Raw genomic sequence first — 114,858 nt, forward strand, 5'->3', positions numbered from 1 at the left:
CCTTGATCTCGCGGTCGGCGAGTTTGTGCATCGCCTCCATGAGGGCCGGTGTCGGAGCCCCGGCATGGGCGGATCTGACCATGAACATGAAGCGCATCGGACAACTCCTTCGGGGCCGGGCAGCGGGCGCCATCGCCGTCGCACTGTCCCGCCCATCATGCCGACGAACCAGCCGCCGGCGGATCGACAGGCGCCGTGTACAAATGACATGCGTAGTCTGCCTGATGCTGGCGGGCAGCCGGCGCCGAACGGCCGCCAAAAGAAAAGGCCGCGACCTCTGGGGTCGCGGCCCGCCTTGTTGCAGTGCCTGAAGGTCAGGCGGCGCGCATGGCCGCGGTTTCGGCGGCCGCCTGCGATCTGGCGACGACACCGCGGCGCCAGGGCTTCAGCACGGCGATGGCGAGGACCGAGGCGAGGATGTTGGCGCCCGCAGCGATCAGGAAGACGCCGTCCCAGCTGTTGCTCGACTGCTGCAGGTAGTTGGCGAGCGGCACCAGCAGTGCCGCCGTGCCCTTGGCGGTATAGAGCAGGCCGGCATTGGTCGCGGCGAATTTCGCGCCAAACGTGTCAGTGCAGGTCGAGGGGAACAGCGAGTAGATTTCACCCCAGGCGAAGAACACGAAGCCCGACAGCAGCACGAACCAGACGGGATCGTGACCCCAGAGATAGAGCATGTAGATGCCGACGCCTTCCATCGCGAAGGCGATGAACATGGTGTTCTCGCGGCCGATATTGTCGGAGACCCAGCCGAAGAACGGACGTGTCAGGCCGTTCAGCACCCGATCGATGGTGGCCGCGAAGGTGATCGCGGTCATGGTGACGCCCATCAGCGTCACCGGGATGTTGTCGATCTTGAAGTCGGCGGCGATCGGCTTGAGGTTGGCGGTGATCATCAGGCCGCCGGCGCCGACGATGACGAACATGAAATACATCAGCCAGAAGATCGGCTGGCGCAGCACTTCGGTCGGTTTGTAGTTGCGCCGCGTCTGGATGATGTTGGCATTGGCGACCACGGTCGGCACCTGGCCGGCGAGCGGGGCGTACAGGAAGAAGGCCATGATGACGACGATCACGCCCTGGCCGATGCCGAAATTGATGAAGGCGGCCTGGAAACCCGACCCCTGGATCATCGCCTGAATGGGCGCGACGGTCAGCGCCGAGCCGGCGCCGAAACCGGCCGCGGTGATGCCGGCGGCGAGGCCGCGCTTGTCCGGGAACCATTTCAGGGCGTTGCCGACGCAGGTGCCGTAGACGGCGCCGGCGCCGATGCCGGCGATGACCTGGCCGAGATAGAAGCCGCTCAGCGTCTCCGCGTAGCCGTTGATGACCCAGCCGATGCCGCAGAGGACGCCGCCGAAGATGATGACGATGCGCGGGCCGTATTTGTCGACGAACCAGCCCTCGATCGGGACCAGCCAGGTTTCGAACAGAACGAAAAGGGTGAAGGCCCATTGGATCGCGGCGCGATCCCAACCGAATTTCTTCTGGATGTCCGGAACGAAGAAAGTCCAGCCATATTGCAGGTTGGCGATCATCACCATGCAGACGACGCCGATCGCCAGCTGCGTCCAACGGTAGCTGTCACTGACGCGTGGAGCTGCCGCTCCTCCTTGTGCAATATCGTTCATTTCCTACCCCTGATTGTGTTCTCATGGCGACTTGCTGTCGCTCATTGGGGGCAGTGTGGTATATGTTATGCCAGTCCGCAAGACAAAAAAGAGAGCGGAAAAAGCCGCGTCGGGCTGTGTGCCGCCCAATAAAAAGGGAGAGCTCACGCCCTCCCTGGATCAGTCCGGATGGTCAGCCGAAGGCTGGTTCAGAGGCCGAACGGGCCGGTGGCGCCGTTACGGGCGTTGATCACCGCGACGCGATCGAGGAAGGCGCCGATCGGAGCCCAGAAGCGTTCGATGAGGCTCTGGCGGCGGCGATACTGCGTGAGAAGGTGAGTCGTCATGTCTGTCTCCAGTCCAGCGTGATGCCGCTATCTGGCATGCCACATGCCAATGAGCCAGATTTCATATTGCATCGCAGCTCAGCAAATATTGCATCGCACAAGAGATGACGCAAGGGCATGCATGCGAACCCGCGTCAGGCTGTTGCCTGCCGGAACGCCATTGACAGCCCGATGTCTGGCATGCCACGTATCTGGCATACGTCGTGCCAAACGATATCCAGACCTCTGCGAGGCGCTGTGAAGGTTCAATCGAGCCGGAGTTCGACCGAATTCATTCGCTCCTCGCTGGCGAGCCGCAGCGGCGTGGTTCTGTCGATCGAGATGGTCAAGCCGGAACGCACTTTCAAGCAACGCGTTTATGCGGATCTCAAGCGCGCCATCACCGAGATGGATCTCTACAGCCGGCCGGAAACGATCTGGCTCGACGAACGCCAATTGTCCGAGCAGCTCGGCGTCAGCCGCACGCCGGTGCGCGAGGCGCTGACCATGCTGGAAAACGAGGGTTTCGTCCGGCCGATCCCCCGTCGCGGCATCATCGTGGTCAAGAAGACGCTGCGCGAAGTGGTCGAGATGATCCAGGCCTGGGCGGCGCTCGAGGGCATGGCGGCGAGACGGGCCGCGGTCCGGGCGCCGGCTGAGGAGGTCGCCAACCTCAGGCTCATCTTCAGGGATTTCGGCGCCGGGCATCAGCCGGCCGACCATCTCGACGAATATTCGGCGGCCAATCTGAGCTTCCATCAGGCGATCATTCAGCTCGGCGGCTCGCAGCTGCTCGAGGACCTCACCGCCAATCTGCTGCTGCATGTGCGCGGCATCCGCCGGATCACCATCGGCCGGGCCGAGCGCATCAGCGCGTCGATCCAGGACCACCTGGCGATCATCGATGCGATCCAGAGCCGCGACGCCGACCGGGCCGAGCGGCTGTCGCGCGAGCATACCCTGGGACTGGCCGCCTATGTCGAAAAACACGGCGGGGAGTTCTTCGCCTGATCTCGGCACGGGCAAGGCAACGGCGTCGTCACGTCAAAGACGGGCGGCGAAGACAAAAATCGGAGGAAACCGCAGATGAGCACGGCAATATTGAAGGTGGCGAGCGACGCCCCGGATCAGGTCGACGCAGCGCAGGAGCTGACCGACGGCTTTCACCTGGTCATCGACGCGCTCAAGCTCAATGGCATCGAGACGATCTACGGTGTGCCCGGCATCCCGATTACCGATCTCGGCCGCATGGCGCAGGCCGCGGGCCTGCGCGTCATCTCGTTCCGCCACGAGCAGAATGCCGGCAACGCGGCGGCGATCGCCGGCTATCTGACCAAGAAGCCCGGCATCTGCCTCACCGTCTCGGCGCCCGGTTTCCTCAACGGCCTGACGGCGCTGGCCAATGCCACGACCAACTGCTTCCCGATGATCCTCATCAGCGGCTCGTCCGAGCGCGAGATCGTCGACCTGCAGCAGGGCGACTACGAGGAAATGGATCAGCTCGCCATCGCCAAGCCGCTGTGCAAGGCGGCGTTCCGCGTGCTGCACGCCGCCGATATCGGCATTGGCGTGGCCCGCGCCATTCGCGCGGCCGTATCCGGCCGGCCGGGCGGCGTCTATCTCGACCTGCCGGCCAAGCTGTTCTCCCAGGTGCTGAACGCCGAGGCGGGCGCCAAGTCGCTGGTCAAGGTCATCGACGCGGCGCCGGCCCAGATCCCGGCTCCAGCAGCCATCAAGCGCGCCCTCGACGTGCTGAAGAGCGCCAAGCGGCCGCTGATCATTCTCGGCAAGGGCGCGGCCTATGCCCAGGCCGACGATGCCATCCGCGCCTTCGTCGAAAAGACCGGCATTCCCTTCCTGCCGATGAGCATGGCCAAGGGCCTGCTGCCCGATACCCATCCGCAATGCGCCGGCGCGGCGCGCTCGACCGTGCTGAAGGACGCCGATGTCGTCGTGATGATCGGCGCCCGGCTGAACTGGCTCCTGTCGCACGGCAAGGGCAAGACCTGGGGCGAGCCCGGCTCGAAACGCTTCATCCAGATCGACATCGAGCCGAAGGAAATGGACAGCAATGTCGAAATCGTCGCCCCCGTGGTCGGCGATATCGGCTCCTGCGTCGCGGCCCTGCTCGAGGGCATCGGCGGTCAATGGCCGGCGCCGCCGGCCGACTGGACCGGCGCCATCACCACGAAGCGCGACGAGAACATCGCCAAGATGGCGCCGCGGCTGATGAACAATGCCGCGCCGATGGATTTCCACGGCGCGCTCGGCGCGCTCAGGACCATCATCAGGCAGCGGCCCGACGCCATCCTGGTCAATGAAGGTGCCAATACTCTCGATCTCGCCCGCGGCATCATCGACATGTACCAGCCGCGCAAGCGGCTCGATGTCGGCACCTGGGGCGTCATGGGCATCGGCATGGGTTATGCGATCGCCGCGGCGATCGAGACCGGCAAGCCGGTGCTGGCGGTCGAGGGCGACAGCGCCTTCGGCTTCTCCGGCATGGAGGTCGAGACGATCTGCCGGTACAACCTGCCGGTCTGCATCGTCATCTTCAACAATAGCGGCATTTATCGCGGCACCGACGTCAATCCGCGCGGCGGCGACGTCGCCACGACCGTGTTCGTCAAGGACGCACGCTACGACCGGATGATGGAAGCCTTTGGCGGCGTCGGCGTGCATGCGACGACGCCGGACGAGCTGAGCCGTGCCGTCAATGCCGCCATGGATTCCGGCCGGCCGACGCTGATCAACGCCGCGATCGACCCGGGCGCCGGCACCGAGAGCGGCCGCATCGGCAATCTCAACCCGCAAAGCGTGGTCCGCAAGAAATAGCAGGCGCCATCGCAGCCATTGCCTCGACGACGGGACGGCGCTCCGGCGCCGCCTTTTTCAGCCGCAGCGGGCCGAAGACGCCCACGGCACCCATCAATCCTGAACGGGAGGATTCCATGAGCAAAGCCCTCGAAGGCGTCAAGATTCTCGACTTCACCCATGTCCAGTCCGGCCCGACCTGCACGCAGCTGCTCGCATGGTTCGGCGCCGACGTGATCAAGGTCGAGCGGCCCGGCGCCGGCGACATCACGCGCGGCCAGCTGCGCGACGTGCCCGATGCCGACAGCCTCTATTTCACCATGCTGAACCACAACAAGCGCTCGATCACGCTCGACACCAAGAACCCGGCGGGCATGGAAGTGCTGTGGGAAATGGTGAAGATCTGCGACGTGCTGGTGGAGAATTTCGCGCCCGGCGTGCTCGACCGCATGGGGCTGACCTGGAAGAAGCTGCACGAGGTCAATCCGCGCCTGATCGTCGCCTCGGTCAAGGGGTTCGGCCCGGGTCCCTACGAAGACTGCAAGGTTTATGAAAACGTCGCGCAATGCGCCGGCGGCGCCGCGTCGACCACCGGCTTCCGCGAAGGCCCGCCGCTGGTCACCGGCGCGCAGATCGGCGATAGCGGCACCGGCCTGCATCTGGCGCTCGGCATCGTCACCGCGCTCTACCACCGCACCCATTCGGGCCTCGGCCAGAAGGTCGATTGCGCCATGCAGGACGGGGTCCTCAACCTCTGCCGGGTCAAGCTGCGCGACCAGCAGCGCCTGGCCCATGGGCCGCTGAAGGAATTCAGCCAGTTCGGCGAGGGCGTGCCGTTCGGCGAGGCGGTGCCGCGCGCCGGCAACGATTCCGGCGGTGGCCAGCCGGGCCGCATCCTCAAGTGCAAGGGCTGGGAGACCGACCCCAACGCCTATATCTATTTCATCACCCAGGCGCCGGTCTGGGAGGCGATCTGCGACGTCATCGGCGAGCAGGGCTGGAAGACCGATCCCAGCTACGCCACGCCGCCGGCCCGCCTGCCGAGGCTCAACGAGATCTTCGGGCGGATCGAGCAATGGACCATGTCGATGACCAAGTTCGAGGCCATGGACCTGCTCAACCAGTATGACATTCCTTGCGGACCGATCCTGTCGATGAAGGAGATCGCCGAGGAGAGGTCGCTGCGCGAGACCGGTACCGTGGTCGAGGTCGATCATCCCAAGCGCGGCAAATATCTGTCGGTCGGCAATCCGATCAAGCTGTCCAACAGCCCGACCGAGGTGAAGCGCTCGCCGCTCCTGGGCGAGCACACCGAGGAGGTGCTGCGCGACGTCCTGAAGTTCGACGCGAATCGTATCGCCGCGATCACGGCCTCCGGCGCCACCGGCGCCAAGCCGCTGGTCGCCGCCGAATAGTCGCAGACCCTCCTCGTCTCCTCGAGAGCGACCTGGGGCGGAATCTCCTTACGGGGGTTCCGCCCGCTTTTTTTCGTAGGGATGGAAACGGGAGTGCTTCGCGACCGGTTGGGATGTCTGGAGCGACGGAATTCGTCAGTCTCCGGACGTCACCCCCGGCCGAGCGGAGCGAGGGGAAGGGGGTCCAGGGGCCGCTGCTTCCGCGTTTTCCGCAGCATATTCAGGGCGCTATGCAGCGCAAATGTCGGTGCGCTGCAACTCCTGGACCCCCTTCCCCTCGGCTTCGCCTCGGCCGGGGGTGACGTCGGGAATAGCCGACAACCGTCGATCCGGCGGCGGCCCGCAGCAACTTAGGCCGATTTATTCCGCCGCCGTGCTCAGATGGTGGTCTCCGGCCCGCGCCCGCACCGCGCAGAACTTGAATTCGGGGATCTTGCCCATCGGGTCGAGCGCCGGATTGGTCAGGAGATTGGCGGCGGCTTCCGCGTAGCAGAACGGCATGAACACCATGTTTTCGGGCACGTCGCGGTCGGAGCGGACCTTGACGGCGATGGCGCCGCGGCGGGTTTCCAGCCGGACGAGGCCGCCCGGCAGGATGCCGAGGCGGCCGAGGTCCCTGGGCGACATCAGGGCGACCGCCTCGGGTTCGAGGTCGTCGAGCACGCCGGCGCGCCGGGTCATCGAGCCGGTATGCCAATGTTCCAGCACGCGGCCGGTGGACAGCACCATGGGATAGTCGGCGTCGGGCAATTCATCCGGCGGCACGATCTGGGCCGGCACGATCTTGGCGCGGCCGCTGTCGGTCGGGAAGCCACGGGCGAAAATGATCTCGTTGCCGGGCTGGTCCGGCCCGTCGACCGGATAGGTCACCGCGCCTTCGCGCTCCAGCCGCTCCCAGGTGATGTTGCGGAACGACGGCATGACCAGCGCCATTTCGGCGAAGACGTCGGCCGGGCCACCATAGGTCCAGGCGCAGCCCATGCGCCGGGCGATTTCCTGGATGATCCACCAGTCCTGTTTCGCCTCGCCCGGCGGCCGCACGACCTGGCGAGCCATCTGCACCCGGCGGTCGGTATTGGTGAAGGTGCCGACCTTCTCGGCGAAGGCGGAAGCCGGCAGCACGACATCGGCATGGAAGGCGGTCTCGGTCAGGAACAGGTCCTGCACCACCAGGTGGTCGAGTTTGGCGAGCGCGCCGCGGGCGTGGTTGAGGTCGGGGTCCGACATGGCCGGGTTCTCACCCTCGATGAACATGCCGTTGATCTCGCCGGCATGGATCGCATTCATGATCTCGACGACGGTGAGGCCCTTTTTCGGATCCAGCGATTGGCCCCACAGCGTCTCGAAGATGGCGCGGACCTGGTCTTTCTCGACCGATTGATAATCCGGATAGACCATCGGGATCAGGCCGGCATCGGAGGCGCCCTGGACATTGTTCTGGCCGCGCAGGGGGTGCAGGCCGGTGCCGGGCCGGCCGATCTGGCCGGTGACCATGGCAAGCGCGATCAGGCAGCGTGCATTGTCGGTGCCGTGGACATGCTGGCTGATGCCCATGCCCCAGAAGATGATCGAGGCGCGCGCGCGGGCATAGGCGCGGGCGACCTCTTTCAGCGTCTCGGCGGGAATGCCGCAGACGGCGGCCATCTTCTCCGGCGGGAAAGCCTGGATGCTCTGCTTCAGCCGGTCATAACCCTCGGTATAGCCAGCAATATATTGCTCGTCGGTCAGGCCCTCGGTGATGATGGTGTGCAGCAATGCGTTGAGCATGGCGACATCGCTGCCCGGCTTGAAGGCGAGGTGCTTCCACGCGTGGCGCGACAGGGCCTGGCGGCGCGGGTCCATGATGACGAGCCTGGCGCCCTTCTTGACCGCGTTTTTCATGAAGGTGGCGGCGACCGGGTGGTTCACCGTCGGATTGGCGCCGATGACGATGATCAGCTCGGCGTCGAGGGCGGCGGCGAAGGGCGCGGTGACGGCGCCGGAATTGACGCCCTCCATCAGGGCGGCCACCGAGGAGGCGTGGCAGAGTCTCGTGCAATGGTCGACATTGTTCGAACCGAAGCCGGTGCGCACCAGCTTCTGGAACAGATAGGCCTCCTCGTTCGAGCCCTTGGCCGAGCCGAAGCCGGCCAGCGCCTTGCGACCTTTCTGGTCGCGAATGCGGGTCAGGCCGCGCGCGGCGATATCGAGCGCCTCGTCCCAGGAGGCTTCGCGGAAATGCGTCCAGGGATTGGCCGGGTCGACCTGGTCGCGCGCGTCCTTGGGCATGTTGGCCAGCCGCACCAGCGGCTTGGTCAGCCGGTGCGGGTGATGGATATAGTCGAAACCGAAGCGGCCCTTGACGCAGAGCCGGTTGTGATTGGCCGGCCCGTCGCGGCCCTCCGCATAGACGATCGCCTCGTCCTTGACGTTGTAGGTGACCTGGCAGCCGACGCCGCAATAGGGGCAGAGCGAATCGACTTTCCTGTCGGCCCAGACGGTGCGGGTCTGCTGCGCGTCGAGGAAGGCGGCCGGCATCAGCGCGCCGGTCGGGCAGGCCTGGACGCATTCGCCGCAGGCGACACAGCTCGACTGGCCCATGGGATCGTCGAAATCGAAGACGATCTTGGCGCCGGCGCCCCGATAGGCCATGCCGATGACGTCGTTGACCTGCACCTCGCGGCAGGCCCGGACGCACAGGCCACACTGGATGCAGGCGTCGAGATTGACGCTCATGGCGGTGTGGCTGAGGTCTGACGGCCAGCGTTCGGCCGCCGGGAAGCGGCTTTCGGTGACGCCGGTCCGATCGGCCCAGGCCCAGAATTTCGAGGTCGGGTCGTGCGAGGTCGCACGCGCCGGCTGGTCGGCGACCAGGAGTTCCATGACCATCTTGCGGGCCTTTTCGGCCCGTTCGCTTGCGGTGTGCACCTTCATGCCGATGGTCGGCTGGCGCATGCAGGAGGCGGCGAGCACCCGCTCGCCCTCGATCTCCACCATGCAGGCGCGGCAATTGCCGTCGGCGCGATAGTCCGGCTCCGGCTGGTAGCAGAGATGCGGAATGGCGGTGCCGAGCCGCTGCGCGACCTGCCAGATGGTCTCGCCTGATCGAGCCTCGACGCGTTCGCCATTCAGTTCGAAGGTGATCGGCTGGCTCATTCCGCGGCGTCCCTGGTCATGAAGTTCTCGGGGAAGTAGCGCATCACCGAGCTCAGCGGATTGGCGGCCGCCTGGCCGAGGCCGCAGATCGAGGCGTCGCGCATCGCCTGGGAGAGTTCGCCGAGCAGATCCTGGTCCCAGACCGGGCGCTGCATCAGCATGACCGCCTTCTGGGTGCCGAGCCTGCAGGGTGTGCACTGGCCGCAGCTCTCGTCCTCGAAGAAGCGCATCAGGTTGAGTGCCGCGCCGCGCATGTCGTCCTGGTCGGAGAGCACGACCACCGCCGCCGAGCCGATGAAGCAGCCGTGCTTCTCGAGCGTGCCGAAATCGAGCGGAATATCGTCCATGCTCGCGGGCAGGATGCCGCCCGAGGCGCCGCCGGGCAAATAGGCGTGGAAGCGGTGGCCGTCCTGCATGCCGCCGCAGAATTCCGCGATCAGCTCGCGAATGGTGACGCCGGCCGGCGCGAGCTTGACGCCCGGCTCTCTCACCCGGCCGGAGACCGAATAGCTGCGCAGGCCGACCCGGCCGTTGCGGCCGTGCGAATTCCACCAGTCCTTGCCCTTCTCGACGATGTCGCGGATCCAGTAGAGCGTCTCGACATTGTTGATGAGCGTCGGCAGGCCGAACAGCCCGACCTGGAACGGATAAGGCGGCTTGTGGCGCGGCAGCCCGCGCTTGCCCTCCAGGCTTTCGAGCAGCGCGGATTCCTCGCCGCAAATATAGGCGCCCGCACCCCGGCGCAGGTGGATGGCCGGTCCGCCCGGCGGCAACCGGGCGATCTCGCGCGTCAGGATCGCGCGCGCCTCGGGATATTCGTCGCGCAGGTAGATATAGATCTCGGCGGCCTCCACCACGTGGGCGCCGATCAGCATGCCTTCGAGGAAACGGTGCGGGTCGGTGCTGAGGTAGAACCGGTCCTTGAACGTGCCGGGCTCGCCCTCGTCGGCATTGACCGCCATCAGGCGCGGGCCGGGTTCGCCGCGCACCGCGCGCCATTTCCGTCCCGTGGGAAAGCCGGCGCCGCCGAGGCCGCGCAGGCCGGAATCGTCGAGCCCGGCCAGGATCGCCTCGATGCCGCGCTCGCCCGATCGCACGGCGGTCAGCAGCCCATAACCGCCACCGGCGACATAGGCGTCATAGCCGACATACTCGGGCAGCTGGCTCCGGCTGTCGCCGCCGGCGATCGTGGCGAGCACCATCTCCGGCGTCGCGCGCGGCACGAAATGGTGGCCGACCTCAGCCGCGGGTGCATGATCGCACAGGCCGAGGCAGGGCGCCCGGACCACGCGCACGCCGGCCCCGACCGTCGTCTGGAGAGCGTCGTGCAGCTCCTCAGCCTGGTGCATCGCGCAGGTCAGGCTGTCGCAGACACGCACCGTCAGCGGCGGGATCGACGGCTCGCCTTCCTTCACGATGTCGAAATGGGCGTAGAAGGTCGCGGTCTCGAAGACCTCGGCAAAGGCGAGCTTCATCAGGTCGGCAAGGGCGGCCAGGTGGGCGGCCGAGATCTGATGATAATGATCCTGGATCAGGTGCAGGTGTTCGATCAGCAGGTCGCGCCGGCGCGGGCGGTCGCCGATCAGCGCCTCGATCTCCTCGAGGGCACGCGGCTCGACCTGCCGGCCCTTCGGCGTCGCCTTCGCGCGCTTCCGGCCGAGGCCCGGATGCTCGAAGGGCTGAACCGTGTGGTCGCGATGTTCGCTCATGCGCCGGACCATCCTCCCTGACCGGAACCCGAAGGCTCCGCGTGCCCTGCGCCGTTATGCCGGCGCTTGTGACCAGTGCGACGCTATCTCAAAGAATCCGGCCTGCCAACTATTGGTATCCATAATACCAGAAGTTCGTGGCCGGCCATGCCGGGCCATGTCCGTCGCCGCGGAACCACCGCCCGAAGCGGGTGCCGCCGGTGCGTCCGGCGCGGGCGTCCGGGGCCGTCCGCGAAAATTCGCGGTCGTCGTTGTCCCCCTCTTGACAGCAACGGCGATTGGCATGCCAAATACCAAACGCCAAGCAGATCCGTCGGGACGTGCGAGGACAACGGCACGACGCGCGCGCAGATCGGCTGGGAAAAAGAATATCCACGGGAGGAAGTCCATCATGGTGAACCAAGCCGCCGTACGGATCGATCAGCGCGACGCCGCGGTCGACAAAGCAATCGTCCGCAAGGTCCTGGATGGCGTCAAGGCCGACGGCCGTACCGGCCTGACCGCGCCCGAAGCCAAGATCGTCTGCGATGCCTACGACATTCCGCTGCCGAGGGAAGGCCTGGCCAAATCGGCCGACGAGGCGGCGAAGCTCGCCGGCGGCATGGGCTATCCGGTGGTCATGAAGGTGGTCTCGGCCGACATCCTGCACAAGACCGATGCCGGCGGCGTGATCGTCGGCGTCCGCAGCGATGCCGAGGCGCGGGCCGCCCATGACACGATCCTGGCCAATGCCCGGAAATACAAGGCCGACGCCAAGATCGAGGGCATCCAGGTGCAGCAGATGCTGCCCTCGGGCGCGACCGAGACCCTGGTCGGCGCCATTACCGATCCGTCCTTTGGCAAGCTGGTGGCCTTCGGCCTCGGCGGCATCCTGGTCGAAGTGCTGAAAGACCTGACCTTCCGCCTCGCGCCGGTGAACACCGCCGAGGCGCTCGACATGATCGGCTCGATCAAGGCGAAGGAGGTGCTCGACGGCGTGCGCGGCGGCGACCCGGTCAGCCGCGAGGCGCTGGCCGCCATCCTGGTGCAGGTCTCGGCGCTGTTGGATGATTTCCCGGAGATCGAGGAGCTCGACCTCAACCCGGTCTTCGCCACCAAATCCGGGGCGACGGCGGTGGATGCCCGCATCGTCTGCAATTTCGAGGCGCGGGTGCAGCGCTTCCGTCCCGATCAGGCCTCGATCGTCGCCTCGATGAACCGGATCTTCCACCCGAAGGCGGTGGCGGTGATCGGCGCGTCCAACGAAGCCGGCAAGATCGGCAATTCGGTGATGAAGAACCTCATCAACGGCGGCTACAAGGGCACCATCGTGCCGGTGCATCCCAAGGCCGACACGATCGAGGGCGTGAAGGCCTATAAGTCGGTGCTCGACTATCCGGGCGTGGTCGACGTGGCGGTCTTCGCCGTGCCGGCCCATCTCTGCGTCGCCGCCATGGACGAGGTCGGCCGCAAGCAGGTACCGGGCGCGGTGATGATCCCGTCGGGCTTCGCCGAGACCAACAATCAGGTGCTGCAGGACGAATTGCTGGCCACCGCGCACAAGAACAACGTGCGCATCATGGGCCCCAATATCTACGGCTTCTATTATACGCCGGAAAACCTCTGCGCGACCTTCTGCACGGCCTTCGACGTCAAGGGCAAGGCGGCGCTGTCGTCGCAATCCGGCGGCGTCGGCATGTCGATCATCGGCTTCGCCCGGTCGACCAAGATGGGCGTCTCCTCGATCGTCGGCCTCGGCAACAAGTCCGACATCGACGAGGACGATCTGCTGACCTTCTTCGAGCAGGATCCCAACACCCAGGTCATCGCCATGCATTGCGAGGATCTGAAGGACGGCCGCGCCTTCTCCGAGGTCGCCTCGCGCGTCTCGAAGAAAAAGCCGGTGATCATGCTGAAGGCCGGCCGCACCGCCTACGGCGCCAAGGCCGCGGCGTCCCATACCGGCGCGCTCGCCGGCAACGACAAGATCTATGACGACATCCTGAAGGCTTCCGGCGTGATCCGGGCGCCGTCGCTGCGCGGCATGCTGGAATATGCCCGCGGCGTGCAGGTCCTGCCGGCGCCGAAAGGCGAAAACGTCCTGATCATCACCGGCGCCGGCGGTTCCGGCGTGCTGCTGTCGGATGCCTGTTTCGACAACGGCCTGACCTTGATGAAAATGCCTGACGACCTGGACGCGGCGTTCCGCAAGTTCATCCCGCCCTTCGGCGCCGCCGGCAATCCGGTCGACATCACCGGCGGCGAGCCGCCGCTGACCTATCAGAACACCGTGCGGCTCGGCCTGAACGACGAGCGCATCCACGCGCTGATCCTCGGCTACTGGCACACCATCGTCACGCCGCCGCTGGTCTTTGCCGACAAGATGATCGAGGTCGTCACCGAGGCGCGCGCCAAGGGCATCGACAAGCCGATCGTCGCCTCGCTGGTCGGCGACACCGAGGTCGAGCAGGCCTGCGAGAAGCTCTACGACCACGGCATCGTGGCCTATCCCTACACCACGGAAACGCCGGTCGAGGTGCTCGGCGCCAAATACAAATGGGCGCGCGCCGCAGGCCTGGTCAAAGGCTGAGGCCGGGCGGTCCACCGCGTTCGCAAATCTGCGTCTTTCCAGCGCGTTACGTGACGTCCTTCGAAGCTAGGAAGCTCGCGCTGGAGACACCACTCCTCACCTCTCCCCGGCGGGGAGAGGTCGACCGCGAGCGCAGCGAGCGGTCGGGAGAGGGGGCGAGGCGCTCGGCGACGAAGCTCCATGCGAAGCGCGCAAGGCGTTGTTCTGGACCTGCAATTCCCCCTCTCCCGGCCTTCGGCCGACCTCTCCCCGCCGGGGAGAGGTGGGGGATGGTGGTTCCGGCGCGAGATTTCGAAGGGCTGCGCGTTCAGGCTCATCTGAAGGATGGGTGCGAGGGCCAGTCCCGCCGGAGAGGGAGGATGGTGCCGCCTCGCCCGACGACCGGACCATTCGACGACTGGACCATTCAACGATTCATGGCTCCGGCCGCGACCGGCCGGGCCGCTCTCCTCAACCCTGAGAGATCGTCATGAACATCCATGAATATCAGGCGAAGGGCCTGCTCCGTGAATTCGGAGTACCGGTGCCCGACGGCCATGCCGTGCTGAAGGCCGAGGATGCGGAGGCTGCCGCCCGGCAGCTGCGCGGTCCGGTCTGGGTGGTGAAATCGCAGATCCATGCCGGCGGCCGCGGCAAGGGCACGTTCAAGGAACCGGCCGCCGGCGACAAGGGCGGCGTCAGGCTGGCCAGGTCGATCGACGAGGCCACCGGCTTCGTCCGCGACATGCTGGGCCACACGCTCGTCACCGTGCAGACCGGGCCGGCCGGCAAGCAGGTCAACCGCCTCTACATCGAGGACGGCTCGGCCATTGATCGCGAGTTCTACCTGTCCATGCTGGTCGACCGCGAGACCTCTCGGGTCGCCTTCGTCGTCTCGACCGAAGGCGGTATGAATATCGAGGAGGTGGCCCATGACAGCCCGGAGAAGATCCGGACCTTCTCGGTCGATCCGGCCACCGGCATCATGCCGCTGCACGGCCGGGCAGTGGCGGAAACGCTCGGCCTGACCGGCGATCTCGCCAAACAGGCCGAGGACCTGACGGCGAGGCTCTATCGGGCCTTTGTCGAGAAGGACATGGCGATGCTGGAGATCAATCCGCTGATCGTCACCAAAGACGGCAAGCTGCGCTGTCTCGATGCCAAGGTGTCGTTCGACGACAATGCCCTGTTCCGTCATCCCGAACTGTTCAAGCTGCGCGACGAGACCGAAGAGGACGCCAAGGAGATCGAGGCGTCGAAATACGACCTCGCCTATATCGCGCTGGACGGCACGATCGGCTGCATGGTCAACGGCGCCGGCCTCGCCATGGCCACCCTCGACATCATCAAGCTCTATGGCGAGGAGCCGGCGAACTTCCTGGATGTCGGCGGCGGCGCCAGCGAGGAGAAGGTCACCGCGGCCTTCAAGATCATCACCGCCGACCCGCAGGTGAAGGGCATCCTGGTCAACATCTTCGGCGGCATCATGAAATGCGACGTCATCGCCCGCGGCGTGATCGCCGCGGTCAAGACGGTCGGCCTGGACGTGCCGCTGGTGGTGCGTCTCGAAGGCACCAATGTCGAAGAGGGCAAGGCGATCATCCGCGGCTCCGGGCTGAACGTCATCCCGGCCGACGACCTCGACGACGCCGCCCAGAAGATCGTCGCCGCCGTGCGCAAGGGTTGAGGAGACAGATCATGGCCATTCTCATCGACAAGAACACCAAGGTCATCTGCCAGGGTTTCACCGGCAAGAACGGCACCTTCCATTCCGAGCAGGCGATCGCCTACGGCACCCGGATGGTCGGCGGGGTTGCCCCGGGCAAAGGCGGCCAGACCCATCTCGACCTGCCGGTCTTCAACACGGTCGCGGAAGCGCGCGAGCGCACCGGCGCGCAGGCGAGCGTCGTCTATGTGCCGCCGGCCGGCGCGGCGGATGCCATTTGCGAGGCCATCCAGGCGGAGGTTCCGCTGATCGTCTGCATCACCGAGGGCATCCCGGTGCAGGACATGATCAAGGTCAAGCGCTCGCTGGAAGGCTCCCGGTCGCGGCTGATCGGGCCGAATTGTCCCGGCATCGTGACGGCGGGCCAATCCAAGATCGGCATCATGCCGGCGAATATCTTCAAGAGCGGCTCGGTCGGCATCGTGTCGCGTTCGGGCACGCTGACCTATGAGGCGGTGTTCCAGACCACGCGCGAAGGGCTCGGCCAGACCACGGCCGTCGGCATCGGCGGCGATCCGGTCAAGGGCACCGAATTCATCGCCATGCTGGAAATGTTCCTGGCCGATGCCAAGACCGAGTCGATCGTCATGATCGGCGAGATCGGCGGCTCGGCCGAGGAAGACGCGGCCCAGTTCATCCGCGACGAGGCCAAGCGCGGCCGCAAGAAGCCGATGGTCGGCTTCATTGCCGGACGCACCGCGCCTCCGGGCCGCCGCATGGGCCATGCTGGCGCGATCATCTCGGGCGGCAAGGGCGGCGCCGACGACAAGATCGCCGCGATGGAGGCCGCCGGCATCCGCGTGTCGCCGTCGCCGGCGAGACTCGGCAAGACGCTGGTCGAGCTCCTGAGGGGCGACGCGCCGGCGCGCGAGACACGCAACGCCGAGATCGAGTGGTCTTATTGACGCAGGCCGCCGGCCACAGGGCCCGCCGGTACCCCGATCCCGCCCCCGATCCTGCCGGATTCGGGGGCGATTTCGCGCCAGGGGGATCGTTCCGGTGTCGCGATCCGGCCGGATTCCAGCAAAAACCGTGATTTGGGGCGGACCTGGACGAAACGGGGATTTCAACCAGCCCCAGGCATCTGGTACACCATGGGCAATGAGGAACCGCCCGCTCGGCGCCTTGCGGCCCGAGGGATGCAGGAGTGTGACTGTTGAAAGCCCCGTTGCGTACGCCCCCTGCGGACCCATCCGCGCCGAACCTCGTGCTCGAGCGTTTCGCGCCCGAGGAAACCTTCAAGACCAAGGTCTATGGCGCGCTGAAGAGCGCGATCATCAACATGGATATCTATGGCTCCAGCGAGCCGACCTGGATCGATGAGCGCCAGCTGTCGGAACGGCTCGGCGTCAGCCGCACGCCGGTGCGCGAAGCGGTCGCCATGCTCGAGCAGGAAGGCTTCGTGAAATCATTGCCGCGGCGCGGCATCGTGGTGCTGAAGAAGACCAAGAGCGAAGTGGTCGAGATGATCCAGGCCTGGGCGGCGCTGGAAAGCATGGCCGCCCGCCTGGTTGTGCAGCGCGCGACAGATGCCGAGATCGCCACGCTGCGCACGCTGTTCAAGAATTTCGACGAGGCGCACAAGCCGGCCGAACATGTCAGCGAATATTCCTCGGCCAATATCGTCTTCCACCAGACGCTGATCGGCCTGAGCGGTTCGCAATTGCTGATCGACATGACCAACAACCTGCTGCTGCATGTGCGCGGCATCCGCCAGATGACCATTGGCCGGGACGACCGCGCCAGCCGCTCGATCGTCGATCATCTCAAGATCATCGAGGCGCTGGAGCGCCGCGACATGGCGCTGGCCGAACAATTGTCGCGCGACCATACGCTCGGCTTGGCGGCTTACGTGGATGAGCACGCCGATATTTTCGACTGAGGCGAGGCAGCTTCAGCTGAAGCTGGTCAAGCGATCCTGCATCTGGGGCAGCCGTCCTTCGAGGGTCGCTTCGCTCCCGCCTCAGGATGAAGAGTGTTGTGTATTGCATTGATATCGCTCATGAAGTTCAACGGTTGAGCATATCTTGCACATCCACTGATGCCATACCTCACGTTCCTCATCCTGAGGTGCTCGCGCCCTTGCGCGAGCCTCGAAGGACGGCCAACCGGCGGGCAGGGCGCAGCGAGCTTTCCGCAGAAAGCCATTGCCCCGAGCCAGGCGACCGTTGCCCGCTCAGGCGCCGCCAATCTACTGCACAAAACCGTTGCTGAGCGTGCCGATGCCGTCGATGGTCACCTCGATGGTATTGGCCGGCTCCTTCATGGTGCCGACCCCGAGCGAGGTGCCGCAGCAGATCAGGTCGCCGGGCATCAGCGTCATGTCGTGCGAGATCCGGCTGACCAGCTCATGCGGCTGGAAGATCATGTCGGCGACCGGATAGTTCTGGCGTTCCTGGCCGTTGAACAGGGTGCGCACGGTCAGCCCGCGCGGCTCGATGCCGGTCGCCACCACCGGCCCGAACGGCGCGAAACCATCGAAGCTCTTGGCGCGGACCCATTGCGAAAAGGTCGGATCGGCGGCGATCAGGTCGAGCGCCGTGATGTCGTTGACGCAGGTATAACCGAAGATGAAGTCGCCGGCCTCGTCCGGCCCGACCTCCCGGCAGGTCTTGCCGATGACGATGCCGAGCTCGCCCTCGTAGACGATCCGCCCGTCATAGGACGAGGGCCGGGGAATGGTCGCGCCAGGGGCGGCGATCGAGGACGGCGCCTTCATCAGGTAGAGCGGTTCGGGCGGCACCGGCACGGCGAGCTTGGCCGCGAGCGCGTGGAAATTGTTCCACAAGGCGATGATCTTGGAGGGGCGCGCCGGCGCGAGCAGCGCGACCTCGGCGACCGCCAGGGTCTCGCCGGTGGCTGTCGCGCCGGAGAACATGCAGCCCTGGTGAACCGCGATGGTCTCGCCGTCGATCGTGCCGAAACCGTCCGCCCCGTTCCGCGCGAAACGGATCCAGCGGGTGGTCGTGGCGTGGTCGTCACCGGCCGCCGGCCGGATGGATGTGCTGGACATTGTCTCTTCCCTTGTCCGGCGGCGGCCGAGATCGACGATCTCAGACCGTCACCACCCTCAGATTGTTGGTGCTTCCGGTCTGGCCGAACGGCACGCCGGCAACGACGACCAGGGTTTCCCCCGGCTGCACGTAGTCGGCGGCACGGGCCTGGGCGACGGCCTGGTCGACCATTTGCGAATAGTCCGAAACCTCGTCCGAACGGACGCTGTAGGTGCCCCAGAGCAAGGCCAGCTTGCGCGCCGTCTGCTCATGCGGGGTGAGGCCGAGGATCGGCGCCGGCGAGCGCTGGCGCGCGATGCGATAAGCGGTGGTGCCGTTCTGGGTGAAGGCGACGACCGCGGCGGCGCCGATCGCATTGGCCACTTCCGCGGCCGCCGCGGCGACCGCATGTTGCGGCAGCGCCTCGATGGGCGGCTTCAAGGCCTCGATGATCGGCCGGTAGGAGCGATGCTGTTCGGTCCGCCGGATAATGCGGTCCATGGTCTCGACCGCGTGGACGGGGAACTGGCCGGAGGCGCTTTCCGCCGAGAGCATGACCGCGTCGGCGCCGTCATAGATGGCGGTGGCGACGTCGGAGGCTTCCGCCCGGGTCGGGGTCGGCGTCTGGATCATCGATTCCAGCATCTGGGTGGCGATGATCACGGGTTTCGCCGCCAGGCGGCACAGGCGCACCAGGTCCTTCTGCGCGCCGGGCACGTCCTCGGCGGGAATCTCGACGCCGAGATCGCCGCGCGCCACCATGACCGCGTCGGCGAGCGTGATGATGTCGTCAATGGCCGTCAGCGCCGAAGGCTTCTCGATCTTGGCCATGACGCCGGCGCGGCCGCCGACCAGCTGATGCGCCTCGATCAGGTCGGAGGGACGCTGGACGAAGGAGAAGGCGACCCAGTCGACGCCGAGATCCAGGCCGAAGGCGAGATCCTCGCGGTCCTTTTCGGTGATCGGCGAGAGCTGCAGCACGGTATCCGGCAGGTTGACGCCCTTGCGGTCGCTGACCACGCCGCCGATGGCGACGCGGGCTTCGATCACGTCATTGGTCAGGCCGGTGACCACCAGGCGGACCTTGCCGTCGTCGACCAGAAGGTTGTGCCCGGGCATCACCGCTTCGAAGATTTCCGGATGCGGCAAGGGCAGATGGCCGGCATCGCTCGCCGCCTTGTCGAGCACGAGGCGGACGGTCGAGCCGGTGACGAGCGACACCCGGCCGTCCTTGACCTGGCCGAGGCGGATCTTCGGTCCCTGCAGGTCCTGCAGGATGGCGATCGGATAATTGGCCTCGCGTTCGAGCGAGCGGATGATGTCGCGCCGGGCGCGATGGTCGTCCTTGCTGCCATGGCTGAAGTTCAGCCGGAAGACGTCGACGCCAGCCTCGAACAGGCGGCGGATGGTGTCGGCATCCGAGCTCGCGGGTCCAAGGGTCGCAACGATTTTCGCGCGTCGATGTCTTTTCACGATGTCCTCACAATCATCAGGCCGGTCGGCGGTCCTGGCAGGAGTACCGCCGATTCGCGCGCATCATGAGGCGGCCAGCCGACGATCGTCCACCATGGCGGTCTCGGCCGGGAAGGTCGGGTAGAGACCCTTCACCCGTCCGAGCTGCTGCACCAGCCCTAGCACCGCATCGATATAGGGCGTGTGAACCTTGAGCAGCCGGCCCATTTCCTGGACTGCGGTGAGAAGCGCGTCGATCTCCAGCGGCCGGCCCTTGTCCAGGTCCTGCAGCATGGAGGTGCGGTGGGCGCCGACGCCGGCCGCGCCGTTGATCCGCCGATCGACGTCGACCCGGAAGGTGACGCCGAGCGTTTCGCCGATCTCCTGCGCCTCCAGCATCATGTTGCGCGACAAGGCCCGCGTGCCGGGATCGGTGGCGACGATGTCGAGGGTCGCCTGCGTCAGCGCCGAGATCGGGTTGAAGCAGAGATTGCCCCAGAGCTTGATCCAGATATCGTCGCGGATATCGGGATAAAGCCGCGGCTTCAGGCCGCCTGCGGCCAGCGCATCGGCGAAACGGGCAAGCCGGTCGCTGGCGCGCCGGTTGGGTTCGCCGAGGCCGAACTGGTCGCCATAGATGTGCTTGATGACGCCCGGCTCGACGATCTCGGTCGCCGGATAGACCGTGCAGCCGATGGCGCGCTCCGGCCCGATGGCCTTCCACTGCCGGTCGCCGGGATCGACGCTGGCCAGGCGGAGATCGGCATAGGGGCCGTCGAGGCCATGGAAATACCACCAGGGCACGCCGTTCTGGGCGGTGACCACGATGGTCTCGGGTCCGAGCAGGGGTTTCAGCTCGTCGGCGGCTTCCCAGGCCTGATGAGCCTTCAGCGCGACGATCACCACGTCCTGGGGGCCGAGATCACGCGGCGCATTGGTCGCCGGCATGCGTTCAATGAGCTTCTGGTCTTTCATGACGAGCTTCAGCCCATGGGCCTTGATCGCCTCCAGATGGGCACCGCGGGCGACCAAGGAGACGTCGGCCCCGCCGCGCTTCAGCATCACGCCCATATATCCGCCGATCGCGCCGGCGCCGTAGATGCAGATCTTCATGGCTCAGTCCCCCTTGGCTGCCGTGGTCGTGGTGATTGCGTGGTTCGCCATCAGCTCCAGCGCCCGCACCATGGCCGAGTGGTCCCAGTCCCGGCCGCCATGGGCGACGCAGGCGTTGAACAGCTCCTGGGCGGTTGCCGTGTTCGGCAAGCACAGGCCGAGCGCGCGGGCGCCTTGCAAGGCAAGGTTCAGGTCCTTCTGGTGCAGGCCGATCCGGAAACCGGGATCGAATGTGCGCTTGACCATGCGCTCGCCGTGAACCTCCAGAATGCGCGAGGCGGCGAAACCACCCATCAGGGCCTGGCGCACCTTGGCGGGATCGGCGCCCGCTCTGGAAGCGAACAGCAAGGCCTCGCCGACCGCCTCGATGGTCAGGGCGACGATGATCTGGTTGGCGACCTTGGTGGTCTGGCCGTCGCCATTGCCGCCGACGAGCGTGATGTTCTTGCCCATCAGTTCGAACAGGCCCTTCACGCGGGCGAAGGCCGCCTCCGGACCGCCGACCATGATGGTCAGGCTCGCGGCCTTGGCGCCGACCTCGCCGCCAGACACCGGCGCGTCGAGATAGAGCCCGCCGGCCGCCTCGATCCGGCGCGCGAAATCCTTGGTGGCGATGGGCGAGATCGAACTCATGTCGACGACGATCTTGCCCGGTGCCAGACCGGCCGCGATGCCGTCGGCCGAAAACAGCACGTCTTCGACCTCAGGGGTGTCGGGCAGCATCAGGAAGACGACGTCGCTCGAGGTCGCGACCTGCCTGGGCGTGGCATGAACGATCACGCCCTTGTCAACGAGGTCCGCGGCCACCGGCTTATGATGGCGCGAGGCATGCAGGCGATGGCCGCCGGCGATCAGGTGCTCCGCCATGGGGCGGCCCATGATGCCAAGTCCGATGAAACCGATATCCGTCATGGCGTGGCCTTTCCTGCGTCGTTTGCATGGATCTCGAAAATGTCATCTTTGTCAGTAGCTTGCGAAAAAGCCCGTGGCCCTACGCGGCTTCGCACGAGAACCACCACCTTCTCCTCTCCCCGGCAGCGGCGAATGGATCCACGCGGCCCGCTGGACGAGCGCAGTACGTCACCCCCGGCGAGCGAAGCGAGGGAAGGGGGTCCAGGGGCCGCTTCATCGGCGCCCGCAGTGCATGCGTTTGGGTGATTTCGCTGTGTTGGGGCCAGAGCCCCGCAACTCCTGGACCCCCTTCCCTCGCTTCGCTCGCCGGGGGTGACGTAATGAGCTTGTGCAGCCGGCTGTGTGAGTCCGTCAGCCGCTGCTCGGGAGCGGTGAAGACGGCTCCGGTGCGCGCCTCGAACGCGGCAAGGCCAGTCCGTCGTTGCAGGCCATCCTGAGATGTCCGCCAATGCCGGGCTCTCGCACGCCATGCTCAAACCGGCTCCGCCGCGAGCGCCGCGCGGGGCAGCCAGGACAGGCCGGCCTCGGTGTCGCGGGCGGGCTTGTATTCGCAGCCGATCCAGCCGCCGTAACCGATGGCGTCGAGATGGCGGTACAGGAAGGGGAAGTTGATCTCGCCGGTGCCGGGCTCGTGGCGGCCGGGATTGTCGGCGAGCTGGATATGGCCGATCCGGTCGAGATGGGTCTCGATGGTCCGCGCCAGGTCCCCCTCCATGATCTGCATGTGATAAATGTCGTATTGGATCGCGAGATTGGGCGAACCGACATCACCGATCAGGCGCAGCGCCTGTTCGGTCCGGTTCAGGAAGAATCCGGGGATGTCGCGGGTGTTGATGGGCTCGACCAGCAAGGTGACGCCGGCCTGTTCGAGTTCGTCGGCGGCGAAACGCAGGTTGCCGACCAGGGTTTCGTATAGCCTCGCGGGGTCGGCATCCTCGGGCGTGACGCCGACCAGGCAGTTCACGCGGCTGCAGCCGAGCGTGGTGGCGTAGTCGACCGCCCGGTAGACGCCGCTGCGAAATTCGCCGATCCGATCGGGCAGGATGGCGATGCCGCGTTCGCCGGCGTCCCAATGCCCGGCCGGCAGGTTGTGCAGCACCTGCGTCAGGTTCCAGCGTTTCAGCCGGGCGGCGAGCTCGCTTTTGTCGAAATCATAAGGAAACAGATATTCGACGCCGGTGAAGCCGGCTTGCGCCGCGGCCTCGAACCGGTCGAGAAATCCCCGTTCGTTGAACAGCATGGTCAGATTGGCGGCAAAACGCGGCATGGCCTTGTCCCGTTGTTCTGGAAGGCTGGAGCGGGCGCGGCGGCAGAGACCGCGCCCTCGGTCGATGTCATTCCGCCGGCTGGAGCTCGGGTTCGGGCAAGGGCAGGTCGAGCACCTCCTCGAACTCGACGACATTGTCGATCTCGGTGCCCATGGCGATATTGGTCACCCGTTCCAGGATGAATTCCATCACCACGGGCACCTGGTATTCGCTCAGCCAGGCCTTGGCCTGGGCGAAGGCCGCCTTGAATTCGTTCGGGCTGCGCACCCGGATCGCCTTGCAGCCGAGCCCTTCGGCCACCGCCACATGGTCGACGCCGTAACCGGCGAGATCCGGCGCGTTGATATTGTCGAAGGCGAGCTGGACCTGGAAATCCATGTCGAAGCCGCGCTGGGCCTGGCGGATCAGGCCGAGATAGGAGTTGTTCACGACGATATGGATGTAGGGCAGCTTGAACTGGGCGCCGACCGCCAGTTCCTCGATCAGGAACTGGAAGTCGTAGTCGCCCGACAGCGCGACGATCTCGCGCCCGGGATCGGCGGCGCGCACGCCGAGCGCCGCCGGCAGCGTCCAGCCGAGCGGTCCGGCCTGGCCGCAATTGATCCAGTGGCGCGGGTTGTGAACGCGCAGGAACTGGGCGCCGGCGATCTGCGACAGGCCAATGGTCGAGACGTAGCAGACGTCGCGGCCGAAGGCCTCGTTCATCTCCTCGTAGACCCGCTGGGGCTTGAGCGGCACATTGTCGAAATGGCTCTTGCGCAGCATGGACCGGCGCCGGTCCATGCAGTCGCGCGACCAGGCGTTGCGGTTCTTCAGCTGTCCCCTGCCGCCCCGTTCGCGTGCCACCGCGACGAACAGTTCAAGCGCTGCGCCGGCATCCGAGACGATGCCGAAATCGGGATTGAAGACGCGGCCGATCTGGGTCGGCTCGATATCGACATGCACGAAGGTGCGGCCCTTGGTGTAGGTCTCGATCGAACCGGTATGACGATTGGCCCAGCGATTGCCGATGCCGAGCACGAAGTCGGCCGCCAGCATGGTGGCATTGCCGTAGCGGTGGCTGGTCTGAAGGCCGACCATGCCGGCCATCAGCGGGTGATCGTCGGGGATGCTGCCCCAGCCCATCAGGGTCGGGACGACGGGAACGCCGGTCAGCTCGGCGAATTCGACCAGGAGATCGGAGGCATCGGCATTGATGATGCCGCCGCCGGCGACGATCAGCGGCCGTTCGGCCGCGTCCAGCATGGCCATGGCCTTTTCGATCTGGCGGCGCGACGCGGCGGGCTTGTAGACGGGCAGAGATTCATAGGTGTCGTCGTCGAATTCGATCTCGGCGAGCTGGACGTCGAGCGGCAGGTCGATCAGCACCGGGCCCGGCCGGCCCGAGCGCATCACGTGGAAGGCCTGCTGGAACACCCGGGGCACCAGGGCCGGCTCGCGCACGGTGACCGCCCATTTGGTCACCGGCTTGGCGATGGCCTCGATATCGACCGCCTGGAAGTCTTCCTTGTAGAGCCTGGCCCGCGGCGCCTGGCCGGTGATGCACAGGATCGGGATGGAATCGGCGATGGCCGAATAGAGCCCGGTGATCATGTCGGTGCCGGCCGGCCCCGACGTGCCGATGCAGACGCCGATATTGCCGGCTTTGGCGCGGGTATAGCCCTCGGCCATGTGGGACGCCCCTTCGACATGGCGCGCCAGGATGTGGTGGATCGACTGGCGGCTCTTGAGCGCGGCGTAAAGCGGGTTGATCGCCGCTCCCGGCACGCCGAAGGCCTGGGTGACGCCCTCCCGCTCCAGAACCCGGACCGCGGCCTCGATGGCCCTCATTTTCGGCATGGCGCAGTCTCCCGACGAGATGCTGACGATTGGCATACCAGATCCCACGCGTCGGGTTCGGTCAATTTATTCCAGAAAGTTTTTTCGCCGCCTGACGGAAATACAAAATCGATGAATTTTCAGCATGTTATATTTCTTTCAGAATCATTCACGGTCCATATCTGAAAAAATATTTCAGTTTTAATTCGCAGGTCGCGTGATCCCGTGCTTTGCTGCCTTCGTCGATGGCGGTGGGAGCAAGGCGATGACCTCAGGTGAACCTCGCAAGGGCCGCGGCCGGCCGCGGTCGCTGAAGGCGGCCCTGTCGGGCGGATCGGTCCAGGCGCTCGACCGCGGCCTGACGCTGCTCGCCCTGCTCGCCGAGGAGGACGGCCTGACCCTGACCGAGCTCAGCCGGCGCTCCGGGGTGTCCGGGTCGACCGTGCACCGGGTGCTCCTGACGCTCGAGAGCCGCGGCTTCGTGCTGCACGACATGGAGCGCGGCCATTGGCTGGTCGGCGTCGAGGCGTTCAAGATCGGCTCGGCCTTCCTGCGCAACCGGCGCATCGCCAGCATGGGACGCACCACCATGCGGGCGCTGATGGAAGCCACCGGCGAGACGGTCAATCTCGGCATCGAGGACAATGGCGAGGTGGTGTTCATCTCGCAGGTGGAGAGCCACGACACGCTGCGTGCCTTTTTCCGCGCCGGCAGCCGTGGCGCCATGCATTCGTCCGGCGTCGGCAAGGCCCTGCTCGCCGAATTTCCCGAACATCGGGTGCGCCAGATCTGCGGCGCCCGGCGGCTGACCCGTTTCACCGAGCAGACCCGCACCGATCTCGGGCCATTGCTGCGCGAGCTGGAGGAGGGGCGGCGGCGCGGCTGGGCGCTCGACGACGAGGAGCGCACCGTCGGCATGCGCTGCGTCGCGGCACCGATCTTCAACGAGCATGGCGAGGTGATCGCGGGGGTCTCCATCTCGGGGCCGGCGGTGCGGGTGACCTTGCACAAGCTGGACGAATTCGGGCCGCTGGTGCGCCGCGCCGCCGACGAGATCACGCTGTCCATCGGCGGGCGGCTTCCAGGACCGGAGCGGCCTTAGGAGCGCTCGGCAAGGGCCTGCCGGATGGTCTCGCCGACCAGATGGGCGCTGGCGGCGATCCGGACGCCGGCCGCCTCCAGCGCCTTGATCTTGGCCGCCGCATCGCCGGCGCCGCGCAAGCTGAGCGTGCCGGCATGGCCCATGCGGCGCGCCGGCGGAGCCTCGCGGCCGACGATCAGCGCGACGATCGGCTTTGCCGGCCGGGCGCCGGCAATATAGTCGGCGACCTCCTCCTCCTCGGTGCCGCCGATCTCGCCGATCAGCACGACGCCTTCGGTCGCGGGATCGTCCAGCAGCAGCTCCAGGCACTCGCGCATGCCGATGCCGTGGATCGGGTCGCCGCCGACGCCGATGGTCGCCGACTGGCCGAGCCCGGCCGCGGTGATCTGCGCGACGACCTCGCTGGTCAGGGAAGCCGATCGCGAGACGATGCCGACGCTTCCAGGCCGTTCGCTGCCGGTGGCCATGACGCCGAGCTTGCCGATGCCGGGAACCAGGATGCCTTGCGAATTGGCGCCGACCAGGATGGTGCGGCTGCCCTTCAGCGCGTCGCGGACCCGGACCATGTCGAGCACGGGCACGCGCTCGGTGACGGCGACCATCAGCGGCATTTCGGCCTCGATCGCCTCGATCATGGCGGCGGCGGCGCTGGCCGGCGGCACGAACAGGATGCCGGCATTGGCGCCGGTCTCGCGCCGCGCATCGGCCACCCGGTCGAAGACCGGCAGGTTGAGATGCGATCGGCCGCCCTTGCCGGGCGTTACGCCGCCGACGACCTTGGTGCCATATTCCATCATGCGGGCGACGTGATGGGTGCCGGCCCAGCCGGTCATGCCCTGACAGACGACGCGGGTGTCGCGATCCAGAAAAACGGCCATGGCTCAGGCTCCCTTCGCCGCGAGCGAGACCGCCTTGGTCGCGGCGGTCCACATGTCGGGACAATCGACGATCGCGCAGCCGAAATTCTTCAGGCGCGAGCGGGCGAAATTGGCGTTGTTGCCGGCCAGCCGCACCACCAGCGGCAGCGACCGGCCGGTGCGCCGGATGGCGATGCCGAGCCCGTCGGCAATGGTGTCGCAGGGCTGCATGCCGCCGCCATGGACATTGATCAGGATCGCCTTGGTGGTCGGATTGTCGAGCAGCAGCCGGAAGCCGTGGGCGATATCCAGGCTGGTCGCGGTGGTCCGGATATCCATGAAATTGGCCGGCCTGCCCTTGGCGGCGACCACCATGTCGAGGGTCGCGAGGCCAAGCCCGGCGCCGTTCGCCACCATGCCGATGTCGCCGTCGAGCTGGACATAGTTGAGCTGGTGTCGCTGGGCCTGCAGCTCGACGGCGCTGGCCTCGTCCTCGTCGCGCAGCGCCGCCAGGTCGGCGTGCCGGAACAAGGCGTTGTCGTCGAGCACCATCTTGGCGTCGAGGGCGACGAGCGCGCCGGCCTCGGTGACCGCCAAGGGATTGATTTCGATGAGGCTGGCGTCGAAATCGATGAAAGCCCGTCTCAGGCCGTCGATCAGCGTGCAGGCCTGGTCCCGCAGCGCGCCGTCGAGCCCGAGCGATGCGACGAAGCCGGCCACGTCGTCTGCCCGTGCGTCGCGGCCGGTGCCGAGCCTGAGCTGGCTCAGCCGGAGATCGCCGCTGGCCGCCCGCTCCTCGATATCCCGGCCACCCCTGGCGCTGCCGATCAGCATCAACTCGCCGGAGGCGGTTTCGACCAGCAACGCCAGATGCAGTTCGCGCGCGGCGGCGACGGCGGTCTCCACCAGCACGCGGCGGACCCGCTCGCCGGCCGGGCCGGTCTGCGCCGTCACCAATTGCTGGCGCAGCAGCCGGCTGGCGGCCACCTCGGCCGCCTCGGCGCCTTCGGCCTCATGGATGCCGCCGGCCCGTTGCCGGCCGCCGGCGTGGATCTGCGCCTTGACCATGACCCGTTGTCCGCCGAGCCGGCGGGCAATGTCGCCGGCCTCGCGCGGGGTGATGGCGACACCGCCGTCGGGCGCCGCAAGGCCATAGGGTGTCAGGAGATGTTTGGCCTGGAACTCATGGATCTTCATGGTTCGATCCTCCCTTGCCTGGCGAGCGGGTCTCGCCGGTCATTTGTTATTGGTATACGTTATGCCAGATGCCGGAGATGCACAACCGGCTTCGTCGCCGGGGCCGCGCGGTGCCATGCCAGAACCAGCCCCTAGGACCAGCCCCTTGAACTCCGTCGGCCGCTCGGTCAGGAAGAGGCCCCGGCAAACCCGCTTCGGGAGTTCTCAGTCATGGCCGCGTTCGTTGCCCTGCTCCGTGCCATCAATGTCAGCGGCACCAGCAAATTGCCGATGAAGGACCTGAAGGCAGCCTGCGAAGCGGCGGGGCTGACGCGGGTATCGACCTATATCGCCAGCGGCAATATCGTCTTCGACAGCGACAAATCGGTGGCGGAGGTGAAGAGCCTGGTCGCCGGCGTGCTGCGCGACCAGTTCGGCCTGACCAAGAACCATACATTGATCCGGACTCCTGCCGAACTCGCCCGGGTCATCGCGGCCAATCCCTTTGCCGATGCCGCCGCCGCGCGTCCCAATCTCATGCTGGTCAGCTTTCTCGACGGCGTCCCGGCCGATGGCACCGCCGCGGCCCTGGCCGCCTATCAGGGGCCGGAGCGCATGCATCTCGACGGCGCCCACCTCTATATCGACTATCGCGAAGGCGTCGGGACCTCGAAGCTGACGCCGGCCTTCTTCGACAAGACGCTGAAAGTGCCGGCGACCGCGCGCAACTGGAACACCACCAATACCTTGCTGAAGATGGCGCGCGCGCTCGAGCCCGCAGGCGGTGGCCAATGACGGTCCTGATCGGCCTCATTCGCGCGATCGGCCCGGCGACCCACGCGAAGATGTCGATGCAGGATCTGCGCGACGGCTGCGAGGCGGCCGGGCTGGACAAGGTCGCGACCTATATCCAGACCGGCAATCTCGTCATCGACACGACCAGATCGGCCGCGACCGTGCAGGCCGTCGTCGAACGCGTGCTGCAGGGCTTCGCGCTGGCCAATCAGGTGGTGATCCGCAGGGCCGAAGAGCTCGAAGCCATCGTTGCCGCCGACCCCTTTCCCGAGGCCGGCCGGATCAGGCCAAGCGAAATGTGCGTGTGTTTCCTGGCCGCCCGACCAGGCCGCGAAGGCCTGGCCCGGCTCGACCAATATCAGGGCCCCGAGCGGTTCGCCTTCGTCGGCGCCGATCTCTGTGTCGACTATCCCGATGGCGCGGCCAGCTCGAAACTGCTGCCCGGCGCGATCGAGCGCCGGCTCGGCGTGGCGGCGACCGCGCGCAACTGGAACACGGTGCGCAAGCTGCTGGCGCTGGCGCAAAAGGTCTGAGCCGGGGCGGCCGGCCGGGGACGCGGCGACCTCCGGCGCAACAGGCGCGTTCGGCGCGTCCCCTGCCGCACCGGGCAAAAGCACGACGTTGGCGCCGGACAGCGCGCCGAACTATTCCCGGCTCAGGACCAGCGGCCGGTTGTCGGCCGGCACCTTGGTCCAGCGCCCATCCGGGTCGCGCTTGAACGACAGCACGGTCGCGCCGCCCTGGATCACCAGCAATTCGCGCTCGAGGCGCCAGCTGGTGAGGCCGAGGGCCGCGACCGAGCGCTCGCAGCCCTCGGCCAGGTCGAGTGCGAAACGCTGTTCGAGCGGTCCGGCGCCGGGCGCCAGTTCCGGCTTGAACGTCAGGCTGCACAGCGCCCGTCCGCGCGGCTGGCCGAGCGTCCAGAGACCGGTGATCTCGTCGGCGGTCGGCAGGGCGGTGCCGGCGAGCCCCCGGTTGGTCAGGAAATAGACGCTCGGGTCGCCCGGCCGCAGCGCCTCGAAAATGCCGACCTCGGTCTCGCCGAAATCGAAGGTAGCGGCGCCGGCGCGGTCGAGCCACTGGATATTGCCGTTCGACGTCACGGTCCAGGCGGCGACGCCGGTCACCGCCGGAAAGGTGCCGGCGCAGCTCGGGCCGAAGCCGAGGCCGAAACCGGGGCCGTTCCGCTCCGGTTTGAAGGTGACGTCGCATTTGCGGTCGCCGGCTGGGTTGGACAGCTCCCAGGGGCCGACGACACGGTCAATCTGGGCGGGCGACGCCTGCAATGCCGGTGCCGGCGCCTGGGCGGCGACGGGATTGATCGGGCACAGGATGAAGGCGGCGAAGACCAGATGACGCATGGCTGGTGATTGTGATCGCCGCGCTGGCGGCCGTCCACCCCGCGGCTCGCTGTCCTTTGCGATCGCGCACTGGAACCACCGTCCTCACCTCTCCCCGCCGGGGAGAGCTGAGGGTGGTGGTTCTCCCCCTGGCCGTCGAAGGACGGGTGATTTCCGCGCAAGTCACGGACCAGGCTGACATATTCGAGTTGCGTGAAGCCGGGGGCACCATCACCCCAGGCAGTCGGTTGTCGCGACGGCGGCGCGGCGGGTAATGATCGTGGCCTTGCGCCGCACGCCGGGCCCCGGCTGGCGGGCATCGCGTTCGATCGGGTTCGGCAGGACCGAGACGAGCAGCGCGGCTTCCGCCGGCGACAACCGCGCCGCCGGCTTGTTGAACGCCCGGCGGCTGCCGGCCTCGATGCCGAATTCGCCGTTCGGGCCCCATTCGGCGATGTTGAGATAGACCTCCATCATCCGCCGCTTCGACCAGATGAGATCGATGACCAGGGCGAGCGGGATTTCCAGGCCCTTGCGCAAATAGGCGGTCGGGCCGCTGTCGCCTTGCCAGAGGAACAGATTGCGGGCGACCTGCATGGAGATGGTCGAGGCGCCGCGCGACGGGCCGTCCTCGTCCTGCATGACCGCCTGCAGCTCGCGCCAGTCGACGCCCCAATGGCCGCAGAAACGGGAATCCTCGGAGGCTATGAGCGCGCGCGGCACCGCGCGCGACACGTCGGCGAGCGACACGGCGACGCGATCGACCCGCTCGCCGGTGAGCTTGCGCCAGGCCATCAAGGTCGAGACCGGAGTGACGACGGTGTAGACAAGGGCGAATATCACCGGCGCCGCGACGAGGATCGCGATAACGAGCCGGGTGCGGCGGAGAAGGCGCGATATCATGCCGGACGAATATCCCGATGGTTCAGCCACAGTCGTTCGCGGCGTCGATGGATGCAAGGCCGGCTGGATCGCGGTGACGATCCCGGCCGCCGGTCCGGTCGTGCCCGAGGTGATCGTCAGGCCGCATTTCGCCGATTTGATCGCCGGAGCCGGCATCATCGCCGTCGACATGCCGATCGGCTTGCCGGAACGGGCCGGGCGCGGCGGCCGTGGCCCGGAAAATCACGTCCGGCCGCATCTCGGCGCGCGCCAGTCCTCGGTCTTTTCGCTGCCGTCGCGCAGCGCCGTCTACGAACTGGACTATTGGGAGGCCTGCAAGGCCGCGCTCGCCAGCTCCGATCCGCCGCGCAAAGTGTCGAAACAGGCGTTTTTCCTGTTCCCCAAGATCCGCGAGATCGACCAGCTGATGCGCGCCGATCCGGCGCTCGGCCGGCGCATCTTCGAGGTTCATCCCGAGCTCGCCTTCTGGCGCCTCAACGGCGAGCGGGCGGTTCACCTGCCCAAGAAGGTCAAGTCGGCGGCGCATCGGCCGGGGCTTGCGCTGCGTCGCGAGATCCTGATGTCCCATGGCTTTCCTGAAGGCTTTCTCGACAAGGCCCCGCGCGGTGCCGGCGCCGACGATCTGCTCGATGCCTGCGTCAACGCCTTGATCGCGCGGCGGTTGCATGCGGGGCTCGCGCGACCCTTCCCGGATCCGCCGCTCAGCGATGCGTTCGGCCTGACGATGGCGATCTGGGCTTGACCCGGCGGCGCGAAACGGCTCCCGTCGCGGGCCGAAACGGAAGAGACCATGCTGACACCTGACGATATCCGCGCCGCCCATGCCCGCATCGCCGGCCATGTCAGGCGGACCCCGACGCTGGCGCTCGACGCCGACACGTTCGGCCTCGGCATTCCCCTGTCGATGAAACTCGAATTCCTGCAGGTGACCGGCACGTTCAAGGCGCGCGGCGCGTTCAACACGCTGCTCGGCGAGGCGCTGCCCGAGGCCGGCGTCTGCGCGGCATCCGGTGGCAATCACGGCATCGCGGTGGCCTATGCCGCGGCCAAGCTCGGCATCCCCGCGCGCATTTTCGTCCCCGAGATCTCATCGCCGGCCAAGATCGCGCGCATCCGCGAGACCGGTGCCGACCTGGTCGTCGGCGGCGCACGCTATGCCGACGCGCTGGCGGCCTGCGAGGCCTATGCGGCGACGAGCGGCGCCCATTCGGTCCACGCCTATGACGCCTGGCCGACCATGGCGGGGCAGGGCACCGTCGGGCTCGAATGGGAAGAGGATGCCGGCGGCCTCGACACGGTGCTGGTCGCGGTCGGCGGTGGTGGTCTGATTTCCGGCATTGCCCGCTGGTTCGACGGCCGCGTGAAGGTGGTCGGGGTCGAGCCGGAAGGTTCGCGGGCGCTCCACGCGGCATTGGCCGCCGGGCATCCCGTCGATGTCGAGGTCAATTCGGTGGCGGCCGACTCGCTCGGCGCCAAGAATGTGCTGGCGCGGGTTCACGAGGTGGCGGCGCGCCATGTCGACAGCGTCGTGCTGGTGCCCGACGACGCGATCCGCGAGGCGCAGCGGCGGCTCTGGCTGTCGCTGCGCGCGGCCGCCGAGCCGGGCGGTGCGGCGGCGCTCGCCGCGTTGATCGCCGGGGCCTATCGGCCGGCGCCGGGCGAACGGGTCGGGGTGCTCGCCTGCGGCGCCAATGTCGACCTGGCGAGCCTTGCTGCGCTGGTTTGACGCGCCTTCGGCCACCGGTCGCACCGATCCGTGATCGGCCGGCAAGGCCGGCGAGGTGGCCTTCCGTGACATTCGTGTTACCTTGTGCGGCGCAGGGTGCCATGAACCGGAGCGGTCATTGAGCGACGGCACGAATACCGAGCGGCAGGCGACGGGTCCCGGACATGGTCCGGCGCTCGGCCACACCATCGATCGGGCCCGGGTCGTCATTCTCTGGGAACGCATCTGGCCGCGCCTGGTGCTGTTCCTCGGCATTTTCGGCGGCGTGCTCGCCGTCTCCTGGCTCGGCTTCTGGCAGGTGGTGCCCTATTGGGCGCGCTTCGGCGGCGTTGTTTTCGTGCTCGGGCTGCTGTTCCTCGCCGCCTGGCCGCTTTTGACCATTCGCCGGCCGACCGACCAGGAGGCCTTGCGCCGCATCGATCGTTCGACCGGTGGCGGCCATCGGCCGGCCTCCGCGCTCGCCGACGAACTGGCGACCCGTGACGATCCCTTCGCCAAGGCCCTGTGGGACGAGCATCGGGCGCGCGTGCTGGCCGCCACCGGCCGGCTCAGGACCGGCATTCCCATGCCGCGCATGGCCAATCTCGACCGCTACGCGATCCGTGCGCTGGCATTGCTGCTCATCGTGCCCGCCTATTTCCTGGCCGGCGACGAGCGGATGACGCGGCTGATGACGGCCTTCGACTGGCGCGCGCCGCCGGCGCCGATCACCTATCGGGTCGATGCCTGGGTGACCCCGCCGACCTATACCGGACGGCCGCCGCTGATCCTGCCGACCCGCCGCTCGGCCGAGCCGGCGCCGCCGCGCGAGGCCGCGCCCGACATCTTCAAGGTTCCGGCCGGCTCGATCGTCACGCTGCGCGTCACCGGCCTCGCCAATGTCGACATCCACGCCGATGGCGGCGTCGCCCCGGCGCCCGCGCCGGACGGCAAGGGAGCGGTGCCGACGCCACCGGCCGGACTTGCCGAAACGCGCTGGCTGATCACCAAGGACGGCCAGCTGACCCTGCGCGGCACCGGTGCCGAGCCGCTCGACTGGCGTTTCGAGGCGCTGATCGATCAGGCGCCGACGATCGCTTTCGAGCGTGATCCGCAATCCGATCAGCGCAACCAGCTGCTGCTCTCCTATAAGCTCGAGGACGATTACGGCGTCACCGAAGCCGAGGCGCGCTTCCAGCTGGCGCCGTCGGCGACCGCCTTGCAGCGGCCGGGCGCGCGGCCGCTGGCCGAATTGCCGCCGATCCCATTGGCCCTGCCGCAGGCGCGCACCCGTCACGGCTCGGGCCAGACCACGCGCGATTTCGTCAACCATCCCTTTGCCGGACTGCAGGTGGCGGTGACGCTGCACGCCAAGGACGATGCCGGCAATGAGGGGCGGTCGGATACGGTGGTGACGGTGCTGCCGCAGCGGACCTTCGCCAAGCCGGTGCCGCGCGCGCTCGTCGAACAGCGGCGCATCCTGGCGCTCGATGCCAATGCCCGGCCCCGGGTGGCCCGCGCGCTCGAGGCCCTGACCACCGCGCCCGACGTTTTCGGCATGGAGACGGCGGTCTATCTCGGCTTGCGCACCGCCTATTTCCGGCTCTCGCGCGCCTCCAGCGACGCCCAGCTCACCGAAGTGATGGATTATCTCTGGGATATCGCCGTCCGGATCGAGGACGGCGATGTCTCCGAGGCCGAGCGGGCCGTGCAGGCCGCGGCCGAGCGGCTGCGCCAGGCGATCGAGCGCGGCGCATCCGACGAGGAGATCCGCAGGCTGTCGCAGGACCTGCGCCAGGCCATGGACCGGCTGATGCGCGAGCTCACCGAGCAGGCGCTGCGCAACCGCCAGGACGGCCAGAACCAGCAGCAGGCCCAGCGCGATCCGAACACCCGCACGGTGCGGCCGCAGGACCTGCGCGACATGCTGAACCGCATCGAGAATCTCGCCCGCAACGGTGCGCGCGACCAGGCGCAGCGGCTGATGCAGGAGCTGCAGCAGATGCTGCAGGGCCTGCAGGCCGGCCGCCAGCAGCAACAGCAGCAGGGCGACGGCACCGAGCAGGGCGAGAATGCGCTCGACCAGCTCTCCGACATGATCCGCCGCCAGCAGCAATTGCGCGACCAGACCTTCCGCCGCGGCCAGGAGCAGCGGCGCGCCCAGCGTGGCGGCCAGCAGCAGCAGCGCCCGAACCAGCGCGGCCAGCAGGGGCAGCAAGGCCAGCAAGGGCAGGACGGCCAGCCGCAGCCGGGCCAGGGCGAGCAGCCGGGCGACGGCACGCCGGGTTTCTCGGAACTGGGCGAGAACCAGCGGCAATTGCGCGAATTGCTCGATCAGCTGCGCGATCAGCTCGGCCAGCAGGGCGACCAGGGTGATTCACCCGGCGGACGCGAGGCCGAACAGGGCCTGGGCAATGCCGGGCGCGCCATGCGCGAGGCCGAAGGCGCGCTCGGCCGCGGCGACGGCCAGGGTGCGACCGATGCGCAGGGCCGGGCGCTGCGGAGCCTGCAGCAGGGCGCGCAGGGGCTTGCCCAGCAGATGCAGGAAGGCCAGGGCCAGCAGGGCCAAGGCAACCAGCAGGGCCAGCCCGGCAATCGCTCCGGCCAGGCAGGCAGCCAGGATTACGATCCGCTCGGACGTCCGACGCGCGGCCGCGAAGCCAATGAGAATTCCAATGTCCGCATTCCCAATGCGGGCGAGGGGGCGGCGCAGCGTGCCCAGCGGGTTCTCGAGGAGCTGCGCCGGCGCCTGTCGGATCCGGACCGGCCGCAGCTCGAAATGGACTATATCGAGCGGCTCTTGCGCGGCCTGCAGATCCAGTAGGCGGATCCAGAGTCTGATCGGCTCGAATTAAAGCGTACGGCACCAGGGTTTGCCGTCCTCCGAGGGTCGCTTCGCTCCCACCTCCACGCAAAAGCGAAGCTTTTGCGTGGAGGTGGGCTGGGTATATGGCATTGATGTTGCGCACGAAGCTTGAATGGACGAGCGCATTTTGCACCATCCTCTATGCAAGCCCCCACGGTCCTCATCCTGAGGTGCGAGTTCTTGCGAGCCGCGAAGCACGGCCAACCGCAGCGCAACGCCAATTGGTCGCAAACTAGCCCGGGATTTCCCAGGCCTCGCCCGGCCGGATCGCGCGGAACCGGTCGGCGCCGATATCCCTGGCCTTGAGCGCCTCGGCCAACGCTGCGCGCGGCGCCTCGATCGGCTCGTTGGTCAGCTGCACCGTGCCCCAGTGATGGGCCAGCGCATGGCGCGCGCCGCAATCGAGCATGACCTGCACCGCCTCTTCCGGGTTCATGTGCTGGTCGCGCATGAACCAGCGCGGCTCATAGGCGCCGATCGGCAGGATGGCGAGGCGGAAGTCGCCGAAACGGGTCCGGGCCGCGCGGAAATGATGGCCGTCGCCGTAACCGGTATCGCCAATATGGTAGATCGGACCGGCCGGCGTCTCGATGATGAAGGCGGCCCACAATGCCTTGTTGCGGTCGAACAGGCCGCGCGCGGTCCAGTGCCGCATCGGCGCCAGGTGCACGGCCATGCCGTTGCCGATCTCGATCCGGTCGCCCCAGTCATAGGCTTCGGCCCGGATCGCCTGATCATGCGCCTTCATGATCGTGTCCTGGCCGAGCGGGGTGATGACGCGCGGCGCGTGGCTTGCCGCCAGCCGCGACAGGGTCGCCAGGTCCAGATGGTCGTAATGGCCGTGGCTGACCAGCACGAGATCGATCTTCGGCAGGTCCTCGAAGCGGATCCCCGGCGGATTGACCCGCTTGGGTCCGAGGAAGGACAGGGGCGAGAAACGTTCCGACCAGACCGGGTCGAGCAGGACGTTCAGGCCGCGGGTCTGCAGCAGGAAGCTCGCATGTCCCGCATAAGCGAGGCGGATGGCGTCGCCGTCGACGCGCGCCGGCGGCGTGTCGAACTGGTCGAGCGGCCAGCTGCCGGGCCAGCGCGCCCGCGGGTCGGAGCCGAATTGCCAGCGCAGCAGGTCCGACAGCGGCCGGGGTGCGGCGCCGTGCGGGTCGAAAAAGCGGGTGCCGTCGAAATGATCGGAGACCGGCCCGGAATAATAGGGATTGGACCCGGCGGCGAGCAGCGCTCCGGCGCCCGCGACGAAAGGGATCGAGGCGAACGAGGCCAGAATTCCGCGCCGGGTCGGCATGGCGCTCAGCCGCCGGTCATGGGCGGAAAGAAGGCGACTTCGCCGGCGCCTTCGAGCAGGGCCGCTGGCTTCACATGGACCTGGTCGATGGCCGCGCGGATCACCGTGGGGTTCTCGAAGGCATAGGCATATTCCTCGCCGCGGGCGCTGAGATGGGCGATCAGGTCGGCGACCGTCCGCACCGTGCCGGGCAGCTCGACGGTCTCCTCGGCCTTGCCGATGCGCTCGCGCACCCAGGCGAAATAAAGAACCTTCACCGCTCGTCCTCATCGATCAGATGGCCGACGCCGGCGCGGAAATAGTCGAAGCCGGTGTAAAGCGTCAGCAAGGCGGCGATCCACAGGAGGCCGATGCCGACCTGGGTGACGAAAGGGATGACCTGGTCGCCGGCGGGACCGGCGATGAGGAACCCGACCGCCACCAGCTGCAGCGCGGTCTTCCATTTGGCCAGCTGGGTCACCGGCACGGAAACCTGCAATTCCGCCAGGAATTCGCGCAGGCCCGAGACCAGGATCTCGCGCGACAGGATGACCACGGCGGCCCACAGGGACCAGCCGAGAATGGTGCCGTCGGCAGCCAGCATCAGCAGCACGACGCCGACCAGCAGCTTGTCGGCGATCGGATCGAGCATGCGGCCGATGGCCGATTGCTGCGACAGGGCGCGGGCCAGGTAGCCGTCGAAATAGTCGGTGATGGCGGCGATGACGAAGATGGTCAGCGCCACCCAGCGCAGCCACAGGCCGCTTTCGTAGATGACCTGGACGAACAGGCAGGCCGCCACCAATGGGACGGCGACGACCCGCCCATAGGTGAGCATGTTGGGAATGTTGAACGCACCGCCGCGGCGCACGCGCGGGATCGGATCAGCCGAGCTCATGATCTTGTGATGAACGAGGGGGCGTCTTGGGTCAACCGAAAGCCGACATGGCCGGCGCACGGGATGGACAGATCGTTGTGAACGGATCAAGAAATGGCGCCATGACCATTGCCTCATTCGCCGTCGCCCGCCGCCGTCCCTGGCTCGCCGCCGCCCTGGTCGTCGGCCTCGGCGCGACCGCCACCATCCTCGGCGCCTATTTCTTCCAATATGTCATCGGGCTTGCCCCCTGTCCGCTCTGCCTGGAGCAGCGGGTGCCCTATTACATCGCCATTCCCTTGGCCTTCGCGACGGCGTTGAGCGCCTTCCTGCGCCTGCCGCCGCTGGTCACCCGCATCGGCTTGCTGGCGCTGGCGCTGGTCATGGTCTGGGGCGCCGGGCTCGGCGTCTACCACGCCGGCGCCGAATGGGGTTTCTGGCAGGGGCCGACCAGCTGCTCGGCGCCGGCGACACTCGCCCGCACGCCGGGCGACCTGCTGCGGCAGTTGCAGACCGGGCCGCGGGTGGTCGACTGCACGGTGGCGGCCTGGCGCCTGTTCGGCCTGTCGCTGGCCGGCTGGAACGTGCTGATCGCGGCGGTCCTGTCGGTCGTCGCGCTGATCGGCGCGACGCAGGCGAAAGAGCAGGCCTGAGACGGCTGTTCGGCGTCCGGAAGCCGTTGCAGAGCCGGTTCCGGCCAGGACGAACCGTTCTGTTTGGGATGCGTGGGTCCCCGGGCCAAGCCCGGGGATGACGCGCGGCGCGAGCGGCCCCGAGGGCCTGCGCGAACCGGCGCTCAGGGCTCCAGCTCGGTGTCCCAGTAGAGATAGTCCATCCAGCTGTCATGCAGGTAGTTCGGCGGGAACAGCCGGCCGTTGCTGTGCAGGTCCTGGATGGTCGGCGTGTAGGGATGCTGCATCAGGTGCATGCCGGATTCACGCAGGGTTTTCGAGCCCTTCATGAGATTGCACGGCGAGCAGGCGGCCAGCACATTGTCCCAGGTGGTCTGCCCGCCCTTCGAGCGGGGGATCAGATGGTCGAAGGTGAGATCGTCGCTGTCGCCGCAATACTGGCAGCGGAATTTGTCGCGCAGGAAGACGTTGAAACGGGTGAAGGCCGGATTGCGTGACGGCTTCACATAGGTCTTCAGCGACACGACGCTCGGCAGCTTCATTTCGAAGCTCGGCGAGCGGATCGCCTTTTCGTAAAACGACACGACCGAGACGCGATCGAGGAACACCGCCTTGATCGTATCCTGCCAGGACCAGAGCGACAGCGGGTAGTAGCTCAACGGGCGGTAGTCCGCGTTGAGGACCAGAGCAGGCCATGAACCGGGAGAGATGCCGGACGAAACCGGCAGATCCCCGGGAGAAACGGCGACCGTCACGAGCATACTCCCTGCGACCGGTCCTGCTCGCTGATTCGCGAGCAGCGAATGCAGATATGCCCGTTAATAATAGGAGCACTGTGTCGGTCTTGTGAAGCCTCGAACGGGCCACGCCTCAAGAGGTCGCGAATCCCCGGGCGAGCGCCGCCTGTCCGAAGCCCAGCGCGCGGGCATCGATCTCATGGCCGATATCGGGAATGAGATGGGTCGCGACGACCAGGCCGGCGCCGCGCAAGGCCGTGGCCGCAGCCTCCATATTGCCGGGCGGGATGACGTCGTCGAGGCCGCCATGAACCAGCGTCACCGGCGGCCGGGCGGTGATCTCGGCCAGATTTTCGGGCCCCGCGAGGCGGCCGGAATAACCGACGAGGGCGGCCGGCGCGGCCTTGCGGCGCAAGCCGACATGCAATGCGGTCATGGCACCCTGGCTGAAACCGACCAGGCCAAGGGCTGCGTCATCCAGCGACAGGCGCCGCAGCTCGGCATCCAGGAAGGCGTCGACCGCGGCGCGGATGCCGAGGCATCCGGACCAGTATTCGCGTGGGTTGCGCAGATCGAGCGGGAACCATTGCCGGCCGCCCGGCATGTGATCGCAGGGTTCCGGCGCGTTCGGCGCCACGAAGGCGGCATCCGGCAGCGCCTGGCGCCAGGCCTGGCCGAGCGCGATCAGGTCGCCGCCGTCGGCGCCGTAGCCATGCAGGATCACCACCAGCTGGCGGGCCCGGCCGGACAGCGGTTGCAGGCGAGGTCCGTCCAGCATCAGGCCACCAGGGGTTCGGCGATGCGGCCGGTGCGCCGCGCCGCATAATAGGCCCAGAGCAGCCGCGCGGCGACCGCGCGATAGGGGCGCCAGCGTTCGGCCAGCGGCCCCATTTCCTTGGCCGTCGGCCGGCCGGGCAAACCTAAGAGGTCGCCGGCGGCCGCCTGCAGCGCGATGTCGCCGGCCGGCCAGGCATCGATATGGCCGAGGCAGGACAGCAGGTAGACGTCGGCGGTCCAGGGGCCGATGCCCTTGACCTCGGTCAGCATGGCATGGGCGGCGTCGGCGTCGTGACGGTCGAGCGCCGTGAGGTCGAGACCACCTTCGGTGACCGCGGCCGAGATCGCCCTGAGCGTGCGCACCTTCGGCCGCGACAGGCCGGCGGCCCGATAATCCTCGTCGCTGGCCGCGCCGAGGATCTCCGGGGTCCAGGCGCCGAACACCGTTTCGGCCCGGGCCCAGATGGCGCGCGCCGCATCGACCGAGATCTGCTGGAACACGACGATCTGAACCAGGCCCTCGAAGCCCGGCGCGCGCCGGCGCAGCGGCGGCGCGCCGAGCTCGGCATGGGCTTTCGCCATATGCGGGCACAGGCCGGTCAGCGCCGTCAGCGCGCCGGCAAGATCAGCCTCGGTTTCGATGCGCATGGTGGTCTGGTCCCGGGCATTGCGGGTTGCGTTCTCTTGACGCTGTCAGCATAGGCTTGAGCATGGTCCCGGCGCATCTCCCGATTTCTCAGAGCGATCCCGCAGTGCTGCGTTTTGCGCCGAGCCCGAACGGTGCGCTGCATCTCGGCCACGCGCTGAGCGCCCTGGAGAACGCGGCCATGGCGGAGCGGCTCGGCGGGCGCCTGCTGCTGCGCATCGAGAATATCGACCGGACCCGCTGCCGGCCGGAATTCGAGACGGCGCTGCGCGAGGACCTCGCCTGGCTGGGGGTGTCCTTCGAGACGCCGCCGCGGCGGCAATCCGAGCATCTCGACACCTACCGGCAGGCGCTCGACAGGCTCGACGCCATGGGCCTGGTCTTCGCGAGTTTCGAAAGCCGGGGCGAATTGAAGGCGCTGGCGGCGGGCCATGCCGCCGCGACGGCCCGGGCCTGGCCGACCGATCCGGACGGCGCGCCGCTTTATGCCGGCCGCGGCGCCGGGCTGAGCCCGGCCGAGCGGGCGGCGCTGGCGGCCTCCGGCCGGCCCTTCGCGCTCAGGCTCAGGATGGCCGAGGCCATGCGCCGGCTCGGCCGGCCGCTGGCCTGGACCGAGGTCGACGAGGCCGGCGCCAACCCGCGTGTGGTCGCGGCGGAACCGTCGCATTGGGGCGATGTCGTGCTCGGCCGCAAGGAGACGCCGACCAGCTATCACCTGTCGGTGGTGGTCGACGACGCGCTGCAGGGCGTCAGCCATGTCGTGCGCGGCCGCGACCTGTTCGAGGCAACCGCCGTGCACCGCCTGCTGCAGGAGCTGCTCGGCCTGCCCGAACCGCTTTACCGCCACCACCGCCTGGTGCTGGGCGCCGACGGCCGCAAGCTGTCGAAGAGCGAGGCCGCGACCGGGCTGGCGACGCTTCGCGCGGCGGGGGCGACGCCAAGCGACATCCGCCGTCTCGTCGGGTTCAGCCCGAAAGCCGGCCGCGATCCAAAAGTCGAGGTCGACCCAGAAGCCCAGGTCAACCCTTGAAACCGTCGGTCTGGAGAAAGGCCAATTCCTCGGGCGTGCTGGCGCGGCCGAGAATGGCGTTGCGGTGCGGGAAGCGGCCGAACCGGGCGATCAGGTCGCGGTGGACCTCGGCATAGCCATTCAGGTCGGCATCGCCGAGCGTCCGGAACAGGGCCACCGAACGGTGCTGCACGGCGATCTGCTCGGTATGTTCGAGCGGCAGATAGACGAACAGGCGCAGGTCCGGCCCGATCAGCCGGTCCAGGCCCTTGCCGATGGCGCGCTCGGCGATGGCGAGCGCCAGCGCATCGGCGGCAAAGGCGCGGGCTTCTCCGCGAAACATGTTCCGCGAGAACTGGTCGAGCACCAGGATCAGCGCCAGGGTGGCGCCGGCGGTTGCCTCCCAATGTTCCAGATCGCCGGCGGCGGCGGCCTCATAGGTCGTCAGAAAGCGGCCGGTGATGGCGGCGTCGAAAGCGTCGTCCTTGGCGAACCACCGGTCCGGGCCGGCGTCGCGCCAGAAGCCGAGGATCGCCTCGGGCGTTTCGATCATGGTCACAGGCCGAGCCCCGGAATGGCGAGAGGATTGTCGGTCAAGGCGGCGCGGTCCGGCTGGTCGGCGCGAGGCACGCCGAGAAAGGCGTCGTAGAGCGCCTGCACCACCTGCGGCTCCATGTCCTTCAGGATGAAGACGATGCGGGTGCGCGCGTCGCCGTCCGGCCAGGCATCCAGCACCGTGGTCGGGTGGAACACGTGCTGGGCGCCGTGAATGACAACAGGGCGATCCGGGAATTCGGCGATCTTGACCACGCCCTTGACGCGCAGGAGCTTCGGGCCATGGGCGCCGCGCAGCAGCTCCAGGAACATGTCGAAGGCCGCCGACCCGAGCGGCTGGTCGCTGGTCAGCGCAAAGGCCTTGATGCCGTCGTCATGGCTGTGATCGCCGCCGTCGCCGGCAAGCGCCGCCTGGTTCAGCCAGCGCGTGACGTCGGGTACCTTGGTCGCGGGGTTGTAAAGGCCGGCGGCGAGCACGGCTCTGGCATCGGCTTCGCCCCTGGCGGCATCCAGCCGGATGGCGGTCGGCGCCAGCGCCGCCAGGCGCGCCTCGAGCCGGCCAAGGTCTGCCCGGCGCGCGTCGCTGTCGACCAGGTCGGTCTTGGTCAGCACGATCCGGTCGGCGACGGCGGCCTGTTTGACCGCCTCGGGGTGGGCGTCGAGGGTGGCGAGCCCATTGATCGCATCGACGACGGTGATGACCGCGTCGAGCCGGTAGCGCATCACCAGATAGGGATGGGCCATCATGGTGTGGATGACGGGAATCGGGTCGGCGAGGCCGGTGGTCTCGATCACCACCCGCTCGAACGGGTCGACGCGGCCGTTGTCGAGCGCGCGCAGGAGATCCTCGAGCGCCGAGACGAGGTCGCCGCGCACCGTGCAGCAGACGCAGCCGGACGACAGCATGACGATGCCGTCCTCGACGGTGCGCACAAGCAGGTGGTCGAGCCCGATCTCGCCGAACTCGTTGATCAGGACAGCCGTGTCCTTCATGCCGGGATCGGCCAGCAGCCGGTTGAGCAAGGTGGTCTTGCCGGCTCCGAGGAAGCCGGTCAGCACGGTCACCGGGATCGGCGGACGCGGGCGCCGGGGGCGTGGGGCATCGGACATGCGTTTCAGACGGGTTTCGGCGCGCGCCGCAATTCGACCAGCGAAGATGCGACGAGGGCGGTGAGGACAAGCAGGCTTCCCACCATTTGGGGCGCCGACAGCACTTCGCCAAGGACGATGTTGGCGGCGACGATGGCGACCACCGGTTCGAGGCAAAAAACCAGGCCGACCAGCGCCGGTGGCGCGTTGCGGGCGCTGAGCATCTGGAAGGTGAAGCCGATCACATAACCGGTGATGGTCATGGCGGCGGCGAACCAGGCGCCGGCCAGCGCGCTCCATGGGCCGAAGCCGTTGGCGAGCGCCGCCAATCCGGCGATCGGCATGATCACCACATGGGACCAGAACAGCAGGGCCTTCTGGCCGATGCGGCCGCCGGCGCGCGCCGCGGCGAAGAACTGGCAGGCGGCAAGGATGCTCGCCGCGGCCGCCAGCAGCACGCCGCGCATGTCGATGCCGCCGAGCTTCGGTCCGAGCGCGATGGCAAGGCCGCAAAAGGCCAGCGCGAAGACGCCCAGGCGCTGCAAGGTGAAGCGCTCGCCGTCGACGAACGGGCTGGCGACCAGGATCAGCAGGGGAAAGGTGTAGAAAACGACCGCGGCGATGCCGATCGGCACGAAGGAGACCGCGAAGAAATAAGCGAGCCCGAGGCAGGCCGAGGTGACGCCGACCAGGATCAGGGCCGGGCGGTCGCGGGTCTCGACCTTCAGCGAGCCGCCGGCGAGCGCGACGGTCGCCGCCACCGCGCCCATCATCAGGAAGACGCGCAGGAAGACCAGATCGGCGGCGGAAACGCCTTGCTGGGTCGCCATGCGGGCGAAGACGATATTGATGCCATAGGCCGTGGCGCCGATCAGCGCGGCGCCGATACCGAGCGCGCGCGCCGACATCGTCACGAACGCGGGACGATCGGGATCGGCGCCGGCGCCGGCCGGATCGCGGGGCGGGACGTCGGCCGGGGCACGCTATTGGCGGGCCTGACCTCACGCGGATTGCGCCGGCCGGATTCGGCATGGCGGCCGCTCTGGACGGTCGGCCGCTGGACCTCGTCCGAGGACCGGGCGGCCTGCGTGGCGGCAGGCGCCGTCGACCGCGCCGCGCCCTGCAGCGCCATCGGCGCGCCGATGGCGCCGGGCCGGCCCGGGGTGGCGCCCGGGTGGCTCGCCTGTGTCGCGCCGCCGATTGCGCCGGGCGCGCGGTGGCCGGCGGCGGTTCCCTGGGGCGCCTGTGCCGGGTCGACGGCACGGCCGATGGCGCCGGGACCCGCGGGGGCGACGGGCGGCGCGGGAATGGTGGTGACCGTCACGCTCGGCGCCATGCTCGCGGTCGCCGGCTGCGGCAAGGTGGCGGTGCCGGAGGCCGGCAAGGTGACACGCCGGGAGCCGGGGGTCGAGGCCAGCATGGGCGCGGCTGCCGCGGCAGGCGGCGGCGCGGAGCCGGCGCCGCCGATGAACACCGGAATGGGGTCCATGCTCGGCCGGTAGGGACCAAGCAGCGAGGGCAGCTGGCCGGAGGCGGCGGCGATCGCCTGCACGCCGGTGCCGCGCCGCGCCGAGGGCTGGGCCATCATCTGGGCATAGCTGAGATTGCCGGGATCGCCATGCGCGGCGATCGGTTCGTTTTCGAGGTCCTCGCCCGATTCGATATAGGCCGGGCCGCGGCCGCGCCGCCGGCAAGCCTGGTCGCGAATATCGGGGGGGCCGGAGAAGGTGTCGTTCTGAATGCCGTCGACGGCGGCGCCGGAGCCGCCGTAACCTGCAAAATGGCGTTCGAACAGGCCGGCGGCGGTCTCGGCGCGGCCGCGCGCCGAGGTTGCGCCCAGCACCACGACGATCAGCTGCCGGCCGCCGCGCGTGGCGGTGGCGACGACGTTGAAGCCGGAAGCGCAGGTGAAGCCGGTCTTGAAACCATCGGCCCCGGGATAGCGGCCGATCAGGTGGTTATGATTGCGCATGATGCGATTGCCGTAGCGGATCGCCGGCATGCGCCAGAGCAGTGACTGCTCGGGAAATTCGCGCATCAGCGCGCGGGCGAGCACCGCCATGTCGCGCGCCGAGGTCTGCTGCCCGGTGGCCGGCAGGCCGTTCGGATTGACGAAGCGCGTCGCGGTCATGCCCAGCCGGCGCGCCTCGGCATTCATCATCGCGGCGAAATTCTCGACCGAACCGCCGAGGCCTTCGGCAATGGTCACCGACACGTCGTTGGCCGACTTGACCATGATGATCTTCAAGGCGTTGTCGATGGTGACGACGGTGCCGGGACGGAAGCCCATCTTGGACGGGGTGGCGCGCGCCGCGCGCTGCGAGACCGTCAGGCCGGTATTCATGCTGACCCGGCCCTGGCGGACTTGGCTGAGCGCGACATAGGCGGTCATCATCTTGGTCAGCGAGGCCGGCAGCCAGGGGGTGCCGGCGCGGTCGGCCTGCAGAACCTGGCCGGTGGCGACATCGACCACGATGGTCGGTCCAACCTGCTGGGCCGCCGCCGGCGCGGCGAGCCCGAGGCTAAGCGCGATCGTGGCGGCGAGGGCGGGAGCGCTGATCCGCAAGGTCGGGCCTTTATGGGGAATAAGACGGTTGGACGGAGGTCTTTTACCTGCTTCGCGGGCTGTTCGCCAAGTGGGGTGAACCACGGGGTGAACCATGACGTGGGCCGCGTGCCGGACAAGACGGGCGAGGCCCGCTATCAATCGCCCGAACGCGGCCAAACGATGGCCCGGCCGGTCCGGTTTTCGCCGCAGGGCCACACGCCAGGATGGCCGGTGGGGCCGACGGCCCGCGCGGTAGCCGCTACCAGGCGATGCGATGGTCCTGGACCCAGCTGAAATCGGGCGCGCGCAACGACAGGACCAGGCGCATCAGGTTGTTCTGCAGCCAGGTGCCGAACGGGCCGCGCCGCTTGAGCGCGCCGATCTTCCGGCTGAAGGCGACAATGCGTTCGACGCGATCGCGGCGCTCGCGCTCGAAGGCGGCGAGACGCTCGGGCCATTCGGCGGACCGGCCGTCGCGCAACAGCCTGGCGAGCGTGATGGCATCCTCCAGCGCCATCGAGGCGCCCTGACCGGAATGGGGCGCGACCGCATGGGCGGCATCGCCGATCAGCACGGCCCGGCCCTGGCACCAGCGCGGCAGGCTGGCGATGTCGAAGATGTCGACCGGTGCGATCATCTCGGTGGTGGCACCGAGAATCTGGCGCACCATGGGGTTCCAGCCCTCGCCCGCGGCGATGATCTGGTCGAGCCCGATGCTTTCGGCGGCTTCGCCGCGGTTCCTGGCATCGAGCGGCCTGTCGCGGGCAAGCGAGGTCCACCACATGCCGCCCGATGCCTCGTCCCGTTCGGCGAGCGTGCAGCCGATAAAGGCGCCGGCGCCGAAAAACAGCGTCATGGCGCCGGGATCGGTCAGGCCGGCCTTGGCGAAAGCCGAGCGCGGCGTCCAGCCGCCGGTGCCGGTCAGGCCGGTATAGGCGGGCTCCGGACCATCCGGCAGCAGGATCCGCCGGACGCGTGAATGCAGGCCGTCGGCGCCGACCAGAAGCGCGCCGCGCGCCGTGGTGCCGTCCTCGAAACGCGCGCTGACGCCGTCCCCGTCGTCCTCGAAACCGGCCAGGCGCTTGCCGTGCTCGATCCGGACCCCTCTGGCGATGGCGGTATCGTGGAGCAGCTCCTGCAGCGTCGCGCGGGCGAGCATCACGGCGGGGCGGCCCGGGCTGCCGGGACGGCGGTTCGCCATGCCGCCGAGGCTGCGGCCCTGGCGATCGCGGAAGCTTGCCCTTTCGCAGGCCGTGCCGCGCGCAGCGAGCGCATCGGCGAGGCCGAGCTGGTCCAGCACGGCCAGGCCGTTCGGGGCGATCTGCAGGCCGCCGCCAATGCCCCTGACGTCGGGATAAGCCTCGAAGACCCGTGCCCGGAGGCCGGCTTTGGCGAGAAACAGGGCCAGCGCGCAGCCGGCAATGCCGCCGCCGATGATCAGGATATCGCGGCTCTCCGGTGCGGAGGCCGCCGTTTCGGGGCTCGTCATCTGGGGGTTCGTCATGAGTTCAGCCTCCGAGAACGGCGTGGCGGATCAGCACGGCGGTGATGCCGATGGCGATCAGCAGGAGGCCGATGCCGACCGGTGAGCCCCAGCCGTGCCAGGTCATGACGGCCTGCTCGGCGTGCCAGGTGCCGGCCTCGCCGGACAGGCGGTGATTTTGCGCGTCGCGTGTGTCGATGGTCATGTCGGGTCGTCCTGGACGGAGGTGGGGGCCCTTGGGGGCTTTCGATCCATCGACGCCCGAGACAGCGCATGGCATAATCTCTGATATCATGAATCTTGGAAACTAAGAATAATGGAAAATGAGATAACTCGTCAAGGCGAGCCCTTCGGCGCGGCCGAACGGCTGATGATGGCGATGCGCCGCTCGTCGGCGACGGGGGTGCTGCACAGCCAGGCCGTGGCGCGCCGCGTCGGCATCAATTCGAGCGACCTGGAATGCCTCGACCTGATCCTGATGGGGGGGCCGGCGAGCGCCGGCGAGATCGGCCGCCGCACCGGACTGACCAGCGGGGCGGTGACCGGGCTGATCGACCGGCTCGAACGCCAGGAGCTGGTAGAGCGTACGGCCGATCCGCATGACCGGCGCAAGGTGCTGGTCAAGGTGCGCGAGGATCGTATCGGTCGCCTTTCGGTCTATTTCGAACCGATGCAGCGCGCCATGACTGCGTTTCTGGCCGAATATAGCGAAGAGCAGCTGGCGCTGATCGCCGATTTCGTCGAGCGGGGAACCGCGATCGCCATGGCGCGCGTGACCGAGCTCAACGCCAAGACGTGAGCCAAGAGGTGAGGTCTTGAGCCGGACCCCGGGATCGCGCCGGATCAGCCATGCGCCGGACGGCCGATGGCGAGGCGGTGTCCGGGCGCATATAGTGTAACTACGCCTTCAAACGCCCCGAGGAGACTTCGAAATGACCGCCTGCATCGTCGGTTGGGCCCATACCGCCTTCGGCAAGCTGGAAAACGAGACCGTCGAGAGCCTGATCGTGCGTGTCGCGACCGATGCGCTCATCGATGCCGGCCTCGGTCCGGACGACGTCGACGAGATCGTGCTCGGTCATTTCAACGCCGGCTTCTCGCCCCAGGATTTCACCGCCTCGCTGGTGCTGCAGGCCGATCCGCGGCTGCGCTTCAAGCCGGCGACGCGGGTGGAGAATGCCTGCGCGACCGGATCCGCCGCCGTCCATCAGGCGGTGCGCGCGGTCAAGGCGGGTGACGCCCGCATCGTGCTGGTGGTCGGCGTCGAGCAGATGACCCGGACGCCGGGACCGGAGATCGGCAAGAACCTCCTGAAAGCGTCCTATCTGCCCGAGGATGGCGATACGCCCGCCGGTTTCGCCGGCGTGTTCGGCAAGATCGCCCATTCCTATTTCCAGCGCTGGGGCGATCAGTCCGACGCTCTCGCCGCGATCGCCGCCAAGAACCACAAGAACGGCGTCGACAATCCCTATGCCCAGATGCGCAAGGATTTCGGTTTCGAATTCTGCCGCACCGAGAGCGAAAAGAACCCCTTCGTCGCCGGCCCGCTGAAGCGCACCGACTGCTCGCTGGTGTCGGACGGCGCGGCGGCGCTTGTCGTCACCGATGTCGCCACCGCGCTGAAGCTGAACAAGGCCGTGGCCTTCCGCGGCACCGCCCATGTCCAGGATTTCCTGCCGATGTCGAAGCGCGACATCCTGAAGTTCGAAGGCTGCACCCAGGCCTGGGGCAAGGCGCTTTCGGATGCCGGCGTGTCGCTGTCGGATCTCTCCTTCGTCGAGACCCATGACTGCTTCACGGTCGCCGAGCTGATCGAATATGAAGCGATGGGCCTGGTGCCGGAAGGCCAGGGCGCCCGCGCCGTGCTCGAAGGCTGGACGCTGAAGGACGGCAAGCTGCCGGTCAATCCGTCGGGCGGCCTGAAATCCAAGGGTCACCCGATCGGCGCCACCGGCGTGTCGATGCATGTGCTCAGCTCGATGCAGCTGATGGACCAGGCCGGCGGCATCCAGGTGAAGGGCGCCAAGCTCGGCGGCATCTTCAACATGGGCGGCGCGGCGGTGGCCAATTACGTCAGCGTGCTCGAGCGGTTGCGCTGAGAGCGGAAGGCCCGACATTCAGCCCGCGGCGATGATCGCCGCGGGTTTTTTCATGGGCCGGTTCAGCTGAGGTCCGCGGCCGCCGGCAGCGTCGGCAGGCCCGGGCCGCTGAGGCCCCTGGCATTCAGGACGGCGCGCAGCACCGCGGCTGTCGTGACCTGGGCCGCGATCGCGCCGAGCGCCATCATATTGCCGGGCAAGCCGCTTTTGCCGGTGCCGAGGGCGAACATGGTGTCGCCGTCCCACATGGTGTGGATCGGGTCGATGGCGCGGGCGAGACCGTCATGGGCCATCTGGGCGAGCTTCTGGGCCTGGGCCTTGGTCAGGATCGCGTCGGTCGCGACCACGCCAATGGTGGTGGCCATGCCGGCCTGGATCGACGGCGGCAGCTCGCCGCGCAGGATCGCCTGGGTGACGCCGAGCTTGCGCCGGCCATCCTCGGTGCGGGCGCCGGCCACCACCGCGCCGGTGGTGGGATCGATGACGTCGCCGACCGCATTGACCGCGACGATCGCGCCAATGGTGATCTTGCCGACCTTGACCGCCGCCGTGCCGATGCCGCCCTTCATGGCGCGGCCCATGCCGAACAGCTTGCCGACGCTGGCTCCGGCACCGGCGCCGACCGAGCCTTCGGCGGGAGCCGTGGGGCTGGCTGCCTCGCAGGCCTTGTAGCCGGCCGTCGCGTCCGGCCGGATCTTGTGATCGCCGACACCGAGATCGAACAGGATCGCCGCCGGCACGATCGGCACCCGGGCGGGGCCGGCGGGGAAGCCGATGCCCTTTTCCTCCAGCCAGCGGACCACGCCGGTGGCCGCATCGAGCCCGAAGGCACTGCCGCCGGAAAGCAGGATGGCATGAACCTTGTCGACCAGGTTGGTCGGGTTGAGCAGGTCGGTCTCGCGCGTGCCGGGGGCGGCGCCGCGGACATCGACGCCGGCGGTGGCGGCCTCCTCCACCAGAACCACCGTGCAGCCGGTCGGCCGGCGCTCATCGGTGAAATGGCCGATCTTGATGCCGGGGACATCGGTGATGGCACCGCCGAGCACCCGCGCCTTCAGCTGATCGGCGCTCTGCGCCTGAGCCTGGGCCGGCCCCGCCAGCGGCAGCAAAGCCACGCCGACACCGAGCGCCGCCTTCGATCCGAACTCGCGCCGATCCATTATCCCTCTCCCATGCCGGTCTTGATTGGGCGGGAGGATAGGCCAGGTTGTGTGTCGGTCAAAGACTTTGCGCTCGTACGGCTGCCCAGTGATTGGTGGCGCCGGGAGAGAATGTCTAGATGCGGTCAAGGGCCCTGAATGGGCTGTCCTCTATGAGCAATCGGGCTGAAGTCGTGGATGGCCGGGACAAGCCCGGCCAAGACGAGAATGTCCTTGGAGCAGGGCGCGTGCGGATCGAACGGACCCGCGCCCGTTGCGGGAAGTCTTTGACGTCAACACATCGTCCTGCCCGGGCTTGGCCCGGGCACCCACGACTTGTTTGCCCTGAAATCAACCCGCCATAGTCACTGCGCAGCGGCCCCGGACGGTGTCAGTCAGGCGACTTGTCACGCGCCCTTGGGACGGAACGCCACGCAATAAGCCGGATTGGTCTCCAGCCGGGGACCGCCGATCAGGTCGATGCAATAGGGAATGGCCGGCATCACCGCATCCAGGCATTCGCGGATCGATGAGGGCTTGCCCGGCAGGTTGACGATCAGCGAGCCGCCGCGAATGCCGGCGGTCTGGCGCGACAGGATGGCGGTCGGCACCACTTTCAGGCTGACCGCCCGCATCAGTTCACCGAAGCCGGGCATCATCTTCTCGCAGACCGCCTCGGTGGCTTCCGGCGTCACGTCGCGCAAGGCCGGGCCGGTGCCGCCGGTGGTCAGGATCAGCGGGCAATGTTCGGTATCGGCCAACGCGATCAAGGCGGCCGCGATCGCCGGCTGCTCGTCCGGAATGATCCGCGCGACCGGATGCCAGGGCGAGCCGAGGAGCTCGGTCAGGGCGGCGACGATGCCGGGGCCGCCCTTGTCCTCATAGAGGCCGCGGCTGGCACGGTCGGAGACGGTGACGACACCAATGGGAACGGAAAGCACGGTCATGGCCAAGTCCATAACCCGCCCGCGCGGCCGGCTCAATGCGGCTCGGCGCCGTGGGCGGCGAGCATGGCGCGGTTGATTTCGGTGTCGACGTGGCGGACCAGGCCGTCGCGGGCGCGATTGTGGCGCTGGGATTCGCCGGTTCGAACGAAGCCGACCTTGTCCTGGACATGCAGCGACGCCGGATTGTCGAAGAAGGCTCCGGCGGTCAGGCGCTGCAGCCGCGGTTCGAGGAAGGCGACGCGGACGAGCGCGCCGGCCGCCTCGGTGGCAAATCCACGCCCCCAATAGGGTCGGCCGAGCCACCAGCCGATTTCGGCCTGCGCGACCGTGCCGACAAAGGAGATCACGCCGATCAAGGCATCCGGGTCGCGTTTCTCGGCGATGGCGAGGCCGAGCCCCTGTCCGCCGGCATTGGCCTCGCGCATGCCGTCGATGAAGTCGCGCGCATCGGTCTCGGCATAGGGCAGCGGCACGGCCGCCAGCATGCGCGCGACCTTGATATCGCCGACATAACGGGCGATCCGCGGCGCATCGGCGGGCTGGAGATCGCGCAATGTCAGGCGCGCGGTTTCGATGGGAAGCTGGGCATACCAAGGCGAGATCATGCGGTGATGCCGGGCAATTGCGATGCTATCGGGGAAAAACCCCCGGCCGGTTGGGCCGGGGGTTCGGGACGGTCGGGAGCGGTCAGCCGAGCTCGCCAATGACGATCTTCGGCACGCCGCGCCGCAGGATCGGGTCGCGCCAGGCCTTCAGGCTCGACCAGACGCTGCGGTCCAGCTGGAACTTGTCGACCGGCACCGAGCTCGCGAGCAGGCGCGAGCGGGTGAGGCCGGCGCCGACCCACTGAAAGCCGCATTTCTCGATCACCCGGCGGGACGCCGGATTGACCACGCGAGCCCGCGCGGCCACCGATTTGGCGCCGTGACTCATGAACAGATGATCGACGACCGCGCGCGCGGCCTCGGTGGCGAAACCCTTGCCCCAATAGGCGGTGCCGACCCAATAACCGATTTCGGGATCGCCGATTTCCGGCATCACGAAACCCGTCGCACCAATCAGGGCGCCGTCGGTTTTCGACGTGATGAGAAAGGGATGATCCTCGCCTTGCCAGGCGTTTGTAATCCAATTCTCCGCGTCTTTTTCCGCATAGGGATGCGGAAGATTCGCCGTCATTTCGGCGATACGGCGATCATTGGCTACGCCAGCGATCGCACGTGCGTCCTCGAAACGCGGCGCACGGAGGACGAGCCGCTCAGTCTCGAGGACGGGGATACTGCACTCGGTCGTCACGCCGCTTCCGCGGCACTCCAGGATGGTTTCCAGGGCGGTCATGACACGGCTCCTTGCCGGTATGCGACCCTGGGACCATCCCAGGGCCAAAGAAAAAGGGGCGCCGGCTTGCCGCCGGGCGCCCCTTGATCCTTGAACCTGAGATCATCGGAGCGGCCGGGCGTTTCGCCGGCGGCTCCGATGGGATGCCGCCGTTTATTCGGCTGCGGCAATCATCGGAACGACCGACACATAGGTTCGGTTATTCGATTTCGTACGAAACTCGACACGGCCGTCTACGGTCGCGAAAAGCGTGTGGTCGACGCCAAGCCCGACATTGCTGCCGGGATGGAACTTGGTGCCACGCTGGCGAACGAGGATGTTGCCAGAGATGACGGCCTGACCGCCGAAGCGCTTAACGCCCAGCCGCTTTGACTGTGAATCGCGGCCGTTTCTCGACGAACCGCCTGCCTTTTTGTGAGCCATAAGGAGCTCCCGATCTGTTCTGTCTTATAAAACGTGTTCTGCGGCGTGGTGACAAGCGGGAAACCGCTTACCGGTCCTCGCCCGATTTGAGCTCGGCCTGGTCGACCTTGGCGCGCGGCGGCTTGCCGGCGAGAAGTTCCTTGGCCTGCTCGACCCATTCCTCGCGCGTGGCGCGGCCACGGAGCGCGAGCTCCTTGTCCTTCGCCTCGAGGTCGGCCTCGGTCCAGGACGCGATCTGCTCCCAGGAGGTGATGCCGGCCGCGCGCAGCTTCTTCTCGATGGTCGGGCCGATGCCGGCGATCAGCGACAGGTTCGACGTGTCGCGGGCTTCACCGGCGGTCTCGGCGACGGCAGCGGCCTTGGCGGGCTTGGCAGCCTTTTCGGCCTTGGCCGGCGCTTCGGTCGCGGCGGCGAGCGCCACCTTCGAGGTCACCGTCGGCTTGGCGCCACCGGTGAGGATTTCAGCGATGCGCACAATGGTGAGGTCCTGGCGATGACCCCGCTTGCGCTTCGAATTCTGGCGGCGGCGCTTCTTGAAGGAAATGACCTTCGGGCCGCGGGCCTGCTTGACGATCTCGGCGGCAACCGAAGCGCCGGCGATGAACGGGGCACCAATGGTGATGCCGGCGTCGCCGCCGACCATCAGAACCTCGGGGAACACCACGATCTCGCCGGCCTCGGCCTCGAGTTTCTCGATGGTGATCGTGTCGGAGGCGGCAACCTTGTATTGCTTGCCGCCAGTCTTGATGACTGCGTACATGACGTTAGTCCTTGGCTTGCGACGAACCTTTGCCGTCAGGCGAAACCCTGGCGGCGGCCGTCTTTTTGGTTGGTCTTGCCGCCCCGAAGGGCGGTTTTCACAATAGAAAGCACGAGCCTTTCCGACCGGGGGCCGTCGAGCGCGCGCTTTCGAGAGGCGGCTCAATGCTGGAAAATGCCCGCGAAGTCAAGGAAAACCGTGGGCAGGCCGCGACGAAAATCGCAATTCGATCGCGAGGCGCTTGAACCCGCGCGCGCCTTCCGCTACACGGCGCTTGCTTCAGACCAGGACGTTCGCGCTTGCGCCCGTCTTAGCGACCGCGGAGAGGTGGCAGAGTGGTCGAATGCACCGCACTCGAAATGCGGCATACGGGCAACCGTATCGGGGGTTCGAATCCCTCCCTCTCCGCCACTATCTTGCTCACAGCAGTTTCGCTTCGCTCAACGCTCCGACGGGGGGCGCAATGTCGTCCGGCCCCTGTCGGCCGGATACCCTGTGCATGGCGCGCGAAGAGTTAGCGGCGTGGCGGGCGTTCAGATGCTCGGCAACAGCGGGTGTTTGGCGGAGTGCCCCAAGGGGAATAGGGCCGCGAAGCCGCGAGGAGTGTTTCAGAGCCTGCCTTTGCATCCCAGGGCGTGAGTGGCGCCGCATCTCCTTATCGACCGGTCACCGCCTGCCCGCATGAGCGATCTTCTGGGCCGGCGGCCAAGGGTCGAGCGGGCGTTGGCTCAATGGACAGCCAGAGCGAGCAGGCGGTAGCGGCCAGCGCCGCTGCGAGTGCGCCCAAAGCGGCAAGCATGGCCATGCGATCGGAATGGTGGGCCTGGACCGCGAAAAACAGGGCGCCGACGAGCGACACGCCCGTCGCGTTGCCGATTTGCTGCGCTGTGCTGAGCGTGCCGGCGCCGGAGCCGGCATGGTCGGCGTGAATCTTGTTCAGCGCCAGATTCGACAAAGGCGACAGCACCATTCCCTGCCCGATCCCAAAGGGAATCAGCAAAGCAGCGAAAGCCGCCGGGCTTGGCGCCAGGTCCATACCGACAGTCAGTGCAATGACCGCCAGTCCGGCGACCTGAACCGCACATCCCTCGATCATGGCCCGCGGGCCGATGCGCTGGACGCGTGGTGCCGCCAAATGGGAAATCACGGAAAAGACGAGAACCAGCGGCACAACCGCCGCGCCCGATTGCAGCGGCGAATATCTCAGTCCCGACTGCATGTATTGAGTGACGATGAAATAGAAAGCAATATTGGCGAACGCGAAGAAAAGGACGGCCAGAAACGGCAGTGCGATGGGTCGCTGTTTCAGCATCTCGATCTGGACGAGCGGCAATCCTCCATTGTGGGCTATCCCTCGCTCGATAACGCAGAACAACACCAAGAAGAGGAAGCCGAGGCCGATCACCGCGAGTAGCCAGCGTGGCCACTCGAGCTCCTGGCCAACCAGAATTGGGCCGAGCAAGCAGAGCAGTGCGAGAAACAGCGTGGTGGCCCCTGCGACGTCCAGGTGAACATCGCGTCGGCGCGGGATGTGGGGGGCCAATCTCAGCGTAGCCGCGACCAACCCGATGCCGATCGGCACGTTGATCACGAAAATCGAGCGCCATCCCAGGCCGGCGATATCGAGAGCGAGCAGCCAACCGCCAAGACCCATCCCGGCGGCAGCGGCAACACCAAGGACAACGCCGTAAATCCCGAAGGCGCGCCCTCGATCGGCCCCCTGGAACAGCCGATGGGTTGTCGCCAGGACCTGGGGAACCATGAGCGCGGCGGACGCGCCTTGTGCCGCCCGCGCGATGACCAACATGCCTCCCGACATTGCCAGCCCGCAGAGCAGCGAGGCGACGGTAAAGCCGATAAGCCCCACCAAGAACACCCGCCTCGCCCCGTAGATGTCGCCGAGCCGCCCCCCTGTGACGAGCAGCGTGGCCATCGCGATCAGATAAAGGACAATGATGCCCTGGATCTCGCTGGGCGTTGCAGAGAGGTCGACGCGAATCGCGGGCAGCGCCACATTCACGATGAAGACGTCCATGACATACATGAACTGCGCCGCCATGAGGACGCTGAAAGGCCGCCAATTCCGACCCGCACTGACCGTTTCGATGGTGTGTATAGCGGGAGCAGTCATGCGGGCGATGTCCTTCAGTGATGCCATCACCATCGCCCGCGCCGTGCCGAAATCGATGATCCCGGAGGTCAAATAGCGCCAACACGGGAACGCGGATCTTGACCTCCGAGGTCATGGTTTCCCGTCACCACCGCTGGTAGGGTCGCGCCATGGATAGTCCTCAGGTGCCCTTTGGCTTGCTTTTGCGACGTTGGCGGACGCAGCGGCGCATGGTGCAGAGCGATCTCGCGATGGCGGCGGAGACCTCCGCGCGTCACCTGTCGTGCCTGGAAACCTGCAAGGCACAGCCCAGCCGCGAGATGGTCATCCGGCTTGCCGAATATCTCGATATCCCGCTGCGGGATCGAAACACGCTGCTTCTGGCGGCCGGATTTGCGCCTAGCTTCACGGAGCGTTCGATCGTCGGGCTGGAAGCTGCAAAAACCGCCATCGACAGTGTGTTGCAGGCGCATAAGCCTTATCCCGCCTTCGCGGTCGATCGCCGCTGGAACGTCGTGTCGTCGAACGCGGCGTTGCCGCAGCTCTACGAAGGCTGTGCCGCGGACCTGATGCGCAGTCCCGTCAATGCCGTGCGGCTTATTCTTCATCCGGCCGGGATGGGGCCGCGCATTCTGAACTATGCCGCCTGGCGCGCGCATACGCTGGGTCTTCTTCGCCAGCAATTGCAGACACGTGTCGATCCGGTCATCAAGGCACTGGCCGACGAGATTGCGGCCTACCCCATTCCGGTCCAATCCGAACCGCTCGACACCTTCAATGCGGCCCAGTCCCTCGCCACGCCATTGCGGGTTGCCACGCGCCTCGGCGTGGTGACCTTCCTGAATACGATCACTGTCTTTGGCAGCCCCCATGACGTGACGCTCTCGGAGCTGGCACTGGAGATGCTGTTTCCGGCTGACGAAAGAACTGTCGAGATTGTCCGGACGATGGTCGCGGAAAGTGCCGCCGCGGCCGGAAATGACGCCGCGCCCGATGCCGTGAATGCCGATAGCGAATTGTCGCGCTCGCCGATTTTGACCTAGCGCGTCATCGACGGGCCGCACCTCGAGCCCCACGCTCGCCTCCCGTGAAGCCGATCAGGCCGGATGCCTGGCTGAGCCAATGGAGGACGACGACGGCATCGGCAGCTCGACCGCCGACGGCATGACGCGCTCACGGGACTTGAATGGGTCCCAGAGGTCGTCGCCCGCCGCAGGCCGGAAAAGCAAGACAAGACAGCTGGTGAAGCCTGGAAACCGGATCTGAACGGCGGGAGCGGATGCCGCCGCGCATGGGGCCTGGACGCATGAAAATAGCGAGACGGACAGCGATGAAAGCAGTTGCGATGAGCGCAGTCGGGGCGGCGGTCGCCGTGTCGGAGCAGCCGGCCCTTGCGCAATCCGGCAATGCCCAGAGGCCAAGGCGTTCCGGCTCCTGGATCGAGGCGAGCGACGGCGCGAAGCTGTTCTATCGTGACTGGGGAGATGGGACGCCGGTGGTGTTTTGCCACCCTTGGGCCTTGAATGCGGACATTTGGGAATATCAGCTTGTCGCGCTGAGCGAGCGCGGCTTCCGCGGCGTCGCCTATGATCGTCGCGGCCATGGCCGATCGGACGATCCCGGTCGGGGCTACGACTACGATACGCTCGCCGCCGATCTCGCCGCCGTCATCGAAGGGCTCGATCTGCGTGGCGTCGCGCTCGTTGGATATTCGATGGGAAGCGCCGAGATCATTCGCTACGTCTCACGTCACGGGGCCGGGCGCGTCTCCCGCATCCTCCTGACCAGTCCGGTCGCGCCCGCGCCCGGAGATCGCTCCATGAGCGACGATTTCATCACGGCGCTGAAGAAGGATCGTCCGGCATTCATGGCGGGTTGCCTTCCGCTTTTCCTCGGCAGAGACATGGCCGTTTCCCCGGCGATGCAGCAATGGGTTCTGGAGCAATTCCTCCGATCATCGCCAAAAGCGATCATCGAATGCTCGCGCAATATTGCGGTCGGCGATCATCGTCCGCACCTGGGCGCGATCAAAGTGCCGACCCTGATCATTCAGGGCGATCAGGACGAAATATGTCCGCTTGCGCTCACCGGCCGGACGCTGGTGGAGGCGATAACCGGCAGCCGACTGACAATTTATGAAGGCGCTCCGCACGGGATCGTGCTGACACACCGTGATCGCTTCACCGGCGACCTGCTCGATTTCATGCGAGGCTGAGGAATGCCGGTCGCGGCATGCCGGCGATCGTGCCGTCAATGGCTGGCGGCTCGCACGCGTTCCGTTTCATCGCTCTCCGCCCGCCGGTTCTTCTATCTCACGCCAGTTCGCTTGCCTCACGGCTCCGGCAAGGCGGCCTGATCGCCGGCGGGCCGTCGCTCTTGCGGAGGCCGCGCGTTCGAAGTCGCTCCCGAATTTTCCGCCACTGCTGCCGATTTCGCTCCGAGGGCCGCTGCGGCCGTCGATGACCGCATCCCCAGGGCGGTCCTGCGGCAATTCCGGACATGCTTTTGCCGGCGAACGGACGCGGCGAGAGCGTCGGCGCAGCCTCACCAAGCGGATCGCGGCAACCGGATCGGGTCTTTAGAAAATCGAAGGCTGCTCTGGCTACAACAAGGAGGGGGAAGGCTGGCCTGCGGATGCAATGCGCGCCGTGTGCGAGGGCACATCCGGACGCGCTTGTGGCAGGGGCCGTGGTGCCGGGTCGAGCGAGAGGTTCGTTCTGTGTTTACTCAGCAGCAATTGGCCTCGATCCTGTCCTCCCTTCCAGACCCGGCATTCATCCTCACGCGCACTGGCCGTTATGCGGCTATCTTCGGAGGCAAGGACACCAGGCACTATCACGAGCATAGCGGCCTGACCGGGCGCAGCATGTTCGAGGTGCTGAAAGAGGAGAAGGCCCGGTGGTTCTCCGCCGAAATTGAAAAGGCATTGGCCGGCGGCGTCCTCCATATCGTCGAATACGAACTCAGTGGCAGCGACGTCAAAGGCGCCGGAGACGGACCCAGTCATTCCATCTGGTTCGAAGGCCGGGTTCAGGCGCTGGATTTTCAGGTCGACGGCGAACCCGCGGTCGTGTGGATCGCGAGCAATATCACCGAGAAGAATGCGATTCAGCAAAAGCTGCGGCTGTTGAGTGAAACGGACGCCCTGACCGGGCTCTATAACCGCCGCAAATTGCTCGAGATCCTGGATGGCCGGCTGGCGGTCTTTGAACGGGAAAGAGCTCAGACGTCGGTCCTGGTCTTCGATCTCGACAATTTCAAACGCCTCAATGATGAGATGGGGCATCATGCAGGCGACGCGGCTTTGGTGGAAGTCGCCCGCCTCTGCCACCAGCATCTGCGCAAAAGCGATGTGATCGCCCGTTTCGGCGGCGACGAGTTCGTGGTGGTGATGCCCGATACCCGTCGTAGCGATGCGCTGGAAATCGCCGAGCGGTTGCGCGAGCACGTTGCCATCAGCCTCAGGGACGTCGTGCGTTACGAATCCACGATCAGCGGCGGTATCAGCGAATTCGGCCCGCCGGATCGCTTTTCAAGCGATATATTGGCCCGCGCCGATGCCGGATTGTACCAGTCGAAACGGTCCGGCCGTAACCAGGTATCGGCCCTGTAGAGAGACCGGGCATTTGGCGCAGAGGCAAATGCCCGTGAAAGGCGTCGGCCCGCCGACGATTCGAGCCGGCGTCACCTTGGGGTTGCGGGATCGCGGGTTCACCTGCGCCGCATCGAACCTGACCTGATCGATCAAGGTCGGAACGTCGCGGGGATCAGGGGCGGCCGGGTCAGACTATCGCCAGCGCTGCAATGATACCGTGATCGAGAGTGGCGTCCTCGTCATATGAACACAACCGTTGGAGCTTTCGTTGCTGATCCGTGTCCTGACCGCGGCCGACGCGTCCGCATTTCGCGAAATTCGACTCGAGGGATTACTGCGGCACCCCGACGCATTCGGCTCGTCGCACGCGGAAGAGGCAAAAAGGCCCGACGTCTGGTTCCAGGACACCCTCGCAAGCGGCTTGGTTGTGGGGTGTGAGATTGGGACCCGCCTCGCCGGTATCGCCGGCCTGTTCATCCCGAGCGCGATCAAGATGCGCCATCGCGGGACTTTGTGGGGGATGTATGTCACCGCTGATGAGAGGCGCTGTGGCGTGGGTCTTGCGCTCGTTCGGGCGATCATCGCGTCGGCCGAGGGCAAAGTCGAAGAATTGACGCTTGGCGTCGCCGCTCACAATCAATCCGCCGTCAGTTTGTATCGCCGGTTGGGCTTTGCCGACTATGGCTTGGATCGTCACGCGCTCAGAGTAGACGACGAATATGTGGACGAAATACTGATGAAATTGCCGCTGAGGGTGAGTGTGACGGTCTAGGCTATACCGCAGGCTCTTCTGCCGGCGCGCTGGCGACGAGCGGCCAGCGGGGCGTCGAAGCGGCCGCGCCGTCAGGCCGCGGGCCAGACCGCCGCCGCGCCGCACTTGCGTAAACAAACGGCAATCGCGAACCGGAGTTTCTCCTGGGTCAAAGGGCATGGCGTAGAAATCGTTCTCATTGCCATCGTTCGTGGCCCGCCAGCCCATTTCGGTGTTCCGAAAACAACACGCGGACAAGCCGTCGAAGGCGAAGCATGCCCGCATCGACAATCCGCTTCATGGTCCGGGCCAGACCTGAATTCTTCCTCTTTCCCCTTTCCCTTGCCCCTCGGCATCGGTGCCAACGGATCACATCCTCCGCCGGAACGAAGGCACGTCATTCACAACTCCAGATTGCATTGACGACATGATGAAGACGGACCGTCCATATGGCGAAGGCTGACGACCATACTCGCGGCCGCCCAACCGCCACTGCTTGAGAAACGCGGCGCTGGTTCGACGCTCGCCCTCTTGCGTCGACCGTAATCGAGGTTAAGCTGACCGCTTCCCGGTTGTATTTTTCGCTAGGCGTCATGGGATATTCCATTTCCCACGAGAACCTGTCGGCGGTGATCGGCTGCATCTATGAGGCGGCCTACGAACCATCGCTTTGGATTGATGCGGTCCGCCAGCTGCAAGCCACTTTTCACGGCTCCAGGGCCTGTCTCGCCGGCATGGATTGGACCCAGCCCGAGAATAGTGTTTGCGTCTCACCGAGCCGCGACGACTATTGGGACCGGCTTTTCCTCGATCATTTCGCGACCAACGAGCTCTTCGTGCCGCGTGCGGCCGTGCCGGTGGGCCAGGTCTTTGGCGACACCAGGCTGATCGGCCGGCGCGCAATCGAGCGCGCCGCCGTCTGGAACGAGTGGATGGCGCCGCAGGATATGTATGACGGCATGTGCTGCAATCTGCAGGCGACGGAGAAAAGCTACTGGTTTTTCGACGTGCAACGGGGCCGCGGACAGCCCGTGTTCGACCGCGACGACTTCGCCATGCTCGCACTGGTCGCGCCGCATCTGCAACGCGCCACCGATTTGGGCCAGCACTTCAAGGTGCGTTCGGCCGCCCCATCGCTGTTCGGTCATCTGCCCTTCGCCGGTTTTGTCGTCGATATGCGCCTGCGCATCCTGGACATGAACGACGCCGCGCAAAGACTTCTGATGCGGCCGATCTCGGCGCTGACGGCGCGCGCCGGGCACCTGGCCACCACCGATGCCGCGCAAATCGATACGCTGCAGCAGGCGGTCACGCGGATCTGCCGGGTGGGTGAGGGTGAATTTCCCGGTTCGGGCGCCGATCTGATCGTTCGATCCGCGCGCGGCGACCCATTGCTGCTGTCGATTGGATTATTGCCCGATGGCGAGAAATTCGGGCTGTCGGCCGGCTCTTGCGCGGTTGTGCTGGCGCGCGAATCACGAGCGGCTTTCGCAGCCGCGCCGCAGGACGAATTGCGCAAGACCTTCGGGCTGACGGAGAAAGAGACGTCGGTTGCCCTGGCGCTGGCCAGTGGATTGTCCCTGCGGGACATCGCCGCCAGGGAAACCATGGCTTACGCCACGGTGCGCGTTCATCTCGATCGCATTTTTCGCAAGACCGAGACGCGGAAGCAAAGCCAGCTCGTCGCCATGCTGAACAGGCTTGGGTTTTTGGCCTAACACGCTGCTATAGCACAGAAATCGCCTGAAGTTGCGGGACGTTGCGACTGCGACGGCCCGAAGATATTGCACGAGACATCGACTAGTCTACAGCATTTGCTGTATTTATTTGAACCCCCATCATCCGCTATTGCGAATCTGAAGCACTGAATTGCCCGAAGCACCGATTTGCCTCGGGCATTCGCGGCGAATTTGCGACACCTCCGCCATCTGGAGGAGGCGGGCCGGGCCGCGGTTCGGGAGAGTCACGCGAATCCGTCTCGGGCGGATTGCGGAAGCCAGGTCCAGGGGGATGAGCATGGCAGGTGCGAAAGGTACTGGCGACGGACGGGGCAGCCGCCGCATCGCCCGTCTGCTCGGGAGCACCGCGTTCGGCTGGCTAGCGGCAGCGACGCCATCGCAGGCGCAGACCTTATGGACAGGCTCCGCTTCGACCGACTGGTTCGCCGCCCGCAATGGGGCCCCCGGGTTCCGAACGCCGGGGACCTCGTGACGATCGACATGCTCACACCCAATGCGACGGTGGTGGGCGCGCTGCGCGCGCAGGCCAATGGTCTCCATGTCGGCTATTCCGGCACCGGCATGCTGAACATCCGGCCTGTTCAGACCGCCCATCGCTCCCCAAACATTTCTCCTGAATGCCGCTACGCCTCGCTTGCCGGTGCCGTAGCCGTTTCGGATTCCGCCGCGTGCGGACCAGCCAACATGATCGGGGGCTAGACGAATGGAATCCATGACTCATCGCGCAAAAATCGACCGTATCCGGCGGCGCGCGCTTTTGGCCTCCACGGCCATTGTCGTCTGTATCGGCATCGAGAACGCCCACGCGCAGGGTGGGCCAATCGATCTCGGTACGCTGGGAGGCAGTGACAGCAGCGCCGTCGCCCTTAGTTCCAACGGCAGCGTCATCGTCGGCTCCGCCACCAATGCGGCCGGCGATCTTCGTGCGACCTCTTGGAGCAATGGCGCGACGACACCCACCGATCTCGGCACGCTGGGAGGCAATTTCAGCAGGGCCACCGCCGTGAGCGCCAACGGCTCCGTCATCGTGGGTAGTTCTGCCACCGCGGCCGGCTTCGAACACGCGGCCTCGTGGAGCAACGGCGCAACGACGCCCACTGATCTCGGCACGCTGGGAGGCGATATCAGCATGGCCACTGCCGTCAGCGCCAACGGCATCGTCATCGTCGGCTCTGCCACCAATGCGACCGGCTACAGCCATGCGGCCTCGTGGAGCAACGGCGCGACGACGCCAACCGATCTCGGTACGCTGGGAGGCAATGATAGCCGCGCCGTCGCCGTCAGCGCCAACGGCACCGTCATCGTCGGCTCCGCCACCAATGCATTCGGCAGTAGCCATGCGGTCTCGTGGAGCAACGGCGCGACGACGCCCACCGATCTCGGCACGCTGGGAGGCTTTTTCAGCGGGGCCACGGCCGTCAGCGCCAATGGCTCCGTCATTGTCGGCTACGCCAGCAACGCGGCCGGCAATACCCATGCGGCCTCGTGGAGTGGTGGCGCGACGACCGCCACCGATCTCGGCACGCTGGGCGGCAATAGCAGCGGGGCCTACGCCGTCAGCGCCAACGGCACCGTCATCGTGGGCTCTGCCCAAATGGCGGACGGCACCAGCCACGCGGTCTCGTGGAGCAACGGCGCGACGACGCCAACCGACCTCGGTACGCTGGGAGGCTTTACCAGCACGGCCAGCGGCGTCAGCGCCAACGGCGCCGTCATTGTCGGCACCGCCAGCAATGCGGCCGGCTATTCCCATGCGGCCGCGTGGAGCAACGGCGCAACGACGGCCACCGACCTCGGCACGCTGGGAGGCACCACCAGCTACGCCAATGCGATCAGCGCGGACGGCACCGTCATCGTGGGGACATCCAGCACGGCATCAGGCGACATTCACGCTTTCGTCGTGCGGATCGCTGCACAGCCTCCGATCATGCAGGACCTGGACAATATCTACCGGTCCGTGTCGATCATCGCCAATGCCAGTGCGATGGCCTTCGACCGGCAGATCGGCGTGATGAGCGGCCTGCTGGGCGCGCAATGCCGTGCTCCCACAGGCGCGCACTGGTGTCTCGGCACGTCATTGTCGGGCTTCACAATATCCGACCAGCAAAACGCCCTGACCGGCACCGTGACGCTGGGCTACGCCGCCACCGACCAGATCACCATCGGCGGCACGATCGCGATGACGACGAAGACCAGGATCGGCGGCGCTTTCGATATCGCCGCCGCGCCGAGCTTCGGCCTGTGGTCGAACTACAGCGCCGGCGGAGCCGCCGGCACCGGCTTTCAGGCCGATCTGGCGATCGGCTACGGCAAGAACCACGCCGATATCACGCGCGGCCGTGGCCTTGATAACGTCGTGCCTGTGACAGGACGTGCCAACCTCGCCACTTTCGGCGCGCGCGCCGGCATCGGCTACGGTTTCACGGCCGGAGACTGGCTGCTCACTCCCTCGGTTTCGATCGCCACCTATCGCGTGAACCGATCGGCCTACAACGAGGATGCGAGCGCGGATTTCCCGATCGACTACGGCAAGCTCTCGGGCCACCTGACCACCGCAACGGTCTCGCTCGGCGGCTCGCGTGCATTCGGTGACAGGCAGCGCATCGGCCTTCAGGCCGGCATCGTCACCGATCTCGACTACGGCATGGCCGGCCTCACCGGAACATCGTCGATTCCTGGCCTCTCCGCCTTCTCGCAGCCCGCAACGCTCGACCGCAACACGGTGCGCCCCTTCCTGGCCGGCTCCTATTCCTTTGCCTTCGACGTCCGTACGACCGTGAGCATCGGCGCTGGGGTTTTGCGTGCGGCCTACGGCAACAAGCCCGCCGTGGGGCTCAATATCGGTTTCAGCACGGGGTTCTGAATGATCTGCCGCTGATGAGCAGAACGCGGGCCGGTCGTGATGTCACGATCGGGCAAATCGACTGAACGGAAGACGATGAATTGATGAAGACGTCGACGTTGATTGGTCTTGCAGGCGGCGCGACGATGATCGTCACCTGTTTCGCCTCAATGGCTTTTGCGCAGGCGACTTCGACGCTACCCGGGGGCGCGTCGTCGCTCACCGAAACCTTCAGGGACTGGAGCGTGGCTTGCACGCAGCGAGGGACGACGAAGCGCTGCATTCTGTCCCAGCTCCAGGCCCAGCAGAACGGCCAGCGCGTGCTGGCCATCGAGCTCGCTCCTCCCAATGGGACCACGGTTTCCGGCACGCTGGTGCTGCCGTTCGGACTCGCGCTCGATTCCGGTGTGGCATTCCAGGTCGATGACAAGCCGGCGATGCAACCGGTTCGTTTCCGCACCTGCTTGCCCGGCGGCTGCCTCGTCAATCTCAGCTTCGATGCCGCAACATTGGTAGCCCTGCGTGCCGGCGCTGTCCTCAAGGTGAAGGCGACGGGGGATGGTGGGGCAGCCGCACCGTTCTCGATCTCGCTTCAAGGCTTCGGCGTTGCCCTGGACCGCGTGGCGGTGCTGGCGCGTTGAGGCCGGGCGCTCTCGCCATATCGGACGCCGCTATGGATGCGCGGCGCCGGCGCTTCAGCCGGCCATTCGGGTCGCCCGATGATGCCATGGCTTACGCGACCGTGCGCGTTCATCTGGATCGCATTTTTCGCAAGACCGAGACGCGAAAGCAAAGCCAGCGCGTCGCGATGTTGAACTGGCTCGGTCTTCTGACCTAAAGCGCTGCGATAACACGACATTCGTCTTGAAGTCTCATGACGTCGCGACTGTGCCGGTCCGGCGATATTGGGCAGCGCTCCGGCCTGCCTACAGCATTTGCTGTATTTATTTGAGGCCCCGTCATCCGCTATTGCGAATCTGAAGCAGTGATTTGCTCGAAGCATCGATTTGCTTGGGGCATTCGAGGCTGTGTCGCGTCGCGGATCGCGTTTCATACCCAAAGGGGCAGGGGACATGGAGCTTCACGCTTTTCCGGCAAGCCGGGCTTGCCCAAGCGTTTCCTTGCGCGCGCAATTCCTTTCGCAAGCCAGCCGGTCTGCGCTGAATTTCGCCTTTGGCGTGGCAGCCTATGCAGGCTCGGCCGTTCTCTTCTCCGCGGAAGCGCGGGCGGCCTGCACGGTGGTCGGCGCCATCATACAGTGCGGCGCCACCGTGACGACCGATACGAGCTATGCGGCGTCCGCGCCCAACGATCGGAGCTATCAATTTCTTTCGGGGCCGACGGTTCAGTTGACGACCAATCTCGGGGCGACGGTCAGCGGATTTGGGCTGGCGATCGGCAATATCGGCACCGGTGGCGTCTCGGTGATTAATAACGGCACGATCAGCCTCGATGCCGGCAACACGCCAACAGCCGGCGCCAGTACCGCGGCATTGCGTGTCTCGTCCTACGGTCCGATAACCTACACAGGTGGCGGCGCCATTATCAACAACAGCGGGGGCGATGCCTTTTCCGTGGATCACAGTGGTCCGGGCACGGTCGACATCACCGCCATGGGCAATATCACCTCGACCATGAATTCGGGCGTCGTGGTCCGCGACACGGCGGCCGGCGGTAACATCAAGGTCACCACGGAGACGGTGACTGCGCTCTTCTTGCCCGGGAACGGTATCGACATCGAGTCGGTGTCGGCGACGGGCAATGTGACGGTCGTGGCGAATGGCGCCATCGGCGCGGGCAATGTCGGCATCTATGGCTCGATCGCCTCATTTAGCGCGGGCGGCAACGTCGATATTACGGCATACGGCGCAATCGATGCGCGTTACGGCATTTCCGCGTCGAATTTCGGCCACGGCGATACGACCGTGCAGGCGTACGGGCCGATCACCGCCCGCAGTGTTGGTGTCTACGGCTACAGCCTGAACGGCCATGTCGAGTTGACGACGGCCGCGGTGACCTCGACGGGCGGCACGGCGATCGTTGCGGTCGGAGAAGCGGGCTTCGTCCGTGTCACCGCCAACGGCAATGTGTCGGGCACGACGGGCATCGATGCGTCCAACAACTTCGGCTCTGTCACCGTGATCGCCAAAGGCACGGTGACCGGCACGGCGGCACAAGGCATTCTCGCCCACGGTCCCCGCTCGGTGACCGTGCAGACGGCCCAGACGGTGACGGGCGCGACACTCGGCCTGTCGCTCAGCGCTGGCGGGCCGTTGGGGGGCGACATCTCGGTGACGGGCGTCGGCGGCTTCGTCGGTGCCGGCGGCTTCGTCGGCGGCAGCGGTGATGCGGTGAACATCCTCAACCGCGGCACGGGCACGACCACGGTCAATATATCAGGCGCAAGCAGTTCGACGGGTGGCCACGGCATCTTCGTGCGTGACACGGACGACGGGAGCGACATCAGCGTCACCACCGGGGCCGTGACCGCGCTCGCCGCGAACAAGAATGGCATCGACATCGGAGCGTTGACGAAGACGGGTGATCTGACGGTCGTGGCGAATGGCGACATCCGCGCGGGCTTTGTCGGTATCTCAGGCGGGATCGCGGCCGGTGGCGTCGGCAATGTCGATTTCACGGCGAATGGCGCGATCGATGCGCATGGGGGCATCCACGCGGGGAACGGCGGCACCGGCGATGTAACCGTGACGGCGGTCGGCCCGATCACCGCGACGACGGATTTTGGTATCCTCGCGCAGAGCCAGGGCGGCAAAATCTCGGTGACGGCGGGCGCGGTGACCGCGACGAGCAGCGCGGCGATTACTGCGACTCAGGAGAAGGCGGCCGCCAGCGGCGCGGTCATCGTGACGGCCAATGGCACCGTGATGGGTACCAGCGGCATCAACGCGTATAATTTCGGCACGGGCGCAATCAACGTGACCGCCTTGGGCGCGGTGACCGGCACGGCTGGCGCAGGCATCAGCGCGACAGGCCGCTCCGCGGTGACCGTGCAGGCCGCCGGCACGGTGACAGGTACGACCCACGGTCTGTTGCTGGTCGGCGGCGGGCCGGTGGGAAGCAACATCTCGGTGACGGGCGTCGGCGGCCTCGTCGGCGCCGGCGGCTTCGTCGGCGGCAGCAACGATGCGGCGAACATCACCAACAACGGCCGGGGCACGGTCACGGTTAATATCTCCGGCGCCAGCAGCTCGACCGGTGGCAACGGCATCGTCGTGCGCGACACGGCGACGGGCGGCAATATCGGGGTCACCACTGGGGCGGTGACGGCGCTCGCGGCGAACAAGAACGGTATCGACGTGCGGTCGGTGTCGACGGCGGCCGATGTGACGATCCTGGCCAACGGCCTCATCCGCGCCGGCGATACCGGCATCTATGGCCAAATCTCCGCCGCGGGGGCCGGCAACCTCTCCATCACGGCGTATGGCGCCATCGACGCGGGCACGGGCATCTCCGCGGCAAACTATGGCAGCGGCAAAACCACCGTGGAGGCGGCCGGCCCGATCATCGCGGCGACGAATTCCGGCATCCTCGCGCAGAGTTCGGGCGGCAATGTCTCGGTGACAGCCGGTGCGGTGGCCGCCACGGGCGCCGCGGCGATCGTTGCGCAGCAAACGGATGCGGGCGGTAGCGGCTCGATCATTGTGACGACCAATGGCACGGTGACGGGGAGCGTCGGCATCTTCGCCATCAACAGCGGCACGGGCCCGCTCCGCGTGACCGCCAATGGCGCGGTCATCGGCACATTGGGCGACGGCATCATCGCGTCGAGCCATGGCGCGACCTTTGTCCAGGTCGCCGGCACGGTGGCGGGCGCGACACATGGCCTGAGCGTGGCCGGCAATACCAACGTCGTCACCGTCACCGCGACCGGGGCGATCCGCAACCTCTCGGGACTGTCGACCGACGCGGCGATCGAGATCAGCAACGGGACCACCCTGCTGGGGAATGCCGGTTCGATCGTCGGCACGGTGCAGCTGACCGGCGGCTTCGTTCAGTTCAACAATAGCGGCAGCTGGAACAGCGCCGGCGGAACCAGCGATTTCGCCGGCGCCGGCGCGCTGACCAATAGCGGCACCGCCCGGGGCGGAAGTTCCGCCGGTCTTGCCGAGACGACGTCGTGGTCCAATCTGCTGCTGTTCACCAATCAAGGCCTGTTGACCCTGGTCGACGGCGGGGCCGGCGACACCGTCAGGCAGACCGGCGGCAATGCCGTTCTCGCGGCTGGCAGCACCTTGGCGATCGACGTCAATGCGGCCGGCCAGGCCGACAAGTTCAGCACGTCGGGCACTGCGAATATCACCGGCTCGATCCTGAATGTGAATGCCGCGGGCGGCTTCGGGCCGGCCGGCACGCGCTACACCGTCTTGACCGCCGATACCGGCTTGACCGGGCAGTTCGCCAGCCTGACCGGCACGGTCAGCACCGCCTTCCTGACGGTCGTCGACGCCTATGACGCCAACAACGCCTATCTCGACGTGCTGAGATACCGCAGCTTCGCCGCAGCAGGTTCGACCCCCAATCAGATCGCGACCGCCAATGGTCTGGAGAGCATGCCGGCATCGGGCGCTCTGTACAACGCCGTCCTCGGTCTCGCGACCGATGCGCAGGCGCGCCGTGCCTTCGATCAGCTGTCCGGCGAGGCGCATGCTTCGGCGAAGACGGCGCTGATCGAGGACAGCCGCTTCGTACGCGATGCCGCGGCGAGCCGCATCCGCTCGGCCTTCGGTGCCGTCGGCGCATCGCGCGCGCCGGTCATGGCCTTCGCCGACCCGGTTCAGGCGGGACCGGCCGCGGCCCATGCCGCCTTTGCCTCGCTCGATCTCGGCGCCGGCGCCAGCATGGCCGTGCCGGCGACCACCGATCGCTTCGCCCTGTGGGGCCAGGGCTTCGGTGGTTGGGGCCAGACCGGCAGCGACGGCAATGCCGCCCGCCTCACCCGCTCGACCGGCGGTTTCCTGATCGGCGGCGACGCAGCCGTCTTCGAGACCTGGCGGCTGGGCGCGATGGCCGGCTACAGCCGCACCAGTTTCAGCGTGCGCGATCGCAACTCGTCGGGAGGCAGCGACAATTACCATCTCGGCCTCTATGGCGGCACCAGCTGGCGTGTCGCGGGCGGCGAGCTCGGGTTTCGCACCGGCGCGGCCTATGCGTGGCACGCCCTCTCGACCAGCCGCAGCGTGGTATTCCCCGGCTTCGGCGACAGCCTGAAGGCCAATTACCGGGCCGGAACCGCGCAGGTCTTCGGCGAACTCGGCTACGGCTTCCGGACGGGAAGCTTCGGCTTCGAGCCCTTCGCCAACCTGGCCTATGTCAACCTCAGCACCAACGGTTTCACCGAGACCGGCGGCGCGGCAGCGCTGAGCAGCGCGGCCGGCACGACCGGCGTCACCTTCACCACGCTGGGTGTTCGCGCCTCGACCGACCTGGTCTTCGGCACCATGACGGCAACCGCCCGCGGCATGCTCGGCTGGCGCCACGCCTTCGGCGACACGACGCCGCTGTCGCGCTTCACGCTCGCCGGCAGCACGCCCTTCGGCATTGCCGGCGTACCGATCGCCAAGGACGCCGTGGTCGTCGATGCCGGGCTCGACGTCGCCATCACCCGCAACACCACGCTCGGCCTCTCCTATGGCGGCCAGTTCGGCGGCGGCGCCACCGACCAGAACGTCAAGGGCAATCTCGCGGTCAGGTTCTAGGCCAGAGGTCACATGCACGGGCCGCGGTGTGCTCGCCGGAGTGCCGCCTCGTCCAGGTGAGGCGGAATCCCGGGTGTCGCGGTCCATTCCCTGGCGGGCCATCCTGTCGATGGCTTCAGTGGAAATCGTGAGAGAGCGATGGCGAAAACGAATGGCCCCGATTCATCGCTCGGGACAGGCCACCTCAAACGGAGGGCGGGAAGGCCGATCGACGCCCGGTCTTTCTCGCCTTGCGCGCGAGCCGCGTGCGGCGGCTTGGTGTCGGTCGGCAATCACGCCCAGATTGCCCAGCGGCGCTACACCCACGCCAGGCAGTTCCGCCGCGCCAGCCGGGTGCTGAAGGCGGTCCGGCATCCATCGGCTGCCAGAGCGTGGGCCGGACGGCCCGCCGCCGATGTCGGGCAAGCTGCGAAGAAAAGCGCGGCTTGCCAATGCGTCACCCCCCAGGACGCGGAGCGTCGGCATGCACAAGCCTTGGCCAAGCCCGGGCAGGGCTGGGTGAAGCCGCCATCGCCGTACATTCAGACGGGTAGGGACGTTTGCGGACCACGGAGCGGGACATCAGGGCGGGCACGGCTCCTTCCGTCGTCGCTCATGACCAGGTTTTGAGGCGAAGAAATGCGCGTGAGCGGCGAGCTTATTGGGAATATCGCCGATTTCCAGAATGCAACTTCTTATATTAATTTGATATAAGTCGATGTATTCGCGTATATCTTTCAGACTGCAACGATAAAATGCAATTTGCGACGATTTACATCAGATTGTTTCGTAACATAATGTTGCTCTCTATTTGTTGACTGAAGCGCCTTGCTATTTAAGTTGAGGCGATTGGGAGTCGTTCGGCTGCCGAACAATGGAGAGCGCGATGTCGATGTCTGCAAGACCTCTAGTGCTCGCGGTAAGCGCAGCGGTTCCGGCATTGGCGCCGCAAGGAGCCTCGGCCCAGGCGGCGAACGACGCCGTGCAGTCCTGCCCGGCCGGCGAGCACGTCCTTCCTGATTCGTTCATCGGCCGGACCGGCATGCGGTCAAGGACGGTCCCGCGAGCCGTCACGCTTGGAGTCCCGCTGACCGACAATTCGTGCTTCCGGGTCATTGACGGACATTCGCGACTTTGCGGCCGTCGTTACGGGCACGTGAACAACAGCCATCTGATCGTGGAGGGTCGCAACGAGACTGTTGCGGCCCACCGCCACCTCTGAGCAGTCGATTCCCGTCGGCGCGGAGGCCGACGCCGGCCGCTGCGATGCGGAAGTGCCGTTGGGTCGGGTGGAACGGATGCGAGAGCGTCCGGTGAACGGTCGGCCGTTTCGAGTGGCCACGCCAAGGGCGGACCGACGTGTTTGGCAAGTGATGCTGGAGGCCACTCCATTCCCAATACGAGCGTGAAATTCAATGGCCGAGCCGCATATTCTCTTGGTCGACGACGATGCTGAGATCCGCCGGCTCGTGGCGAAGTTTCTTCGAGAATCGGGGTTTGAAGTGACCCCGGTCTGTGATGGGCACGAAATGCGCGAGACGTTGAAGGCGACAGCGGTGGACCTGATCGTTCTCGACGTCATGTTGCCCGGCCCCAATGGATTGCAGCTGTGTCGAGAGCTGCGCGAGCAGTCCGCCGTCCCCATCGTGATGCTGACTGCGCGCGGCGACGACACGGATCGAGTCCTTGGGTTGGAATTCGGCGCCGACGACTATGTGTCCAAGCCCTTCAATATTCGCGAGTTGACCGCCCGCATCCGTGCGGTCCTGCGCCGGTCCGTTGTTCGCGCCGAAGGTGCGCCGGCCGCGCCATGGCGTTTTGTCTTCGACGGCTGGACCCTCGACACACGCCGTCGCCTCCTGACCAGCGGGGAAGGTGTGGTCGTCGACCTGTCGACGACCGAGTACGATCTCCTGCTGGCTTTCGTCGAGGCACCTCAACGCGTGCTCTCGCGGGACTATCTGCTCGACGTCGCGCAAAAGCGGATGTCGATGTCCGTCGATCGCTCGATCGACGTGCAGGTCAGCCGCTTGAGGCGCAAGCTTGAAGCGGAGGATCAGGTGCAGGGAATGATCAAGACGGTGCGGGGACAGGGATATCTGTTCACACCCGAGGTCGCTCACCTGTGAGTTGACGGTTCGAGACACTTGCCGCCCGCACCGATCCCATCCCGTCGTGGTGCATCGTCACCGCCCAAGACGCGGGCCTCGGGTGCCATGAAGGCGCGCCCGGCAGTGAAGCCGCCCTTGCCAACGCTCGACCAATCACCGGCGGGCCGATCATGAGCGACCGGACCGCCGCTCGTGCCGCTCCGTCCGAGCAAGAGACCGTCCTGCGTGCGTTGGCCGGTGGGTCCTCGAGCTTCGCCGGGGCTGCCAACGACGCGCCGTGACCGATCCGCGCGTTCGGATCAACTCGACCAGGCTTCCGGGAGGCCCCGTTGCCTTCGCCCGGCGACGGGCGGCTTACGGCTATCGCCATGTGCCGTCCGGACCATTGGTGGCTCGACATCGAGCTTTCGGCATCAACTGCACGTCCGACCCGATCCGGCAAATTGGGCCTCCAGGCGATCCTTCCGACAGTCGCCGTCGTTCCGGTCATACCCATGGTGACCAGGGGCCCGCCCGGACCCCTGGGCTCCTTGACGATGCCGCCTTTGTGTTGCCTTGGCGCCACAGGGCCCCATGGGCGTCCGCCGGCCTCCGCGGCACTCGCCGACCGGGGCGGCGCCAAATCGGGCAAGGCGCCGACCGTGACGGCGGCCCGGCGGAAAATGTCTGATTCTCCAACACTAAGGACGGTGGGATGCGCGATTTCCGCACCGCGTTCGAGAGGCGCCTCGACAAGTAATGTTGCGGACTATTGCAATACAAGAATGTCTCCGTCGTCGCGCAGCAAATAGTTTAATTGAGCGTCAGAATATTACGAGCCAAAGGTAATTGACTGAAAGCGTCTTCCGTCTATACGGTCGATTCGTCGAATAGATCGAACTGGCGGAGGTTGTATCGAATTAGAAATCACTATCGTGCAAGTATGTACAGGCACGGAAAGTGCCAAGAATGGCGCCACGGCCGCCAGAGTTGGGGGCGTGTCTGTGCGTTGCTGGTCGATCGATTCGATCAAAGCATGCCGTAAAGATCGCTAATCTCACCCGCCGCGGTCGCGACGGCGGCCACCTTCGGCCGCGACCGACAGGGTGAAATCGAAGTTCCCAAACTGAAAAAAGCATCGTTTCGGTGAACGACTACGCTTGCCGTCTGCATGCGCGGGATTTTGCCGTGACAAATCACAATGTCGGATCGATTTCGTCGAAAATCCGACAGTCTTAAGGAACAACTGGAGGTTCAGATCATGAAAATCAAACAAAGTCTACTTGTCGGCTTTGCGAGCTTCGTCGCAGTCGCCGGCGCACAGGCCGCGGACCTGCCAGGCAAGGCAGCCCCGGCTGAATATGTGCGCATCTGCGATACCTACGGTGCGGGCTTCTTCTTCATTCCCGGCACCGACACCTGCCTCCGGATCGGCGGCTTCGTGCGTGTCGACTATACGGTGAACTCGTCGGCCGGCTCCCGGACCAATCCGGTAACCGGGCTGACCTATCTCGGCACGACCTATTACGACCAGCTCTACGGGACTTCGGCGCGCGTAACCCTCAATCTCGATGCCCGTTCGAACACCGAATATGGCCTGCTGCGCGCGTTCGGCCAGTTCAGCGTCTATAAAGGCAACCACAGCGGCTCCTTTAGTTCGGCGGGGCTGATCAACTCGGGCGTCGGCCAGTCGCCAAGGTCGTCGCAGGTCAATCTCGAACGGGCGTTCATCCAGTTCGCCGGCTTCACAGCGGGCTTCTCGGCCTCGTTCTTCAATTTCTATCAGGGCGACCTGCAATATAGCGGCAACGCTGCCGCGACCGCGCGATCGACCACGGTGCTCGCCTACACCGCCTCGTTCGGGCAGGGCTTCTCGGCAACGGTCTCCATCGAAGATTCGATGTATCGGCGCTACGGCACCGGCGATGTCTGGCTCGATGGCGCAGCCGGCGCAAACCAGGTTCCGCTGACGCGACCGCTTTCCGGGACCTATGGCTTGACCTACGGCCCGCAAAAGCTGCCCGATATCGTTGCAAATCTCCGCGTCGATCAGGCCTGGGGCTCGGCCCAGGTAATGGGTGCATTGCACCAGCTGACCGATTACGGCTGGAGCGCCGCTCCCGCCAGCGCCATTGCCGCCGGCGGAATGAACTTCGGCAGCCCGGTGGCTGCCGCGCGCGACAAGCTCGGCTGGGCAGCTGGCGCCGGCGTTCGCATCAACCTGGACATGTTGGCGCGCGGCGACGTGCTTTGGCTGCAGGCCGTCTATGCCGACGGTGCCCTCGATTATGCCTTCAGCCTCGGCAACCAGGGTGGCGACCGCCAGGGCATCTTCGGCGCGGGCAATCTGGTTCTGACGAACGGGCTCAATACCCAGTTGCGCGACGGCATCGTCAATACCGCCATGGCGACCCCGACAATCCAGACGACCAAGGCATGGTCGGTTGCCGCAGGCTTCCGCCACTTCTGGACGCCGGCGGTTCGCTCTTCGATCTTTGGTTCCTACACCAATATCGACCAGCCCGCGGCGTCGACGCTGTGGGATGTCAAATACGCCTCGGTCGGCGTGAACACCATCTGGTCGCCGGTGCGCAATCTCGATCTGGGCCTGGAGGTTGTCTATCACAACATTCAATCCCGCACCCAGGCCGGTGGAACGCCGATCGTCGCGCCGAGCGGCATGCCGCTCGGTTCGCAAGGGGCCTGGGTGGCGACCGCCCGGGTGCAGCGCAATTTCTGATCCGAGTCCTCCAATCTGATCAGAAGCCCGGCGCCCATGCACCGCCGGGAATGCCGAGCACGGCGACCGCACGAGGTGTGCCCGCCTTGGTCGACGTGCTCCCTTTGAGCCGGCCGATGTTCGCGCCTCCTGAAGCGGATATCGGCCGGCCAACTGGTTTTGCCGGCGATGGTCTCGACGTTTGCGACAGGCGACGCAATTGTCGTGGGAGAGATCGTCCCGCCGGATCGCGCGGGCCAGGATAGGCGCGGCCGCGACTGCCGGGCCCGCGCTCTCCAGTTCCGGGTGTCATGGCGACATGCCGCAAAGGCGATCGTGGCGCGGTTCGTACCATGCGTGCCGGATCACCGGCGCCGCTCGCGTCAAATGCGCCTGTCGCCTAGAATGCCCGACATCGGCGGCACGCCGGCGGGAGATCACCGGTTGGCCCTGAATATCGAACCCATCGTCCTGCGGTTTCGGCCGGTTCTGGCGGCCAGCGAGCGCGCCACCGCGACCGATCGGGCTGCCGTACAGCGGCAGTTGCTACAGCGGTTGCTCGCCCATGCCCGCGCCACCGTGCCGTTCTACCGCGAGCATCTGGCCGGGTTGGACCTGGCGGCCATTGAGCCGGGAACCGAAGCCTGGTCGGTGCTGCCGCTGCTGACGCGGCAGGCGTTGCAGGCACGGCGCGCGGACCTCGCGTCACAGGCGGTGCCGACCGAGGTTGGCGCCGTCTCGTCGGGGGCGACCTCGGGCTCGACCGGCCGTCCCGTGCATTACCTCGAGAACGAATTGAGTGGCGCGGCTTCGCAGGCGCAGACCGACCGGCTGATGCGCTGGTGGACCATCGACGGCGCGAAGACGCTTTGCCTGTTCCTGGCCACTCACCAGGCCGCAGGCGGCCGGGAGGGCGACAGCTCGACCGGCTGGCGGCCGGGTTTCCCGACCGGCTGGTCGCATGAATTCGACCTGCTCGCCGATTTCGACCGCCAGCTCGACTGGCTGGAACGGCGCAGGCCGGCTTATGTGCTGACCCGCGGCTCGGCCGCCGGCGCGCTCGCGGCCCGCGCGCTCAAGACCGGCCGGCGCCTGTCGTTCGAGCGGATCATGACCGTCTCGACGCCGGTGACGCCGGATATCCGTGAGACCTGCCGTGCGGCCTTCGCCTGCGACATCGCCGATGCCTATGGCGCCAAGGAAACCGGCCTGCTGGCGCTCGCCTGCCCGGATTGCGGCCATTATCACCAGTGCGACGAGACCAATCTCGTCGAGGTGCTGCGCGCCGACGGCAGTCCCTGCGCCGAGGGCGAGACCGGCCGCGTGGTGATCACCACGCTCTACAACTACGCCATGCCGCTGATCCGCTACGAGATCGGCGACTATGCGACCGTCGGGCCGCGGGAAGCGTCGTGCGGCCGAACTTTGCCGACCCTGGCCCGCATTGTCGGCCGTTATCGCAACGTCTTCACCCTGAAGGACGGCCGCCAGATCTATCCCTATGTCTCGCCGGCCAAATACCAGCCCTTCCTGAGCTTTCTGCAAATCCAGCTGGTGCAGACCGCAGCCGATCATATCGAGATCCGCTACGTGCCCGACGATCGCAGCGCCAAGGCCGATCAGCCGGCGATCGAGGCTCTGGTCCGGCGCTATTTCGACCCCGGTTTTTCAGTGTCGCTGAAGGCGGTCGAGGCTTTCCCGGCGGGTCCGGCGGCCAAATTCGAGGAGAGCATCTCGCTGGTCGGAGCCGGAGGGAGGCCGTAAAAAGGCCGCGCGCGGCGACCTTTTCCGATGGTCGCGGCCGGGCTCGCTCAGTACCGCGCGACGACGGCGTCGCCGGTCGCGAAGCGGTAGCTGATGCCGACGCGGAACGTATGGGTCTCGGTCTTCAGGCCGAAATCGCCGCCGGCCAGGAACGGCGAATGGTGCGCCCCGAAATTCGCATAGAGATATTCGGCGCGCACCCGCCAGGCCGGATCGATGGCATATTCGACACCGGCGCCGACGGTCCAGCCGACACGCAGCTTGGAAAAGCGCAGGCCGTCCATGTCGGAATAGCGCTGGTCCTGGAGCGCCAGGCCGGCGGCGGCAAAAACCAGCCACTGGCCGCTGACGAAGCCGGCGCGCGCGCGGAATTGGGCGTCCCAGCCCCCCCGAACCGTCGCATAGCCGCCTTGTGGGGTCGATGCGGAACCGCCGCCGATCGAACCGGCGGCCTCGATGCCGAGCAGGAGGTTCGGCGTGACAAGCCCATTATAGCCGGCGTGAACGCCGCCCACGACGCTGCTCGGGTGGATCGCCTCCGTCAGGTAGCTGAAGCGCGTGTTCTCATAACGGTAGCCGAGATGGCCACCGAGATAGAAGCCGGTCCAGAGATCGGCGGGCACGGCGATCATCGCGGCGATCGGCTCGCGCCGCGAACCGAGATCCGCGGCCTCGGCGGCGGCGGCGTCGAACAAGGTCAAGGCGGCGGTCGCCGCGATTGCGGCCGATTTCAAAGGAGGCATGATGAACCCTGTGCTTGACCTGTCCGGGCTTCGCGACGGCGAGAGCCCGCGATGGGGTGGAAATCGACCGAAAACCCGTGGGCGCTAGCGGCCATAGACCGATCCGCCCGTCGCGAAGCGGTAGCTGACGCCGAAGCGAACGGTGTGGGTATCGGTCTTGAGGCTGAACGGGCTGTTGTAATTGTCGAGCGCGGTGCTCGTGCCGAAGTTCGAATAGAGATATTCGGCGCGCACCCGCCAGGCCGTATCAATGGCATATTCGACGCCCGCGCCGACCGTCCAGCCGAGCCGGGTCTTGCTCAGGCGAAAGCCGTCAATGTCCTGATAGCGCTGATCCTGCAGCGCCAGGCCGGCCGCGGCGAAGGCCAGCCACTGGCCGTGGACGACACCGGCGCGCACCCTGAACTGGGCGTCCCAGCCGCTTCTGATCGTCGCATAGCCGCCCGGTGTCGTCGTCGAACCGCCGCCGATCGAACCCGCCGCCTCCAGGCCGAGCAGGAGATTGGGTGAGACCAGCAGGTTGTAGCCGGCATGCAGGCCGCCGACCACGCCGCTCGGATGTTCGGTCCGGTAGAAGAAATCCTCGAAATAGATCGACGTCGCCTCGGAGCGATAGCCGAGATGGCCGCCGAGATAGAAGCCGGTCCAGAGATCGGCCGGCGCTGCGATCATGGTGCCGGCCAGCGCCTGACGCGAACCGAGATCGGCGGCTTCGACGGCGGCGACGTCGAACAGGGTCAAGGCTGCGGTCGCGGCGATGGCGGCGGATTTCAGTGAGGTCATGACGCATCCCGTGATTGCATTCTCAAGCCTGCGTTAGGGCTTGGAGCGGCGCGGGGCAATCGCTCCGGCTCGCCGGCGCGACGATATTATCATGAATGTTTTCAATGTGTTGTGTGAGGGATACAGGCCTTGCCGTGGGTGACAATTCGAGTGCTGTCCAGTCCAAGGCGAGGGGTGGCCAGGTTGCAGGACGCAAATCCGACACCGCGACGATGACGGGCAATTCCGCCTGGGGCATCAGGGCGCGGCGGCGCGCTACGACCGTTTGATCATCGCGGTTCGGCGGCCGCGTCCGCGGCGGGGCATCGCCCCTGTCGGGCATCCGTCAGGCGTCGCGGTGCAGCATGGTGGCGGCGATGTCCTTGACCCGATCCAGCGTGATTCCCTGGTGCTGCTCGACCGCGAGCGGATAGTCGGTCGGTTCGAGCTGGATCAGCGGCCGCAGAGCGCCGGAGCGCAGAACCACATGGCACCTGATCTCATGGGGTTCCGGGCAACCCTTGATCCAGGTCGTGAGCCAGCCGAACCGTGGCGGCTCGTCTTCGGCGATTTCGGCCGTCCACCGGTCGAGCATATGGATGAGGCTGTCGCGGGACACCGAGACCCAGACGCCCCATTCGAAATGCTGCGTGCTGCCGGTCACCGGAATTTCCAGGCACCCGCGGATATAATATTCGGCATCGTAGATCACGCAGACATCGTCGGTGAGGAAGCTCAGCAGGTCCCGCTCGGCTTCGGGGATCGCGAACCAGTTGTCCGGCGGGTGGGGCCCGTAAGCCATTGGCAAAGTGTCATGGCTCCGGCCGCAACAGGCACATATCCAGGTGTGGTCCATGACGCCGTCGTCGCCATTGGCTCAGTCGATTGTCGATCGAGGCTAGCATAACCTGTGATTGTGTCGATAGGAATAAATACACAGGCGGAACTTTCCTTCGCCGTGGCGATGACGGCAAGCCTTGCGTTCGAACGATCCCGTCACCGCCTGGCGGCGGCCGGCTCGTCGCGCAGCGCATCAACCAGAAAATCGAGGAAGGCGCGCAGCTTCGCGTCGATGAAGCGGCGCGACGGATAAACCGCATAGACCGAGGTTTCGACCGGCGACCAGTCATCGAGCACGGTCCGCAGGCGGCCCTGTTCGAGATCCTCCCCGACATAGAGCCGCGGGATCAGGCTCAGTCCGATGCCGGCGCGCAAGGCGTCGCGCACGGCAAGGCTGGAGGAGACCCGGTAGCGCCCCGTCACCGGCACGCGCACCACGCGGTCGCCCATGCGGAATTCCCAGTCGTCGACATGGCCGGAGAGCGTGAACTTGATGCAGTTGTGGCGCTGCAGGTCGTCGGGCTCCCGGGGCACGCCGAAACGCTCGAAATAACCGGGTGACGCGCAAACGACATGGTGCAGCGTCATCAGCTTGCGGGCGATCAGGCTGGAATCCTCGAGCCGGTCGCTGCCGCGGATCGCCAGGTCGTAGCCTTCCTTGACGATATCGATGCGCCGGTCCTCCATGTTGAGGTCGAGCGACAGCCCGGGATGCCGGTCGAGGAAGCCGGGAATCGCGGCGGACAGGCCCATCAATGTCAGGGTCACCGGGGCGCTGACGCGCAAGGTGCCGCTCGGCATGTCCTGCAACGGTCCGAGGGAGCGGTCCGCCTCGGCGAGATCGTCCAGGATGCGCGCGACCTGGGCATAATAAAGCGACCCGGCCTCGGTCAGGCTCATGCGGCGGGTGGTGCGATTGAGCAGGCGTGCCGCCAGGTGGGTTTCCAATTCGCCGATATTCTTGCTGATCGCCGCGGGCGAAAGCCCGAGGCGGCGCGATGCCTCGGCGAAACTGCCGAGCTCGACCGCCTGGCGGAACACCTTTAATGCGGTCAGATGATCCATGGCTTGTTCACTGCCGGTGACGAGTGTGTGGACCCGATCGCATATAAACAATGTGCGAGCCAGCCATTAGCTCTGTTCCCGGCGGAAGCGCGGCTGTTTCAAACAGTCGCCTCTCCGCCGCTTCATCGGATGCCGACGCATTGGTCATGGGATCGGGGACGATCGGGCCGGCGTCGACCTGACCCTGGATCCAGCATCATGACACGCCGCGCCGACCTCCTTCTGACCGCCATCGCGCCGGCGATCTGGGGCAGCACCTATTTCGTCACCACCGAATTCCTGCCCCAGGGCTATCCGATGACGATCGCCATGCTCCGGGCGCTGCCGGCCGGCCTCATCCTGCTGCTGCTGGTGCGTGAGCTGCCCAAGGGCATCTGGTGGCCGCGCGCCTTCCTGCTCGGCGCGCTGAATTTCTCGTTCTTCTGGGCCATGCTGTTCGTCGCGGCCTATCGGCTGCCGGGCGGTGTCGCCGCCACCGTCGGCGCGATCCAGCCGCTGATCGTCATCTTCCTGGCGCGCGGGCTGCTCGGCGCGCCGGTCAAGGCCTTGTCGATCGTCGCCGCGCTTGCCGGCATGGCCGGCGTCGCGCTGCTCCTTTTGACGCCGCGCGCGGCGCTCGATCCCATCGGCATCGCCGCCGGCCTTGCCGGCGCCGTCTCGATGGCCTTCGGCACGGTGCTCAGCCGGCTCTGGCAGCCGCCGGTCTCGCCCTTGACGTTTACCGCCTGGCAGCTCACCGCCGGCGGCATCCTGCTGGTGCCGGTCGCCTTGCTGCTGGAGCCGCCTCTGCCGGCGCTGACGCAAGCCAATCTCGCCGGGCTCGCCTATCTCGGCCTGATCGGGGCGGCGCTCACCTATATCCTGTGGTTTCGCGGCGTGGCGCGGCTCGAGCCGTCGGTGGTCGCCTCGCTCGGCTTCCTCAGCCCGGTGACCGCCGTCATCCTCGGCTGGTGGGCGCTCGGCCAGGCGCTGACGCCGATGCAGATCGTCGGCATGGCGGTGGTGGTGGGCAGTGTCTGGCTGAGCCAGCGGATTCAGGGTGGGGCGCGGAAGGTGGTGGCGGAACGGGTGGAGACCTGAGGGTCTGGCAAGACAATTCCATCGTGCAGCTTGCCGCCGCACGTCATCGCTGGGACCGCAGCCTCGGGGCTGATGCATTCAAAACGGAACAAGTCGTGGATGGCCGGGACAAGCCCGGCCAAGACGAGAATTATTCTTGGAGCGACGAACGCTGGGTAGATCGGGTGCTGGATCCTCGCCCGATGCCCAGCCGACAGTGAGGCCCGCACATCGTCTTGCCCGGCCTTGGGCCGGGCATCCACGACTTGAACCGGCGACACTGGGTGGATGGTCGGGACAAGCTCGACCGAGACCATGTGAGGCCTTGTGAGCCCCTCGCTCGCGTGCATCAAAAAGGCCGGCCATCGAAGATACATTTCAGGCGCCAGCCAGCGGGCTCGAGACTCATGGTGGGCTCGGTCGGTGCCATCTCAAGTAACCGCCTTGCCTGTAGCTGCAGGTCGCGCAATGCGGATACAGGAATTGAATTTCGCCAGGACGTCGCCATGAATTGGCCGGCTGGTGATCGAAGAAGAAGTTTCGCCGCCCGGGGCCGGGATTGCGCGCGCCGCAGGTATGGCAACCCGTTTCCGATCCAATGCGATTGAGCTCGAGACGTTCTGCTGCCGTGAAATTGTTGCCTTCGCGTGCGCGAATCGAGCCGCTGGCATAGGGACCGGGACCTACGCCAAAGTTCAGATGCTCCATGTGTCGCGCATCGGCCTCCGCTCTCTCTGCGCGACGCGCACTAATTTCCCCCTGGATTGTCGGGGGATAGACGCTCTGTCTTGGTGCCCAGTTGCGGTCGTTTTGCCGCACACGAGCGATGGCAGTTGCGGCGCCGATCCGCGCGGCCAGAAGCTCCGCCTGTTGCTGGAGTGTCGCGTTCGGCCATAACGCGAGCCCCGGCCTTCGCGGCACGTTCTGCGCGAGGTGGATGACGCTTCCGCCGCGATCGGTCCATTGCCCTCCATCCGGATGTCCCGCGGGAACGCGCGGCTGGTTCGGGTCGAAGCCGGACTTGGCGGCCCATTGCGACCGCAGCAGCTTGATATTGGCGCCGAGGCCGGCAAGGTCGCGGCGCCTCTGGCGAAGCGAGGTAAGATCTGCGGATGTGAACAACGAAGAACCCCTGCCATGGGTTGTGGTCGTTGTTCAGGTTGCGGGAATAAATTCCTATTCCCAATCATGGCGGTGTTTTCGATGGGGGTGATGTCGGTGTCGCCCTCGACCGACAGTCGCGAAAGGAGAAGCTGACGCATGCCGCGGCGCTTGCGCCCCGGTCGACGCCGACCTTGCCTAAGCTGCTGATTTTATGGGCGTTGTTGCCGGCCATCGCCGCCGAGAAGGCGGCCAGAAAAAACGGTTTCCCTGGAGCGTCGCGGTTTGCGTCCGGAGGCGTCTTTATGCACTTGATGGCGAGCCTTGGGTCACCTGCGACGAAGAAAGAACCGTGCAGGCAATTGGCGACCTATGGCCGCGAGGCAGGCGTTGTCGCTTTGACGCCAGAACCACAAGGGCGCGCGGGAGAACCGGTCGCTTTCCAAGCCCCTGCGGGCTTCTTGCGCAATGGACAGAAGCATGGCGAGCCGTCGGACGCAGCCGGGGCATGGGCGCAACGCGGCGTGCCATGGAAAGGCCGAGGGCGGCCGGATTGGAGGGCGGGATAGGGGCAATCAGGCCTGGGAATGGACATCGTCTCGACCATGGAGACAAGACGTGGGAGACGAGACTTGCCGATCGCTGATCGCCCGGGCAAGACGACGTGATGCGGGCATGAGGACGTGCGGCCAAGCCGCCATTGCTCCACTGTCTCCATCAGGGCTGCGCCCATCCGGCCAAGGAGTCGCAACCACTGTGCAGCGGTACGAGAGCAAACGCAGCCGTTCACGAGGGGCCGGTATTGGACTGTTCTCGGGCGGCGGCGGCAGCCCCCTCTATCCAAGGCCGATGACGACCTTATCGGCCCATTTCCGGTCATTGACCCAGATCCGCGCGCGCGTATGTCCGCTTGGCACCGGCTGAACAAGAAGGGTTCGGCGATCGGAGGTGAAGACCCGGACGATGTGGGTCGGCGTATCCAATACGCGATCGCAAGCCAACTCGGTCTCCGGCTCGATCTCGTCAGCCGTACCGATGCTGACAGTGGTCGGGCCGTCGCAGTCGGGAAGCACGCCGACAATAGAGCATCCGCTCGCGGCGTTGACCTGCCGATCCGGCGAGAATTCGCGCGGCAAGTCGCGGCCTGTTGAGGAGCGATCGGCTATGTAGAGCTGTGAGTTCGGCGGGGCGGCCGGCGTGATTTAATGGCCATGGATGATTGCTCCTTCCTGTCGCGCTTCTGCTGAAGGCTCTTCGCAACACGTGATCGACTGACTTCAGCCGGGTCTTTCCATCTGTTCGTCCTCGATTGGGTGCTGCCCTGCGCCGGCACGACGCGCAGGCTTGCGAGGGCAACTAGCCCAAACCGATGATGACCTCATCCGGCGCTTCCGGGCGATTGCCCCAGATCCGGATCCTGGTGTGCTGTTCCGGAACGGACTGAACCAGCAGCGCCTGGTCGTCGGAGGTCGCGACGCGCACGACGCGGGTCGGTGTGTCCAGGACACGGTCGAAGACGGGCGGCGTCGCCGGGCCGGCTTCGTCGGCCGGACCCAGCGTGACCTTCGACTTGAAATCCTCGGCGGTATCCATGAGCACGACAATGAAGACGTTCGACGCGTGGATCTGCTTGTCGCCCGGAAATTCCGAAGGGTGGGTCGGGAACGCGTCGACCTTGGTGGGGTCGCAGATGCAGATGAAGGGATGACGTGGGAAAAACCTGCGGGATCTGACGGCCATGACGAAATACCTCCCGCCTTCTTCGATATAGGAATTAAGTCACGCAATCAAGGGTGGTGCTCTTTCCCGAAGGCCCCGCGACGCCTCGGGATCATGTTACGGCTTTCTTCGATCGTGGTGCGGAATATATCGAAATATTACGCAATATATTATTTCAATATATCGATTGAACGACATGTGTCTCTCCATAATCCTGAAGAACACGGCCCTTCCATCGAAGCCGTAACATGGAGATCGCAATGTCGATATTAGCAAGACTGCTCGCCTTGACGCTGGTTGCCGCTATTCCCGCCGTCGCGGCGCAGCCGGTTCTCGCCCAAGGCGCCAGCGACGCCGCGCAGTCCTATTCGGCGGATGAACGCGCCTTCCTCGATTCCTATATCAACCGGACCGCCATGCCCTCTGCCGCGGTCGCCGGCGAGGTCGCGGTCGGCACGCAGCTCTCCGGCAATCTCAGCTATCACGCGATCGAGGGCCATCCGCGGTTTCGCGGCCATCGCTATACCCACGTCAACAACAACCACGTGATCGTCGACGGCAATAACCGGGTGATCGCGATCCACCGCCATCACTGAGAAGCCAGTGCCACGGCCGGACCGCCGCCCTTCGGGGTGACGGTCCGCAGCCGGCTTTCGCTCCGTACAATCCGTAACAGAACCGAAACATGGCGGTACATTGAGCGCTGTAAGGTCGCATGGTTCCGGGCGCCAGAAGCGCCAATTCACCGGGCCGATGCGAGACACCATGAGCGATCCGCATATCCTGCTGGTCGACGACGACGGCGAGATCCGCCGCCTCGTCGCGAAATTCCTGCGTGAATCCGGCTTCCGCGTCACCCCGGTGCGCGACGGTCGCGAAATGCGCGAGACGCTGAAGGCGACCGCCGTCGACCTGATCATTCTCGACCTGATGCTGCCGGGCATCAGCGGGCTCGAGCTCTGCCGCGAACTGCGCGCGGAATCGGCCGTGCCGATCGTCATGCTGACCGCGCGCGGCGACGACATGGACCGGGTGCTGGGCCTGGAATTCGGCGCCGACGACTATATTTCCAAGCCGTTCAACACCCGCGAGCTGGCGGCCCGGATCCGCGCGGTACTGCGCCGGACCTCGTCGCAGGCCGAGGTCAGGCCCGACCAGTCCTGGCGTTTCGCCTTCGAGGGCTGGACGCTCGATACCCGCAGGCGCGAACTCACCGACAGCCGCGGCGTGGTGGTCGACCTGTCCACCGGCGAATATGACCTGCTCCTGTCCTTCGTCGAGGCGCCGCAACGCGTGCTGTCGCGCGACCACCTCCTGGATGCCGCGCGCAACCGCGTCTCGGCCGCCTTCGACCGGTCGATCGATGTCCAGGTCAGCCGGCTCAGGCGCAAGCTCGGCGGCGGCGACCAGGCCCAGGACATGATCAAGACGGTGCGGGGCCTGGGTTATCTGTTCATACCCGAGGTCGCCAGGGCGTGAGATGGCTGTTCGAGACGCTGGTCGGACGCACCGTCATCGTCCTGCTGCTGGGGATCGCGACCGTCCAGGGCACCAGCCTCTGGTTCTACGAAGCGACGCTCAACAGCGAAGCGGTGCTGGCCAACGAGAAGCAGCTGGCCGAGCGGCTCGCCGGGATCTACCGCGCCGTCCTGCGCATCCCGCCGCGTGACCGGGACGCGGCGACCCATGATCTCGCCGGCGGCGTCATCGAGGCGCATTGGGGCCTGCGGCAGCGCGCCGTCGCCGACCCGCAGGCCTCGGAGACATGGGCCGGCCTGCGCGAGCGCCTGGTCGGGCTGGTGCCGGCCTGGGCCGAGGGCGGCCTCGTCATCGGCATAGAACAGGCCAATGCCGGCAGCCACCTGGCCGCCATTTCAATGCAATTGCCCGATGGTTCCTGGCTCAATATCGACCTGCTCGCGAACCATATCCACCATGCGCGCTCGGATGGCGCGATCCTGTCGACGACGCTGATGGCGCTCGGCGTGGTCTTCGTCGCGGTCTTGATGATCCGCTGGCTGACCCGGCCGCTGGAGCTGTTCGCCGAGGCGGCGCGCAATCTCTACGCCTCGGCCGACCGGGTGCCGGTGCCGGAAACCGGACCGCGGGAGATCAGGACGCTGGCCCGGGCCTTCAACGAGATGCAGGGCCGGATCAGCCGCCTGGTGACCGCGCGGACCCAGGCGCTGGCGGCGGTTTCCCATGACCTGAAGACGCCGCTGACGCGCCTGCGCATGCGCATCGAGGAGATCGGCAACAAGCGGACGCGCGCGTCGATCGCCGCCGACCTCAGCGAGATGGAGCGGATGATCGACGCGACCCTGAGCTACCTCCGGGGCGACCGGTCGGACGAGGAGATGCGGCCGGTCGACCTGGTCGCGATCATCGAGACCATAACCGACGATGTCAGCGACGCCGGCGGCCAGGTCAGTCTCGATGCGCCCCGGTCGATCGTGGTGTTCGGCCGGCATCTGGCGCTGAAGCGGGCGCTGACCAACATCGTCCAGAACGCCATCAAATATGGCGATGCCGCAGCCATCAGGGTGCGGGCCGAGACCGGTCTCGTCCGGGTCAGCGTGGCCGACGAGGGGCCGGGCATTCCCGAGGCTCATATGGATGCGATGTTCGAGCCCTTCGTTCGGCTCGATCAGTCACGCAATGGCGATTGCGGCGGATTTGGCCTCGGCCTGACCATCGCCAACGAGATTATCGGTGCCCATGGCGGCTCGATTAGCCTGGAGAACCGCCGGGCGGGCGGGCTTGAAGTAACAATATTACTTCAAATACTGCCATCCTGACCGGTCATATTTCGTTACAAAGCCGAAATACGCCGACGTGGAATTTCCGCTACATCGCCGGGGCAAGCCTTTGCTGCACTGCGATGTCCATTCCATGGAGGACGATCCGATGATGAAACATGTCCTGGTGGCGCTGATGGCCGTGAGCCTTTCCTCCGGCGCGATGGCCAGTGGCGCCGAGCGGGGGCCGAATGGCGGCTGGAAGGTCGATGCCGGCGCGCGGCACCATGTCGAAGTGGTCCTGAACGGCACGACCAGCGTCGTCGTCTATGTCAGCGACGAGCGCTCGCAACCGGTGCCGGCGGCCGGCTTCACGGCCAACGCCACCATTGTCGTGAACGGCACGACCCATCGCTTCCCGCTGACGCCGGCGGAAGGCGCGCGCATGACCGGCACGGCGCCGGCGGCGATCCCGGCCGGCAGCAAGGGCGCGATCCAGCTCGGCATTCCCGGCGGATCGACGGTTCGCGCCACGTTCTGATCGCCGCCCCGACCGTCCCAGGAGCCGCGCGCGCCCCGCGCCCGGCCAGCTCTTGCGCATAGGCGTTCCCGTGCCGAAAAAGACGACCTTGGTTCTGGCGCTCGGTATCGCCTGCGGCGTGTCCGGCTGCGTGACGCGCGCGCCGTCACCGGGCCTTGCCCTCGCCTTGCCGGGTCAATGGTCGAACGGTCCAACCGCCGCGCCGCGCCGGCCGGCGCCGGATCTCTCGGCCTGGTGGAAGGCATTTCGCGACCCGGCCATCGATCGCCTGGTCACCGATGCCCTGGCTCGAAACCCTGGCGTCGACGAGGCGATCGAGCGGGTCAATGCCGCACGCGCGCTGGCCCGGGCCCAGGGCTCGCAGCGCTTCCCTGTTGTCGACGCCAGCGCGCAGGCGCGGGTGGAACACCGGCTCTCGGGACCTGCCGAGGGTCTCAATGCCGGCGGCGAAAGCCGCGGGCAGGGGCCCCTGCGGACGGTCGGGCTGTTCCAGTCGGGCTTCGACGCGCAATGGGAAATCGATCTGTTCGGCCGCGTCCGGAGCGGCATCGCCGGCGCCGAGCGGGCGGCCGAGGTCGCCCAGGAGGAACGCGACGATGTCAGGGTGACGCTGGTCGCCGAGATCGTCCGCACCTATCTCGAACTGCGCGCCGCCGAGCGCCGCCGGGCGGTGATCGCCACCGAGATCGCCGCCCGGCGAGGCCTGCTCGACCTGGTCCGCACCCAGCAGACCGCCGGCACCTCGGGTGATTTCGACGTGCAGCGGGCGCGTGCGACCTTCGAGGCGGCGCGCGCCCGCTTGCCCGCCGCCGAGCTTTCCGAACGGATCGCCATGCAACGCCTGGCGACCCTGTCGGGTTCGGCCAGGCCGGATACGCGGCTGCACCGGGCAAATCGCGGTGTGCCGATCATCGCCGCGCCGCGCGCGCCTGTTCCCGCCGATCTCCTGCGCTGGCGTCCGGACATCCGGCGTGCCGAGCGGCTGGTCGCCCAGCGTGGCTTGGAGGCCGACGTCGCCTATGCCGACCTGTTCCCGCGGCTGACCCTGATCGGCAGCCTGGACGTTCGCGGCAATCTGATCGGCCAGCCGGTCCTGGGCACGCCGGTGGCGATTTCGGGCGGACCGGGGGTGACCATTCCCCTGCTCGACTGGGGCTTGCGCCGTCAGGTGCTCAAGGCCCGGGAAGCCCAGTGGCGCGAGGCCATCGCCGCCTATCGCGGCGCTGTCCTGCGCGGCGTGGAAGATGTCGAGATCGCGCTGGCGACGATCAGGACGTCGGCCATGCGGCTGGAACGGCAGAGAACGGCGGTCGCCGCCGCCCAACGCGCTTCGACGACCGCCGATCGGCTCTATCGCGGCGGTTTGACGGGCCTGACCGAGCGCCTGCAGGCGGAGACCGATCTGCGCCAGGCCGAGCTCGACCTCGCCGACGCGACCGAGAGCGCCGCCATCGCGCCGGTCTCCCTGTTCAAGGCCATCGGCGCGCCGAACACCGCGCCGAGCCCGCCGGTCGATGTCATGAGCGCGCCGCCCGAGCCGACGTCCTGGGCGAGCGCGGCGGGCCTTTCCGTCGCCGGGCCGCAGCATTGACGTCTCCCAGGGCCTTGGCGGTCGACCGCCGCCCGCCGCAAGGAAGCAAGCCATGAAACCAGCGATCCTCGTGATCTGCGCCCTGATCGGGGGCGTGCTGTTGAGCGTCGCCGCGCCGCAGATTCCCCAATCCGCACGCGGGATGCTGGTCTCGGTCGGGCTCCTGCGGGCCGGCGACGCCGTGGCGCAGGCGACACCGCCGGCGGCCGAAGCGGGGCACGGCGGCGCGGCCGGCGGCGAAGCCGAAGGCGTGCTGCGGATGGATGCCGCGCGGATCGAGGCGGCCAGGATCAGCTTGGCGACCGTCGAGGCCGGCACGCTCAGCCGCCATCTCACGGTTCCCGGCGTCATCGTGCCCGACCGCAACAATATCTGGCGGATCGCCGCCAAGGTCGTCGGCACGGTCGCCGAATTGCGCAAGGGCCTCGGCGACGCGGTGAGCCCGGGCGAATTGCTGGCGATCCTGGACAGCCGCGAGGTGGCCGACGCCAAGAGCGAATATGTCGGGGCGCAGGTCAATTTCAGCCTGCAGAAGACGCTGTTCGAACGGGAGGAGACGCTGTGGCGCAGCCGTATCCAGGCCGAACAGCAATATCTGCGCGCCCGCAACGCCTTCACCGAAGCGCAGCTGCGGGTGCATCTGGCGCGCCAGAAATTGTCGGCGCTCGGGGTCGGCGAGCAGGAGGTCGCCGGCCTGTCGATGCAGACCGTCAACGGCCTGCAGCGTTACGAAATCCGCGCGCCGGGCGGCGGCCGGGTGGTCGAGCGGATCGTCGACCTCGGCGCCCCCGTCGGCGGCGAGGGCCAGGCAAAGGAACTCTTCGTCATCGCCGACCTGAGCTCGGTCTGGATCGAGCTGACCGTCTCGACCATGGATCTCGCCGAGATCAAGGAGGGCAACAGGGTGCGGATCGGGGCTGCCGGCACGGACCGGCGCTCCGAAGGCAAGGTGGTGTTCATCAGCCCCATGCTCAACCAGGACACCCGTTCGGCGCGGGTGATCGCCGTCATCGACAACCGGGATCTCGGCTGGCGTCCGGGCTCCTTCGTCAATGCCGAGGTCGCCGTGGAGGACGTCCAGGTCGACATCCGCGTGCCGCGCGCGGCGTTGCAGACCATGGAGGGTTCACCCGTGGTGTTCGTCCGGACCGAGACCGGCTTCGAGCGGCGCAAGGTGGTCATCGGCAAGGAAGACGGCGAATTCGTCGAAATCGCCTTTGGCGTCGATGCCGGCGAAGTCATCGCCGCCACCAACACTTTCCTGCTGAAAGCCGAGCTCGGGAAAGCCGAAGCCGAGCACTCGCACTGAGGCGGACCGGAACCATGATCGCACGTGTTCTCGCGTTTTCGGTCCATCAGCGCTGGCTGGTCGTCCTCCTCACCATGGCCGCGGCGGCTTTCGGGGTCTGGTCGCTGACCAAGCTGCCGATCGACGCCGTTCCCGACATCACCAACAACCAGGTGCAGATCAACAGCCTGGCGCCGGCCCTGTCGCCCGTCGACGTCGAGAAACAGGTGACCTTCCCGGTCGAAACCGCGCTCGCCGGCATTCCCGGGCTCGAATATACCCGCTCGCTGTCGCGCAACGGCTTCTCGCAGGTGACCGCGGTCTTCTCCGAGAAGACGGACATCTATTTCGCCCGCCAGCAGGTCGGCGAACGCCTGGCCGAGGCGCAGCGGACCATGCCCCTGGGCGTCACGCCGCGCATGGGGCCGATCTCGTCGGGGCTCGGCGAGATCTATATGTGGGCGGTTCATTTCAAGCCGGCCGAAGGGCGCGCGCCGGCACGCGCCGGCGAGCCGGGCTTGCAGCCCGACGGCAGCTATCTCACCCCCGAGGGCCAGCGGCTGCGGACCGAGCTGGAACGGTCGGCCTATTTGCGCACCGTGCAGGACTGGATCATCCGGCCGCAGCTCAGGACCGTGCCGGGGGTGGCCGGGGTCGACGTGATCGGCGGCTTCGAAAAGCAATTCCTGGTGCAGCCGGATCCGGCCAAGCTGACCGCGCTCAACGTCTCGTTCGGCGATCTCGCGGAAGCGCTGGAGCGCAACAATGTCAGCCGCGGCGCGGGTTATCTCGAGCGCAACGGCGAGGCCTATGCGGTGCGTGCCGCCGGCCGGCTCGAATCGATCGCCGATATCGGCAATGTCGTCGTCGCGACCCGCGACGGGGTTCCGATCCGGGTCAGCGACGTCGCCGAGATCGGCATCGGCCGGGAAATGCGCACCGGCAGCGGCAGCGAGAACGGCGCCGAGGTGGTCATCGGCACGGCCATGATGCTGATCGGCGGCAACAGCCGCACGGTGTCGGCGGCGGTCGACGCCAAGCTGAAGGAGATCAACCGCTCGCTGCCGTCAGGCATCGAGGCCAAGACCGTGCTGAACCGCACGGTGCTGGTTGATGCGACGGTCAAGACGGTCGCCAAGAACCTCGCCGAAGGCGCCTTCCTGGTCATTCTCGTGCTGTTCCTGATGCTCGGCAATTTCCGGGCGGCGCTGATCACCGCGCTGATCATCCCGATCGCCATGCTGCTGACCATGACCGGCATGGTGCAGGGCCGGATCAGTGCCAATCTGATGAGCCTGGGAGCGCTCGATTTCGGGCTGATCGTCGACGGCGCGGTGATCATCACCGAAAACACGCTGCGGCGGCTGGCCGAACGACAGCACCAGCTCGGCGGCAAGCTCAGCCTCGGCGAGCGGCTGAGCACCGTCATCGAATCGGCCGAGGAGATGATCAAGCCATCGGTCTACGGCCAAGCGATCATCATCCTGGTCTATGTGCCGCTGCTGACCTTCACCGGCATCGAAGGCAAGATGTTCGAGCCGATGGCCCTGACCGTCATCATCGCGCTCGCCGCCGCCTTCATCCTGTCGATCACCTTCGTTCCCGCGATGATCGCCATCGCGATTACCGGCAAGGTCCAGGAGAAGGAAAACCTGTTCGTCCGCGGCCTGAAGGCGGTCTATGCGCCATTGCTGCAACGGGCCGTGCGCAGGCCCTGGGTCTTCATCGTGGGGTCGCTGGTGCTGCTCATCGGCGCCGGCCTGCTGTTCAACCGGCTCGGCCAGGAATTCATCCCGACGCTGGACGAAAAGAACATCGCGATGCACGCCCTGCGCATTCCCAGCGTCTCGCTGTCCCAGTCGCAGGCCATGCAGCTGGATGTCGAAAAGGCGGTCAGCGCCTTTGCCGAGGTCGCCTATGTCTTCTCCAAGACCGGCACGGCCGAGGTCGCGGCCGATCCGATGCCGCCGAACGCCTCCGACACCTTCATCATGCTCAAGCCGCAGTCGGAATGGCCGGATCCGACCCTGGCCAAGGAGGTGCTGATCGACCGGATCAAGGCGGCGGTGGAAAAGCTCGTCGGCAATAATTACGAGTTCACCCAGCCGATCCAGATGCGCTTCAACGAACTGCTCGCCGGTGTCCGCGGCGATCTCGCCGTCAAGGTCTTCGGCGACGAGTTCGAGCCGATGCTGCGTGCCGCCAACCAGGTCGCCGCCGTCCTGCGCGGCACGCCCGGCGCCCAGGACGTCAAGGTCGAGCAGGTCGGCGGCCTGCCGTTCCTGGAGATCCGGATCGACAAGGCTGCGATCGCCCGCATGGGCCTCAGCGTCTTCGCGGTCCAGGAGGTGATCGGCGCGGCCATCGGCGGCCGCGAAGCCGGCATCATCTTCGAAGGCGATCGCCGCTTTCCGATCGTCGTGCGCCTGCCCGACGTCCTGCGCGAAGACCTGGAAAAGCTCAAGCACCTGCCGATCCCGCTGGCCGCGGCCGGGTCGGGGCGGCCGGCGACGATCCTGCTGGAGCAGGTCGCGAGCCTCTCCTTCGCCGAGGGCCCGAACCAGATCTCGCGCGAAAACGGCAAGCGGCGCGTGGTGGTGACGGCCAATGTGCGCGGCCGCGACATCGCCTCGGTGGTCGAGGAGGCGCAGGCCAAGGTTCAGCGCATCCCCTTGCCCGCAGGCTATTACATCACCTGGGGCGGCCAGTTCGAGAACCTCGCGGCGGCGCGCCAGCGGCTGGCGGTGGTGGTGCCGGCCTGCTTCTTCCTGATCTTCCTGCTGCTCTATTCGGCCCTCGGCTCGCCGCGCGACGCGCTCCTGGTGTTCAGCGCGGTGCCGCTCGCTTTGACCGGCGGCATCGTGGCACTGTGGCTGCGCGACATGCCATTTTCGGTGGCCGCCGCGGTCGGCTTCATCGCGCTGTCGGGGGTCGCCGTGCTGAACGGCCTGGTCATGCTGACCTATATCAAGCAGCTCCTGGCCGAGGGCCTGACCAAGCACGAGGCGATCATGCAGGGGGCGCTCACCCGGCTCAGGCCGGTCGCCATGACCGCGCTGGTCGCCTCGCTCGGCTTCGTGCCCATGGCGCTCGCCACCGGCACGGGGGCGGAGGTGCAGAAACCGCTGGCCACCGTGGTCATCGGCGGCCTGATCAGCGCGACCTTGCTGACGCTGCTGGTATTGCCGGCGCTCTACGCCCGGTTCAGCGGCGTCTCTTCGCCACGAGCGGGCGAAGCCGCGCGGCCGGGCGGTGCGTCCCCGGAGCCGCGCATGGCGGAGGAGACTTGAGGCGGCCGGCCGCCTGGCATAGGCTTGGTGCACCATGAAGATTCTTGCTCTCGCCATCGTGTCGACCCGCTTCCGAGCCTGACCGGCATTGCCCGCTCGGCGGGCCGGAAGCCGGACGGATCGAGCCGCCCGAAGGTCCCTTGCCAGCCCCGCTCCGGGTGAGCGGAGCGTTTCGGCTGGCCGATGTTGCGAGAGGAATTCATGCCCGATACCGGCAATAGGACGCGTGCGCTCGGCGCCGCGCAGGTCGAGCAATTCATCCATCAGGGTTTCGTCAAGGTCGAGGAGGCTTTCCCGCGTGCGGTCGCGGACGCCGCCCGTGCGATCCTCTGGCGCGATACCGGCTGCGATCCCGACAATCCCGCGACATGGAGCAAGCCGGTCATCCGGCTCGGGATGTATGGGCAGGAGCCCTTCATCGAGGCCGCGAACACGCCGATCCTTCACGGCGCGTTCGATCAACTGGTCGGGCCTGGCCGCTGGCGCCCATGCCGGGCCCTGGGAACATGTCCCGTCCGGTTTCCGTCGGCCGACGACCCCGGTGATGCGGGTTGGCACATCGATGTCAGTTTCGGATTGGAGAACCCGGATTTCCTGTCGTGGCGCGCCAATATCGTCTCCAAGGGGCGGGCGCTGCTCATGCTGTTCCTGTTCTCCGATGTCGGGGAGAACGATGCGCCGACCCGCATTCGCGCCGGCTCCCATCGCGACATCGCTCGGCTGCTGGCGCCGGCGGGCGAGGCCGGGTTGTCGCTGCGGGAGCTGGCGGCCAATGGCTTCGCCGAATCGGCGGAGCGGCCGGACGTCCTGGCGACGGGCGCGGCGGGCTCGGTCTATCTGTGCCACCCCTTCCTGGTCCATGCCGCCCAGCCGCATCGGGGTTCGCGGCCGCGTTTCCTGGCGCAGCCTCCGCTCCTGCCGGCCGGACCATTGGTGCTGGAGCGGGTCGACGGCGACCATTCACCCGTCGAGCAGGCAATCCGGGACGCCTTGTCGGTTCCGTCCTGAGGCGCGATAGGGGCCGGCCTGTCCGGCCGGCCGCGGCCGGAACCAAGCAGGCGGCGGGGCGGCTCTTGGCCGGCCGCCTGCCGTCTCGCGGATTCCACGAGAATGCCGCTTGGGGACGCGGTGAGTTTGCCGGGCATGGCGTCGTCGTTTGGACAGTAGCTCCAGGCCCCACCTGAGAAACACCCCCGGATTTGTACTGAGTTCCGATCGAACAGGTGACAGATCGTGCGTGACCTCCTAGCATCGCGCCAGTAACGCTTCCCCGAGGATGTCTTCATGCCGTCTTCTTCCGGTCCGATGTCGTTGCACGACCTGGGTAATTCTTCGACCCCCGGCGCCCGGCGAATGGCCGTTACGTTCAGCCTGATCGTCGCGACGAGCCTGCTTGCCGGCTGCGCCAGCACCCCGGAGGTGGCGGCGCCCGTCGCCCAGGCCGGCCTGCCGCCGGCCTATGCGACCGAGAGCCTGATCGGCCGCTGGGGCGTCGCCTCGTTCCGGCGCGACCAGGACCGGGCGCGGACCGAGGCGCAGGCGCGCGGCCAGTGCCGCCAGCCCTATGTGATCACCAAGGGACCGACCGACGGCATCATGATGCATGTCGCCGACGACTCGACGCTCTACGAGCTGAAACTGAAGGGCGGGCCGGGCGGCAAGACCTATCTGGGTTTCGACGCACCGCCCGGCGAACCGCATGACCGGGAGATCGTCTCGTTCAACGAGCCGGTGCTGATCATGCGTTTCGTCAACCCGGAAGTCGCCGAGCGCTACGGCACGATGGTCTATGTGCGCTGCGGGCGCTGACGACGCGACGACATTGAATGCGACGAGGAATGAGGCAGCGGATATGACAGCATCCCAGTTTCATGCGCGGCGATTTTTCCAGGCCCTGACCGCCGTTGCGGGTCTTGTCGGCCTGGGCCTCGCGGCCGTCGGCGCCGGCCCGGCGCTGGCGCAGGGCGCGCCGGCCTCCGCCATGCGCGAAACCATGACGATCGGCGACGAGCCGGGACGGGTCCCCACGCCGGAAGCCGAGCAGCTGGAGGGGCCGTTTGCCCGCCAGATGGTCTATTTCCGCACCAATGAAGCGCCCGGCACGATCATCATCCATACCTCCGAACGCTTCCTCTACCTGGTCCAGGGCAATAACCGGGCGCTGCGCTACGGCATCGGCGTAGGCCGCGAGGGTTTCCAGTGGTCGGGCCTGCAGCGGATCAGCCGCAAGAGCGAATGGCCGGACTGGCGGCCGCCACCGGAAATGATCGCCCGGCAGCCCTACCTGCCGCGTTTCATGGCCGGCGGCCCCGGCAATCCCATGGGCGCGCGCGGGCTCTATCTCGGCGCCACCATCTATCGCATCCATGGCACGAACCAGCCCCAGACGATCGGCCAGTCGGTGTCGTCTGGCTGTTTCCGGCTGGTCAATAACGACGTCGCCGATCTCTATGACCGCGTGCCGGTCGGAACCAAGGTGATCGTCCGCCACGCCGCCGCCTTGTGAGGGCGCGGCCCAAGACCCGCGGCCCAAGACCCGCACACAAGACAACAGATGCCGGAGATGACGCCCATGTTCACGGCCATCCGTGCCGCTACTGGCAAGTTCCTGGCGCTGGCCGGCGCGGCGATGATCACGCTCATCGCCCCCGATGCCGGCGCGCAGACCCTCAAAGCGGTGCGCGACCGCGGCACGCTCGCCTGCGGGGTCAGCCAGGGGCTGTTCGGCTTCTCGGAGCGCGACGACAAGGGCCAGTGGTCGGGTTTCGACGTCGATTTCTGCCGGGCGCTCGCCGCCGCCATCTTCAACGATCCGGCCAAGGTGGAATTCGTGCCGCTCTCGGCGGTCGAACGGTTCGAGGCGCTGCGAACCCGGCGCATCGACGTGCTGTCGCGCAACTCGACCTGGACGCTCGAGCGCGAGGCCGGGCCCGGCCTCTTGTTCGCCGGCATCACCTATCACGACGGCCAGGGCTTCATGGTGGCGCGCCGGCCCAACGTCACCTCGGCGCTCGAACTCGACGGAGCCACGGTCTGCGTGCAATCGGGGACGACCACGGAAGCCAATCTGCGCGATTTCTTCGTGGCCAATGCGATGAAGCTGGAGGCGCGGACCTTCGCGACCTCGGCCGAGGCGCTGAAGGCTTTCGAGACCGGCCAGTGCGACGTGCTGACCAGCGACCAGTCGGCGCTTTATGCCGAGCGGCTGAAGCTGCCCCGGCCGGCGGATGCGACGATCCTGCCCGATATCATTTCCAAGGAGCCGCTCGGCCCGGTGGTGCGCCAGGACGACGTCGCCTGGTTCACCATTGTCAAATGGGTGAACTTCGCGCTGGTCAATGCCGAGGAGCTGGGAATCTCGAGCAAGACCGCCGAGGAGGCGCTGACCTCGGCGAAACCCGATATCCGCCGCTTCGTCGGCACCGAGGGCGGTTTCGGCAGCCAGCTCGGGCTGGGCAATGGCTGGGCGATCCAGGCGGTGCGCGCGGTCGGCAATTATGCCGAGGTCTATGAGCGCAATGTCGGCACCCAATCGCGCCTCGGCATCCCGCGCGGCCTGAACCAGTTGTGGAACATGGGCGGCATCCTCTACGCGCCGCCGCTGCGCTGAGCGGCCGCCGGCGGTTCGACCGGGGTGACCGGGATCAGGCTCCCTGGCCGCCGAAATAGTCCGGCCGCGGGATCGTCCACTGATCGCCCCAGACCTGGTTGCCGCCATCGACCACCATGACCTCGCCGGTGACGAAGGCGCCGCTCGGACCGGCGAGATAGGTGACGGCGTCGGCGACGTCGCGGGCCTGGCCGAAGCGCTGCATCAGGTTGGAGCGCGGCAGGTCGCGCTGGGCTTCCTGTGAATAGACGTCCATGCCCTCGGTGGCGATGGCGCCGGGCGCCACGCAATTGACCCGGATATTGAGCGGCGCCCACTCGATCGCCACGGTCTTGGACAGGTAGATCACGCCGGCGCGCGCCGCGCAGGTATGGGCGACGCCGGGCATGCCACGCCAGACCACGGTGACGATATTGATGATCGAGCCGGGCTTGCCGTGATCACGCCAGCCGCGGGCGGCGGCCTGCATCATGTGCCAGGTGCCGCTCAGATTGGTGTCGATGACGGCGTTCCAGCCCTTCACCGAATAGTCGATCGCGGCCTGGGGAAACTGGCCGCCGGCATTGTTGACGAGATGGTCGAGCCGGCCGAAGCGGTCCCAGACCTCGGCATGGAGCCGGCCGACATCCTCGGCGTCGCGGATCGAGGTGGGGCGCACCATGACGTCGGCGCCGATGCCGCTGAGCAGCGCGGCGGTCGCCTCGAGCTTGTCGGCCTTGCGGCCGCAAATGGCGATTTTGGCGCCGAGCCGGGCGCATTGGATCGCGATGGCCTTGCCGATGCCGCTGCCGGCGCCCGAGACCAGCACCACCTGATCCTTCAAGAGGTCGTCGCGATAGGTCAGCGGCGCGGTCAGCAGCTCCTGGTCCGATGCATTGGTGCGCGTCGGCGCTGGCGCGATGTGGCGTGCTTGAATGGTCATGACCGGCGCGCTCCCAGCGCGGAAACCTCGATATCGGCGGGGACGACGACGGCAATATCCATCAGCATCTGGGCGAAGGCCTTGCCCTGCGGATCGATGCGCAGCGAGGCGACGCCACCGCCGCCCAGGCAATCGTGCAGGACGAAGTTGAGGGCGTTCATGCCGGGCAGGTCGAAGCGCTCGACCCGGGTGACGCCGGTGTGGCGGAAATAGTCCCTGATCCGTTCGGACGTCAGCGTCGCCCGGATGAAGGGAAGATAGTCCGGCTTGCGCGCGATCACGCCGATATTGGCGGAATTGCCCTTGTCGCCGCTGCGCCCGACCGCCAGCGCGATCAGCGGCACCGATCGATCGGCACCGGCGAGCAATGGCTCCCGCGGCGGCGCGGCGGGCCGGGCGGCCGCCTCCACGGCGGCCAGAGCTGAATCAGTTGCCGGCAAAGCGACCGGCTTGCCGTCGATTTCAACGGTGGCGGTGACCGTGGAAGCCGGCACCAGGAAGGAATAGCCCGCAAGCACCGGCTGGACGCCGGGCCGTCCGGCGAAGAAGCCGGTCAGGCCCTGGGCCATGGCGGTGGCCGCCGGCGCGATCTCGCGGGCGAGCGTGGCAAGGGCTGCCTCGGCCTCATGGCGCGCGGCGATCTTCAGCACCACCTCGCGGCTGGCCCGTGCCTCGGGGCGGGCCTCATCGCCATAGGTCGCCTCGCTGCCGAGGACCTCGATCGAGGTCTCGCGAAAGTCCTTCAGTCCCGCCTCGCCGATCAGCCGGCGGGCGCGCGCGATGATCGCCTCGCCGGTACGCCTTGCCTTCGGCGCGGCATCCCGACCGGCAATGGTGACCGTGCCGATGGTGCGGAAGCCGTCGGCGAAGGTCGCGCTGACCTTCAACTGGCCGGACGGCGCCCGGCCGCGCGCGCCGCTGACCTCGACCCGGTCCGGACCGGCCCCGGTCATCACCACCTCGCTGAAGTCGCAGGCGACGTCGGGCAGCAAATAGGCCTTGGGGTCGCCGATCTCGTAGAGCATCTGCTCGGCGACATTGAGCGGCGTGATCAAGCCGCCGGTCGCCGGCGGCTTGGTGATGACGAAGCCGCCATCGGCGCGACATTCGGCGATCGGGAAACCCATGTCGTCCCAGCCGGGCACCTCGGCCCAGTCGGTGGCAAGGCCGCCGGTCGCCTGCGCGCCGCATTCGAGCAGGTGGCCGGCGAGGCTGCCGGCGGCCAGCCGGTCATAGGCGGTTCGGCTCCAGCCGAATTCGTGCATCAGCGCGCCAAGGGTGACGGCCGAATCGACGCAGCGCCCGGTGATGACGATATCGGCGCCCGCGGCGAGCGCGGCGGCGATCGGGCCGGCGCCGAGATAGGCGTTGGCGCTGGTGAGCTTGTCCGGCAGCGGCGCGCCGGTGAACATTTCGCGAATGCCGCCGGCCCTGATCTCCTCGATGCGCGGCAGCAGATCGTCACCGGTGACCACGGCGATTTTCGGCGAGAGGCCGAGTGCCGTCGCCCGCCGGGCGAGTTCGGCGGCCGCGGCCCGCGGGTTCATGCCGCCGCCATTCGAGACGACGCGAATGCCGCGCTGCGTGATCGCGGGCAGCAGCGTCGCCACCGTCTCGATGAAGTCGGGCACGAAGCCGAGTTCCGGCTTGCGGGCGCGGATGCGGGCGAGCAAAGCCAGCGTGATTTCGGCGAGATAGTCGAAGACGAGATAGTCGATGGCGCCGCGCTCGACCAATTGCCGGGCGCCGGCCGGCGTGTCGCCCCAGAAGCCGGAGGCGCAACCGATGCGGATGGTCTTGTTCCGATCGGTCATGACGTCACCCAGCGCGGCGCGCGCCGCTCGTTGAAGGCCTTGAAACCCTCCACCGCGTCATCGGTCTTGGCCAGCAGCGGCAGGACGCGCTGGGCATATTCGAGCCCGGCGAGATAAGGCATTTCGGCAATGGTGTTGAGCGCGCGGCGGCCGAAGCGCATCGCGGTCGGGGCGCCGCCGGCGAGCGCGGCGACGAGCTCGTCGATCCTGGCATCGAGTTCGGCCTGCGGCACCGCTTCGTTGACCGCGCCGATCGCCTGGGCCTCGGCCGCCGAGATCGGCTTGCCGGTCATTGCCAGCCGCGACGCGTCGCGACGCGAGAGCACCCGCAGGATCGAGGGCAGGATCATCAGCGGAAACAGGCCGAGCGTGATCTCCGGCGTGCCGAGCCGGGCATGGTCGGCGGCAAGGGCGAAATCGCAGGCGCAGACCAGGCCGAAACCGCCGCCGAGCGCATGGCCGTTGACCCGGGCAATGGTTGCCACCGGGCAGTCCTCGATCGCCCGAAGCAGCAGGGCGACCGGATTGTCGAGGCGATTGGGATCGACACGGAAGGGGTCGCCTTCTGCATCCTGTTTCAGATTGCCGCCGGCGCAGAACACTTTCGAACCGGCGCCGGTGATGACCACGGCGCGGATCCCGTCCTGGCGGCCGGCGGTCTCGACGCCTTCGCGCAAAGCATGGAGCACGGCATCATCAAGGGCATTGCGCTTGTCCTCGCGATCGATCGTGAGCCAAAGCGCCTGCCCCCGCGTTTCGACGCGGACATCGGCCATCGTTTTCTCCCATTGAATGTTATTCATTTTTGCTGGACTCTATCCGAAATCGCCCGAGGTTCAAGGGCGCCACGTGGAGGAAGCCATGCCCCAAGAGACCAATAGAGACCCGACCGATAGAGACCCGACCAATGCCGGGCCCGTCCTGCTCGCCGTCGACGGACCGGTCGCCACCATCAGGCTCAATCGCCCCCGGCAGCTGAACGTGCTCGACATCGCCATGGGCGAAGGCCTGCTTGAGGTTTTCACCAGCGTTTCGGCCATGCCGGCAGTCCGGGCCGTGGTGCTCGCGGGTGCCGGCCGCTCGTTCATGGCGGGCGGCGACCTGACGCTGTTCCACCGGGATCCGGCCGGTGCACCGGCGACCGCTGGCCGGCTGATCGACCTGTTCCACCAGACCATGCTGGTGATCCGGCACATGCCGCAGCCGGTGATCGCCGCGCTGCAAGGGCCGGTCGCCGGCGGTGGCCTGGGGCTGGCGCTCGCCTGCGATCTCGGGGTCGCCGCCGAGGATGCGACCTTCCTTTCCGCCTATACCAAGATCGCCACTAGCCCGGATGGCGGCACGACCTGGTCGCTGACGCGATTGCTCGGCCCGCGCCGCGCCATGGAGGTGATGCTCCTGAACGAGCCGATGGACGCGCGCACCGCGCTGACGCTCGGCCTGGTCAATCGGGTGGTGCCGCCGGGCGAGGTCGAGGCCGAGGCGCTCGTCATCGCGCGCCGGATCGCCGCCGGCGCCCATGGCGCGATATCAGCGGTCAAGCGCCTCGTCGATTCCGCCGTCACGGCGGATTTCGCCGAACAGCTCGCCGCCGAGAAGGTCTCGTTTGTCGAGCGGGCGGGCACGGCGGATTTCCGCGAAGGCATCGCCGCCTTCCTGGAACGGCGTGTGCCGGGGTTCGAGCCATAGGGTGCGGGCGGCTCCGCTCCGAGCCGATGACCCAGCTCGTCATCGGGGCTGCGCCGAGCGTCGTGAAACCGATGATCCGCCGCGGATTCTGAATGCCCGCAGGCACACGCACCTCGTCTTGCCCGGCCTTGGGCCGGGCATCCACGACTTGAGGCTGGGTCAATTCGTCGATGGCCGGGACAAGCCCGGCCAAGACGAGAATTGTCCTTGGAGCGAGGCGTGCCGCATTGACCGGACTTGCTTCCGACATCCAAGACCTGTGTGCACCGAGATCCGCCGGTTACGGCCACCGCGTAGCCTTAGCGCAGCAATTCGCCGGCGATGATCAGCTTGCGGATCTCGGTGGTGCCGGCGCCGATCTCCAGGAGCTTGGAGGCGCGGTAGAGCCGGTTGACCTCGGTCTCGCGCATATAGCCGGCGCCGCCGAAGATCTGCACGGCATCGGCGACCACCTTGCTGCAGCCTTCCGCCGCGAACATGATGGCGGCGGCGGTGATCTTGTGGATCTCGCCGCGGCCGCCGGCGCCCTCTTCCAGGTCGTTCGCCTCGGCGAGCGTGCGGTAGCAGAGCGCCTTCATCGCTTCGATGGTGACATACATCTCGGCGAGCTTGCCCTGGACCAGCTGGAAGTCGCCGATCCGGCGGCCGAACTGCTCGCGCGTCTTGGCATAGTCGATGGCGAGCTCCAGCGCGCGCTCGGCCATGCCGACATTGATCATGGCGACGATGGCGCGCTCCAGGTCGAGCCCGCTCATCACAACCGCGACGCCGCGGTTTTCCGCGCCGACCATGTTGGCGGCCGGAACCCGGCAGTCGTCGAAGGTCAGTTCGGCGGTGGTCGAGCCGCGAAAGCCCATCTTGTCGAGCTTCTGCGCGACCGCGAAGCCGGGCGTGCCCTTCTCGACGATGAAGGCGGAAATGCCTTTGGCGCCCTTGGCCTTGTCGGTCTTGGCATAGACCAGCACAATATCGGCGACCGGGCCGTTGGTGATGTAGAGCTTGCGGCCGTTCAGCACATAGCTGTCGCCGTCGAGCCGCGCCGTGGTCGCCATCGAGCCGAGCGCATCGGAGCCGGCGCCGGGCTCAGTCAGCGCGAGCGCGCCGATCTTCGAGCCGTCGCAGAGGCCGGGCACGACCCGGCGCTTGACCTCGGCGCTGGCATTGCGCGCGATATTGTTCAGGCACAGGTTTTCATGCGCCACATAGGACAGCGCGATCGCCGGGTTGTAGCGGGCCAATCCTTGCGTGATCAGGGCCGAGGTGAAGAAGTCCGAACCGCTGCCGCCGAGTTCCTCCGGCACGGTGACGCCGAGGAACCCCATCTTGGCCAGCTGCGGCATCGCTTCCGGCGGCCACCACTCCTCGTCGTCCATGCGCGGCTGCAGGGCGAGCAGCTCGTCGCGGCCGAATCGCGACGCCAGATCAAGGATTTCCTGCTGGTCGGCGGTCAGGTCGAAAGCCGAGGCCGAGCGATTGCGCCCGGCGGTTCCGGTGGTGTCCATCTTGTCCTCCCCAGGACGTTTCCGCCGCTTTGGGCGTGTTGACAGGCTTCAATGAATAATATTCACTATGGGCAACTTGGCAAGCGCCCAGTCTCCGACAAGAGGCGCTCCGGGGGAGGACATCATGTTCAGGGACTGGCGCGGCCCGGCCGCGGCACAGGCATTCTCATGCCTGTGATCAGCGCGAAACGAATGCAGGATCGCCGCGATTCGATCCTCTTGGCGGCCAAGCAGGCCTTTGCCGAGAAGGGCTTCGAGGGCACCTCCATTGCCGATATCGCCCGCGCCGCCGGCGTCTCGGACGGGCTCGCCTATCGCTATTTCCAGAACAAGCGCGACCTGCTCAACGAAGTGCTGCGCGCCTTCTACGAGCGGACCATGGTCGATCTCGACGCCATCGCCACCCGCGACGCGCCGTTCGAAACCCGGCTGCACGACCTGATCCACCGGCACCTTCAGGCCTTCGTGGCGGACGCGGACCTTTGCCGGCTGTTTATCTCCGAAGTGCGGACCGCCAGCGACTACCAGGGCTCGCCGGTGCAGGAGCTGAACCGGCGCTATACCTCGATCCTGGTGCGCATCGTCGAGGCCGGCATGGCCAATGGCGAGGTGCGCGGCGATATCGATATCCGCCTGGTGCGCGACGTCATCTTCGGCGCGATCGAGCACCGCTCCTGGGCCGCCGTCAACGGCCGGCCGCTGGATGTCGGGGCGACCGCGCGCAACCTGGTCGAATTGCTGCGCTACGGCCTGATCGCGCGGCCGGATGCGGGAGCCGCACGATGAGCGCCTTGCCTTTCGACACCTTGCTGGTCGCCAATCGCGGCGAGATCGCGCTGAGGATCATTGGCTCGGCCAAGCGCATGGGCCTGCGCAGCGTCATCGCCTGCCACGACGCCGATGCCGGCTCGCCGGCGGCGACCGCCGCCGACCAGGTGGTGCGCATCGAAGGCGCGACCGGGGTCGCCGCCTATCTCGACGGCGCCCAGATCATCGAGGCCGCCCGGCGTTCGGGCGCCCAGGCGATCCATCCCGGCTACGGCTTCCTCTCGGAGAATGCCGGCTTCGCCCGCGCGGTGGCAGCCGCCGGCCTCGTCTTCGTCGGACCGACGCCCGAGGCGATCGACCTGATGGGCGACAAGATCCGGGCCCGCGCCTTCGTCGCCGAACGCGGTTTTCCGGTCGCGCCCTCGGCGATCGAGGATGATGATCCCGCGAGCTTCGTCGACCGGGCGCGCGCGCTCGGCGCGCCGCTGCTGGTCAAGCCTTCCGCGGGCGGCGGCGGCAAGGGCATGCGCATCGTACGCGACATGGCGGTGCTCGAGCAGGAGATCGTCCAGGCGCGCAGCGAGGGCAAACGTTATTTCGGCGACGGCCGGCTCTATGTCGAACGTTTCGTCGAGCGGCCGCGTCATATCGAGGTGCAGGTGCTGGGTGATGCCCATGGCCATGTCGTGCATCTCGGCGAACGCGAATGTTCGGTGCAGCGGCGCTTCCAGAAGATCGTCGAGGAAACGCCGTCGCCGGCGCTGAGCCCGGCTTTGCGCGAGCGCATTTGCGAGACGGCGGCCGGCATCGCGCGCGCCGCCGGCTATTGCAATGCCGGCACGGTCGAATTCATCTTCGGCGGCGGCGAGTTCTATTTCCTGGAAATGAACACCCGCCTGCAGGTCGAACACCCCGTCACCGAAATGGTCACCGGGCTCGATCTGGTCGAACAGCAATTGCGGGTCGCTGGCGGCGAGGCCCTGGCTTTCGGCCAGCGCGAGATCACCGCGTCGGGTCATTCCATCGAACTCAGGATCTATGCCGAGTCCGCCGAGCGCGGCTTCACGCCGACCACCGGCCGGATCCTGGCGCTCGAATTGCCCGCGGGCGAGGGCGTCCGGGTCGATTCCGGCTTCGCGCGCGGCCAAAGGGTCACCACATCATTCGATCCGATGCTGGCGAAACTGATCGTCCATGGCGCCGACCGGGCCCAGGCGATCGACCGCGCGCGCCGGGCGCTGGCCGACTTCGTCCTGCTCGGCTGCGAGACCAATATGGCATTCCTCAGCCGGCTCATTACCGATCCGGCTTTCGCCGCCGGCGAGGTGCATACCGGCTGGCTCGACGAAAATCCCGAGCTCGCCGCCGCGCCGCCACTCGATCCGGTCACCGAGCGCAAGCTCCTGGCGATCGCGGCGCTGGCGACCCGCGCGGTGCGCGACGGCGCCGACGCGGTCCCCACCCTTCACGCTTCCATCGGCGCCTGGCGGAACTGACATGCGGCACGCTTTCGACATAGCCGGCACGGAAACCGAGATCTGGCTCGGCCGCGACGGCGCCGGCTACCGGCTGCATCGTGACCAGGACCAGGCCCGCGTGGCGCTGGCCGATCTCGACGGCCAGCGCCGGACGCTGACCGTCGACGGGATCTCCCAGCAGGTCGTCGTGGTGGCCGAGGGCGAGCTGCTGCACGTCCATGTCGACGGCCGCGCGCACGTCATCCGCCATCTCGATCCGGCCCGGCGCTTCGCCGACGACGATGCCAAAGGCGGCGGCGACATGGCCCGCGCGCCCATGCCCGGCACGGTGGTGCGCATTGATGCGGTGGCCGGCCAGCAGGTCGCCGCCGGCGATCCGATCCTGGTGATCGAGAGCATGAAGCTCGAGACCACCATCCGGGCCTGGCAGGACGGCCGCATCGGCGAGATCCATGTCCATGAGGGGCAGAGTTTCGACCGCGATGCGCCGCTGGTCAGCCTGACCGCGGGCGAGGCCTGACATGCGCAAGATCATCTCGCAGCTCGACACCCGCTCGGCCGAATTCCAGGCCAATCTCGCCCATAACCGCGGCCTCGCCGAGGAACTCAAGAACCGCCAGCGCGAGGCCCGGCTGATCCGCCCCGAGCGCGACCTGCAGCGGCTGGCGCGCCAGAACAAGATGTTCGTGCGCGACCGGATCGAGGCATTGCTCGATCCCGGCACGCCATTCCTCGAACTCTCGACGCTCGCCGCCGGCCATGCCTATGGCGGCGACGTGCCGGGCGCCGGCATCGTCTCCGGCATCGGCATCGTCTCGGGCCGCGAGGTCATCATCCATGCCGACGATGCCAGCGTGAAGGGCGGCGCCTGGTATCCGCTCTCGGTCAAGAAGATCGTCCGCACGCTCGACATCGCCATCGAGAACCGCCTGCCGGTGGTGCATCTGTGCGACAGCGCCGGCGGCTTCCTGCCGCTGCAGGCGGAGCTGTTCGGCGATCGCTATCTGGCGGGCCGGATCTTCCGCAACCAGGCGACGCTGTCGAAAATGGGCGTGCCGCAGGTGGCGATCGTGCTCGGCCATTGCACCGCGGGCGGCGCCTATGTGCCGGCGCTCAGCGAATACAACGTCATCGTCAAGGGCACCGGCGCGATCTTCCTTGGCGGTCCGCCTTTGGTGAAGGCGGCGACCGGCGAGGAGGTGACCGTCGAGGAGCTCGGCGGCGCCGACGTGCACACCCGCATTTCCGGCACGGCCGACTATCCGGCGAGCAATGAGCGCCACGCCATCGCCATTGCCCGCGAGATCGTCGGAACCTTCCCGAAGCGTCCGAAGGCGCCGGTCGAATGGGCGACGCCCGAGCCGCCGGCCTATGATCCGGACGAGCTCTACGGCGTCATTCCGCGCGACATCAAGGTGCAGTTCGACATGCGCGAGGTGATCGCGCGGCTCGTCGACGGCAGCCGGTTCCACGAATATCAGCCGGCCTATGGCACGACGCTGATCTGCGGCTTCGCCCATATCTGGGGCTGCCCGGTGGGCATCCTCGCCAATAACGGCGTGCTGTTTAACGACAGCGCGCTGAAGGGCGCGCATTTCATGCAGCTCTGCGACCAGAACCGCACACCGGTGCTGTTCCTGCAGAACATCACCGGCTACATGGTCGGCCGCGAATACGAGCATCGCGGCATCACCAAGGACGGCGCCAAGATGATCATGGCGGTGACCGGCCTCGAGGTGCCGAAGATCACGCTGGTGGTCAACGGCTCGTTCGGCGCCGGCAATTACGGCATGTCGGGACGCGCCTTCGACCCGCGCTTCCTGTTCATGTGGCCGCAGAGCCAGATTTCGGTGATGGGCGCCGAGCAGGCCTCCAACGTGCTGGCCGACATCAAGATCCGGCAGCTCGCCCGCAATGGCGAGCAATTGGACGCGGGCGGCATCGCGGCGATCCGCGATCCGATCCTGGACGAGTACCGGCGCCAGTCGAGTGCCTATTATTCGACCTCGGAAATCTGGGACGACGGCATTCTCGATCCCGTCGACACCCGAAATGCACTGGCCATCGCCTTGTCGGCGGCGCTCAATGCGCCGGGCAAGGATCCTCATTACGGCGTCTTCAGGATGTGAGGCGGGCCATGAGCGCAACCGGCATCGACATCAAAGCCTCCGCTGAGCGTCCAGTCGTGCTGGCCTGCCGCGACATCGAACGCTCCTTCGGCGGCCTTAAGGCCCTGAAGGGCACTTCGCTCGACGTGCGCGAGGGCGAGATCTTCGGCCTGGTCGGGCCGAACGGCAGCGGCAAGACCACGCTGGTCAACGTGGTCACCGGTTTCTACCCACCGAACGCCGGAACGGTCACGCTGTTCGGCGAGAACATCACCCATATCGCGCCGCACGCCATCGCGCGCCGCGGCGTCGCCCGCACGTTCCAGAACCTCGCTCTGTTCAAGGGCATGAGCGTGCTCGACAACATCCTGATCGGCCGCCACGTCCATATGCGGCCGAGCGCGCTCGGCACCTTCTTCTACTGGTGGTGGGCGCAGCGCGAGGAGCTGGCGAACCGGCGCATCGTCGAGGAAATCATCGAATTCATGCAGCTGCAGGACATTCGCGACGAACCCGTCGAGGTGATCCCGCTCGGCCTGCAGAAACGCGTCGAGCTGGCGCGCGCGCTGGTCGCCGAACCGCGCTTCCTGATCCTGGACGAGCCGATGGCCGGCATGAACCAGGAGGAGAAGGAATATATCGCCCGCTTCATCCTGGATGCCCGCGAGGCGCGCGGCGTCACCATCCTGATCATCGAGCATCACATGGACGTGGTCACCGCGATCTGCGACCGGGTCGTCGTGCTCAGCTATGGCGAGATCATTTCCGAGGGCCGGCCGCAGGAGGCGATTTCGCATCCGCGCGTGGTCTCGGCCTATCTCGGCGAGCGCGCCGCCAAGCGTCACCAGGAGGCCGCCGCACCATGAACGCGCTCCTGACCAAGCTCCCGGTGCCGGTGACCTGGGCCAAACACGAAGACGGCCAGCCGGCGACCCTGGTCGCGGCGCTCGCCCGCAACGCCGCCGAATCGGCCGACCGCATCGCTTTTCGCGAGCGTAAATACGGCGTCTGGCAGGAGCTGAGCTGGCGCGAGGTGCTGGCCGAGGTGCTGGCCATGGCGGTCGCGCTGGAGGCGCGGGGTCTGGCGCCCGGCGCCGCCCTGATCGTCATTGGCGACAACCGGCCCCGGCTCTATTTCTCCATGCTCGCGGCCAATGTGCTGCGCGCCTTCCCGTCGCCGGTCTATCCGGACGTGCCGCTCGACGAACTGGTGGTCTCGACCCGTCACGGTTCGCCGATCATCGCGGTGGCCGAAGACCAGGAGCAGGTCGACAAGCTCCTGGACCTGCGTGCCCGGATCGGCCGGCCGACCACCATCATCTATGACGACCCGCGCGGGCTCGGCAGTTATGCCGACGAGGGCATCGTGTCGTTCGAGGCGATCATCGCCGAGGGACGGGCGAGGCTCGCGCGCGAGCCGGGGCTCGCCGCTGAGCTTATCGGCCGGGCCGGCCCCGACGATGTTACGGTCCTTCTGCATTCCTCGGGCACGACCGGACAGCCGAAGGGCATTCCGCTGCGCCACCGCAACGTCACCCGCGGCGTGCTGAACGCGGCGGCGAGCGGCTATTTCCACGCGCACGAGGAACTGTTCGCCTATTTGCCGACCGCCTGGGTCGGTGACTTCGTCTTCACGCTCGGCGCCGGCCTGATGATGGTCGCCACCATCAACATCCCCGAGCGGCAGGAAACCGTCATGCACGACCTGCGCGAGGTGGCCCCGACCTTCTATCTCGCCGCGCCGCGCGCCTGGGACCAGATGTTGACGCGCATCCAGGTCGGCATGAAGAACTCGACGCCGCTCAAGCGCAAATTGTTCGACGTCTTCATGCCGCGGGCCGTCGCGCTGGAGCGCAAGCGGCTGGCCGGCGGCCAGCCGACCTTCACCGAGCGGCTGGTTCACCGGGTTGGCGACGCGCTGGTCTATGCGCCCTTGCGCGATTATCTGGGGCTCGGGCGGGCCGAGCGTGCCTTCACCGGCGGCGAGGCGCTCGGCGAGGACACTTTCCTGTTCTTCCGTGCGCTCGGCATCAAGCTGAAGCAGTTCTACGGCCAGACCGAAACCTGCGCGCTGACCGCCGCGCAAGGCGAAGGCCGGGTCAAGCTGCACACGGTCGGGCGGCCCATGGCCGGGGTCGAACTGAAGATCGACGACACGGGCGAGATCCTGGTCAAGTCGCCTTCGGTCATCGCGGGCTATTTCGACGACCCCGAGGGCACCGCCAAGGCGATCGTCGACGGCTGGCTGCACACCGGCGATGCCGGCTTCCTCGACGAGGACGGCGACCTCGTCGTGCTCGGCCGGGTCAGCGAAGTCGTGCGCACCGCCGCCGGCGAGCGCTATATCCCGAACTTCATCGAGAATCGCCTGAAGTTCAGCCCCTATATCCGCAATGTCGCGGTCATGGGCGCCGGGCGCGACCGGCTCACCGCCGTGGTCTGCATCGATTTCGACGCGGTCGGCCATTGGGCCGAGGAGCGGCGGATCTCCTACACCTCCTATGCCGACCTGTCGCAGAAACCCGAGGTGATGGACCTGGTCGGCACCGTCATCGCCCATGTCAACACGCTGCAGCCCGAAGGCCTGAGGGTCAGGCGCTTCGTCAACCTGCACAAGGATTTCGACGCCGACGACGGCGAGATCACCCGCACCCGCAAGCTCCGCCGCAACGTCATCGAGGCCACCTATGCCGCGTTGATCGAAGCGCTCTACGGCACCGAGCGGCAAACCGTGTTCGATGCCGCGATCACCTATGAAAGCGGCGAGCACGGGGTGATCCGGCGCACGCTCACGATCAGCGAGGTCCCCGCCTGATGGACGTCATCCTCATCACCGAACTGGCGCTCAGCGGGGTCTTTGTCGGCCTGATGTATGCGCTGGTCTCGCTCGGCATCGTGCTGATCTACAAGACCTCGGGGCTCGCCAACCTCGCGCAGGGCGCCATCGGCATGACCGGGGCCTATATCACCTGGGCGATCTCGGCCGGGCTCGGCGCGCCGATGTGGCTCGCCATCATCCTGGCACTGGTCGCCATGTTCTTCGCCGGCACCATGGTCGAACGCGTCGCGCTCAGGCGGATGATCGGCCAGCCGGTCATCATGACCATCATGCTGACGCTCGGCATCGAAATCCTGCTGCGCGGCCTGATGCCCGGCATTTTCGGCGCGGCGGTCAAGCGGCTCGATATCGGCATTCCCCAGGCGCCGATCTTCATCGGCGAAATGCTGATCAACCGCTCGACCATGATCGGCGGCTCGATCGCCTTCTGCCTGATCCTGCTGTCGCTTCTGTTCTTCAACTCGCGCTACGGCATCGTCATGCGCGCGGTCGCCGACGACCAGACCGCATCCTGGTCGGTCGGCATCCGCGTCGAGAAGGCGATCGCGGTCGCCTGGGGCCTCGGCGCGGTGACCGCCACCGGCGCCGGCATCCTGTGGGGCGCGACGCAAGGCGTCGACTGGTCGCTGTCGCTGCTGCTGATCAAGGCCTTGGCGATCGCCATCCTGGGCGGGCTCGATTCGATCCCGGGCGTCCTGGTCGCCGGCCTGATCGTCGGGGTCGCCGAAAGCCTCGCCACCGGCATCATCGATCCCCTGGTCGGCGGCGGCACCCGCGACATCGTCGCCTCCGTCATCATCCTTCTCACCTTGCTCCTGAAGCCTCACGGCCTGTTCGGCCGCGAGCACATCGAGAGAGTCTAGGGTCCCATGTTCTACAGGCGCGCCGGTATCCGACACACCCGCTACCAGGACGAGCGCCAGCTCTTCCCCCTGGCCTTCGACCGCTGGCTGATCCTGCTGGTGCTGGCCTTCCTCGTGGCCGCGCCGTTCACTCTCGACCGGCTCTATCTTGCCGGCTACCTGTTGCCCTGGCTGATCTGGTCGACCGCGGCGCTCGGGCTCAACCTGGTGATGGGCGGCGCCGGACAGATCCATCTCGGCTATGGCGCGGTGATGGCGATCGGCGCCTATGGCTCGGTGCATCTGGTGCGCTACGGCGTGCCGCTGGAATTCGCCATGATCGCCGGCGGCCTGCTGAGCGCCACCATCGGCATCATTTTCGGTGCCGCCGCATTGCGCGTCAAAGGCATCTATCTGGCCATGGCGACGCTCGCCATGCAGTATATCGTCGATTTCGTCATCTCGCAGACGCCGGCGATCAGCGGCGGGTCGCTCGCCACCATCCAGGTGCCGCCAGTGCGCTTCCTGGGCATGAGTGTGCGCGGCGATGTCGAGACCTATTTCGTCGCGCTGTCGGTCTGCGTGCTGGTCACCCTGTTCATGCTCAATGTCCGCCGGACCAGTTTCGGCCGGGCGCTCGCCGCCGTGCGCGAGAAGGATTATGCCGCGCAGATCCTCGGCGTCAGCACCTTCAAATACAAGCTGCTCGCCTTCTGGGTCAGCTCGTTCATCGGCGGCGTTGTCGGCTCGGTGCTGGCGGTCTGCTACCTGCGCGCGGTGTCGCCGGACCAGTTCCATATCGAGCTGTCGATCCAGCTGCTCGCCATGGTCATCGTCGGTGGTCTCGGCAGCGTGCTCGGGCCGTTCTTCGGCGCGGCGCTGATCCTGTTCGCACCGATCGTGCTGAACAATCTCATGGGCCTGGCCTCGACCACGCTCGGGGTCAGCATGTCGATCGACCTGCGCGCCCATGTGCCGCTGATGGCCTATGGCGCGCTGGTCATCGGCTTCCTGCTCTACGAGCCGCTCGGGCTCGCCAAGATCTATGACAATCTCCGGAATTATCTGCTCGTCTGGCCGTTCCGCCACGCCCAACGGTAACGGCACCAAAACAAAGGGCGGAGGAAACGCACAATGTCAGTCAACCGTCGCATCTTCCTATCCGGCACGGCGGCAGCCCTTGCCGCTCCGGCCGTGTCGACCACGGGCGCCTTTGCCCAGGACAAGGTCGTCCGCTTCACGCTGTCCCAGGACTTCACGCGCATCTACACCTTCGTGACCTCGGAATATAACCAGGGCCAGCGCGACTATTTTACCCTGATCAACGAGCGCGGCGGCATCAACGGCTATCGCATCGTCGCCGACGTTTCCGATCACGCCAACGACCTGCCGCGGGCGATCGAAGCCTATGAGCGCGGCAAGCGCGAAGGCTCGGTGCTGATCGACCCGCTGTCGACGCCGGTGGCGCGCGCGCTGGTGCCCCGGGCGCTCGAGGACAAGGTCAACCTGGTCACCGCCTATTCCGGGCGCAGCGACGCGGCCGACGGCACGAGCTTTCCCTATGTGCTGCCGCTGTCGATCAATTACTGGACCCAGGCCGGCCTGATCATCGACTATTTCCGCCAGGTCGAGAACGGCAACCTGCGTGGCAAGAAGGTGGTGTTCGTCCATATCGACACGCCCTTCGGCAAGGAGCCGCTGCCGATCCTGCAGGTGCTCGCCCAGCGCCTTGGTTTCGAGCTCCTGCCCTTCCCCTATACCCCGCCGGGTAATGACCAGGCGGCGATCTGGCCGCAGGTGCGCCGCGCCCGGCCCGATTTCGTCATCTTCTGGGGCGCCGGCGTCGGCCAGACCGTGGCGCTGACCGAAGCCATTCGCAACGGCATGCGCATGGACCGGGTCTCGTCGAGCGTCTGGCTGTCGGAATCCGACATGGACGTGGTCGGCCGCGAGGCGGCCAAGGGTGTGCTGAAGGTCGAGCCCTGCGTCAGCGGCCGCGACCCGAAGCCGATCAAGGACATCCTGGCCGAGGTGGTGGCCAAGGGCAAAGGCGCGGGTCCCGAGGCCAAGGTCGGCACCAGCTATTACAATTACGGGGTCCAGATGGCCTCGCTGATGGTCGAGGGCGTGCGCAAGGCCTTCGAGAAGGCGCCGAACGGGCCGGTGACCGGACCTTGGCTCAACGAGGGCCTGCGCTCGATCACCAATTTCACCGCCGAAGGCCTGCTGCCGCCGACCACGGTGACCAAGGAAGACCACCAGGGCGGCGGACAGGGCCGCATCGCCCGCTGGGACGGCGCGAAATTCGTGCCGGTGACCGACTGGTTCACCGCCAACCAGGACGTCGTCTGGGCCGAGGTGCGCAAATATTCGGAAGAGTTCCGGCGCTCGGGCAAGTGAGGCCCTGAGCGTCGCGACGCCCGGCTGCCTGGATATGTCCCGCTCTCCGCCTCGTATGGCCGGGAGCGGGACCGAAGCGGAGTGCTTGATGACCCTTCTCACGCTCAACAATGTCGAGGTGGTCTATGACCGCGTGTTCCTGGCGGTCAAAGGCGTGTCGATCGACGTGCCCGAGCGCGGCCTCGTCGCCCTGCTCGGCGCCAATGGCGCCGGCAAGAGCACGATCCTGAAATCGATCAGCGGCCTGTTGAAGCCCGAGCGCGGCGAGGTCTCGCGCGGCGAGGTGTCCTTTGCCGGCGACGATATCCTGGCGCTCGACCCGCCGGACCGGGTCCGGCGCGGCATCGCTCATGTGCTGGAGGGCCGACGCGTCTTCGGCCACCTGACGCCGGAGGAAAACCTGATCGCGGCGGCCTCGATGCATCGCGACCGCGGCCATGTCACGGCCTTGATCGACAAGGTGTTCGGCATGTTTCCACGGCTGAAGCAGCGGGCCAAGGCGAAGGCCGGTTATCTCTCCGGCGGCGAGCAGCAGATGCTGGCGATCGGCCGGGCGCTGATGACCGAACCGAAGCTCCTGATGCTCGACGAGCCGAGCCTGGGGCTGGCGCCGTTCCTGGTCGACGAGATCTTCGACATCGTCCGCAGCATCAATGCCGATAGCGGCGTCGCCGTGCTGCTGGTGGAGCAGAACGCGGCGGCCGCCCTCGACATTGCCGAACAGGCCTATCTGATCGAGAACGGCCGGATCCTGATGGGCGGCGCGGCCGAGGTGCTGCGCAGCAATCCCGACGTCGCCGAGGCCTATCTCGGCGGCAATCACAAGGTCGATTATCACGCGGTGAAGCATTATCGGCGGCGCAAGCGCTGGCTCGCCTGAGCGGCGGCGGCGCCTCGGCGCGAAGGCCCGGCCAATGCAAGCCATAGC

Annotated in this window: 96 protein-coding genes, 1 tRNA gene and 1 pseudogene (1 of these 98 cut by a window edge); 53 read left to right on the forward strand and 45 right to left on the reverse strand. The window is 66.8% G+C overall.

Features of this window, described 5'->3' with window-relative positions; all coding sequences use genetic code 11:
• From AC07WJ_RS01615 to AC07WJ_RS01625, 3 genes are all read right to left on the reverse strand, one after another.
• Positions 1-97: the start of a YciI family protein gene (locus tag AC07WJ_RS01615; RefSeq protein WP_494932779.1), read on the reverse strand. It extends 263 nt beyond the left edge of the window; only the first 97 of its 360 coding nucleotides appear in the window; it begins with the start codon at positions 95-97; the stop codon falls past the left edge of the window.
• Positions 98-314: 217 nt separating this feature from the next.
• Complete coding sequence (oxlT, locus tag AC07WJ_RS01620) at positions 315-1,628, reverse strand: oxalate/formate MFS antiporter (RefSeq protein WP_494932780.1); 1,314 nt, start codon at positions 1,626-1,628, stop codon at positions 315-317.
• A 188-nt stretch (positions 1,629-1,816) separates the two neighbouring features.
• Positions 1,817-1,954, reverse strand: a complete 138-nt coding sequence (locus AC07WJ_RS01625; protein ID WP_494932781.1) for a hypothetical protein — start codon at positions 1,952-1,954, stop codon at positions 1,817-1,819.
• A 321-nt stretch (positions 1,955-2,275) separates the two neighbouring features.
• Between AC07WJ_RS01625 and AC07WJ_RS01630 the strand changes: the two genes are divergently transcribed.
• The 3 genes from AC07WJ_RS01630 to frc all read left to right on the forward strand — a co-directional run bounded on the left by AC07WJ_RS01630 (position 2,276) and on the right by frc (position 6,162).
• A complete protein-coding gene (locus tag AC07WJ_RS01630; RefSeq protein WP_494933810.1) occupies positions 2,276-2,944 on the forward strand; it encodes a GntR family transcriptional regulator in 669 nt (222 codons plus the stop codon).
• A 75-nt stretch (positions 2,945-3,019) separates the two neighbouring features.
• Positions 3,020-4,768: an oxalyl-CoA decarboxylase gene (gene oxc, locus AC07WJ_RS01635; RefSeq protein WP_494932782.1), complete on the forward strand. Its 1,749-nt coding sequence runs from the start codon at positions 3,020-3,022 to the stop codon at positions 4,766-4,768.
• 116 nt (positions 4,769-4,884) lie between these two features.
• Positions 4,885-6,162 (forward strand): formyl-CoA transferase, encoded by a 1,278-nt coding sequence (gene frc, locus AC07WJ_RS01640; RefSeq protein WP_494932783.1) that lies wholly within the window; start codon positions 4,885-4,887, stop codon positions 6,160-6,162.
• Between the two features lie 360 nt (positions 6,163-6,522).
• On the opposite strand, the gene fdhF is transcribed toward frc, so the two are convergent.
• Positions 6,523-9,297 carry a formate dehydrogenase subunit alpha gene (fdhF, locus tag AC07WJ_RS01645; RefSeq protein ID WP_494932784.1) on the reverse strand — a complete coding sequence of 925 codons (2,775 nt, stop codon included), beginning with the start codon at positions 9,295-9,297 and terminating at the stop codon, positions 6,523-6,525.
• Positions 9,294-11,006, reverse strand: a complete 1,713-nt coding sequence (locus tag AC07WJ_RS01650) for an NAD(P)H-dependent oxidoreductase subunit E (protein ID WP_494932785.1) — start codon at positions 11,004-11,006, stop codon at positions 9,294-9,296. Before AC07WJ_RS01650 ends, fdhF begins: the two co-directional genes overlap by 4 nt.
• Positions 11,007-11,397: 391 nt before the next feature.
• Here AC07WJ_RS01650 and AC07WJ_RS01655 point away from each other — a divergent pair, with 391 nt between their 5' ends.
• From AC07WJ_RS01655 to AC07WJ_RS01670, 4 genes are all read left to right on the forward strand, one after another.
• Complete coding sequence (locus AC07WJ_RS01655; RefSeq protein WP_494932786.1) at positions 11,398-13,575, forward strand: acetate--CoA ligase family protein; 2,178 nt, start codon at positions 11,398-11,400, stop codon at positions 13,573-13,575.
• A gap of 469 nt (positions 13,576-14,044) precedes the next feature.
• Complete coding sequence (sucC, locus tag AC07WJ_RS01660) at positions 14,045-15,241, forward strand: ADP-forming succinate--CoA ligase subunit beta (protein ID WP_494932787.1); 1,197 nt, start codon at positions 14,045-14,047, stop codon at positions 15,239-15,241.
• An 11-nt stretch (positions 15,242-15,252) separates the two neighbouring features.
• The gene (gene sucD, locus AC07WJ_RS01665) at positions 15,253-16,185 is read left to right on the forward strand and encodes a succinate--CoA ligase subunit alpha (protein ID WP_494932788.1); all 933 of its coding nucleotides are present in this window, start codon (positions 15,253-15,255) and stop codon (positions 16,183-16,185) included.
• A 263-nt stretch (positions 16,186-16,448) separates the two neighbouring features.
• Positions 16,449-17,162: a GntR family transcriptional regulator gene (locus AC07WJ_RS01670; protein ID WP_494932789.1), complete on the forward strand. Its 714-nt coding sequence runs from the start codon at positions 16,449-16,451 to the stop codon at positions 17,160-17,162.
• A 309-nt stretch (positions 17,163-17,471) separates the two neighbouring features.
• On the opposite strand, the gene AC07WJ_RS01675 is transcribed toward AC07WJ_RS01670, so the two are convergent.
• From AC07WJ_RS01675 to gcl, 6 genes are all read right to left on the reverse strand, one after another.
• Entirely contained in the window at positions 17,472-18,293 is an 822-nt protein-coding gene (locus AC07WJ_RS01675) for a fumarylacetoacetate hydrolase family protein (RefSeq protein ID WP_494932790.1), read from the reverse strand.
• A 40-nt stretch (positions 18,294-18,333) separates the two neighbouring features.
• Positions 18,334-19,746, reverse strand: a complete 1,413-nt coding sequence (gene pyk / locus AC07WJ_RS01680) for a pyruvate kinase (protein WP_494932791.1) — start codon at positions 19,744-19,746, stop codon at positions 18,334-18,336.
• Positions 19,747-19,809: 63 nt separating this feature from the next.
• Positions 19,810-20,838, reverse strand: coding sequence for a 2-dehydropantoate 2-reductase (locus AC07WJ_RS01685; protein WP_494932792.1), 1,029 nt, complete (start codon positions 20,836-20,838; stop codon positions 19,810-19,812).
• A 3-nt stretch (positions 20,839-20,841) separates the two neighbouring features.
• The gene (glxR, locus tag AC07WJ_RS01690; RefSeq protein ID WP_494932793.1) at positions 20,842-21,750 is read right to left on the reverse strand and encodes a 2-hydroxy-3-oxopropionate reductase; all 909 of its coding nucleotides are present in this window, start codon (positions 21,748-21,750) and stop codon (positions 20,842-20,844) included.
• 472 nt (positions 21,751-22,222) lie between these two features.
• The gene (hyi, locus tag AC07WJ_RS01695; protein WP_494932794.1) at positions 22,223-23,017 is read right to left on the reverse strand and encodes a hydroxypyruvate isomerase; all 795 of its coding nucleotides are present in this window, start codon (positions 23,015-23,017) and stop codon (positions 22,223-22,225) included.
• Between the two features lie 67 nt (positions 23,018-23,084).
• On the reverse strand, positions 23,085-24,857 hold the full coding sequence (gcl, locus tag AC07WJ_RS01700) for a glyoxylate carboligase (protein WP_494932795.1): 1,773 nt from the start codon (positions 24,855-24,857) through the stop codon (positions 23,085-23,087).
• A gap of 244 nt (positions 24,858-25,101) precedes the next feature.
• On the opposite strand from gcl, the gene bhcR reads away from it, so the two are divergent.
• Positions 25,102-25,938 (forward strand): HTH-type transcriptional regulator BhcR, encoded by an 837-nt coding sequence (bhcR, locus tag AC07WJ_RS01705; protein ID WP_494932796.1) that lies wholly within the window; start codon positions 25,102-25,104, stop codon positions 25,936-25,938.
• Here bhcR and sucD (AC07WJ_RS01710) read toward each other — a convergent pair.
• Positions 25,935-26,816, reverse strand: a complete 882-nt coding sequence (gene sucD / locus AC07WJ_RS01710) for a succinate--CoA ligase subunit alpha (protein ID WP_494932797.1) — start codon at positions 26,814-26,816, stop codon at positions 25,935-25,937. The two genes, bhcR and sucD (AC07WJ_RS01710), sit on opposite strands and share 4 nt — an antisense overlap.
• Before the next feature lie 3 nt (positions 26,817-26,819).
• A pseudogene (gene sucC, locus AC07WJ_RS01715) lies at positions 26,820-27,998 on the reverse strand (ADP-forming succinate--CoA ligase subunit beta); the annotation flags it as partial.
• A 204-nt stretch (positions 27,999-28,202) separates the two neighbouring features.
• On the opposite strand from sucC (AC07WJ_RS01715), the gene AC07WJ_RS01720 reads away from it, so the two are divergent.
• Both AC07WJ_RS01720 and AC07WJ_RS01725 read left to right on the forward strand, forming a co-directional pair.
• The gene (locus AC07WJ_RS01720) at positions 28,203-28,766 is read left to right on the forward strand and encodes a DUF1697 domain-containing protein (RefSeq protein WP_494932798.1); all 564 of its coding nucleotides are present in this window, start codon (positions 28,203-28,205) and stop codon (positions 28,764-28,766) included.
• Positions 28,763-29,299 (forward strand): DUF1697 domain-containing protein, encoded by a 537-nt coding sequence (locus AC07WJ_RS01725; RefSeq protein WP_494932799.1) that lies wholly within the window; start codon positions 28,763-28,765, stop codon positions 29,297-29,299. The genes AC07WJ_RS01720 and AC07WJ_RS01725 overlap by 4 nt, the downstream gene beginning before the upstream one ends.
• 111 nt (positions 29,300-29,410) lie before the next feature.
• On the opposite strand, the gene AC07WJ_RS01730 is transcribed toward AC07WJ_RS01725, so the two are convergent.
• Together AC07WJ_RS01730 and AC07WJ_RS01735 are read right to left on the reverse strand one after the other, a co-directional pair.
• Positions 29,411-30,127 carry an AprI/Inh family metalloprotease inhibitor gene (locus AC07WJ_RS01730; protein ID WP_494932800.1) on the reverse strand — a complete coding sequence of 239 codons (717 nt, stop codon included), beginning with the start codon at positions 30,125-30,127 and terminating at the stop codon, positions 29,411-29,413.
• A 210-nt stretch (positions 30,128-30,337) separates the two neighbouring features.
• Positions 30,338-31,009, reverse strand: coding sequence for a transglycosylase domain-containing protein (locus AC07WJ_RS01735; protein ID WP_494932801.1), 672 nt, complete (start codon positions 31,007-31,009; stop codon positions 30,338-30,340).
• On the opposite strand from AC07WJ_RS01735, the gene AC07WJ_RS01740 reads away from it, so the two are divergent.
• The 3 genes from AC07WJ_RS01740 (at position 31,008) to AC07WJ_RS01750 (ending at position 35,538) form a co-directional block, all read left to right on the forward strand.
• On the forward strand, positions 31,008-31,751 hold the full coding sequence (locus tag AC07WJ_RS01740; RefSeq protein ID WP_494932802.1) for a DUF429 domain-containing protein: 744 nt from the start codon (positions 31,008-31,010) through the stop codon (positions 31,749-31,751). The two genes, AC07WJ_RS01735 and AC07WJ_RS01740, sit on opposite strands and share 2 nt — an antisense overlap.
• 48 nt (positions 31,752-31,799) lie before the next feature.
• Positions 31,800-32,735, forward strand: coding sequence for a threonine/serine dehydratase (locus AC07WJ_RS01745; RefSeq protein ID WP_494932803.1), 936 nt, complete (start codon positions 31,800-31,802; stop codon positions 32,733-32,735).
• 118 nt (positions 32,736-32,853) lie between these two features.
• Complete coding sequence (locus AC07WJ_RS01750; RefSeq protein WP_494932804.1) at positions 32,854-35,538, forward strand: TIGR02302 family protein; 2,685 nt, start codon at positions 32,854-32,856, stop codon at positions 35,536-35,538.
• A 274-nt stretch (positions 35,539-35,812) separates the two neighbouring features.
• Here AC07WJ_RS01750 and AC07WJ_RS01755 read toward each other — a convergent pair whose 3' ends face one another.
• From AC07WJ_RS01755 to pgsA, 3 genes are read right to left on the reverse strand one after another with little or no spacing between them, the layout of a single operon-like run.
• A complete protein-coding gene (locus tag AC07WJ_RS01755) occupies positions 35,813-36,880 on the reverse strand; it encodes an MBL fold metallo-hydrolase (RefSeq protein ID WP_494932805.1) in 1,068 nt (355 codons plus the stop codon).
• Between the two features lie 5 nt (positions 36,881-36,885).
• The gene (gene moaD / locus AC07WJ_RS01760) at positions 36,886-37,137 is read right to left on the reverse strand and encodes a molybdopterin converting factor subunit 1 (RefSeq protein WP_494932806.1); all 252 of its coding nucleotides are present in this window, start codon (positions 37,135-37,137) and stop codon (positions 36,886-36,888) included.
• Positions 37,134-37,757 carry a CDP-diacylglycerol--glycerol-3-phosphate 3-phosphatidyltransferase gene (pgsA, locus tag AC07WJ_RS01765; RefSeq protein WP_494932807.1) on the reverse strand — a complete coding sequence of 208 codons (624 nt, stop codon included), beginning with the start codon at positions 37,755-37,757 and terminating at the stop codon, positions 37,134-37,136. Before pgsA ends, moaD begins: the two co-directional genes overlap by 4 nt.
• Positions 37,758-37,858: 101 nt before the next feature.
• Here pgsA and AC07WJ_RS01770 point away from each other — a divergent pair, with 101 nt between their 5' ends.
• A complete protein-coding gene (locus AC07WJ_RS01770; protein WP_494932808.1) occupies positions 37,859-38,389 on the forward strand; it encodes a disulfide bond formation protein B in 531 nt (176 codons plus the stop codon).
• Positions 38,390-38,532: 143 nt separating this feature from the next.
• Here AC07WJ_RS01770 and AC07WJ_RS01775 read toward each other — a convergent pair whose 3' ends face one another.
• The 3 genes from AC07WJ_RS01775 to AC07WJ_RS01785 all read right to left on the reverse strand — a co-directional run bounded on the left by AC07WJ_RS01775 (position 38,533) and on the right by AC07WJ_RS01785 (position 40,530).
• A complete protein-coding gene (locus tag AC07WJ_RS01775; RefSeq protein ID WP_494932809.1) occupies positions 38,533-39,129 on the reverse strand; it encodes an HNH endonuclease in 597 nt (198 codons plus the stop codon).
• Between the two features lie 109 nt (positions 39,130-39,238).
• Positions 39,239-39,883 (reverse strand): alpha/beta hydrolase, encoded by a 645-nt coding sequence (locus AC07WJ_RS01780; protein WP_494932810.1) that lies wholly within the window; start codon positions 39,881-39,883, stop codon positions 39,239-39,241.
• Positions 39,883-40,530, reverse strand: coding sequence for a DNA-3-methyladenine glycosylase family protein (locus AC07WJ_RS01785; RefSeq protein WP_494932811.1), 648 nt, complete (start codon positions 40,528-40,530; stop codon positions 39,883-39,885). The genes AC07WJ_RS01780 and AC07WJ_RS01785 overlap by 1 nt, the downstream gene beginning before the upstream one ends.
• 62 nt (positions 40,531-40,592) lie before the next feature.
• Here AC07WJ_RS01785 and gluQRS point away from each other — a divergent pair, with 62 nt between their 5' ends.
• A complete protein-coding gene (gluQRS, locus tag AC07WJ_RS01790; protein WP_494932812.1) occupies positions 40,593-41,558 on the forward strand; it encodes a tRNA glutamyl-Q(34) synthetase GluQRS in 966 nt (321 codons plus the stop codon).
• Here gluQRS and AC07WJ_RS01795 read toward each other — a convergent pair.
• The 6 genes from AC07WJ_RS01795 to AC07WJ_RS01820 form a co-directional block, all read right to left on the reverse strand.
• Positions 41,548-42,090, reverse strand: a complete 543-nt coding sequence (locus tag AC07WJ_RS01795) for a DUF924 family protein (RefSeq protein WP_494933811.1) — start codon at positions 42,088-42,090, stop codon at positions 41,548-41,550. The genes gluQRS and AC07WJ_RS01795 overlap by 11 nt on opposite strands.
• 2 nt (positions 42,091-42,092) lie before the next feature.
• The gene (locus tag AC07WJ_RS01800; RefSeq protein ID WP_494932813.1) at positions 42,093-43,202 is read right to left on the reverse strand and encodes a CobW family GTP-binding protein; all 1,110 of its coding nucleotides are present in this window, start codon (positions 43,200-43,202) and stop codon (positions 42,093-42,095) included.
• Positions 43,203-43,207: 5 nt separating this feature from the next.
• The gene (locus AC07WJ_RS01805) at positions 43,208-44,089 is read right to left on the reverse strand and encodes a DMT family transporter (protein WP_494933812.1); all 882 of its coding nucleotides are present in this window, start codon (positions 44,087-44,089) and stop codon (positions 43,208-43,210) included.
• Between the two features lie 2 nt (positions 44,090-44,091).
• A complete protein-coding gene (locus AC07WJ_RS01810) occupies positions 44,092-45,747 on the reverse strand; it encodes a D-alanyl-D-alanine carboxypeptidase family protein (protein ID WP_494932815.1) in 1,656 nt (551 codons plus the stop codon).
• A gap of 241 nt (positions 45,748-45,988) precedes the next feature.
• Positions 45,989-47,233 carry an FAD-dependent oxidoreductase gene (locus tag AC07WJ_RS01815; RefSeq protein ID WP_494932816.1) on the reverse strand — a complete coding sequence of 415 codons (1,245 nt, stop codon included), beginning with the start codon at positions 47,231-47,233 and terminating at the stop codon, positions 45,989-45,991.
• A 4-nt stretch (positions 47,234-47,237) separates the two neighbouring features.
• Entirely contained in the window at positions 47,238-47,417 is a 180-nt protein-coding gene (locus tag AC07WJ_RS01820; protein ID WP_494932817.1) for a hypothetical protein, read from the reverse strand.
• A 111-nt stretch (positions 47,418-47,528) separates the two neighbouring features.
• Here AC07WJ_RS01820 and AC07WJ_RS01825 point away from each other — a divergent pair, with 111 nt between their 5' ends.
• Both AC07WJ_RS01825 and AC07WJ_RS01830 read left to right on the forward strand, forming a co-directional pair.
• Positions 47,529-48,011: a MarR family winged helix-turn-helix transcriptional regulator gene (locus AC07WJ_RS01825; protein ID WP_494932818.1), complete on the forward strand. Its 483-nt coding sequence runs from the start codon at positions 47,529-47,531 to the stop codon at positions 48,009-48,011.
• Positions 48,012-48,144: 133 nt separating this feature from the next.
• Complete coding sequence (locus tag AC07WJ_RS01830; RefSeq protein ID WP_494932819.1) at positions 48,145-49,311, forward strand: acetyl-CoA acetyltransferase; 1,167 nt, start codon at positions 48,145-48,147, stop codon at positions 49,309-49,311.
• Between the two features lie 62 nt (positions 49,312-49,373).
• Here the strand turns inward: AC07WJ_RS01830 and AC07WJ_RS01835 are convergent, their stop codons facing one another.
• From AC07WJ_RS01835 to AC07WJ_RS01860, 6 genes are all read right to left on the reverse strand, one after another.
• Positions 49,374-50,471 (reverse strand): P1 family peptidase, encoded by a 1,098-nt coding sequence (locus tag AC07WJ_RS01835; RefSeq protein ID WP_494932820.1) that lies wholly within the window; start codon positions 50,469-50,471, stop codon positions 49,374-49,376.
• 386 nt (positions 50,472-50,857) lie between these two features.
• A complete protein-coding gene (gene mog / locus AC07WJ_RS01840; RefSeq protein ID WP_494932821.1) occupies positions 50,858-51,397 on the reverse strand; it encodes a molybdopterin adenylyltransferase in 540 nt (179 codons plus the stop codon).
• 32 nt (positions 51,398-51,429) lie between these two features.
• Positions 51,430-52,002: a GNAT family N-acetyltransferase gene (locus tag AC07WJ_RS01845; RefSeq protein WP_494932822.1), complete on the reverse strand. Its 573-nt coding sequence runs from the start codon at positions 52,000-52,002 to the stop codon at positions 51,430-51,432.
• Between the two features lie 82 nt (positions 52,003-52,084).
• On the reverse strand, positions 52,085-52,732 hold the full coding sequence (locus tag AC07WJ_RS01850; RefSeq protein ID WP_494932823.1) for a GNAT family N-acetyltransferase: 648 nt from the start codon (positions 52,730-52,732) through the stop codon (positions 52,085-52,087).
• 153 nt (positions 52,733-52,885) lie between these two features.
• A complete protein-coding gene (gene rpmA / locus AC07WJ_RS01855) occupies positions 52,886-53,155 on the reverse strand; it encodes a 50S ribosomal protein L27 (protein ID WP_494932824.1) in 270 nt (89 codons plus the stop codon).
• A gap of 67 nt (positions 53,156-53,222) precedes the next feature.
• A complete protein-coding gene (locus AC07WJ_RS01860; RefSeq protein ID WP_494932825.1) occupies positions 53,223-53,915 on the reverse strand; it encodes a 50S ribosomal protein L21 in 693 nt (230 codons plus the stop codon).
• Between the two features lie 321 nt (positions 53,916-54,236).
• Here AC07WJ_RS01860 and AC07WJ_RS01865 point away from each other — a divergent pair.
• Positions 54,237-54,326: transfer RNA gene (locus tag AC07WJ_RS01865), tRNA-Ser, on the forward strand.
• 244 nt (positions 54,327-54,570) lie between these two features.
• Here the strand turns inward: AC07WJ_RS01865 and AC07WJ_RS01870 are convergent.
• On the reverse strand, positions 54,571-56,118 hold the full coding sequence (locus AC07WJ_RS01870) for an MFS transporter (protein WP_494932826.1): 1,548 nt from the start codon (positions 56,116-56,118) through the stop codon (positions 54,571-54,573).
• Positions 56,119-56,195: 77 nt separating this feature from the next.
• Here AC07WJ_RS01870 and AC07WJ_RS01875 point away from each other — a divergent pair, with 77 nt between their 5' ends.
• From AC07WJ_RS01875 to AC07WJ_RS01930, 12 genes are all read left to right on the forward strand, one after another.
• On the forward strand, positions 56,196-57,068 hold the full coding sequence (locus AC07WJ_RS01875) for a helix-turn-helix domain-containing protein (RefSeq protein WP_494932827.1): 873 nt from the start codon (positions 56,196-56,198) through the stop codon (positions 57,066-57,068).
• Between the two features lie 287 nt (positions 57,069-57,355).
• Positions 57,356-58,240, forward strand: a complete 885-nt coding sequence (locus tag AC07WJ_RS01880; RefSeq protein WP_494932828.1) for an alpha/beta fold hydrolase — start codon at positions 57,356-57,358, stop codon at positions 58,238-58,240.
• A gap of 504 nt (positions 58,241-58,744) precedes the next feature.
• Positions 58,745-59,638: a sensor domain-containing diguanylate cyclase gene (locus tag AC07WJ_RS01885; RefSeq protein WP_494932830.1), complete on the forward strand. Its 894-nt coding sequence runs from the start codon at positions 58,745-58,747 to the stop codon at positions 59,636-59,638.
• Between the two features lie 250 nt (positions 59,639-59,888).
• Positions 59,889-60,392 carry a GNAT family N-acetyltransferase gene (locus tag AC07WJ_RS01890; RefSeq protein ID WP_494932831.1) on the forward strand — a complete coding sequence of 168 codons (504 nt, stop codon included), beginning with the start codon at positions 59,889-59,891 and terminating at the stop codon, positions 60,390-60,392.
• A gap of 572 nt (positions 60,393-60,964) precedes the next feature.
• Positions 60,965-62,089 (forward strand): helix-turn-helix transcriptional regulator, encoded by a 1,125-nt coding sequence (locus AC07WJ_RS01895; protein WP_494932832.1) that lies wholly within the window; start codon positions 60,965-60,967, stop codon positions 62,087-62,089.
• 489 nt (positions 62,090-62,578) lie between these two features.
• Complete coding sequence (locus tag AC07WJ_RS01900; protein ID WP_494932833.1) at positions 62,579-62,809, forward strand: hypothetical protein; 231 nt, start codon at positions 62,579-62,581, stop codon at positions 62,807-62,809.
• Between the two features lie 13 nt (positions 62,810-62,822).
• Entirely contained in the window at positions 62,823-64,973 is a 2,151-nt protein-coding gene (locus AC07WJ_RS01905; protein WP_494932834.1) for a hypothetical protein, read from the forward strand.
• An 83-nt stretch (positions 64,974-65,056) separates the two neighbouring features.
• On the forward strand, positions 65,057-65,593 hold the full coding sequence (locus AC07WJ_RS01910; protein ID WP_494932835.1) for an invasion associated locus B family protein: 537 nt from the start codon (positions 65,057-65,059) through the stop codon (positions 65,591-65,593).
• A 537-nt stretch (positions 65,594-66,130) separates the two neighbouring features.
• On the forward strand, positions 66,131-70,669 hold the full coding sequence (locus tag AC07WJ_RS01915) for an autotransporter domain-containing protein (protein ID WP_494932836.1): 4,539 nt from the start codon (positions 66,131-66,133) through the stop codon (positions 70,667-70,669).
• Between the two features lie 1,394 nt (positions 70,670-72,063).
• A complete protein-coding gene (locus tag AC07WJ_RS01920; RefSeq protein WP_494932837.1) occupies positions 72,064-72,777 on the forward strand; it encodes a response regulator in 714 nt (237 codons plus the stop codon).
• A gap of 1,222 nt (positions 72,778-73,999) precedes the next feature.
• Positions 74,000-75,478: a porin gene (locus tag AC07WJ_RS01925; RefSeq protein ID WP_494932838.1), complete on the forward strand. Its 1,479-nt coding sequence runs from the start codon at positions 74,000-74,002 to the stop codon at positions 75,476-75,478.
• 423 nt (positions 75,479-75,901) lie between these two features.
• Entirely contained in the window at positions 75,902-77,221 is a 1,320-nt protein-coding gene (locus AC07WJ_RS01930; RefSeq protein ID WP_494932839.1) for a phenylacetate--CoA ligase family protein, read from the forward strand.
• 47 nt (positions 77,222-77,268) lie between these two features.
• Here AC07WJ_RS01930 and AC07WJ_RS01935 read toward each other — a convergent pair whose 3' ends face one another.
• The 4 genes from AC07WJ_RS01935 to AC07WJ_RS01950 all read right to left on the reverse strand — a co-directional run bounded on the left by AC07WJ_RS01935 (position 77,269) and on the right by AC07WJ_RS01950 (position 80,631).
• Positions 77,269-77,964 (reverse strand): outer membrane protein, encoded by a 696-nt coding sequence (locus tag AC07WJ_RS01935; RefSeq protein ID WP_494932840.1) that lies wholly within the window; start codon positions 77,962-77,964, stop codon positions 77,269-77,271.
• An 84-nt stretch (positions 77,965-78,048) separates the two neighbouring features.
• Positions 78,049-78,747, reverse strand: a complete 699-nt coding sequence (locus tag AC07WJ_RS01940; protein ID WP_494932841.1) for an outer membrane protein — start codon at positions 78,745-78,747, stop codon at positions 78,049-78,051.
• Positions 78,748-79,072: 325 nt separating this feature from the next.
• Positions 79,073-79,582, reverse strand: a complete 510-nt coding sequence (locus AC07WJ_RS01945; protein ID WP_494932842.1) for a DUF2199 domain-containing protein — start codon at positions 79,580-79,582, stop codon at positions 79,073-79,075.
• A 140-nt stretch (positions 79,583-79,722) separates the two neighbouring features.
• A complete protein-coding gene (locus AC07WJ_RS01950) occupies positions 79,723-80,631 on the reverse strand; it encodes a LysR family transcriptional regulator (protein WP_494932843.1) in 909 nt (302 codons plus the stop codon).
• Positions 80,632-80,829: 198 nt separating this feature from the next.
• On the opposite strand from AC07WJ_RS01950, the gene AC07WJ_RS01955 reads away from it, so the two are divergent.
• Positions 80,830-81,711 carry an EamA family transporter gene (locus AC07WJ_RS01955; protein ID WP_494932844.1) on the forward strand — a complete coding sequence of 294 codons (882 nt, stop codon included), beginning with the start codon at positions 80,830-80,832 and terminating at the stop codon, positions 81,709-81,711.
• Positions 81,712-82,095: 384 nt separating this feature from the next.
• Here AC07WJ_RS01955 and AC07WJ_RS01960 read toward each other — a convergent pair whose 3' ends face one another.
• From AC07WJ_RS01960 to AC07WJ_RS01970, 3 genes are all read right to left on the reverse strand, one after another.
• Positions 82,096-82,812 carry a hypothetical protein gene (locus AC07WJ_RS01960; RefSeq protein WP_494932845.1) on the reverse strand — a complete coding sequence of 239 codons (717 nt, stop codon included), beginning with the start codon at positions 82,810-82,812 and terminating at the stop codon, positions 82,096-82,098.
• 815 nt (positions 82,813-83,627) lie between these two features.
• Positions 83,628-83,927, reverse strand: a complete 300-nt coding sequence (locus tag AC07WJ_RS01965) for a hypothetical protein (protein WP_494932846.1) — start codon at positions 83,925-83,927, stop codon at positions 83,628-83,630.
• 220 nt (positions 83,928-84,147) lie between these two features.
• Entirely contained in the window at positions 84,148-84,531 is a 384-nt protein-coding gene (locus AC07WJ_RS01970) for a hypothetical protein (protein WP_494932847.1), read from the reverse strand.
• A 239-nt stretch (positions 84,532-84,770) separates the two neighbouring features.
• Between AC07WJ_RS01970 and AC07WJ_RS01975 the strand changes: the two genes are divergently transcribed.
• The 11 genes from AC07WJ_RS01975 to AC07WJ_RS02025 all read left to right on the forward strand — a co-directional run bounded on the left by AC07WJ_RS01975 (position 84,771) and on the right by AC07WJ_RS02025 (position 97,568).
• Positions 84,771-85,106 (forward strand): hypothetical protein, encoded by a 336-nt coding sequence (locus AC07WJ_RS01975; RefSeq protein ID WP_494932848.1) that lies wholly within the window; start codon positions 84,771-84,773, stop codon positions 85,104-85,106.
• A 169-nt stretch (positions 85,107-85,275) separates the two neighbouring features.
• Entirely contained in the window at positions 85,276-85,989 is a 714-nt protein-coding gene (locus AC07WJ_RS01980) for a response regulator (RefSeq protein ID WP_494932849.1), read from the forward strand.
• Positions 85,986-87,308 (forward strand): ATP-binding protein, encoded by a 1,323-nt coding sequence (locus AC07WJ_RS01985; protein ID WP_494932850.1) that lies wholly within the window; start codon positions 85,986-85,988, stop codon positions 87,306-87,308. Before AC07WJ_RS01980 ends, AC07WJ_RS01985 begins: the two co-directional genes overlap by 4 nt.
• A gap of 109 nt (positions 87,309-87,417) precedes the next feature.
• Entirely contained in the window at positions 87,418-87,789 is a 372-nt protein-coding gene (locus tag AC07WJ_RS01990; RefSeq protein WP_494932851.1) for a hypothetical protein, read from the forward strand.
• Positions 87,790-87,859: 70 nt separating this feature from the next.
• Complete coding sequence (locus AC07WJ_RS01995) at positions 87,860-89,380, forward strand: efflux transporter outer membrane subunit (protein WP_494932852.1); 1,521 nt, start codon at positions 87,860-87,862, stop codon at positions 89,378-89,380.
• A gap of 52 nt (positions 89,381-89,432) precedes the next feature.
• Positions 89,433-90,689, forward strand: a complete 1,257-nt coding sequence (locus AC07WJ_RS02000; protein WP_494932853.1) for an efflux RND transporter periplasmic adaptor subunit — start codon at positions 89,433-89,435, stop codon at positions 90,687-90,689.
• A 14-nt stretch (positions 90,690-90,703) separates the two neighbouring features.
• Positions 90,704-93,958 carry an efflux RND transporter permease subunit gene (locus AC07WJ_RS02005; RefSeq protein WP_494932854.1) on the forward strand — a complete coding sequence of 1,085 codons (3,255 nt, stop codon included), beginning with the start codon at positions 90,704-90,706 and terminating at the stop codon, positions 93,956-93,958.
• Between the two features lie 201 nt (positions 93,959-94,159).
• The gene (locus AC07WJ_RS02010) at positions 94,160-94,966 is read left to right on the forward strand and encodes a phytanoyl-CoA dioxygenase family protein (RefSeq protein ID WP_494932855.1); all 807 of its coding nucleotides are present in this window, start codon (positions 94,160-94,162) and stop codon (positions 94,964-94,966) included.
• Positions 94,967-95,311: 345 nt separating this feature from the next.
• Entirely contained in the window at positions 95,312-95,767 is a 456-nt protein-coding gene (locus AC07WJ_RS02015; RefSeq protein WP_494932856.1) for a hypothetical protein, read from the forward strand.
• A gap of 43 nt (positions 95,768-95,810) precedes the next feature.
• Complete coding sequence (locus tag AC07WJ_RS02020) at positions 95,811-96,464, forward strand: L,D-transpeptidase (RefSeq protein ID WP_494932857.1); 654 nt, start codon at positions 95,811-95,813, stop codon at positions 96,462-96,464.
• Positions 96,465-96,530: 66 nt separating this feature from the next.
• Positions 96,531-97,568 carry an amino acid ABC transporter substrate-binding protein gene (locus tag AC07WJ_RS02025; protein ID WP_494932858.1) on the forward strand — a complete coding sequence of 346 codons (1,038 nt, stop codon included), beginning with the start codon at positions 96,531-96,533 and terminating at the stop codon, positions 97,566-97,568.
• A gap of 34 nt (positions 97,569-97,602) precedes the next feature.
• Here the strand turns inward: AC07WJ_RS02025 and AC07WJ_RS02030 are convergent, their stop codons facing one another.
• From AC07WJ_RS02030 to AC07WJ_RS02040, 3 genes are read right to left on the reverse strand one after another with little or no spacing between them, the layout of a single operon-like run.
• Complete coding sequence (locus AC07WJ_RS02030; protein ID WP_494932859.1) at positions 97,603-98,490, reverse strand: SDR family oxidoreductase; 888 nt, start codon at positions 98,488-98,490, stop codon at positions 97,603-97,605.
• Positions 98,487-100,304, reverse strand: a complete 1,818-nt coding sequence (locus AC07WJ_RS02035; protein WP_494932860.1) for an acyclic terpene utilization AtuA family protein — start codon at positions 100,302-100,304, stop codon at positions 98,487-98,489. Before AC07WJ_RS02035 ends, AC07WJ_RS02030 begins: the two co-directional genes overlap by 4 nt.
• On the reverse strand, positions 100,301-101,080 hold the full coding sequence (locus tag AC07WJ_RS02040) for an enoyl-CoA hydratase-related protein (RefSeq protein WP_494932861.1): 780 nt from the start codon (positions 101,078-101,080) through the stop codon (positions 100,301-100,303). The genes AC07WJ_RS02035 and AC07WJ_RS02040 overlap by 4 nt, the downstream gene beginning before the upstream one ends.
• Positions 101,081-101,165: 85 nt before the next feature.
• Here AC07WJ_RS02040 and AC07WJ_RS02045 point away from each other — a divergent pair, with 85 nt between their 5' ends.
• A complete protein-coding gene (locus AC07WJ_RS02045) occupies positions 101,166-101,993 on the forward strand; it encodes an enoyl-CoA hydratase/isomerase family protein (RefSeq protein ID WP_494932862.1) in 828 nt (275 codons plus the stop codon).
• Positions 101,994-102,292: 299 nt separating this feature from the next.
• On the opposite strand, the gene AC07WJ_RS02050 is transcribed toward AC07WJ_RS02045, so the two are convergent.
• Entirely contained in the window at positions 102,293-103,495 is a 1,203-nt protein-coding gene (locus AC07WJ_RS02050) for an acyl-CoA dehydrogenase family protein (RefSeq protein WP_494932863.1), read from the reverse strand.
• 192 nt (positions 103,496-103,687) lie between these two features.
• On the opposite strand from AC07WJ_RS02050, the gene AC07WJ_RS02055 reads away from it, so the two are divergent.
• The 10 genes from AC07WJ_RS02055 (at position 103,688) to AC07WJ_RS02100 (ending at position 114,810) form a co-directional block, all read left to right on the forward strand.
• Positions 103,688-104,281, forward strand: a complete 594-nt coding sequence (locus AC07WJ_RS02055; protein ID WP_494932864.1) for a TetR/AcrR family transcriptional regulator — start codon at positions 103,688-103,690, stop codon at positions 104,279-104,281.
• Entirely contained in the window at positions 104,278-105,759 is a 1,482-nt protein-coding gene (locus tag AC07WJ_RS02060) for an acetyl-CoA carboxylase biotin carboxylase subunit (RefSeq protein WP_494932865.1), read from the forward strand. Before AC07WJ_RS02055 ends, AC07WJ_RS02060 begins: the two co-directional genes overlap by 4 nt.
• A 1-nt stretch (position 105,760) precedes the next feature.
• Entirely contained in the window at positions 105,761-106,261 is a 501-nt protein-coding gene (locus AC07WJ_RS02065; protein WP_494932866.1) for an acyl-CoA carboxylase biotin carboxyl carrier protein subunit, read from the forward strand.
• Between the two features lies 1 nt (position 106,262).
• Positions 106,263-107,870: an acyl-CoA carboxylase subunit beta gene (locus AC07WJ_RS02070; RefSeq protein WP_494932867.1), complete on the forward strand. Its 1,608-nt coding sequence runs from the start codon at positions 106,263-106,265 to the stop codon at positions 107,868-107,870.
• A gap of 8 nt (positions 107,871-107,878) precedes the next feature.
• Entirely contained in the window at positions 107,879-108,715 is an 837-nt protein-coding gene (locus AC07WJ_RS02075; RefSeq protein WP_494932868.1) for an ABC transporter ATP-binding protein, read from the forward strand.
• A complete protein-coding gene (locus AC07WJ_RS02080; RefSeq protein WP_494932869.1) occupies positions 108,712-110,664 on the forward strand; it encodes an AMP-dependent synthetase/ligase in 1,953 nt (650 codons plus the stop codon). Before AC07WJ_RS02075 ends, AC07WJ_RS02080 begins: the two co-directional genes overlap by 4 nt.
• Positions 110,664-111,551 carry a branched-chain amino acid ABC transporter permease gene (locus AC07WJ_RS02085; protein WP_494932870.1) on the forward strand — a complete coding sequence of 296 codons (888 nt, stop codon included), beginning with the start codon at positions 110,664-110,666 and terminating at the stop codon, positions 111,549-111,551. The genes AC07WJ_RS02080 and AC07WJ_RS02085 overlap by 1 nt, the downstream gene beginning before the upstream one ends.
• Before the next feature lie 6 nt (positions 111,552-111,557).
• Positions 111,558-112,631 carry a branched-chain amino acid ABC transporter permease gene (locus tag AC07WJ_RS02090; protein WP_494932871.1) on the forward strand — a complete coding sequence of 358 codons (1,074 nt, stop codon included), beginning with the start codon at positions 111,558-111,560 and terminating at the stop codon, positions 112,629-112,631.
• Positions 112,632-112,664: 33 nt separating this feature from the next.
• Entirely contained in the window at positions 112,665-113,930 is a 1,266-nt protein-coding gene (locus AC07WJ_RS02095; RefSeq protein WP_494932872.1) for an ABC transporter substrate-binding protein, read from the forward strand.
• An 88-nt stretch (positions 113,931-114,018) separates the two neighbouring features.
• Positions 114,019-114,810, forward strand: coding sequence for an ABC transporter ATP-binding protein (locus tag AC07WJ_RS02100; RefSeq protein WP_494932873.1), 792 nt, complete (start codon positions 114,019-114,021; stop codon positions 114,808-114,810).
• Positions 114,811-114,858 lie beyond the last annotated feature (48 nt).

It is taken from the genome of Phreatobacter sp. GW821-FHT04C01 (assembly GCF_059420385.1).

What these genes read in the sequence shown, in the direction of transcription:
- AC07WJ_RS01720 (WP_494932798.1), top strand. Translation starts at nt 28,203, where the DNA reads ATGGCCGCGTTCGTTGCCCTGCTCCGTGCCATCAATGTCAGCGGCACC.
- AC07WJ_RS02040 (WP_494932861.1), bottom strand. Translation starts at nt 101,080, where the DNA reads ATGGCCGATGTCCGCGTCGAAACGCGGGGGCAGGCGCTTTGGCTCACG.
- AC07WJ_RS01795 (WP_494933811.1), bottom strand. Translation starts at nt 42,090, where the DNA reads ATGATCGAAACGCCCGAGGCGATCCTCGGCTTCTGGCGCGACGCCGGC.
- AC07WJ_RS01770 (WP_494932808.1), top strand. Translation starts at nt 37,859, where the DNA reads ATGACCATTGCCTCATTCGCCGTCGCCCGCCGCCGTCCCTGGCTCGCC.
- AC07WJ_RS02030 (WP_494932859.1), bottom strand. Translation starts at nt 98,490, where the DNA reads ATGACCATTCAAGCACGCCACATCGCGCCAGCGCCGACGCGCACCAAT.
- AC07WJ_RS02085 (WP_494932870.1), top strand. Translation starts at nt 110,664, where the DNA reads ATGGACGTCATCCTCATCACCGAACTGGCGCTCAGCGGGGTCTTTGTC.
- pgsA (WP_494932807.1), bottom strand. Translation starts at nt 37,757, where the DNA reads ATGAGCTCGGCTGATCCGATCCCGCGCGTGCGCCGCGGCGGTGCGTTC.
- AC07WJ_RS01685 (WP_494932792.1), bottom strand. Translation starts at nt 20,838, where the DNA reads ATGAAGATCTGCATCTACGGCGCCGGCGCGATCGGCGGATATATGGGC.
- AC07WJ_RS01990 (WP_494932851.1), top strand. Translation starts at nt 87,418, where the DNA reads ATGATGAAACATGTCCTGGTGGCGCTGATGGCCGTGAGCCTTTCCTCC.
- rpmA (WP_494932824.1), bottom strand. Translation starts at nt 53,155, where the DNA reads ATGGCTCACAAAAAGGCAGGCGGTTCGTCGAGAAACGGCCGCGATTCA.
- AC07WJ_RS01800 (WP_494932813.1), bottom strand. Translation starts at nt 43,202, where the DNA reads ATGTCCGATGCCCCACGCCCCCGGCGCCCGCGTCCGCCGATCCCGGTG.
- frc (WP_494932783.1), top strand. Translation starts at nt 4,885, where the DNA reads ATGAGCAAAGCCCTCGAAGGCGTCAAGATTCTCGACTTCACCCATGTC.
- AC07WJ_RS02000 (WP_494932853.1), top strand. Translation starts at nt 89,433, where the DNA reads ATGAAACCAGCGATCCTCGTGATCTGCGCCCTGATCGGGGGCGTGCTG.
- sucD (WP_494932788.1), top strand. Translation starts at nt 15,253, where the DNA reads ATGGCCATTCTCATCGACAAGAACACCAAGGTCATCTGCCAGGGTTTC.
- AC07WJ_RS02055 (WP_494932864.1), top strand. Translation starts at nt 103,688, where the DNA reads ATGCAGGATCGCCGCGATTCGATCCTCTTGGCGGCCAAGCAGGCCTTT.
- AC07WJ_RS02075 (WP_494932868.1), top strand. Translation starts at nt 107,879, where the DNA reads ATGAGCGCAACCGGCATCGACATCAAAGCCTCCGCTGAGCGTCCAGTC.
- AC07WJ_RS01675 (WP_494932790.1), bottom strand. Translation starts at nt 18,293, where the DNA reads ATGTCCAGCACATCCATCCGGCCGGCGGCCGGTGACGACCACGCCACG.
- sucD (WP_494932797.1), bottom strand. Translation starts at nt 26,816, where the DNA reads ATGGCCGTTTTTCTGGATCGCGACACCCGCGTCGTCTGTCAGGGCATG.
- oxlT (WP_494932780.1), bottom strand. Translation starts at nt 1,628, where the DNA reads ATGAACGATATTGCACAAGGAGGAGCGGCAGCTCCACGCGTCAGTGAC.
- AC07WJ_RS01745 (WP_494932803.1), top strand. Translation starts at nt 31,800, where the DNA reads ATGCTGACACCTGACGATATCCGCGCCGCCCATGCCCGCATCGCCGGC.
- AC07WJ_RS01740 (WP_494932802.1), top strand. Translation starts at nt 31,008, where the DNA reads ATGCCGGACGAATATCCCGATGGTTCAGCCACAGTCGTTCGCGGCGTC.
- AC07WJ_RS01730 (WP_494932800.1), bottom strand. Translation starts at nt 30,127, where the DNA reads ATGCGTCATCTGGTCTTCGCCGCCTTCATCCTGTGCCCGATCAATCCC.
- AC07WJ_RS01955 (WP_494932844.1), top strand. Translation starts at nt 80,830, where the DNA reads ATGACACGCCGCGCCGACCTCCTTCTGACCGCCATCGCGCCGGCGATC.
- AC07WJ_RS02035 (WP_494932860.1), bottom strand. Translation starts at nt 100,304, where the DNA reads ATGACCGATCGGAACAAGACCATCCGCATCGGTTGCGCCTCCGGCTTC.
- AC07WJ_RS01820 (WP_494932817.1), bottom strand. Translation starts at nt 47,417, where the DNA reads ATGACCATCGACACACGCGACGCGCAAAATCACCGCCTGTCCGGCGAG.
- AC07WJ_RS01630 (WP_494933810.1), top strand. Translation starts at nt 2,276, where the DNA reads ATGGTCAAGCCGGAACGCACTTTCAAGCAACGCGTTTATGCGGATCTC.
- AC07WJ_RS01880 (WP_494932828.1), top strand. Translation starts at nt 57,356, where the DNA reads ATGAAAGCAGTTGCGATGAGCGCAGTCGGGGCGGCGGTCGCCGTGTCG.
- AC07WJ_RS01775 (WP_494932809.1), bottom strand. Translation starts at nt 39,129, where the DNA reads ATGCTCGTGACGGTCGCCGTTTCTCCCGGGGATCTGCCGGTTTCGTCC.
- AC07WJ_RS01830 (WP_494932819.1), top strand. Translation starts at nt 48,145, where the DNA reads ATGACCGCCTGCATCGTCGGTTGGGCCCATACCGCCTTCGGCAAGCTG.
- AC07WJ_RS01815 (WP_494932816.1), bottom strand. Translation starts at nt 47,233, where the DNA reads ATGACGAACCCCCAGATGACGAGCCCCGAAACGGCGGCCTCCGCACCG.
- AC07WJ_RS02010 (WP_494932855.1), top strand. Translation starts at nt 94,160, where the DNA reads ATGCCCGATACCGGCAATAGGACGCGTGCGCTCGGCGCCGCGCAGGTC.
- AC07WJ_RS01895 (WP_494932832.1), top strand. Translation starts at nt 60,965, where the DNA reads ATGGGATATTCCATTTCCCACGAGAACCTGTCGGCGGTGATCGGCTGC.
- AC07WJ_RS01935 (WP_494932840.1), bottom strand. Translation starts at nt 77,964, where the DNA reads ATGCCTCCTTTGAAATCGGCCGCAATCGCGGCGACCGCCGCCTTGACC.
- AC07WJ_RS02050 (WP_494932863.1), bottom strand. Translation starts at nt 103,495, where the DNA reads ATGGACACCACCGGAACCGCCGGGCGCAATCGCTCGGCCTCGGCTTTC.
- AC07WJ_RS02045 (WP_494932862.1), top strand. Translation starts at nt 101,166, where the DNA reads ATGCCCCAAGAGACCAATAGAGACCCGACCGATAGAGACCCGACCAAT.
- AC07WJ_RS01650 (WP_494932785.1), bottom strand. Translation starts at nt 11,006, where the DNA reads ATGAGCGAACATCGCGACCACACGGTTCAGCCCTTCGAGCATCCGGGC.
- AC07WJ_RS02065 (WP_494932866.1), top strand. Translation starts at nt 105,761, where the DNA reads ATGCGGCACGCTTTCGACATAGCCGGCACGGAAACCGAGATCTGGCTC.
- AC07WJ_RS01945 (WP_494932842.1), bottom strand. Translation starts at nt 79,582, where the DNA reads ATGGACCACACCTGGATATGTGCCTGTTGCGGCCGGAGCCATGACACT.
- AC07WJ_RS01805 (WP_494933812.1), bottom strand. Translation starts at nt 44,089, where the DNA reads ATGTCGGCGCGCGCGCTCGGTATCGGCGCCGCGCTGATCGGCGCCACG.
- AC07WJ_RS02020 (WP_494932857.1), top strand. Translation starts at nt 95,811, where the DNA reads ATGACAGCATCCCAGTTTCATGCGCGGCGATTTTTCCAGGCCCTGACC.
- AC07WJ_RS01950 (WP_494932843.1), bottom strand. Translation starts at nt 80,631, where the DNA reads ATGGATCATCTGACCGCATTAAAGGTGTTCCGCCAGGCGGTCGAGCTC.
- gcl (WP_494932795.1), bottom strand. Translation starts at nt 24,857, where the DNA reads ATGCCGAAAATGAGGGCCATCGAGGCCGCGGTCCGGGTTCTGGAGCGG.
- AC07WJ_RS01905 (WP_494932834.1), top strand. Translation starts at nt 62,823, where the DNA reads ATGACTCATCGCGCAAAAATCGACCGTATCCGGCGGCGCGCGCTTTTG.
- AC07WJ_RS01845 (WP_494932822.1), bottom strand. Translation starts at nt 52,002, where the DNA reads ATGATCTCGCCTTGGTATGCCCAGCTTCCCATCGAAACCGCGCGCCTG.
- hyi (WP_494932794.1), bottom strand. Translation starts at nt 23,017, where the DNA reads ATGCCGCGTTTTGCCGCCAATCTGACCATGCTGTTCAACGAACGGGGA.
- AC07WJ_RS02100 (WP_494932873.1), top strand. Translation starts at nt 114,019, where the DNA reads ATGACCCTTCTCACGCTCAACAATGTCGAGGTGGTCTATGACCGCGTG.
- AC07WJ_RS01940 (WP_494932841.1), bottom strand. Translation starts at nt 78,747, where the DNA reads ATGACCTCACTGAAATCCGCCGCCATCGCCGCGACCGCAGCCTTGACC.
- oxc (WP_494932782.1), top strand. Translation starts at nt 3,020, where the DNA reads ATGAGCACGGCAATATTGAAGGTGGCGAGCGACGCCCCGGATCAGGTC.
- AC07WJ_RS01835 (WP_494932820.1), bottom strand. Translation starts at nt 50,471, where the DNA reads ATGGATCGGCGCGAGTTCGGATCGAAGGCGGCGCTCGGTGTCGGCGTG.
- sucC (WP_494932787.1), top strand. Translation starts at nt 14,045, where the DNA reads ATGAACATCCATGAATATCAGGCGAAGGGCCTGCTCCGTGAATTCGGA.
- AC07WJ_RS01780 (WP_494932810.1), bottom strand. Translation starts at nt 39,883, where the DNA reads ATGCTGGACGGACCTCGCCTGCAACCGCTGTCCGGCCGGGCCCGCCAG.
- AC07WJ_RS01785 (WP_494932811.1), bottom strand. Translation starts at nt 40,530, where the DNA reads ATGCGCATCGAAACCGAGGCTGATCTTGCCGGCGCGCTGACGGCGCTG.
- AC07WJ_RS01625 (WP_494932781.1), bottom strand. Translation starts at nt 1,954, where the DNA reads ATGACGACTCACCTTCTCACGCAGTATCGCCGCCGCCAGAGCCTCATC.
- gluQRS (WP_494932812.1), top strand. Translation starts at nt 40,593, where the DNA reads ATGGTCCCGGCGCATCTCCCGATTTCTCAGAGCGATCCCGCAGTGCTG.
- AC07WJ_RS01860 (WP_494932825.1), bottom strand. Translation starts at nt 53,915, where the DNA reads ATGTACGCAGTCATCAAGACTGGCGGCAAGCAATACAAGGTTGCCGCC.
- fdhF (WP_494932784.1), bottom strand. Translation starts at nt 9,297, where the DNA reads ATGAGCCAGCCGATCACCTTCGAACTGAATGGCGAACGCGTCGAGGCT.
- AC07WJ_RS02005 (WP_494932854.1), top strand. Translation starts at nt 90,704, where the DNA reads ATGATCGCACGTGTTCTCGCGTTTTCGGTCCATCAGCGCTGGCTGGTC.
- AC07WJ_RS02090 (WP_494932871.1), top strand. Translation starts at nt 111,558, where the DNA reads ATGTTCTACAGGCGCGCCGGTATCCGACACACCCGCTACCAGGACGAG.
- AC07WJ_RS01825 (WP_494932818.1), top strand. Translation starts at nt 47,529, where the DNA reads ATGGAAAATGAGATAACTCGTCAAGGCGAGCCCTTCGGCGCGGCCGAA.
- AC07WJ_RS02070 (WP_494932867.1), top strand. Translation starts at nt 106,263, where the DNA reads ATGCGCAAGATCATCTCGCAGCTCGACACCCGCTCGGCCGAATTCCAG.
- AC07WJ_RS01910 (WP_494932835.1), top strand. Translation starts at nt 65,057, where the DNA reads ATGAAGACGTCGACGTTGATTGGTCTTGCAGGCGGCGCGACGATGATC.
- AC07WJ_RS01970 (WP_494932847.1), bottom strand. Translation starts at nt 84,531, where the DNA reads ATGGCCGTCAGATCCCGCAGGTTTTTCCCACGTCATCCCTTCATCTGC.
- AC07WJ_RS01980 (WP_494932849.1), top strand. Translation starts at nt 85,276, where the DNA reads ATGAGCGATCCGCATATCCTGCTGGTCGACGACGACGGCGAGATCCGC.
- AC07WJ_RS02025 (WP_494932858.1), top strand. Translation starts at nt 96,531, where the DNA reads ATGTTCACGGCCATCCGTGCCGCTACTGGCAAGTTCCTGGCGCTGGCC.
- AC07WJ_RS01925 (WP_494932838.1), top strand. Translation starts at nt 74,000, where the DNA reads ATGAAAATCAAACAAAGTCTACTTGTCGGCTTTGCGAGCTTCGTCGCA.
- mog (WP_494932821.1), bottom strand. Translation starts at nt 51,397, where the DNA reads ATGACCGTGCTTTCCGTTCCCATTGGTGTCGTCACCGTCTCCGACCGT.
- bhcR (WP_494932796.1), top strand. Translation starts at nt 25,102, where the DNA reads ATGACCTCAGGTGAACCTCGCAAGGGCCGCGGCCGGCCGCGGTCGCTG.
- AC07WJ_RS02080 (WP_494932869.1), top strand. Translation starts at nt 108,712, where the DNA reads ATGAACGCGCTCCTGACCAAGCTCCCGGTGCCGGTGACCTGGGCCAAA.
- AC07WJ_RS01975 (WP_494932848.1), top strand. Translation starts at nt 84,771, where the DNA reads ATGTCGATATTAGCAAGACTGCTCGCCTTGACGCTGGTTGCCGCTATT.
- AC07WJ_RS01920 (WP_494932837.1), top strand. Translation starts at nt 72,064, where the DNA reads ATGGCCGAGCCGCATATTCTCTTGGTCGACGACGATGCTGAGATCCGC.
- AC07WJ_RS02060 (WP_494932865.1), top strand. Translation starts at nt 104,278, where the DNA reads ATGAGCGCCTTGCCTTTCGACACCTTGCTGGTCGCCAATCGCGGCGAG.
- AC07WJ_RS01655 (WP_494932786.1), top strand. Translation starts at nt 11,398, where the DNA reads ATGGTGAACCAAGCCGCCGTACGGATCGATCAGCGCGACGCCGCGGTC.
- AC07WJ_RS01850 (WP_494932823.1), bottom strand. Translation starts at nt 52,732, where the DNA reads ATGACCGCCCTGGAAACCATCCTGGAGTGCCGCGGAAGCGGCGTGACG.
- AC07WJ_RS01875 (WP_494932827.1), top strand. Translation starts at nt 56,196, where the DNA reads ATGGATAGTCCTCAGGTGCCCTTTGGCTTGCTTTTGCGACGTTGGCGG.
- AC07WJ_RS01735 (WP_494932801.1), bottom strand. Translation starts at nt 31,009, where the DNA reads ATGATATCGCGCCTTCTCCGCCGCACCCGGCTCGTTATCGCGATCCTC.
- AC07WJ_RS02095 (WP_494932872.1), top strand. Translation starts at nt 112,665, where the DNA reads ATGTCAGTCAACCGTCGCATCTTCCTATCCGGCACGGCGGCAGCCCTT.
- glxR (WP_494932793.1), bottom strand. Translation starts at nt 21,750, where the DNA reads ATGACGGATATCGGTTTCATCGGACTTGGCATCATGGGCCGCCCCATG.
- AC07WJ_RS02015 (WP_494932856.1), top strand. Translation starts at nt 95,312, where the DNA reads ATGGCCGTTACGTTCAGCCTGATCGTCGCGACGAGCCTGCTTGCCGGC.
- AC07WJ_RS01755 (WP_494932805.1), bottom strand. Translation starts at nt 36,880, where the DNA reads ATGCCGACCCGGCGCGGAATTCTGGCCTCGTTCGCCTCGATCCCTTTC.
- AC07WJ_RS01725 (WP_494932799.1), top strand. Translation starts at nt 28,763, where the DNA reads ATGACGGTCCTGATCGGCCTCATTCGCGCGATCGGCCCGGCGACCCAC.